The sequence below is a fragment of the Streptomyces griseoloalbus genome, assembly GCA_014650015.1.
Classification (GTDB): Bacteria; Actinomycetota; Actinomycetes; order Streptomycetales; family Streptomycetaceae; genus Streptomyces; species Streptomyces griseoloalbus.
Map to the genome: position 1 here is coordinate 1 of BMUD01000015.1, position 113,580 is coordinate 113,580.

Sequence of the window (113,580 nt, forward strand, 5' to 3'; positions counted from 1 at the left end):
CGGTGCACGGCCACAACCCAGGTGGACGACGAGACCCGGGCGCTGGCAGAGACGATCACCTCTCCTCACGACTCCATCGAGTGGGCCTCGTACCCGGTGCTCCAGTGCCTCCTCGAGGACGTCGACCACGACTTCCACGCGGCCTTCTTCCGCACCGGGTCACGCACGGATCCCGACTCGGACGTCTTCGTGTGCTGGAGGGACGGGACGCCGGGTCACGCGCTGGCGGACCTCGACTGCTGCATGAACCGAAGCTCTCCCCTCGCTACCGGCTGCACGATCTTCCAGCACCACCCAGGCCGGTGCGAGTGGGACTACATCGACCCCCCGATGGTGGCCGCGCAGGCACAGGCCGACCAGATAGCCGCAGCCCTGGGCCTGTTCCGCGGCGGCTGCGGCCGATAGTTCACCAGACTCCCGCTCCCGGCCCGTAGTCCGCCGGCCGGACCGGTAGCGGGACCGAGCGGTCCGCCCCCGCCCCCGTCGGGGACGGGCCGCTCACCCATCGAGGCGGACGAGCTCGGCCATATCGAAGGCGGCGCGACCGTAGCCTGAGCGCGGAGGTGGCTATGTCCGAGTGGATTGACCCGCGGCATGCGGAACTGGTGGCGGCGTGGAAGCGCGCGCAGCAGCCGGAATCCCGTGACCCGCAGCCCAGACCCGTGCGGGGGTTCGTCATCCCGCCGAAGTCTGACGCGCAGTAGCCCTCCGCGAGGCGGCTACAGCACAAGGAACGGCCCCCGGGCGTACCGGGGGCCGTTGCCGTGGGCGGTCACGACGACTACACCGCAATCCGGTGCCCTATGCAGCTAACCCCTTCTGGTGCCCGGTAGGCGGCGGTAGATCAGCGGTAGAGGGGTCGGTAGACGGCGGTAGAGGGGCCGGTAGACGTGCAGGTCAGCAGCGGTAGACGGGCCCGGTAGACAGCCCGGAAGGGGACCGCTGGGGAGGGGCCCCGACCGACAGGTGTAGTTGCCCTGTAGTTGCCATGTAGTCGCCTGTAGCGGCACCCCGTCCCACCTGCGTAGTTCCCGTAGCTACAGGCGCAGTAGCAGCCGCTGAGCGCCCGCCGGGGGAGGGGCCGTGGGAGGCAACGAGAGCGGCCCCGGAGCGCGCTGTCACACGCACCCCGGGGCCGCCGTCCTAGCGGGCCGTCAGGACGGCCACGGCCCGGACCGGGCGAGGACCGCGACGGCGGCCTCAACACCGGGCCCGCCGGCCATCACGACGCGGGCCGCGGCCCGCACCTCCGGGGCCTCGTTCCGGTCGCTCGCGATGACCTCGGCGGCGGCCTGGTCGGCGGTCAGCCCGGTCGGCTCCACCTCGACCCGGATGCGGACGCGCATCGTGCCGCAGTCCAGCGTGCGTTCCCAGTCGAGCGCGGTCGGCTCAGCGCAGTGCAGCTGGTCGAGCAGGTAGTCCGCGCCCATGTCCATGCTGGCGTCCACGACGGCGTGCGCGGTGCTCTCGGTGCTGATGATGGTCACTGCTCCCCCTTGGTGATCTGTGCGAGGCGGTCGCGCATCTGCTGGAGTCGGTCGACGTACGTCCGCAGGTCGCCGAGGACGGCGTCCAGGGCGGCGACGTCCAGGCGGGCGCCGGTCGCCTCGCCCTGGGTGTCGAAGTAGACGTACGGACGGCCGCCCGTCGGGTCCGCGGAGATGGCCGCGAACAGCACCTCGTACGGCTCGCCGCCGTCGAAGTAGCCGGTGGAGTCTCCCGGGCCGGTGAAGGCGACGGCGGGCCCTTGGTGGTTCGCTTCCTCGGCGGCCTCGGTGGTGTGGGGCATGGTGCACCAGGGCGGGCAGGAGACGGTGACGGTGCCGCCGTTGCGGCTGGGCAGGTTGAAGGTGCGGTCAGCAGTCACTGGTGCCTCCGGGGGGCCTCGTCGCGGGCAGTGCGCAGCAGGCGCCGGCCGTAGCCGTCGGAGACGCCGAGCCTGGTTCCGATCTCGGTTCCGGTGAGTTCCGGTTCCGTCTCCAGCCAGTGCTGGACGGTGGCGACGCGGGCGGCGAACGTGGTGTTGCTGCTGTCCACGGTCTCGATGTCCTCGGCGCCGGTTCCGGCGGGCGGAACTACGGGCGGAACCGGTTCCGGTGCCGGTTCCGCCGAGCGCTCGAAGCCGGTGGGCAGCGTGGCGAACCAGTCGGAGAGCGGCATGTCAGAGCCGGTTCCGCCCTCGGTTCCGCCGGTTCCGCCCGCCAGTTCCGCCAGGGGCTGCCAGGGGCCGAGGACGGGCGCGATGGGGGCTGCGTCGGCGGGCTCGGGGGCGCGCTCGATGGTGACCGGTTCCGCCGGGAGTTCCGCCGGTTCCGCTGGGGCCGGAACTGGTTCCGCTGTCGGTTCCGCCTGCTGCTCGGAGAGCCGGTGTACGCGCCACAGGACGAGCGGCGCGATCGCCGAGACGCCGACCACGAGGGGCACGGAGACGGGCAGGAGGCCGACCTCCACGAGGTGGCTGGCGGCGTTCACGGCGATCAGGGTGCAGACGACCGCGAGGACGTCGCGGCGGGCCCGCAGGGCGGCGAGGGCGTACACGTCCAGGGCGGCCGGGACGCCGGCGGCCACGTACTGGCCGAAGCCGCATGCAACGGCCAGCTGGTACTCGGCGGAGGCGAGGACGACGAGGACCGCGGCGAGCGCGGCCCACAGGAGCGGGTCGCGCTTCACAGGTCCCCCTCGGTGGCGATGACGAGCAGGCTGTCGGCGAGGGTGCGGAGGCGGTCGGCGTACCCGTCCAGGGCGGCGGCCAGCTCGTACAGGCCGGCCGGGTCCAGGGTCCGGGCGATGACGCTGACGGACACGCCGGGCGTGCGGCTGCCCAGCTCCGGAACGTCGATGGTGGAGAACGGGGCCTGGACGAGGCAGGCGTCCGTGATGTGCTGCCCGCGGAACGTCAGGGAGACGTCGGGGCCGCGGTGGAGGATGTCGGCGCGGTGCTCGGGCAGGTCGCCGGCGTGGCCGATGCACCACGAGGGTTCGGGCAGTGTCACCGGCCCGTGGTCGATGGTGGGCAGCGTGATGCTGCGGGGCTCGCTCACTGGTCCTCCCCAGCGGGGAGGGTGACGGCGTCGGACCACGTCTTGCCCTCGGCGAGCGCCTCCCGGGCCTGGTCGCTGGTGACGTAGCCGGTGGGCGGCGTCTCGGCGAGCCGCTCGCGCAGGTACTGCGTCGTCCACTCGATGCCGAGCGGGTCGTCCTCAAGGACGTTCTCCAGCGCGATCTTCGCGTGCATGACGCGCGCGTTCAGAACGCGGTCGTGCGCCTCGGTCCCGCCGACGGTGGCCGGCGCGGGAATGTCGAGCGCTTCGAGGACGGCCGCGAGGAGTTCGCGGGCAGGGTCGGGTACGTTCTGCACGGGTCCGTGCTCCCTTGATCGAGGGGTGAGTTCGGATCAAGGCGCCGTTCGGTGGGTGAGATCACCGGGCGGCGCCGCCGTGTCTCCGATGTGGAGACCGACGGGAGCGCGGAGGACCGCGGGCATGTGAGGGCACAGTCAGGGCACAAGACCCCGAATAACACTGCGCAACAGTGGCAAGCACTGTCAGTAGTTTCTGCACGTCAACCCCCCTTTCAGGGTCAACATGCAGGTCAGACGATCAGGCGGGCGGTACGTGAACTACCGGTAGGACCGATCGGCCCGGCCGGGGCCCCGGTGCCGTTCACGCGCCGCACGGCGTGAGGAAGGGTGGTCACCCGCGGGGTGCCCACCCTTTTCGCCGCCGGCCGGCCCCGGTCACGGCCCGGTGTGCCTTCAGTCGCGTGAGTGGCCGAACAGGATGCGGTAGGCGACCAGGAGCACGAGCGAGCCACCGATCGCGGCGGCCCAGGTGGTGCCGTCGTAGAAGTCCTTGGTGATCGGGTGGTCGAGCCAACGGGCCGATATCCAGCCGCCGATGAACGCGCCGGCGACACCGATCAGCGTCGTGCCGATGAGGCCGCCCGGGTCGCGGCCCGGCAACAGGAACTTCGCTATCGCTCCGGCCAGCAGTCCCAGGATGATCCAGCTGATGATCGTCATGCGGTGTACCTGCCCTTTTCCCGTCGCCCTCGCACCATGAAGGACGTCACCCGGAGGCAGGGCGGTTGCACCGATCAGTTCTGCGATTCCCTGTTGATCAATGGGGTGCGGGTGACGCCTCGTGTTCCTGTTCCGCACCGCCGTGGGCGCTCGGCGCCGGCGTCCCCCGTCCGGGGAAACCGGTCCACAGGGCCAGGTCCACCCCCTCGTTCTCCTCCTCGTACCAGCCCGTGCCCTGCACCCAGGAGCGGAGCCAGTCCGTGAGACTTGGGGCGTCCAGGAACCAGGCGAGGTCGGGATCGCCCGGGTTGGGTTCGAACAGGAGGACCGTGGCCCGGGGTGAGCGGCAGTCCACACAGGCGTACATGCCGCAGCCCCAGTGGGATATCGGCAGCACGCCCTCGGGCCAGGGCCAGTCGGGTTCCTCGCGGCCGCTCTCGCGGTTGGCGAGGTACTGGACCACGGCGGCGGGTTCGCCGGAGGGCGGGCTGTCCAGGAGGGGCAGCAGACCGTACTCGGGGCCGAAGCCGCCGTCCGCTATGCGCAGATAGAGCTCGGCGAGCAGCGGGGGCAGGGAGAAGCCCAGGGTGGCTTCGGCGCGGGCCAGTGTGGCCGCGCCGACGGGCCGGGGAAGCGAAGGCCACCCCCACGGGCGGGTGTTGCGGGCCTTGTCCGCCACCTGTGTCAGCAACTGCTCGTGCTCGGTCATGGGTTCATCATGCGGGCCGCCACTGACATTCGTGCGGGCCTGTGGACAACCTCGGCGTTGTGGAAAACGCCCGGGTCACGACGTGACGGACGAGTGCGCCTTCTGCTGCGTCAGCGCTGCGCGAATGACCGGTCCGTTCGTACGATCTCGCGGCCCAGCGGGAACAGTGAAACCGGGATCAGCTTGAAGTTGGCGATGCCGAGCGGGATTCCGATGATCGTCACGCACAGGAGGATGCCGGTGACGATGTGACCGAGCGCCAGCCACCAGCCCGCGAGGAGCAGCCACAGCACGTTGACGACGAAGGACGGGGCACCCGCGCCCCGGCGTTCGACCGTCGTGTACCCGAAGGGCCACAGGGCGTAGACACCGATGCGGAACGCGGCGACCCCGAAGGGAATGCCGATGATCGTGATGCACAGCAACGCGCCCGCGACCATGTAGCCGAGGAAGAGCCAGAAGCCGCTGAAGACGAGCCATATGAGGTTGAGGATGGTCTTCACTACTGATGACCTGCCATCTTCTCGAGCCGGGCGATACGTTCCGCCATCGGCGGGTGGGTGGAAAACATTTTCGAGAGCCCCTGCCCCGGGCGGAACGGGTTCGCGATCATCATGTGGCTGGCCGTCTCGATGCGCGGCTCCGGAGGCAGCGGGAGCTGCTTGGTGCCGTGTTCCAGTTTGCGCAGGGCGCCGGCGAGGGCGAGTGGATCGCCGGTGAGCTGGGCGCCGGAGGCGTCGGCCTCGTACTCCCGGGAGCGGCTGATGGCCAGCTGGATGAGGGATGCGGCGAGCGGGCCGAGGATCATGATCAGCAGCATGCCGAGGAGGCCGGGGCCGTCGTCGTCGTTCGAGCGGCCGATCGGGATCAGCCAGGCGAAGTTGACCAGGAACATGATCACGGAGGCGAGGGCGCCGGCGACCGAGGAGATCAGGATGTCGCGGTTGTAGACGTGGCTGAGCTCGTGGCCGATGACGCCGCGCAGCTCGCGCTCGTCGAGCAGGCGCAGGATGCCTTCGGTGCAGCACACGGCGGCGTTGCGCGGGTTGCGGCCGGTGGCGAAGGCGTTGGGTGCCTCCGTCGGGGAGATGTACAGGCGGGGCATGGGCTGGCGGGCCTGGGTGGAGAGGTCGCGGACCATGCGGTACAGCCCCGGGGCCTCGAACTCGCTCACCGGGCGGGCGCGCATCGCGCGTAGCGCCAGCTTGTCGCTGTTCCAGTACGCGTACGCGTTGGTGCCCAGTGCGATCAGGACGGCGACGACGAGCCCCATGCGGCCGAAGAAGCTGCCGATGACGATGATGAGTGCGGACAGTCCCCCGAGGAGGACTGCGGTCCTGAGCCCGTTGTGCCGGCGGTGCACGGTACGCCCTCCAAGTCGTGCGGCAGGGGAACCCTTGCTTGCTGATCTTCCTTCTGACCCGCGCTGCCACTGATGTGCTGAGGTCACATCCAGTGGACCCTCCCGTATCGGTCAACGCGAGGCGAAGGGCACTAGTTCCCTTGTGCGCGCGGTGGCGCGTGTCAACCGTCCGGGTGACGGCCGCCCCGGACTGCCCTGGCGGCACGCGCGCGTGGCCGTCGAGCGGCGCTGCGCGCGCGTGGGACGCGGACTGTCTGTCCGCCGGTCCGTCCGCGGAGCTCGGCCCTGCGCCCGCGTGCGGGACGCGGCCCGGCGCTCAGAAGAGCCCGGTGTCGGTGAAGCGCAGGACCAGCTGGGGTGCGCCGGACAGGGCGATGCCGAGGACGCCGGTCAGGGCGATCGCGGCGGTGAGCGGTGCGGGGAGGCGGTGCCGGACGGGTTCGCCCTCGGGGGCGCGGAACAGCAGGGCGGTCCACTGGAGGTAGTAGACGAGGGCGATGACGACGTTGACGGCCATGACGACGGCGAGCCAGCCGAGTCCGGCGTCGACGGCCGCGGCGAACACGGTGACCTTGGCGAACAGGCCGATGATGCCCGGCGGGAGTCCGGCGAGGCAGAGCAGGAAGAAGCCCAGCAGGAGCGCGGTGAGCGGGCTGGAGGCGTACAGGCCGCGGTAGTCGGCGACGCGGTTGAGGCGGTGCGCGCGGCCGACGAGGGCGGCCACCGCGAAGGCTCCCAGGTTCACGGCGCCGTACATGAGGGCGTAGGCGAGGGTGGAGCCGATCGACTTCTCGGCGTCGTCGGAGTACGCGGCGGCGGCGATCGGGACGAGGAGGTAGCCGGCCTGTCCGACGGACGACCAGGCGAGCAGGCGGACCGCGCTGTACGCGCGCGTGGCCTGCTGCCGGAGGGCGCCGACGTTGCCGACGGTCATGGTGAGGGCGGCCAGCGCGGCGAGGGCGGGGCCCCAGACGTCGGCGTACGAGGGGAGCGCGACGACGGTGACGAGGATCAGGCCGGAGAAGCCCACGGCCTTGCCGATGACGGACAGGTAGGCGGCGATCGGCAAGGGGGCGCCGACGTAGGTGTCGGGCACCCAGAAGTGGAAGGGGACGGCGGCGGTTTTGAAGGCGAAGCCGACCAGGGTGAGGACGACACCGGTCTGGGCGAGGGTGTGGAGCTGTCCGTCGACGTCCTGGATGCGCTCGGCGACCAGGGTGAGGTGGAGGGTGCCGGTGGCGGCGTAGACGAAGCTGATGCCCATCAGGCTGACCGCGGTGGCGGTGACGGAGGACAGGAAGAACTTCAGGGCCGCCTCGGAGGACTTCCGGTCGCCGTGCCGGAGGCCGACCAGGGCGAAGGCTGGCAGGGAGGCGACTTCCAGGGCGACGACGAGGGTCGCGAGGTCGCGGGAGGCGGGCAGGAGGGCGGCGCCGGCCGCCGAGGAGAGGAACAGGAACCAGTACTCGCCCTCGGGCAGCCGTTTGCCGTCGTCCTTGAGGGTGGTGACCGACAGGAGGGCGGACAGGAGGGCGCCGCCGAGCACCAGGAACTGGATGACGAGGGTGAAGCGGTCCGCGGTGTAGCTGCACACGCCGGTGTCGCCGACCAGGCAGAAGGTGCTGCGGTCGGCATCGAGGAGGGGCAGCAGCATCAGCGTGGCGGCGGCGAGTCCGGCCACCGAGAGCCAGCCGAGGAGCGGCTTCCTGGCCTCCGCGACGAACAGGTCGGCGACGAGGACGACGAGTCCGACGACGGCCGCGATGGTGGGCGGCGCGATGGCCAGCCAGTCGACGGACTGGACGAGGGAGCTCATCGGGTGCCTCCTGAGAGGAGTTGCTGCACGGCCGGGTCGGTCAGCCCGAGCAGGGCCTTGGGCCACAGCCCGGCGACGACGGTGAGGACGACGAGCGGGGTCCAGGCCGCGAACTCGTACGGGCGGACGTCGGTGAGCTTCGGGGCGTCCTGTGGTGCGGCGCCCATGCAGACCCTGCGGACCACGATCAGCAGGTACGCGGCCGTCAGCAGGGTGCCGAAGGCGCCGATCGCCATGAAGGTGAGGAAGGCGGGGCGGCTGAGGCCGTCGGCGGGGTCGAAGGCGCCGAACAGCGCGAGCATCTCGCCCCAGAATCCGGCGAGTCCGGGCAGGCCGAGGGAGGCGACGGCGCCGAAGGCGAGCAGTCCGCCGAGGCGCGGGGCCTTGCCGTAGAGGGCGGCGCCGGTCTGCTCGGCGAGGGTGTCGAGGTCGGTGCTGCCGGTACGGTCCTTGAGGGCTCCGACCAGGAAGAAGAGCAGGCCGGTGATGAGGCCGTGGGCGATGTTGGCGAACAGGGCGCCGTTGACGCCGGTCGGTGTCATGGTCGCGATGCCGAGCAGGACGAAGCCCATGTGGCCGACGGACGAGTAGGCGATGAGGCGTTTGAGGTCGCCCTTCGCACCCCGCCTGGCGAGGGCCAGGCAGGCGAGGGAACCGTAGATGATGCCGACGACGGCGAAGGCGGCGAGGTAGGGCGCGAAGGTGCGGAAGCCGTCGGGCGCCGCGGGCAGCAGGATGCGGACGAAGCCGTACGTGCCCATCTTCAGCAGGACGCCGGCCAGCAGGACCGAGCCGACGGTCGGCGCGGCGGTGTGGGCGTCGGGCAGCCAGCTGTGCAGCGGCCACATCGGGGTCTTGACCGCGAGCCCGACACCGATCGCCAGAACGGCGATGACCTGCACGGATGTGGTCAGCGACCGGCCGTTGTCAGTGGCGAGTGCCACCATGTCGAATGTGCCCGCCGTGATTCCGATCAGGAGCAGGCCGAGCAGCATGACCACGGAGCCGAGCAGCGTGTAGAGGATGAACCTCCAGGCGGCCTCGGCCCTGCCCTCGCCGCCCCAGCGGGCGATGAGGAAGTACATCGGGATGAGGACCATCTCGAAGGCGAGGAAGAACAGGATCAGGTCGAGGACGGCGAAGGTCGCGAGGGTGCCGGACTCGAGGACGAGCAGCAGGGCGACGAAGGCCTTCGGGGAGGGTCCCGCGGGCGGCTTGAAGTAGGAGTGGAGCGCGCAGAGGAAGGTCAGCAGCGCGGTCAGGACCAGAAGGGGGAGGGAGATGCCGTCGGTGCCGAGGTGGATCCGCACGTCGAGTGCGGGGATCCAGCTGATGTCGGTCGTGGCCTGCATCGTCGACGGCTGGTCGTGGTCGAAGCCGAGTGCGAGGACGACCGCCGCGACGAGGATCGCGCCGGTGACGGTCACGCCGTGCCGGAGGACGGCCTGCTCGGGTGACTTCCCCTTCAGTCCGGGCGGGGCCGGCAGAAGAGCGGCGACGGCGCCGAGGAGCGGGCCGGCGACGAGGAATGCCAGAAGGAACTGCATCACGGACTCGTTGATATCGATCACGCCTGCTCACGCTCCCGTGGCGACGAGGACGGCGGCGACCGCGAGGACGACGGTGCCGGCGAGCAGCGCGCTCACATAGGTCTGCAGATTGCCGGTCTGGGCCCGTCGTACGGCGGCGCCGAGCCAGCGGGGCAGCGTGCCCGCGCCGCGTACGTAGGTCTCGACGACCTCGCGGTCCAGGAACCGTACGAGGCTCGCGCCGGCCCGGACCGGGCGGACGAAGAGGGCCGAGTACACGGCGTCCAGGTGGAAGCCGGCGGCCGCGTGGCGGTGCAGGGGGCCGAGCAGCAGCCGCCCGGGGTCCGACGGATCGGGTGCGTACGCGATGTCTCCGTAGGCCGGTTCGTGGCTGGCGATGGCCTCCGCCTCGACCTGTCCGGCGTCGCCCTCGGGATGGGCTGCGACGGCGCCGAGCGGGATGCGGGCGGCGTGTGCGGTGGTGTGCCGCCAGGCGCCGTAGGTAACGATGCCGCCGACCAGGGCCACGCCCGTGCCGAGCACGGAGGTGGTGAGGGTCGGGGTCAGGTCGTGGCCGTCGAACCAGCCGGGCAGAGCGCGGAACGCGAAACCGCCGAGCGCCAGGGACGGCACGGCGAGCACCCACAGCACCACGGTCATCGTCAGCGGCTGCCTGCCGTGGTCGGGTGCCTCGGTGCCGTGGCCGTGGAAGGCCAGCAGCCACAGGCGCATCGCGTACGCCGCGGTGAGCAGGGCGGTGAGCAGTCCGGCGAGGAGGACGATCCAGCCCGCCGCGGCGGGGGCGTGTGCGGTGTGGCCGGTGACGACGTGCTCGGCGACCCCGAGGACGGCCTCCTTGGAGAAGAAGCCGCTGAACGGCGGGATCGCGGCGAGCGCGAGGAGCGCCACGGTCATCGTCCAGTAGGCGTCGGGGACCCGGCCGCGCAGGTTGCTCATGCGGGACATGGCGGCGAGCGAGTTGGTGCCGGCGGCGTGGATGATCACGCCGGCCGCGAGGAACAGCAGCGCTTTGAAGGCGCCGTGGGACAGGAGGTGGAAGACGGCGGCTCCGCGGTCGGCGACGGCGAGGGCGCCGGTCATGTAGCCGAGCTGGCCGATCGTCGAGTAGGCGAGGACGCGTTTGATGTCGTCCTGGGCGAGGGCTGCGAGCGCCGAGCCGGTCATGGTCACGGCGGCCATGACGGCGAGGACGACCATCGCGGCCTGCGAGGCCTCGAAGAGCGGGAGGAGACGGGCGATGAAGTAGACACCGGCGGCGACCATGGTCGCGGCGTGGATCAGCGCGGAGACGGGGGTCGGGCCCGCCATCGCGTCGGGGAGCCAGGTGTGCAGCGGGAACTGCGCCGACTTGCCGGCCACGCCCGCCAGGAGCAGCAGGGCGATCAGTGTGGGGTGTTCGATGCCGCCGTTCGCCACGGCGCCGAGGATGCGGGTGATGCGGAAGGACCCGGCGTCGGTGGCCAGGGCGAACAGGCCGATGAGGAAGGGGACGTCGCCGAGTTTGGTGACGAGGAAGGCTTTGAGGGAGGCGGCGCGGGCCTCCGGGGTCTCCCAGTAGTGGCCGACGAGGAAGTAGGAGCAGATGCCCATGATCTCCCAGCCGACCAGCAGGACCATCAGGTCGCCGGAGTAGACGACCAGGAGCATCGCGGAGGTGAACAGGGAGACGAGGGCGGCGTAGGAGGGGTAGCGGGGGTCGTCGCGCAGGTAGCCCGTCGAGTAGATCTGCACGCAGGTGGCGACGGCGCCGACGAGTACGGCGGTGAGGGCGGCGAACCCGTCGATGTGCAGGGCGAGTTCGATCGGCACCGAGCCGGTGGGGGTGAGTTCGGTGGCGGCGTCGACGGCCGCGTCGCCGCCCTGGCGTGCGGCGACCACGGCGGCCAGCACGAGGGAGGCGAGCGTCGGCAGGACGGCCAGCGGGCGGACGAAGCCGGGCGCCGTGCGGCCCAGGAGCAGTCCGGTGAGCGCGCCGAGGAACGGAAGGAGAGGGACGAGGACGGCGAGGGTGGTCGTGGTCACGCGGTGGCCTCAGCCTTCTCGGCGGTCGCCCGGGTCGCGGAGGCGTCGCTGTCGGAGGCGTCACCGTCAGGTTCGTGGCCCTCGACGGTGTCGCGGAGCTTGTCGATGTCCGAGGTGCCGCGGTTGCGGTACACGGCGAGGACGATCGCCAGGCCGATACCGATCTCGGCGGCGGCGATGGCGATGGTGAACAGGGTCAGGGCCTGACCGGAGTGCAGGGTCTCCTCGGCGGTCCGGCTGAGCCAGACGTCGAAGGCGACCAGGTTCAGGTTGACGGCGTTGAGCATCAGCTCGACCGACATCAGGACCAGGATCGCGTTGCGGCGGGCGAGGACGCCGTACAGGCCGGTGCAGAAGAGGAGGGCGGACAGGACGGCGGGATAGGCGAGGTGCATCAGCGTGCCCCTTCCGTGTCGCGCCGGGTGTCCGTCCCGCCGGGGGCGCTCGGGGCGGCGGCCGAGGTGGCGGCCTTCGCCTTGCGGGACAGGACGATCGCGCCGACGAGAGCGGCGAGAAGGAGGACGGAGAGGGCTTCGAAGGGGAGGACCCAGTGCTGGAAGAGGCTCGCGCCGGTCACCTCGGTGGAGCCGGCGGGGGCGCCGTCCAGGTCGATCCAGGTGGTGCGGAAGGCGTCGACGACGACCCAGACCAGGGCGGCCGCGGCGGCGACGGCCACGGTGAGGGCGACCCAGCGGTTGCCGGAGTCGGCGTCCGGTGAACGGCCGATGGGGGCCCTGGTGAGCATGAGCCCGAACAGGAGGAGGACCACGACGGAGCCGACGTAGATGAGGACCTGCACCCAGGCGATGAACTCGGCGGTGAGCAGGAGGTATTCGACGGCCAGGCCGCCGAGGGCGACCACCAGCCACAGGGCGGCGTGCACCAGCTGGCGGGTGGTGACGGTGATGAGGGCGGCCCCGAAGGTGACCAGGCCGACGAGGAGGAAGGCGATCTCGACCCCGGTCGGGGAGAGAAAGCCCTGCGCCTCAGCGGCGGCGGTGGTCGTGGCGTGCGCGGCCGTTCCTGCGGCTGCGGCGGGGGTCACGACTCCTCCTGCGGTTCGGCCCGGGCGGCGGCGAGTTTGTCGGCGGTCTTGCGGGCGGCGGCGAGCTCCTTCGGCTCCTCGGCGCCGGGGTCGAGGGCGGGCGGGGCCGGGACGGTCCACATCCACTCGCGGAGCTTGTCGCGCTCGTGGGTGAGGTCGCGGATGTCGGTCTCGGCGTACTCGAACTCCGGGGACCAGAACAGGGCGTCGAAGGGACAGACCTCGATGCAGATACCGCAGTACATGCACAGGGAGAAGTCGATGGCGAAGCGGTCGAGGACGTTGCGGCTGCGCTCGCGGCCGCCGGGGGCCGCCGGGGGGACGGTCTCCTTGTGGGAGTCGATGTAGATGCACCAGTCGGGGCACTCACGGGCGCACAGCATGCAGACCGTGCAGTTCTCCTCGAACAGGCCGATCACACCGCGGGTGCGGGGCGGGAGGTCGGGCTGGGTGTCGGGGTACTGGTCGGTGACGTGCTTCTTCGTCATCGTCCGCAGGGTGACGGCCAGGCCCTTGGCCAGGCCGGAGCCGGGGATGCGGGGCCGGGTGGGCGGGAGACGCTCAGCCATGATTACTGGATCACCACTTTGACGACGCCGGTGAGGGCGATCTGGGCGAGGGAGAGGGGGACGAGGAGGGTCCAGGAGAGTTTCTGGAGCTGGTCCTCGCGCAGGCGGGGGTAGGTGACGCGGAGCCAGATGACGACGAAGGCGAGGATCGCGGTCTTCAGCAGGGTCCAGACCCAGCCGAGGCCGTCGGCTCCCCAGGGGCCGTGCCAGCCGCCCAGGAAGAGCACGGTGGTCAGCCCGCACAGGACGACGATTCCGGCGTACTCCGCGAGGAGGAAGAGCGCGAAGCGCAGACCGGTGTACTCGGTGTACGCGCCGAAGATGATCTCCGAGTCGGCGACCGGCATGTCGAAGGGCGGGCGCTGGAGTTCGGCGAGGCCGGCGATGAAGAAGACGAGCGCGCCGGTGATCTGCCAGGGCAGCCACCACCACTCGAAGGCGTCGAGGATGCCGACGAGGGAGACCGTGCCGGCAGCCATCGCCACCGAGGCGGCGGTGAGCAGCATCGGGAGTTCGTAGGCGAGGAGCTGGGCGGCGGTGCGCAGACCGCCGAGGAGGGAGAACTTGTTGGCGGACGCCCAGCCGGCCATGAGCGAGCCGAGGACGCCCACGCCCATGACCGCCAGTACGAAGAACACGCCGGCGTCCAGTACCTGGCCGACGGCACCCTCGCCCGGCCCGATCGGGATGGCGAGCAGGACGAGGAGGTACGGCAGGAGGGCGACGGCGGGGGCGAGCTGGAAGATACGGCGGTCCGCGCCGGCCGGGACCACGTCCTCCTTCTGCGCGAACTTCACACCGTCGGCGATGAGCTGGGCCCAGCCGTGGAAGCCGCCGGCGTACATGGGGCCCAGGCGGCCCTGCATGTGGGCCATCACCTTGTGCTCGGTCTGGCCCACGATCAGGGGGAAGGTGAGGAAGACGACGAACACGACCAGGAGTCGCAGGGCGACGTCGAGCACGTCGTTCACCGCGGGCCTCCTGAGGGGTCTTCGGGGGTGGGGGTCTCGTCGGGGGTTGGGGTCTCGGGGTCGTCGTCGTTGCCGGTTTCCGGCCGGGTGCGGGGAGCAGCGCCGGGGGCGGTGCCGGGCTCGGGCGCGATGTCGGGCTCGGGCGCGATGTCGGGCTCGGCCTCGGTGCCGGGCTCGGCCTCGGTGCCGGGCTCGGCCGCGGTGCCGGGTTCAGGCTCGTCGGCCGGTCCGGTGCCGGGCTCGGCCGCGGTGCCGGGTTCAGGCTCGTCGGCCGGTCCGGTGCCGGGCTCGGCGCCGCCCTCCGCTTCGGGCTGGGTGAAGGCCGGGCGGGCGTGGTGCCAGGGCGCGTCCGGGCTGCGTGGCGCGGCGGGAGGCCTTCGGTCCGGCCGGCCCTCAGTGGGCGCGGGGGCCGAGTCGTCACCCGCTGTCGCGGCTTCGTCCGACGACGCCGCCGTGTCCGACGCGGCACGTTGGCCGGCGGAACCCCCGGAAGCGGTGCGCGCCCGGCGAGGGCCGCCGGCGGCGGGGGTGCCGGGACGCTGCGACGCCGACCCTTCGCTCGCACTCCGCGCGCGTCGTGCGGGCGCAGCGGTCGGTTCCGAGGGCGCGGCCGACTCGGAACCCGACTCGGCCGCCTGACTCGCGGAGCCCCCCGCCGCCGTACGCGTGCGGCGCGGTGGGGCCGACGGCTGAGCGGGACCCTCGGTGGTGGCCGCCTGACTCGCGGAACCCTCCGCCGCCGTACGCGTGCGGCGCGGTGGGGCCGACGGCTGAGCGGGACCCTCGGTGGTGGCCGCCTGACTCGCGGAACCCTCCGCCGCCGAACGCGTGCGGCGCGGTGGGCGGTCGGCTGCCGTGCGGGTGGGTGCCGGGCGTTCTCCGGCCGCGGCCGCTCGACCGGCGCCCGCGGCCGCCCTGCCGGCGCCTCGGGCCGGGCGGGCCGGGGCCGGCGGGAGCTGGCCCTTCAGGGGGCCCCATTCGTTGGGGTCGGGGACTCCTGGGGGCAGCATCTGACGGCGCTTGGGGCCGCCGTGCTCGGATTCGCCGGGTTCCTTGGCGCCGGGCCAGGCCTTGGCGACCCGGGCCGCGAGGACGAAGTCCTTGCGCAGCGGGTGGCCCTCGAAGCCGTCCGGCAGGAGCAGGTGGTCCAGGCCCGGGTGGCCCGTGAAGTCGACGCCGAACATCTCGTGCGTCTCGCGTTCGTGCCAGGCGGCGCCCGCGTACACGCCCACGGCGGACGGCAGCGTCGGTGCTTCGTGCGGCACCGTGGTGCGCAGCAACAGGCGGCGTACCGGGGACAGGGCGGCGACGTGTGCCGTGACGCGGAATCCCGTGCCGGGTTCGTCGACCGCGCTCAGCCAGTCGAAGTACGTGCAGCCAACGCGGTCGCGCGCGGTCTCCAGGGCGGAGATCCAGGAGGCGGGCGGAACGTCGACGGTCAGGACGCCGTACGACTCCTCCGCCGTGGCCTGCGTACCGAACAGTTCCTCGGCGCCGGCGGGAAGCCAGCCGACCGCGGTCATCGGCCCTCCCCCTCGCCAGGCGTACCGCCACCGGAGTCACCGGTCGCGGGCGGCTCGACCAGCCCGCTCTGCAGGGCCGCCGCCGACGGGCGCCCCGCGCCGGGAACCGTGCCGGGGCCGGAGGCGTACCGCTCCCCCAGCGACTCGCGTGCGATCTTCTCCTGGAGTTTCAGGATTCCCTGGAGCAGTGCCTCGGGCCGGGGCGGGCAGCCGGGGACGTAGACGTCGACCGGGATGATCTGGTCCACGCCCTTGGTGACGGAGTAGGAGTCCCAGTACGGACCGCCGCAGTTGCTGCACGCGCCGAAGGAGATGACGTACTTCGGCTCGGGCATCTGCTCGTACAGGCGCTTCACCGCGGGCGCCATCTTGTCCGTGACCGTGCCGGAGACGACCATCAGGTCGGCCTGGCGCGGCCCCGGCGCGAAGGGGATGACGCCGAGGCGGATGAAGTCGTGCCGGGCCATGGACGCGGCGATGAACTCGATCGCGCAGCAGGCGAGGCCGAAGTTGAAGACCCAGAGCGAGTAGCGGCGGCCCCAGTTGAGGACGACCTTCATCGGCTCGGGAGCCAGCCGGGCCAGCGCGCCGAGCCTCTTCGGCTCCGGCAGCAGGACCGGCTCGGAGCCCGACGGAACGGAGGAGGTCGAGGGGGTCACGTCCATGTCAGGACGCCCTTCTTGTATGCGTACAGCAGGCCCACGGCGAGGAAGCCGAGGAAGATGAACATCTCCACGAGGGTGGTCGCGCCGTAGCCGTCGGCGGCGAAGACGGTCGCCCACGGGAAGAGGAAGATCGAGTCGACGGCGAAGATCACGTAGAGGAAGGCGTAGACGTAGTAGCGGACCTGGGTGTGGGCCCAGCCCTCGCCCACGGGGTCGACTCCGCATTCGTACGTCAGGAGCTTCTCGGGGGTGGGGACCACGGGCCGCAGCAGGCGTCCCGCCCCGAAGGCGACGGCGACGAACAGCAGGCCGACGACGCCCAGCAGTCCGACGACCGAGTAGGACTGGAAGTAGTCCGCCGCGACTCCCGTCGCGGAGTTCGTCGCGGAGTCCGCCGCGACGGCGACGGTCGAATCGACGACGGTCGGTTCCCGCACGTCCGCCCCTCACTCCCTGGCCGATGTCCCTGATCGTTGCTGTGATCCGTGCCGGTGAACGCCACTGTTCGACGATCTGTACGCACGGGAGTCTAGGCCCTGATAAAGGCACGGTAAGCAGCCCGTCACCGTACGGCATGCGTGGGGTGGGGTTTTCCTCAGTGCGTTCTGGCGGTCCGCCTCATGGCGCAGACCCCCGGCTCCGGGCACGCTGATGCACATGACCGAACCATTGTCGCCCCCGGGCACGCCCATGACGGCAGTCCCGGCCCCTTCCGGGCACGGTGACCGTCCGCCGCCGGCCCGTTTCGCGTACGACACGCACACCTGGAAGGAGATAGCCCACCTCCTGGCGAACCTCCCGGTGTCGCTGATCGGCTTCGTCTACGTGGTGACCATGCTGTCCACGGGGGTGGGGATGACCGTCACGATGGTCGGGTTACCGCTGCTCGGGGCAGGGCTGATGGGTGCGCGGCTGCTGGGCAGGATGGAGCGGGCGCGGGCCAGGAAGCTGCTCGGGGTGCGGGTGGAGGAGCCGAGCAGGCTGCCGCGCGGTTCCGGTGGGTTCTGGCCGCGGCTGTGGATGTCGCTCAAGGACCCGGTGGGCTGGCGGACGGTCCTGTACGGACTCATTCGTCTGCCCTGGGGCATCCTCACCTTCGTCGTCACGCTGACCGGTCTGTTCGTGCTGTGGCCGGTACTGCCGTTCGTCACGCGGGGCCTGGCCAACGCCGACCGGGCCATGGTGCGCGGTCTGCTGTCGCCCTCCGACGAACTGGAGCGGCGCATCGCCGAGCTGGAGTCCGACCGGGGCGTGGTGGTCGACACGGCGGCGGCGGATTTGCGGCGCATCGAGCGCGATCTGCACGACGGGGCGCAGGCCCGGCTGGTCAATCTGGCGATGGGCCTCGGGCTGGCCAAGGAGAAGCTCCTGGAGGATCCCGATGCCGCGGCGACGATGGTCGAGGAGGCGCACGGCGAGGTGAAACTGGCGTTGCGGGAGCTGAGGGATCTGGCGCGGGGCATCCATCCGGCGGTCCTGACCGACCGGGGTCTGGATGCCGCCCTGTCCTCGGTCGCCTCGCGCTGCACGGTGCCGGTGCGGGTGACGGTCGACCTGGACGAGCGGCCGGCCGCCGCCATCGAGGGCATCGCCTACTTCACCGTCTCGGAGCTGCTGCAGAACATCAGCAAGCACAGCGGGGCCCGGTCGGCGACCGTGGAGGTGTGGCGGTCGGAGGGCCGGCTGTTCCTCCAGGTGTGGGACGACGGGCGCGGGGGCGCCAGCCTGGACGGCGGGACGGGCATACGGGGACTCGCCGACCGGCTGGGCGCGGTGGACGGGCTGCTCGTCGTGAAGTCTCCGGAGGGCGGTCCGACGACGGTGACGGCGGAGCTGCCGTGGCGGGACCGCTCCGGCGCCCTGGCCGAGGGCGCCGGGACGGCCAAGGGGGCGGACGCCCGCGGCCGGAGGTAGGGAAAACCCCCCGTCCAAGACTGCGACGGACTCCATGGTCCGCCGACCTGCGGCGGAGGAGCCTGGAGGTACGACAGCACAGCCGCCGGACGAGGAGAAGGACGACGCCGATGGCCAGGGACTACGGACAGGATGACGGGCTCGACGCTATGCCCGGACATCCCGGGGCTGCCGAGGAGCGTGGGCACCGGTTGCCGGCCGCGCTGCGGGCGCCCGTCGAGGGGCGCACCTGGCGGGAGCTGGGATATGTACTGCTGAGCCTGCCGATCAGCATTCTGCTGTTCGTGTACGCGGTCACGATGGTGTCGCTGGGGGCAGGCCTGCTGGTGACGTTCCTCGGGGTCCCGGTGCTGGCGGCGGCGCTCGTCGGCTGCCGCGGGTTCGGGGCGGTGGAGCGGGCGCGGGCGCGCGGGCTGCTGCGCCTGGAGGTGGCCGAGCCGGAGCCCCTGCGCATGAAGCGGCAGGGGTTCATGGCGTGGACGGGTGCCGTGCTCAAGAGCGGCGCTTCCTGGCGGGCCCTGCTGTACGCGGTGCTGCAGCTGCCGTGGGCGGTGCTCTCCTTCGTCGTCACGGTGAATGTCTGGCTGCTGGGCTGGTCGCTGCTGACGTATCCGCTGTGGTTCTGGGTCTTCCCGATGTACGCCGGGCAGGGCGGCATACAGGTGTACGGCGACGAGCACCACCGTATCTATCTGGACAACCCGCTCGAGATCACCGTGACCGCGCTGGTGGGCCTGCTGTTCACCCTCGCCACGCCGTGGATCGTGCGGGCGCTGACGATGGTGGACCGGTTGATGGTGCACGGGCTGCTCGGACCGTCCCGGCTGGCCACGCGTGTGGTGGAGCTGGAGTCGGACCGCGGGGTCGTGGTGGACACGGCGGCGGCGGACCTGCGGCGCATCGAGCGCGATCTGCACGACGGGGCACAGGCCCGGCTGGTGGCGCTGGCGATGGATCTGGGGCTGGCGAAGGAGAAGCTGCGGGAGGACCCCCAGGTGGCGGCGCGGATGGTGGACGAGGCGCACGGCGAGGTGAAGACGGCGCTGCGGGAGTTGCGGGACCTGGCCCGCGGCATCCATCCGGCGGTGCTGACGGACCGGGGTCTGGACGCGGCACTGTCGGCGGTGGCCTCCCGGTGCACGGTCCCGGTGCAGGTGGAGGTGGACCTGACGGAGCGGCCCGCGCCGGCCATCGAGGGCATCGCCTACTTCACCGTCTCGGAGCTGCTGCAGAACGTCAGCAAGCACGCGCGGGCGACCTGGGCGGCGGTGGAGGTGTGGCGGACGGATAACCGGCTGATGCTCCAGGTCGTGGACAACGGGGTGGGCGGCGCCGATGTGTCCGGGGGGTCCGGCCTGTCGGGTCTGGCGGAGCGGCTGGACGCGGTGGACGGGATCCTGGTGGTGGACTCACCGGCAGGCGGCCCGACCCGGGTGACCGCCGAACTGCCGTGGCGTGCGGAGCGGACCCGATGACGACGGCGGAAGCGGACCCGGCCGGGGCGGGGCCGCTGACGACAGACTGAGACCGACTGGCTCGCATCGACTCGACCGGCTCGGACCGAAGGCCGAAGGCCGGAGACCGAAGGCCGGAGACCGAAGGCCGGAGACCGAAGGCCGAAGACCGAAGACCGCAGACCGCAGACCGAAGGCCGCAGACCGGCGGACAGAGACCACAGACCGAAGACCGCAGACCGGCGGACAGAGACCGGCGGACCGGCGGACAGAGACCGGCGGGCCGACGGACTGAGACCGGCGGACCGGCGGACTGAGACCGGCGGGCCGAATAGCCCCCGGGTGGCGGGTGCGAGGCGTTGGCTCGCACCCGCCACCCGTGCGTCACTCGCGTACGGAACACGGACGGGCAGCCGCGATGACACTCCCCGATCGCGCTGCTCCGCCACGTCCCCCACCGGATGCTGGAATGCTGGACCTGACGACCGGGCCCGCCATGAGGGCGGGCACGGCGACAGGGGCATGGGGGACGAAAGACGTGGAGGACAGGGTGCGGGTGGTCATCGCCGAGGATTCAGTGCTGCTGCGGGAGGGCCTGACCCGGCTGCTGACCGACCGGGGCCACGAGGTCGTGGCCGGGGTCGGTGACGGCGACGCGCTGATCAAAACCATCACCGAGCTGGACGGGCAGAACCTGCTGCCGGACGTCGTGGTCGCCGACGTACGGATGCCGCCGACGCACACCGACGAGGGCGTGCGGGCCGCGGTGCAGCTGCGCAAGGCGCATCCCGGAGTCGGGGTGCTGGTGCTGTCGCAGTACGTGGAGGAGCGCTACGCCACGGAACTGCTCGCCCATTCCAGCCGTGGCGTCGGCTATCTGCTGAAGGACCGGGTGGCCGAGGTACGTGAGTTCGTGGACGCGGTGGTGCGCGTGGCGCAGGGCGGCACGGCGCTGGACCCGGAGGTGGTCGCGCAGCTGCTGGGACGCAGCCGCAAGCAGGACGTGCTCGCGGGACTCACCCCGCGCGAGCGGGAGGTCCTGGGACTGATGGCCGAGGGGCGGACGAACTCGGCGATCGCCAGGCAGCTGGTGGTCAGCGACGGTGCCGTGGAGAAGCACGTCAGCAACATCTTCCTGAAGCTGGGGCTGTCCCCGAGCGACGGCGACCACCGGCGCGTGCTGGCCGTTCTCACCTACCTCAACTCCTGATCACCGACCGGGACGGGCGTGGTCCGGTCGTCTCGAAGTCGTGTCCAACATGCGAATGACCCCAGGAAGGCCACCCTTACCGACGTAGGGTTGATCCAGGGAAGGCCTGCGGGAGGGCCGTCCCGGACAGCCGTCTCAAGGAGGTCCAGTTCAGTGACCAGCCAGGTCAGCAGCCCAGCGGAGCAGGCCGACGGAGCAGTCCTAGGAGAGCAGCGCAAAGTGGCGGGTACGAAGGACGTCCGCCGGCTCGACCGGGTGATCATCAGGTTCGCGGGGGACTCGGGTGACGGTATGCAGCTCACCGGTGACCGCTTCACCTCGGAGACCGCGTCGTTCGGCAACGACCTGTCGACGCTGCCGAACTTCCCGGCCGAGATCCGGGCGCCCGCCGGCACCCTGCCCGGGGTGTCGTCCTTCCAGCTCCACTTCGCCGACCACGACATCCTCACCCCAGGTGACGCGCCGAACGTGCTGGTGGCGATGAACCCGGCCGCGCTGAAGGCGAACATCGGGGACCTGCCGCGCGGCGCGGAGATCATCGTCAACACGGACGAGTTCACCAAGCGCGCGATGCAGAAGGTCGGCTACGACAGCAGCCCGCTGGAGGACGGCTCGCTCGACGGCTACCACCTGCACCCGGTGCCGCTGACCACGCTGACCGTGGAGGCGCTGAAGGAGTTCGACCTCACCCGCAAGGAGGCCGAGCGAAGCAAGAACATGTTCGCGCTCGGCCTGCTGAGCTGGATGTACCACCGGCCCACGGAGGGCACCGAGAAGTTCCTGAAGACGAAGTTCGCCAAGAAGCCCGACATCGCCGCCGCCAACATCGCGGCCTTCCGGGCGGGCTGGAACTTCGGCGAGACGACCGAGGACTTCGCGGTCTCCTACGAGGTGGCCCCGGCGGCGAAGGCGTTCCCGCCAGGTGTCTACCGCAACATCTCCGGGAACCTGGCGCTCTCCTACGGCCTGGTCGCCGCGTCCCGCCAGGCGGACCTTCCGCTGTTCCTCGGCTCGTACCCGATCACCCCGGCCTCGGACATCCTGCACGAGCTGAGCCGGCACAAGAACTTCGGCGTACGGACCTTCCAGGCCGAGGACGAGATCGCCGGCATCGGCGCGGCACTCGGGGCCGCCTTCGGCGGATCGCTCGCGGTCACCACGACCTCCGGCCCCGGCGTGGCACTGAAGTCCGAGACCATCGGACTCGCCGTGTCGCTGGAACTGCCGCTGCTGATTGTCGACATCCAGCGTGGCGGCCCCTCCACGGGACTGCCCACCAAGACCGAGCAGGCGGACCTGCTCCAGGCGATGTACGGCCGCAACGGCGAGGCGCCCGTCCCGGTGGTCGCCCCGCGCACCCCGGCCGACTGCTTCGACGCCGCCCTGGAGGCGGCCCGGATCGCACTGACCTACCGCACCCCGGTCTTCCTCCTCTCCGACGGCTATCTCGCCAACGGCAGCGAACCCTGGCGCATCCCCGAGCTGGAGGAGCTGCCCGACCTGACCGTGCAGTTCGCGCAGGGCCCCAACCACACCCTGGACGACGGCACCGAGGTGTTCTGGCCGTACCAGCGCGACCCGCGGACCCTCGCCCGCCCCTGGGCCGTCCCCGGCACGCCGGGCCTGGAGCACCGCATCGGCGGCATCGAGAAGCAGGACGGCACCGGCAACATCTCGTACGACCCCGCCAACCACGACTTCATGGTCCGCACCCGGCAGGCCAAGATCGACGGGATCGACGTCCCGGACGTCGAGGTCGACGACCCGGACGGAGCGCGGACCCTCGTCCTGGGCTGGGGCTCGACCTACGGGCCGATCACGGCCGCGGTACGCCGGCTGCGGACGGCCGGGGAGTCGATCGCACAGGCGCACCTGCGTCACCTCAACCCCTTCCCGCAGAACCTCGGCACGGTCCTCAAGACGTACGACAAGGTGGTGGTCCCGGAGATGAACCTCGGGCAGCTCGCCACCCTCATCCGGGCGAAGTACCTGGTCGACGCCCGCTCGTACAACCAGGTCAACGGCATGCCGTTCAAGGCGGAGCAGCTCGCCACGGCGCTGAAGGAGGCCATCGATGACTGACCCGAACGCGCTTCTGCAGTTGGTGCCGAAGGCCGAGGGCCGGCAGTCCATGAAGGACTTCAAGTCCGATCAGGAGGTGCGCTGGTGCCCCGGCTGCGGCGACTACGCCGTCCTCGCCGCCGTACAGGGCTTCATGCCCGAGCTGGGCCTGGCGAAGGAGAACATCGTCTTCGTCTCCGGTATCGGCTGCTCCTCCCGCTTCCCGTACTACATGAACACCTACGGGATGCACTCCATCCACGGCCGCGCCCCCGCCATCGCCACCGGCCTGGCCACGTCCCGCCGTGACCTGTCCGTGTGGGTCGTCACCGGCGACGGCGACGCCCTGTCCATCGGCGGCAACCACCTGATCCACGCGCTGCGCCGCAACGTCAACCTCAAGATCCTGCTCTTCAACAACCGGATCTACGGCCTCACGAAGGGCCAGTACAGCCCGACCTCCGAGCTCGGCAAGATCACCAAGTCGACGCCGATGGGCTCCCTCGACGCGCCGTTCAACCCGGTGTCCCTGGCCATCGGCGCCGAGGCGTCGTTCGTGGCGCGCACCGTCGACTCCGACCGCAAACACCTCACCGAGGTCCTGCGCCAGGCCGCCGACCACCCCGGTACGGCGCTGGTGGAGATCTACCAGAACTGCAACATCTTCAACGACGGCGCCTTCGAGGTCCTCAAGGACCGGCAAAAGGCCGAAGAGGCCGTCATCCGCCTCGAACACGGCCGGCCGATCCGCTTCGGCGCCGACGGAGCCAAGGGCGTCGTACGTGACCGGGCGACCGGAGACCTGAAGATCGTCACCGTCACCCCGGACAACGAGGCCGAGATCCTGGTCCACGACGCCCACAGCGCATCGCCCACCACCGCGTTCGCGCTGTCCCGGCTCGCGGACCCGGACACCCTGCACAACACCCCGATCGGCGTCTTCCGCTCCGTCGACCGGCCGGTCTACGACTCGCTGATGGCCGGCCAGCTCGACACCGCCGTGGAACAGCGCGGGAAGGGCGACCTGGCCGCGCTGCTGGCCGGCGGCGACACCTGGACCGTCGTGGGCTGAACCCCGCCGCAGGTCATCCGGGGCCCGGGCGCGCTACTGCGCCCGGGCCCCGTCGTATGCCTGCCGGGCGGCGAGTACGTCGGCCATGCGCTTCTCGGTCCACAGCGCCAGGTCGCGTATCCGCTCGGCCGCCTCGCGGCCCAGGCCGGTAAGGGAGTAGTCGACGCGGGGCGGGATCACCGGCTTGGCGTCGCGGTGGACCAGGCCGTCGCGCTCGAGGGTCTGCAGGGTCTGGGTGAGCATCTTCTCGCTGACCCTGCCGATCGCCCGGCGCAGTTCGCTGAAGCGGTACGGCCGCTCCAGGAGCTGGATCAGCACCAGCACGCCCCAGCGGCTGGTCATGTGTTCCAGGACCAGACGGTGCGGGCACATGGCCTCGGCGTCGCTTCTCCGGCCCCCATCACTTACTGCCATGCCAGTACCTTACTTCAAAGTGGGTACTTTCCCAAAGTTAGCGCGGTCCGTAGGGTTAGTGGCCTACGCACCCCTCAAGGAGTCATGGATCATGAGCATCGTCGTCACCGGAGCCACCGGACATCTCGGCCGTCACGTCGTGGAGCAGCTGCTGGAGAAGGTTCCGGCCGAGCAGGTCACCGCCGTCGTCCGCAGCCCGCAGAAGGCGGCGGACCTCGCGGAGCGCGGCGTGCGGATCGCGGTCGCCGACTACAACACCCCCGAGACCTTCGACGGCCTGTTCGCGGCCGGCGACAAGGTGCTGCTCGTCTCCGGCAACGAGTTCGACAAGGGCCGGGTGCGGCAGCACCAGGTCGTCATCGACGCCGCGAAGACCGCCGGTGTCGCCCTGCTCGCCTACACCAGCGCCCCCGGCCCCCTGAGCGCCGCCCTCGCCGACGACCACCGCGGCACCGAGGAGGCGCTGCTGGGTTCGGGGGTGCCGTACGCGCTGCTGCGCAACGGCTGGTACCACGAGAACTACACCGAGAACCTCGCCCCGGTGCTCGCGCACGACGCGGTCGTCGCCGCCGCCGGTGAGGGCCGGGTCTCCTCCGCCGCGCGGGCCGACTACGCCGCCGCCGCCGTCGCCGTACTGACCGGCGAGGGGCACGAGAACACGACGTACGAGCTCGGCGGCGACGAGGCGTGGAGCTTCGCCGAGTACGCGGCCGAGCTGAGCCGGCAGACCGGCCGGGAGATCGTCTACAACCCGGTCACCGTCGAGGCGCTCACCGGCATCCTCACCGGCGCCGGCCTGCCCGAGCCGCTGGCCGCCGTCCTCGCGGGCGTGGACGCCTCCATCGAGAAGGGCGAACTGGTCGTCGACAGCGGCGACCTGTCCCGCCTGACCGGCCGCCCGACCACCCCGCTCGCCGAGGCCGTCGCCGCCGCGCTCAAGGGCTGACCCGAGGGCCGTCGCACCACCCACCCCGCCCGTCATGACCGTATGCCGGTACGGACATGACAGGCGGGGGTGTCCGGCGTTACCGTCGTCCGGCGAGCATCGCGCGCGCGTTCGGCGAGCGTCGCGGGAGACAGGGCACGCGTCAGGCACGAAGGAGGGGCCCGTGACCGGGAAGTCGGCCGCAGAGCGGCGCACAGGACTGCTGAACGGCTTCGCGGCGTACGGGATGTGGGGGCTCGTCCCGCTGTTCTGGCCCCTGCTCAAGCCGGCGGGAGCGGCGGAGATCCTTGCCCACCGGATGGTCTGGTCACTGCTCTTCGTCGCCGCCGCCCTGCTCGTCATACGCCGCTGGGCCTGGCTCGGCGAGCTGCTGCGGCAGCCGCGCAGGCTGGCGCTGATCACGGTCGCCGCGGCGGTCATCACCGTCAACTGGGGCGTCTACATCTGGTCCGTGAACTCGGGGCACGTGGTCGAGGCCTCCCTCGGCTACTTCATCAACCCGCTGGTCACCATCGCGATGGGCGTCCTGCTGCTGAAGGAGCGCCTGCGGCCCGTGCAGTGGGCGGCGGTCGCGGTCGGCGCCTGTGCGGTGCTCGTCCTGACCATCGGCTACGGCCGCCCGCCGTGGATCTCGCTCTGCCTCGCCTTCTCGTTCGCGATCTACGGGCTGGTGAAGAAGAAGGTCGACCTGGGCGGTGTCGAGTCGCTGGCGGCGGAGACCGCGATCCAGTTCCTGCCCGCGCTCGGCTACCTGCTGTGGCTGAGCGCCCGGGGCGACTCCACCTTCACCACCGAGGGCGCCGGGCACGCGGCCCTGCTCGCCGCGACCGGCATCGTCACCGCGCTCCCCCTGGTGTGCTTCGGCGCCGCCGCGATCCGCGTGCCCCTGTCCACGCTGGGGCTGCTGCAGTACCTGGCCCCGGTCTTCCAGTTCGTGCTCGGCATCGTCTACTTCAAGGAGGCCATGCCGCCGGAGCGCTGGGCCGGTTTCGCGCTGGTGTGGCTGGCGCTCGCCCTCCTCACCTGGGACGCGCTGCGCACCGCCCGCCGGGGCGCCCGTGCCCTCGCCACCGGAAGCCGCGCGTCCAGGAGCACCCGGGCCGCCGTGCCGGCCGGGACCACCGAGCCGGCCGGGACCACCGAGGTGACCGGGACCCCCGCGCCGGCCGGGACGGCGAGCGCGGCGCGCCCCACCGAAAACGTTCCGGGCGCACCCGAGGCCGATCCGCTGGAGGCCAGGCCGTAGACCCGCGGTCACCGCGGAGGTCGGAGCGCCGGGCCGCACGGTGTCAGAGCCGGGCCCTATAACTGGTCGCATGACGCAGACACCCACACCGTCCACGCCGGTGCACTGGAAGGTCGTCATCGACGCGGCCGACCCGCACGCCCAGGCCGACTTCTGGGCCTCCGCCCTCCACTACGTGGTGGAGGACAACAGCGTGCTCATCGGGAAGCTGCTCGGCGCCGGCGCCGTACCGGCCGAGCTCACCGTCGAGTCCCACGGCCGGCACGCCTGGCGCGACCTCGCGGCCGTACGGCACCCCGACGACCCCTACGAGGAGGAGAGCGGCACCGGCCACGGCCGACGGCTGCTGTTCCAGCGCGTGCCGGAGGCCAAGACGGTCAAGAACCGGCTCCATCTGGATCTGCATCCCGGTGAGGGGCGCCGCGAGGAGGAGCTCGGGCGGCTGGAGGGGCTCGGCGCGCGGGTGCTGCGGCGGGTGGAGGAGCCGTCAGGGGGGTGGCTGGTGATGACCGACCCGGAAGGCAACGAGTTCTGCCTCCATTAGGGGCGTCGCGGGACATGGCCCCGCGAGGGCCCTACTCGGCTCGGGCGCGTTCGGTCAGCCGCCCCATGCGGACGCGGGCGGACTCCAGCTCCTCGATCTCGTCGGCGGCCGGGCCGTCGTCGGCGGTGAGCGCGGTCCACAGCGCGATCAGCTCGTCCCCGAGTTCCAGTCCGGGCAGCGGGTCGCGCACCGCGCGCCAGGCGGTGGCCGCGCTGCGGACGTTGCCGTAGGCGGCCTCCGCGTCCCCGGCGCGGCGGCAGATCACGGCGAGGTCCATGGAGAGCCGGAAGGCCCGCAGCGGCTCACCCGCCAGATAGGCGATGTACGCGGTCAGCTCGCGCAGCCGGAGTACCTCCGGATGGTCCGGTCCCAGGGTCCCGGACGCCTCGGTCACGGTCTCCTCGGCCAGCCGGGCCGCCGCGTCGAGCCGGCCGGCCCGGACGGCGTCGTTGACCCGCGCCATGGGCTCGGCGAGGTGGCTCTCGCCGGAGCCGGCGAAGGGCTCGTCACCGAGCACGGCCTCCGCCACGGCGTCGAAACCGCGGGGCGGGGTCGGCTTGGGATCGGGGTCGAGCACCGGCTCGGGCTCGGGGGACCGTTCGGCGTCGTGCGCGTGGGTCCGGGGCCGGAAGGTCTCCGGGTCGGGAAGGGGCCTCGCGTCCATCGGCGGGGGCGGGCCGAACGCACCCGTCGGCGGTGCGACCGTGCCGGGTGGTGTGACCTCCGCCGACTCGGGCACGGCCCGCAGCCGGAACGTCGGTACGGCGTCCCGGGGAGCCCGCGCTTCGGGAAGGGGGCGCAGTCTGAACGTGGGGGTGGCGTCCCGCACGGAATCCGGCTCCGCCACCGGTTCCGGTGACGCCTGCGGTTCCGGTGACGCCTGCGGTTCCGGTGGCGTCTGCCATTTCGGTGGCGCCTGCGGTTCCGGTGGCGCCTGCCGTTGCGGTGGCGCCTGCCCTTCTGGTGGCGCCTGCCGTTCCGGCACGGGGCGCAGCAGGTGGGTCGGCCGGTCGGAGCCGGGCGTCGGCACGGGAGCGGGTCCGTCTCCCCGCCCCGGCTCCCGGTCCTGCGGGGCCGCCATCAGGACCGGCTGCGCCGTGAAGCGGCTGGAGCCGTCCGGGTCGACCTGGAGCGGGACGACGTAGCCGATGCGTTCGTCGTGCACGGTGGCGACGACGGCGTGACCGGAGGCGATGGCGATGCGGTGGAGACGGTTCAGCACCGCCTGCTGGATCTCCTCGCCGGGCCCCGCGATCACCCGCAGTCCGCCGACGAGGGCTCCGCCCACGCCCTCCCCGCCGACGGGGACATGGACGTCGATCGGCGCTGCCGCAGGGTTCGCCGCATGTGCGGCCTGCTGCTGTTCCCGCTTCTTCTCGCGGCTGAGTCGAGCCATCGTTCCCTCATTCGGGTCGTACACCTACCGTCGAGTCTGTCCGCTCGCCCGCGCTTCTCACGTCACCGCGATGTCACAGCCTCGTCCCAAGGACCGTCCACGGCGATTCCCCGACCGCACGGCGGCATGAAGATCGAGGCGGGCGAGCAGGAGAGGGGACATGCGGACGAGCATGCGACAGGGACCGGAGATCTGGCTCCGAGGGCCGGTGGCGGTACCGGAGACGGCCCCGCCGGAGCCCGCCCACCCACGCGCGGCGGCCCGGCCCTTCTCCTGGGTGGGACTGCACGGCGGCGCGGGCGTCTCCACGCTCGCCACGGTCTACGGCGGTCATGACAGCGGCCGCGCCTGGCCCGGCCCCGCCGATCCGCAGTCCGTGCTGCTCGTCGCGCGGACCCACGCGGCCGGACTGGACGCCGTGGTCCCGGCCGTCGAGGTGTTCCGGCGCGGCGAGGCACCCCGGGGACTCGACCTGGACGCCGTCGTCCTGGTGGCGGACGCGCCGGGCCGCCTGCCGCGTCCCCTCGCACAGCGGGTCCGGCTCATCGAGTCGGTGATCGACGTGTACCGCGTGCCGTGGGTGTCCGAGTGGCGCCTCGGTGACCGGAGCGGCCGTCCGCCCCGCGAGACGGAGTCGCTGGCCCGGCTGACGGGCGCGATGCGCTGACACGCGCCGAGGGGTCGTCCGAGGGGATCGATGCGCTGAACGGCCACCGGTCCGGCCACCGTGCCCCCGCCTCGGCCGAGGAGATCGCCTCGGCCGTACGCGGTCGGCGACTGCGGGCCGTGGACGTGGTCGCGGAGTCGCTGGAGCGGATCGGGCGAGCCGATCCGGTGCTGTGCGCGTTCACCGAGGTGTGGGGCGGGGAGGCGCTGCGGCGGGCGGCGGAGGTGGACGCGCGGGTCGCGGGCGGCTCCCCGGAGGAGGGCGAGCGGCTGCCGCTGGCCGGGGTGCCGATCGCCGTCAAGGGGCACAGCGGCCTGCGTGCGGCGGGCCCGCTGCTCGCGGCCGGTTGTGTCGCCGTGGGCGCCACCTCGGTACCCGGGCCGGGAACACCCTGGCAGACCTGGGGGCTCGGGGCGCACGGCCGGACCGTCAACCCGTGGCGGGCGGACCGCACGCCGGGCGGCTCCTCGGCCGGGTCGGCGGTGGCGGTGGCGGCCGGGCTGGTGCCGCTGGCGACGGGCAGTGACGGGGCGGGCTCGGTGCGGATCCCGGCGGCGTGGTGCGGGGTCGTCGGCCTGAAGGTCACGGCCGGGCGCCTCCCCTCGCCCGACCGTACGGGTCTGGCGGCGCCGGGAGTCCTCACCCGCACGGCCGCGGACGCGGCGGTCTGGTGGCGGGTGGTGTCGGAGCAGCCGGCCGCCGACGAGGCCCCGGTGTCCTTCCCCGTCACCGCCGTCTGGTCCCCCGACCTGGGCTTCGCGGCCCCCGATCCGGAACCCGTCGCGCTGGCCCGCGCCGCGGTCCACCGGCTCGTCGACGCCGGAGTCGTACGGCTCGTGCGCCCCTCGGCGCCGCCGCTGCTCCTCGACCCCGCCCCGGCCTGGCTCGCCCTGCGCACCCCCGGCGCGGACCTCGCCGACGCCCACCGCATCAGGGCGGAGAACGACCGGCGCCTGGATCTCCTCTTCTCCGCTGCCGGGCTGCTGCTCACGCCCACGGCACCCACCGCACCGCACGGCCACGACGGCCCCGGTGATGTCTACTCGACCGCGCTCACCTGGGCGTTCAACGTCAGCGGTCATCCCGCGCTGAGCCTGTCGGCCGGATTCGGCACGGACGGCTGCCCGGCGGGGCTCCAACTGGTGGCACCGCGCGCGCGGGAGGCGCTGCTGCTCACCGTGGTGCGGGAGGCGGAACGGCGCGGGGCCACGGTCTGAGCCCCCTGCCCCCTCGCGCCCCGGCACCTCCTTCCGCCCTCGGGCCCGTGCGCCTGCGCACACCTCCATGCCCCGGCCGCACCGCTTGGATTTTTGATTGCACGTGCATATGATGCAGATGCATAATGGCTTCACGCCGACTACCCGAGGATGACCATGACCCGCCGTTTCCTCTTCGTCCTGGGCAGCGCCCGCTCCGACGGCAACACCGAACTGCTGGCCCGTCTGGCCGCCGAACAACTGCCCCCGGACGTGGAGCAGCAATGGATCGACCTCGCCGCCCACCCCTTGCCCGACTTCGAGGACCTGCGCCATGACAGCGACCACGCCCGTCCCACCGAGGGCCCTGCGGCCCTCCTCCTGGACGCCACGCTCGCGGCGACGGACCTGGTGATCGCCTCGCCGCTGTACTGGTACTCGATGTCCGCGCAGACCAAGCGCTACCTGGACTACTGGTCGGGCTGGCTGCGCACCCCCGGCCTGGACTTCAAGGCGACCATGGCGGGACGCACCCTGTGGGGCGTCACCGCGCTCGCGCACGAGGAACGGGAGGTCGCCGACCCCCTGGTGGGCACGCTGAACAACTCGGCCGCGTACATGGGCATGCGCTTCGGCGGAGTGCTCCTCGGCAACGGCAGCAAGCCGGGTGACGTACGGAAGGACGACGCGGCGCTGGCCCGGGCGAAGACGTTCTTCGCGCTGGACACCGCGGCGCCCCTCGCCCGCTTCCTCCACGAGGCCCGCTGACGCCGCCGCGGCAGCGGCCCCACCAGCCCATCCGCGTATGCCGTCGCGTTACCCACGGGCGAGACCGTCACCCGCCCGTGCCCGCCGCCGCCACCGCGATTCCCCGGCACCTACGCGGTGATGTCCTTCGCCGTGAACCTCGCCCAGGCCGCCGAGCCGAACACGGCCGCGTACACGGCCTGGAGGCCGAGGTTCTTCGTCAGGTCGTCCCAGTGGACCGGCTCGCGCATCAGGTCGGCGAAGGACAGCCAGTAGTGGGAGAAGAGGTAGGGGTGGAGGGCGTGCAGTTGCGGGATCTGGTCGAGGATTGGGACGGTGATCAGCAGCCCGACCGTGGTGGCCATCGCCGCGATACCGCTGCTGGTCAGCGTCGAGACGAACAGGCCGAGCGCCGCCACCCCGATCAGTGACACGGCGACGACCAGAGCGATCAGCAGGGCTCTGGCCAGTCCCTCGGTGAAGCTGATCCGGGTTCCGGAGATGGTCGTGAGATCGCCCAGCGGGAACAGCACCGCGCCGACGGTCAGGGCCGAGAGGGCGACCACGAGCGTGGCGACCAGACAGAAGGCCATGACCGTCGCGTACTTGGTGAGCAGCAGGCGGCTCCGCCCGGCCGGCGCGACCAGGAGATAGCGCAGGGTGCCGGCGCTCGCCTCGCCGGCGAGGGCATCACCCGCGACGACCCCGACCGCCATGGGCAGGAAGAACGGCAGTGTGGCGGCGAGCGCGGTGAAGACCAGGAACAGGCCGTTGTTGGTGACCTGCGAGATGAACGCCGGCCCGCCCCCGCCACCGGCCGACGAGCCGTCACCGGTCTCGATCCGCACGGCGACGCCGACCAGGACCGGTACGGCGGCCAGCACCCCGAGCAGGGCCAGGGTGCGCCAGCGCCGGAAGGTGGTGAGCAGCTCGCTGCGGAACAGGCCGAAGGTCCACAGCGGGCTCACCTTCCGCACCGCTTCAGCCCGCGACATCGAATCCCTCCCCGGTCAGCGCCACGAAGGCGTCCTCCAGCGAGGCCCTCTCGACCCCGAAGCCGCGTACCCGGACCCCGGCCGTCACCAGGGCCGCGTTCACCTCGGCGAGGTCGCGCTCGGGGGCCTCGCCGGTCACCCGGTCGTCGGCCACGACGACATCGGCGACCCCCAGTTCCTTCAGCACCCGGGCCGCGTCCGCCGGGTCCGGGGTGGTCACCACCAGCCGTCCGCGGGCGCCCGCGGACAGGTCGGCGACCGGGCCCTGGGTGATCAGCCGGCCCCGGGTCATCACGGCGGCATGCGTGCACACCTGCTCGATCTCGTCGAGCAGGTGGGAGGAGAGGAAGACGGTGGTGCCGTCCGAGGCCAACTCGCGGATGAGCGTGCGGATCTCCCGCATGCCCTGCGGGTCGAGGCCGTTGGTCGGCTCGTCCAGGACGAGCAGCCGGCGCGGCTGGAGCAGGGCGGCAGCGAGGCCGAGGCGCTGCTTCATGCCGAGGGAGTACGCCTTCGCCTTCTTGCCGGCGGCGGCCGTGAGCCCCACCCGGTCCAGTGCGGCGGCGACGCGCGTGCGCCGGGTGCGCGGATCGGCGGTCGGGTCGGCGGCGTCGTAGCGCAGCAGGTTGTCCCGGCCGGAGAGGAAGCCGTACAGGGCCGGGCCCTCGATGAGGGCGCCGACGTGGGGCAGGACGGCGCGCGCGGAGCGCGGCATGGGGCGCCCGAGGACGTGCGCCGTGCCCGAGGTCGGCTCGATCAGCCCCATCAGCATGCGGATGGTGGTGGTCTTGCCGGACCCGTTGGGGCCGAGGAAGCCGAAGACGCTGCCCGCCGGGACGGTCAGACGCAGACCGTCCACGGCGAGCTGTCCGCCACGGTAGCGCTTGCTGAGCGCGCGGGTGACGATGACGCCGTCATCCGCGCCGTCCGGCTCCGTGGCGGACGCCTCGCCCATCGGCTCCCTCGTTCCCTCACTGCGTCACAGGCCCGCCGGGACTACTTCCCCGCGTCGGCCGCCTTCACGAGCGCGTCCTTGGTGACGGCGCCCACGTAGACCTTGCCGTCCTCGGTGATCAAGGCGTTGACCAGGCGGGTGCTGAACACCGTGCCGGTACCGAACTCGCCCTTGACCTGGTCGCCGAGTGAGCCGAGGAAGCCGCCGAGGTCACCGCCCGCCTCACCGGTGGGCAGGCCGCCCTCGCCGCCGGTGTCGAAGGTGGCGACGGAGTTCCAGCCCTCGCCGAGCATCTTCAGCCCGTCGAGGCCCTTGGCCAGGTCCTCCTGCGACTTCGGGGCGTTCTCCGGCTTCCCGGAGTGCTCCCGGCCGTGGTCGAGTTCGCCGTCCTCGGTCACCTCGGCGCCCTTGGGCGGGGTGAAGTCGAAGGTCGACGCGGCCGGCCGGTCGAAGCTCACCTTGGTGAAGCCGACGTCCACGACGGCGGCACCGCCGCTCGCCGGGGTGAGCGTGAACTTCAGCGGCATACCCGTCTTGTGGTCGACCGCGATGCTGATCGCGCCGACCGTGGAACCGGACTGCCTGGGCTTGACGACCAGCTTGTACGCGTCCCGGCCGGCCACCCGCGCGGTGCCGTCGACGGTCACAGACGTGGTGTCGTCGACCGCCTTCAGCGCCTCCTCGGCGAAGTCCTCCGGGGTGGCCGGGGGCTGCTGCTCCCGGTCAGCGGCGGACTCGTCGACCGTGCCGTGGTAGACCGCGTTGGACGCGCTGTCGTACCCCCAGACGTCCTTGCCGTTGTGGATCAGGCTGTACTCGGCGGCGTTCTCCAGGAGCGACAGCTTCTGCCGGTCCGGGCCGTCGGTCGCGACGCGCAGGGTGTGCGTGCCGGAGGCCAGTTCGGTGAGCTTGGCGGACGGGTCGGCCGAGGAGCCGCCCTCGCCCGGCTCCGTCGCGCCGGAGGCGAGACTGCTCTCCAGCCCGCCGAGGTCCGGCAGACCGAGGTCCGTGGTGATCTTCACGGTGCCGGACAGCCGCTCGACGTCCGACTGCGCGATCTTCTCTATCAGCTGTGCGGCGGTGATCTCCGGCAGGTCCGGGTCGCCGGAGTCTGCGATGGCGGGGACGAGCCCGATGGTCGCGGCCGCCACTCCCATCACCGTGACCGGGACGACGTACCGCGCGGCCCTGCGCCGCCTCGAGCGCGGCTCGTCGACCTCACTTGCGGTCGTCATGTCGTCGGATTCGTACGGTGCCATGTGTGCCCTACCTCCGTTGTCGGCGGCGGCTTCCGTCTCGTGTCCTCGCACCAGTCTCACCCCGAGCCGCCATTCTCACCCGAACCGGGGAGAAGTGGTGTTGTCCGTCGTGGTCCATCTGACCAAATCCGGCAGGCGGATACGTCAGACCCCGGACGCAACTCCATGTACTGCTGGGGTATGACACGGGGGGTGGTTTTCTCCCCCGACCAGTAGGGGTCGGGGAGGAGTTCGGGGGGGACGGCCTGGTCAGCCCGCGCGGTGCACGACCGCGTCGCACAGGTGCACGAGCGCCACCTTGGCGTCGCACTCCCGCAGCGGGGCCAGCACCGCCCGCGCCTCCTCGGCGTACCGCACGGTGTCCCGGCGGGCCTGCTCCAGCGCGGGGTGGGCGCGCAGCAGCCGCAGCGCCTCGGCGTGCCGGCCGTCGTCGCTGAGGTCGGAGTCCAGCAGCTCGCACAGGGCGATGTCGTCGGCCCGCCCCAGCCGCGCCGCCCGTTCCCGCAGCCGCAGCACGGGCAGCGTGGCGATGCCCTCGCGCAGGTCCGTGCCGGGGGTCTTGCCGGACTCGTGGGAGTCGGAGGCGATGTCCAGGACGTCGTCGGCGAGCTGGAAGGCGACGCCGAGCCGCTCGCCGTACTGGGTCAGCACGTCCACCACCGTGTCGTCGGCGCCGGACATCATCGCGCCGAAGCGGCAGGCGACCGCGACCAGCGAGCCGGTCTTCCCGCCGAGCACGTCCAGGTAGTGGTCGACCGGGTCCCGGCCGTCCTGCGGCCCCGCGGTCTCCAGGATCTGTCCGGTGACCAGCCGCTCGAACGCCTCGGCCTGCACCCGCACCGCCTCGGGACCGAGGTCGGCCAGGATGTGCGAGGCGCGGGCGAAGAGGAAGTCGCCGGTGAGGACCGCGACGGAGTTGCCCCAGCGGGCGTTCGCGCTGTCCACCCCGCGCCGCACCTCGGCCTCGTCCATCACGTCGTCGTGGTACAGCGTGGCCAGGTGGGTCAGCTCCACGACGACGGCGGAGGGCACGACCCCGGGCGCGTAGGGGTCGCCGAACTGGGCGGAGAGCATCACGAGCAGCGGGCGGAACCGCTTGCCGCCGGCCCGCGCCAGGTGCTGGGCCGCGCCCGTGATGAAAGGCACCTCGCTCTTGGTCGCCTCGATCAGCCCTTCCTCGACAGCCGTCATACCGGCCTGGACATCGGCTAGCAGAGCCTGGTCCCGCACGCTCAGCCCGAACGGCCCGACGACGGTCACGAGGGGTCTCCTGTCTGCTGGTGTCTTACTGGCGATTACACGGTTTGTCGATAGGTCGCTGCCATCACTCAAGTCAGCGTATCCGGTCACGTTTCGATCACCGCCAGCGCCCAGGGTCACGAGCCGGGCGATACGGGATCAGGAGCGGAGTGTTTTTGATCGGTTGATAACAACAGACATTCTTCGAATTTCCCGGACGTAGCAATCCACTCCTCGACCCGCTCATCGATCCGCCATCCGAGCCTCTCCTCGGCACGCGAACCATCCTGCCCGGCCCGCTGCCCGATTTGCCGCAATTACCAAGCGAAATCCGCTTGGTGAGAAATGCTCTCGCGGCCCGTGATCAGTGAAGTGAGTCACGCGCGTCCCGCCCCACCCGCGACTCACCGGCCCGCGCGTCTCCCCTTTGCCGGGCGCCGAGTTGACCCTTGGCGCCAGCAAAGGATCAAGCACCCCAAAACCCCCACTACAAGATCAAACGGCCTGATGTGTGACGCCCGCACTTGTTCCGGACATGTGCTCTCGCATACGTTCCCGGCCTGCCGGGTGGACGCCCAGTCCTGCCGCCACCCGCACCACATCCAACGACGAACTCACGCACGGCAGGAGCGGGGGACCCAGGCAAGTCGCCGGGCCGGACATCGCACCGGAACGGCTCGGGGTGAAGCCATGCCCGCAGGGGCACGGCCGGGCACTCTCCCGCCCGAACCCGACAGCTCACCTCGCAGGCGTAGGAGAGGAACCCAGACATGCCCGCACACGGTCAGCACCGCCGCTTCGGCAGCCGCCGCCTCGTCCGCTCCCTCGCCGTCGCCGGTACCGGCGTCGCCGTGGTCGCCCTTCCGCTGTTCGGCGCCACCAGCGCCTCCGCGGCGCCCGCGACGGCCACCACGACGGCCACCACGACGTACCCGGACAACCTCGACGGCTGGATCCGCGAGTCGCTCTCCGTCATGGCGCAGCACGGCATCCCGGGCAGCTACGAGAGCATCCACCGCAACATCATGCGCGAGTCCTCCGGCAACCCGGCCGCCATCAACCTGTGGGACTCCAACGCCGCCGCCGGCACCCCGTCGAAGGGCCTGCTGCAGGTCATCGACCCGACCTTCCAGGCGTACCACGTGCCCGGCACCCCCTTCGACCCGTACGACCCGGTCGCGAACATCACGGCGGCCTGCAACTACGCCGCCGACCGCTACGGCTCGATCGACAACGTCTTCGGCGCCTACTGAGGCGCGTACTCAGGCGCCCACTCAGCCATGGCCCGGGACGTGTCCTGAGGCGTGTCCCGCGGCGTGTACAGCCGCGTCCCGGGACACGCGCTGACGGCCGAGCCCGGCCGGCCCACCGAACAGTCGCTCGAGGACGACGGCCACGCCGTCGTCCTCGTTCGACGTGGTGACCTCGTCGGCCACCGCCTTCAGCTCGGGATGGGCGTTGGCCATGGCGACGCCACGGGCCGCCCAGTCGAACATGGGGATGTCGTTCGGCATGTCCCCGAAGGCGAGGGCGCGCTCCGGGCTCAGCCCCAGGTGTTCGGCGGCCAGCGCCAGCCCGGTCGCCTTGGTGACCCCGCACGGCTGGAGCTCCACCGTTCCCGGCCCCGACATGGTCACCGTGGCCAGCGAACCGACCACCGACCGCGCCGCGGCCGCCAACGCGTCGTCGCTCAGGTGCGCATGGCGCAGCAGCACCTTGCTGATCGGCCGGTCCCACAGGTCGGCGCGCCGTTCGACCCGTACGGCGGGCAGGGTCGGATGCGGCATCAGATAGCCGGGCTCGATCAGCGTCAGCCCGTCGACCCCGTCCTGGTCGACTGCGGCGTACACCTCCCCCACCTCGGCCTCGATCTTGCCGAGCGCGGTCTCCGCCAGTTCCCGGTCCAGCGTGACGGACCACAGCAGGCGGTCCGCGCCGGCGTCGTACACCTGCGCGCCCTGTCCGCACACCGCGAGCCCCGTGCTGCCGAGGTCGTCGAGGAGCGGCCGCACTCTGGGGGCCGGGCGCCCCGTCACCACGAGGTGCTCGGCACCGGCCTGCGCCACCCGCATGAGGGCGGCGAGGGACCGGTCGGAGAGGGTGTCGTCGCCGCGCAGCAGCGTCCCGTCCAGGTCGGTGGCGATGAGTGAATATGCGGTGGGTGCGGCCATGATCAGAGAATACGGACAACACGACGGTCCGCTTCACCTTGTCCGGAACCGCTTGCGCGACCGCGTTCGTCACGCTAGAGAAGCGTTCCGCCATCGCCGGGTACGGACCGGTTGAGGAGGTTGAGGTCCTCTTTCCCCGTTTGGCAAGAACATGCTCCGCTATCTACCGTCCACCTGCTCCCGGGCGGTACCTTCCAAGGGTCCAGGGGGGACTTGATCGGGGGGTCAGGTGAGCAGTGGACGCATGCGCGTGCTGAGGCCCGAGGAGCTCGGCGAGGGGGAACGGGAGCGCTGGCGGGAACTGCGCGCCGCGACGGACGCACCGCGCAGCCCCTTCATGGAACCGGAGTTCACCACCGCCGTGGGTCGGGTGCGGCCCCGGGCCCGGGTCGCGGTGCTGTACGAGGGAGCGGAACCGGCGGGCTTCCTGCCCTACGAGCGGGGCGTGCTGGGGCAGGGCCGGGCGATCGGATTCGGGGTGTCCGACTGCCAGGGCGCGGTCCTGGGCCCCGGCCACGCCCTGGAGACCGGTGAACTGCTGCGGGCCTGCTCGGTGTCGAGCTTCGCCTTCGACAACCTGGAGGCCGGCCAGGGGCTGTTCGTGCCGTACGCGGCCGAGGAACACGCCACCTATGTCATCGACGTGGAGAAGGGCTACGAGACCTACGAGTCCGTGCTGCGCACCCAGTCGCCGAAGTTCCTGAAGACCACGCTGGCCAAGGAGCGCAGGCTGGGCCGTCAGGCGGGGCCCGTGCGGTTCGTCTTCGACGAACGCGACCCGGCCGCGCTGCGCGCGCTCATGGAGTGGAAGTCGGCCCAGTACCGCAGGACCGGGCGCCGGGACCGGTTCGCGCAGGAGTGGATCACCCGGCTCGTGGGCCGGCTCGCCGAGACCCGGGCGCCTCAGTGCACGGGCACGCTGTCGGTGCTGTACGCCGGCGACCGTCCCGTCGCCGCGCACTTCGGCCTGCGTTCGGCCTCCGTCCTGGCCTGCTGGTTCCCGGCGTACGACCCGGAGTTCGCGAAGTTCTCGCCCGGTCTCGTGCTGCATCTGCGGATGGCCGAGGCGGCGGCGGCCGAGGGCATCGGCCTGCTCGACATGGGGCGTGGGCCCGCCGAGTACAAGGACTCGCTGAAGACCGGCGAACTCGCCGTCCACGAAGGGGCGGCGACCCGTCCGGGCGTGGGCGCCGCGCTGCACTGGCTGAGCCGCGAGCCCGCGCGCCGCGCGCACGGCTTCGTCCGCGCCCGTCCGCGCCTCGCGTCGCTGGCGTCGCGCACGTTGAAGGGCGCGGCTCGGCTGCGCCGGTCCTGAGGAGGGGGAGGAAGGACGTATGTCCGGCAGAACACGAGCGGGTGCGCGTGCGCGTGTGTCGCGTACGCAGGAGGAGATACGGCGGTTCCTGGCCATCGGCGCGGTGCAGGTGGCCGAACTCGACCTGGCCGGTGACGAGGCCGCGCCGAGACCCGGGCCGGGAAGCCCGCCGGTGACGCACGGCGAGGTGTTCCTACTGGTCAGGCGGGCAGGTCGACCGGTGGGCACGCTGCTGGCGCGGGTGCCGGAGGGAGCGGACCCGAGGTCCGCCCTCCTGCAGGCGGCACGGGAAGCGGGGGTGGCGGGGGCACAGGAGACGGACGCGACGAGGGCACAGGAGACGGACGCGACGAGGGCGCAGGAGACGGACGCCGGAACCGCACCGGAGACAGACACCGCGCGGGCGCGGGAAGCGGACGCCGGGATCGCGCGGGGCGCTGCCGGAGCGGGGCAGGGGGGCGTCACCGGGGGTGCGCGGGGAGTGTCCGGTGCGGTGGCCGCGGCGGGTGCCGGTGCGCCGCCGTTCACGTCGGTCGTCGTGGCCACCCGAGAGCGGGCCGGGCAGCTGGCCCGGGCGCTGGAGTCGCTTCTCGCGCAGGAGCACCCGCACTTCGAGGTGGTCGTCGTCGACAACGCGCCCGTGACCGGCGAGACGCGCGAGCTGGTGGAGCGGAAGTACGGCGAGCGGGTGCGGTACGTGTGCGAGCCGGTACCCGGACTCGCGATCGCGCACAACAGGGGGCTGGCCGAGGCCCGGGGCGAGGTGATCGCGTTCACCGACGACGACGTGGTCGCCGATCCCCGCTGGCTGGCCGAACTGACCACGCCCTTCGCCGCCGACCCCCGGCTCGGCTGCGCCACCGGCCTGATCCTGCCCGCCCGGCTGCGCACCCCGGCCCAGGTCCTGCTGGAGAGCCACGGCGGCTTCGCGAAGGGCTTCACGCCGACGACGTACGACCCCGGGGCCCCGCCCCGCGACGAACCGCTGTTCCCCTTCACCGCGGGCCGCTTCGGCTCCGGCGCGAACATGGCCTTCCGCACCGAGGTGCTGCGTGCCGTCGGCGGTTTCGACCCGGCCACCGGGGCCGGAACGCCCGCCCGGGGCGGTGACGACCTCTACGGCTTCGTGCGCGTCCTCGCCGACGGCCACCGGCTGCACTACACGCCGTACGCACTGGTGTGGCACCACCACCGGGAGACCTGGGCCGACCTGGAGACCCAGGCGTACGGCTACGGCGCCGGCCTCACCGCCTACCTCACCGCCATCCTGGTCAACCGCCCCGCGCTGCTGCCGGCGTTCCTCGCCCGGCTGCCGCGCGGCCTCGCCCGCGCCCGCGCGCTGACCGCCGTACGCGACACGGACGCCGGTGGCGGCGCACCGGGGGCGCACGACACCCGCACCCATCCCTGGCCGCGCCGGCTGTCGCGGCTGCAGCGCAGGGGGATGGTGTACGGGCCGGTCGGTTATCTGCGGGCGCGGCGGGCGTCGGCGGACCTCGCGGGGAGGGGGACGGGATGAACCCGGCCATACCCGTGTTCCTCTACCACGCCGTGATGGACGATCCGCCGGACTGGATCGCCGAGTTCACCGTCACGCCCCGGGACTTCGCGGCCCATCTCGACGCCGTCGTGGACAGCGGTCGCACGCCCGTCACCATCAGCACCCTCGCCGATCATCTGGCCGGGCGAGCGCCCCTGCCGCCCCGGGCGGTGCTGCTCACCTTCGACGACGGCTTCGCCGATCTGCCCGGCCCCACCGCCGACGCCCTGGCCGAGCGCGGGCTGCCCGCCACCGCGTACCTCACCACCGGCGCCATCGCCCCGGGCGGCCGCAGTCTGCTGCCGCCCGCCCCGATGATGCCCCTGGACCGGACGGCCGAGCTGGAACGTTTTGGCATGGAGATCGGCAGCCATACGGTCACCCACGCCCAGCTCGACACCCTGACCACCCGGCAGCTGCGCGCCGAACTGCTGGACTCCAAGGCGGCGCTGGAGGACACCCTCGGCCACCCCGTCCCCCATCTCGCCTATCCGCACGGCTACAACAGCCCCCGGGTGCGCGCCATGGCCGCCCGGGCCGGCTACGAGACGGCGACCGCCGTGCGGCACGCGCTCAGCTCGGACCGGGACGAGCGCTACCGCATCGCCCGTCTGATCGTCCGCCGCAGCCACACCGTCGCCGACGTCTCCGCCTGGCTGGCGGGCGACGGTGCGCGGATCGCCCCGTACCGGGACGGCCCGAAGACCGTCGCCTGGCGCTGGTACCGGCGCGGCCGGGCGACGCTGAACGGACCGGAGTTCGCGGGCTGAGGGGCGGCCGGGAGGGTCACTTCGACGGCTGGTTCAGATACGGGTCGGCCACCACCGTGCGCAGGCTCTCCCACGCCGCGTCGTTGGCCAGGGCGAGGTTGCAGTGGGGTCCGGGGTCCCGGTAGTTCCACTGGAGCGCGGCCTTGACCCCCTCCAGGTCCTTCAGCACCCGCGGCACCTGCGCGTACCACTCGGCCTGCCGCTGCGGGCGGGCCGAGTCGACCGCCGTCCCGAACTCGGAGAGCATCAGCGGCTTGTCGTCGGAGATGTTCTCGCGTATCCAGTCGTGGCTGGTCGTCTGGGTCTGCTCGAAGGTCAGCCAGTCGGTGGCGTGGCACCGGTAGTAGTTGTACTGGTTGTAGCCGATCCAGTCGACGTACTCGTCCCCCGGGTACATCCGCTCGAACAGGTCGGCGTGGTTCAGGTATCCGGTGATGATCCAGGTCCACACCACGTTGTCGGCGCCCAGCTCGCGGAACCGGTCGTGGATGTGCCGGTACGCCTCCACGTACTCGGCGGGTGTGCCGTTGTCCGGGGTGCGGGTGTCCATCTCCAGGTCGAAGGAGAGGAAGACCTTCTTCCCGGTGCGCTCGCCGTAGTCCTTGATCCGCTGGGCCTGGACGTCGATGACGGAGGCGTCCAGCTCACCGGCCGCGATCTCCTTCCAGGTCGGCTGCTGCTTCTTCGTGCCGCCCCACCACTTGCTCTCCCAGGACAGCAGCAGCATGCGGTCGTCGCCCACCCGCTGTTCCTCGGGGGTGAGCAGCTGTCCCTCCCGGCGGGTGCCCTCGGGCAGGGACATGTCGTGGTACGTGTAGACGATGTCGAGCTTGCGGCCCACGCGTTCCTCGTAGGCCTTCACCTTGTCCTCCAGGTCGGCGCGTTCGTGCGGCACGAACGCGCCGAACCAGGCACCGCAGGGCGGTTCGAGCAGGGCGGTGGGCTCGCATTCCTCACCCGCCGCGGAGGGCTCCGAGACGTTCCTGAGGGCGAGTAGGGCGACGAGCACCGCGCTGACGACCGTGGCGGACGTGAGCAGCAGCCGGCGGCGCCGCGACAGCGGTCCCGGCGCCCCCCGTGTCCGTGGCCTGCGGTGCCGGCCGTCGGTGGTGCGCGTGCCGCTGTCGCGGCGAAAGGGACGGTTGAACGTCACAGAGCGGAACCCTTCCGTGTCCTTGGCATCGGCGGGGAGGCGCGCAGCCGCGGGCAGAACGCGGCGAGTGTGGTCAGGAGGGTCAGCGCCAGCAGCACCCGCTGCGCGCTGAAGGTGTGGGTGGCGATCAGCACCGTCGCGACGACCATCACCGCTCCGACGCTGAGGAGGAAGGTCAGCATCAGCCGTTCCAGCTGGTCGGAGCGGCGCGCGAAGTCGGGCCGGCGCGTCTCGACGGGCCCTCGTGCGGCCCGTGCGCGCAGCGCCGGCCCGCAGAGGCCGACCAGCGCGGCGCCGGGGCCCGCCGCCAGGAACACGGCGACCGCCGCGCCGCGCAACGGCGACCCGCCGGGCAGCGCGAGCGCGGCGAGCGCCAGCCAGCCGCCGAAGGGCGGGAGCATCCGCGTCACGAGATCCTGCGGTGTCATCGTTCCGCTCCCCCTTCGCGGCGCAGTTCGTAGACCACTCCCGCGCCGTTCTCCGCCACCAGCCGGAATCGCGGCGAGGCGGCGACGGAATCCCGGATGCGGTCCAACTGGTCCCCGGTGAGCTGCCCGTTCATCTCGGAGTTGGCGAACTGGCCCTGCGTGAGGAGGAAGTAGGCCCGGCCGGGGCGCTCCACACCGGTCATGTCACGGGCGAGGGTGGCGGCCGGGTCCTTGAGGATCTCGTCGACGTGCCGCCGGTCGTCGTCGAGGAACCAGTAGTGGTCGATGGTCCCGTACGACTCGTAGGCGAGCGGATAGTTGCGGTTGGCGGCGACGACCGTCGAGCCTTCGGGAGCCTCGTCGAAGAGCCGCTGCACCAGGCCCACTTCCCCCGGCGGGAAGTAGTTGATCCGGTCCTTGCCCGAATAGCTCGGGACGAAGGCCAGTGTCCCGGCGACGAGCACGAGCAGCGGGCCCCAGACACCGATGCCGCTCCGCCCGGTGCCCGGTGCGACCACGCGCGCTTCCGGCCCGCGGGCGCCCGCCTCGGCCTCGGCGGCGAGGGTGCGCACCTTGGGCAGCAGTGCCGCGGCGGCGAAGAAGGCGGCGCCGGGCAGCAGGAACATCAGCACCCTGAAGATCATTTCGCTGCCGTAGCTGCTCGCCACGAACATCGGCAGCGGGGCGGCCGCGATCACCAGCAGGGGCGTCGCCCGGTGGCGCAGCACGCGCTGCCGCCACACCCCGGCCACCGCCAGCAGCAGGACGGTGCCCGACAGCAGCCGGGCCGCCCAGGAGGTCGCCACCGCTCCGGTTCCGGTCGGGGTGGCGCCGTATCCGGTGGCGACATTGCCGCCGACGTCCCCCACGGAACGGATCATGTCCGGCATCGCGGCGGACAGGAACGGCAGCGCGGCCGTCAGACACCAGGCCAGGAAGATCACGACCGTGGTGACCAGCGGGACCCAGTCCCGGGAACGGCGGATCAGGCACAGGGCGAGCAGCGAGACGGCCAGCATGGCGGGGGTGAGCTGGTGCGAGATGACGATCGCCACCACCAGCACACTGAGCACGACCGTCCAGACGGCCTGCCTCTGCCGTCCGCGTGTCCCGCCGGACCGGCCGTACCGGCGCAGGACGACGGCCAGCACACCGAGGTGCAGCGCGAAGGCCACGGACTGGGGGGAGAAGTAGTCCTGGCCCACCCAGTTGGCGACGTAGAACAGCCAGACCGCGGTCCAGATCAGCCGCCGGTCCTCGGTGAAGGTGCGGTAGATCAGCAGTAGCGGGAGCAGCAGCATCAGGCTGGAGACCAGCGGCCACCAGGCCATGTACATCGCCGTCGACTCCACGCCCAGCAGCCGCACCAGGGCCGCCTGGGCGGCGAAGAAGCCGGGCCACTGGTCGTACACGGCCATGTCGCCGATCCGGTCGGCGCCCTGGAGTCCGCCGGCCGTCAGCAGGTGGTCGACGACACCGTCGTGCTTCCACGCCCAGGCGTACAGCGGGGTCGGGTAGAGCACGGCCTGGGTGGCCCGCTCCATCACCAGCAGCCCGAGCACATACGCCGCCGGCCAGCCGCTCGGCCGTCGCGGATCGCGGACCGTGAACCAGAATCCGGCGGCCAGCACCACCAGGCCGGCCCAGAAGGCCGGGTGGAGCGCGGTGACGAGACCGAAGTCGTCGAGCCGCGACACGTCGGTGTGCCGCACCGCGTACACCCACAGGGCGAGCGCGGCGAGCAGCGGGACGCCGGGCCAGGCGGCGGCGAGGCCGCGGCGCCCGGGCCAGACGGGCGGAAGATCGGAAAGATCCGTCACGGGCTCATGGGCGGGACTCGACGACTCCGATGAGGAGGGGGCCTGCGACCCGGGTGTGCGCTCCGGTTCCGTTTCGTCAGGGGTGACCGGCGCCGACGTGCTCTCCGGCACGGGCTCGGGCGCGGATCTCTCGCGTGGAGTGGTTGGCGGACGCACGGTGGTTCCCCCCTGGCGGTTCGGCTCTGAAGCGTGATCAGTCCTCGGGCAGGCCGTTCGGTGGTCTACGGCGGAGCGGCGTCGGCACGGCGCGGCTCAGCAGCGGGAGCAGGACGCGTACGACGACGGTGTGCAGTACGACGAGCAGGACGAGCAGGAGCGGCGTGACCGGCGCGAGGGCGTCGCGCCCCACCCAGCCGCCCACCGCGACGAGATAGAGAACCCCCCAGCGCCCCGGCCACGACAGCCGTCCGCCCGTGTGCGCGAGCAGCAGCCACAGGGGGACGAGGCACAGCACATGGCAGATCAGGGGCGCCCAGCGGAGCAGCGGGCCGGGCCCGTCGAGGGCCACCGCCTCCGCGAGGAAGCCGGCCGTCTGCGTGTACAACGCGCCGCCCACGGCCTCCGGTTCCCGGCCGAGGGCGACGGGCGCGGCGTGCAGCGCGACCAGGGCGGAGCCCAGTGCCGTACCGGAGAGCCAGGGGTCGGCCCGCGTGTACAGCGTCACCGAGGCGACGAAGACGAGGAGCAGCGTGCCCCCGGCCGCGAGCGCCGTGAGGGGCAGTCCCTCCAGCAGCTGACGGCCGGTCAGCGCGGCACCCTGGGGCCCGCCCAGCCAGGGCAGGTCGCGCACCGACGCCCAGAAGACGAGGGTGGCGAGTCCGAGCACGGCCCAGAGGACGCCTCTCAGGCGCCGGTCGGAAACGTCAGCAAGAACGTCAGCGGAAACGTTGTCGGAAGAGCCGTCGGACGGGTGCGGCGTGGCGGGACGCTGCGCGTCGGCCTCCGCCGGCCCGCGCCGCTCCCCCGGGGCGGGCGGCGGCGGTGCGACGACGGCCCAGGTGGCCCGGCCGGGCTGCCCGGGCGGCCCGCTCCGCGGGGACGGATGGACGGACCGCCACGCGTCCGGCGCCTCCTGCCGTGGGGGGCGGTCCCCCGCCGCGCGTCCGTCGTCGTCCCGCTCGTCCGCCTCCCCGCGGGCCGTCTCCCCGCCGGACGTCTCGCCGCCGGCGCCCCGGTCGCCTTCCTCCTCCGGCTCTCCCGCCCCGGCCGTTCCGGCTCCCGGCCCCGAGGGGTGCGGCCGCACGATGAACGCCAGCGTGTCCGCCTGCAGGGCCTCGCGTTCGTACCCCGGGCGGCCGATGAACAACGTGACCGTGTCCTCGCCGGACTCCTCGGCGTCCTCGCCCCCGCGAGCGGCGCGGCGGGCCCAGCCCGTGCCGTACCCGGCGGTGGCGTTCAGCCGGGCCCAGCGCGTGCCGTAGTCGGGGGCGGCGGCGGAGGGACGGTCCACGGGAGAGCCGGTCCGGTCGCGCAGTGCCGCGCGCAGCCCGAACACCGAGACGACCGCGATCAGCGTCATGCTGATCAGCACCGCCCACCCGGCCCCCGCGATCCCCGCCGGGGTGAACAGCACGCCCGCACTGCCCAGGACCAGCGCGCACATCGCCCCCTGGAGCGCCGCGAGCACACCGGTGCGTCCCTGCACCCGCAGCACGCCGATGTACAGCTCCACGACCACCCGCGGCAGCGCGCCGAGGGCGAGCAGCCGCAGCACGGTCGAGCCGTGCTCGGCGTAGTCCGCGTTGAACGGCGTGAGGATCTGCGGCGCGAAGATCACCAGCACCGCGACCACCGGCACCAGCAGCAGCGTCATCCGGCGCAGCGCCCCCCGCACCCCGTCGGCCAGTTGGCGCGGGTCGTGCGAGGCATGGGCGGTCAGCGACGAGGCCATGTTGATGGCCATGAACTCCATCGTGCCGCCGACGGTGTACGCCACGTAGAAGTAGCCGTTCTCCGCGGCGCTGAAGCGGACCGCGACCATCACGGGCAGCAGATTGATCATCGCCAGGCTGAACAGCGCGCCGAGCGAGTCACCGGCCAGGAAGCGGCCCATGGTCCGCAGGGCGGGCGGTTCCGCGTCGCGGTCGGCGGCGGCCTGGCGCGGGATGAGCCGGCGGAAGATCAGCCAGCCGAGCGGGAGGGTGGAGAACGCGATGGCCACGGCCCAGGACACGAAGATGCCCAGCACGGGCAGCGCACTGGCGAAGACGGCCAGCAGGACCAGCTTCCCGATGGAGAACACCGCGTTGCCGGCCGGCACCCATTCGGCCTTGCGCAGTCCGGTGAGCACCCCGTCCTGGAGCGTGAGCAGCGCCCAGGCCACGCACGCCGCGACGAACAGCGCCCCGGCCAGGGGGGTGCCGAGGGGTTCGTAGGAGGAGCCCCACTGGTCGAGCGTGAGCAGGAAGACGCCCGCGGCCAGGGCGACGACCACTGAGCTCGCCCCGTACACGCCCCACACCAGGCGTCCGGTCTCGCGGCCGGCGCGCGGTACGAAACGGACCACGGCGCCGATCATCGTGGTCGCGGTGATGCTGGCGAGCAGCCGCATCGCGGCGATCGCCGCTGATCCCTGGCCTACCGCGTCCTCGGAGTAGTACCGGGCGGCCACGAGCCAGAACCCCAGGCCGAGGACGGCGGACACGCCCGTGCTGAGCATCAGGAAGTAGGCGTTCTTGAACAGGGAGTCGGAACCCGATCCGTGCTCGGCGGGCCGGGGCCCGCCGTCGGCACGCACCGCTGCGGGCTCCTGCACCTGGATGTCAGTCACGGGACGACCCCAGCCCGCCCGCCGGCGCCCCCGGCCACGTCGGGCCCTGTGGGGGTTCGGCCGGCCGTGCACCGGACCGCTCCAGCACCTCGACGGCCTCCCGCGCCCGCAGCGGGTCCACCGGCAGCGCGTGCCGCGCGAACCAGCGGGCCGCCTCGGGCGCGGGCGACGGATCCGTGAACGCCTCCCCCGCGTAGTCGTCCAGGGGCGGGTCGTAGAGGTAGCCGACGACGATCCCGCGCCGCGCCAGTGCCGCGATCGCCGCGTCCCGGTCCGCCACCAGCAGCGGTACCCGGAACAACGGCTGCGCGTCGCTGCCCTCCCGCGGCCGGGCCCACCGCGTGGACAGCAGCAGCTCGGTGCCCTCCCGGGTCGCCCGCAGTACCTCGTCCAGCCGTCCGAGCCTGCGCCGGATCCGCCCCAGCCGCAGCGGGCCGGACGCCTGGCGGTAGGTGTGCATGTCGACGCGGACCCAGGGGTCGTGCGCGGTCAGGTCCGGGGCCGCGCCGACCGCCCGGGCCAGTGCGTCCGGACGCAACGGCATCCTGATCCCGTCGCGCTCCGTGAGCCCCAGCAGCCCCATCGCGGCCCAGGCGGCCCGCCGCAGCCCCAGCCCCCGCACGGCAGCCTCGGCGTACGGCCGTACGGCATAGGCGAGTTCGGATGCCGTACGGCGCGGGGTGAGCAGCCCGTCGCAGGTGTTCCGCACCGCCTCGCGCAGGTCCGGGTCGGCGAGCGACAGGATGCCCCCCGCCTGGGCGCCGGCGTGCTTGGAAAGGCTGAAAACGGAGGCCTCACCCCATGCCCCGACCGGCCGCCCGCCGACCTCGCTGCCGATGGCGTGCGCCGCGTCTTCGAACAGCGGGATGCCCAACGCGTCGCAGCGCGTCCGCAGTTCGGGCGCCGGATCCGGGTTGCCGTACAGGTTCGTCGTCAGTACGGCGGAGAGCGATCCCCACACCTCGTCGGGCACGGCGTCGATGTCGATGGACGCGTCGAACGGGTTCAACGGCGCCTGCACCGGCCGCAGCCCCGCCGCCAGCACGACGAAGAAGATGACGTCGTCGTTGACCGGCGACATCAGCACCCGGCCGCCCGGCGGGCACCAGTGGCGCAACGCCACGAACAGCCCGAACCTGCATGACGGCACGTACACACATTCCCGGCCGAGCCGGCCACCCATGGTCTCTTCCAGCCGTTTCGACTGCGAGCCGTGGCGCACCGAACCCGGGCCGGCCTCCCCAATGGCCATCCGCCCCCCATGTGTGCCGTCGGAACGCCCCCTCCCCGAGGCCTTCCGGCACCCGCCCAGAGTCGCCCCGTTCGCACCGCTCCGTCAAGATTGCGTCGCGTCCTGTGGATAACTTCCGGTACGCAAGGGGAAGCGGCGCACGACGCCGTCGCGCCCGGGCGTCCGCGGCCCGGCGGCCCCGTCCGCCGCCGCACCACCATTCCGGCTCTGCACAAGACGCCCACGTCACCCGTAACGTGTGGCACGGCCACGGACACGTGGAGCACCTGCGCAGACGAAAGCGAGGCAGCACCCGATGCCCCCCTTCGATGTCCCCGAGGGCGATCCCTTCGGCCCGCACAACCTGCCGTACGGCGTGTTCTCGCCCCCCGGCTCGTCGGAGCGGACCGTGGGCGTCCGGCTCGGCGACCACGTCCTCGACGCCGGCGCGGCGGCCCACGCCCTGGGCTCCCCCTACGCCTCCCTGCTCGCCCGCCCGACCCTCGGCCCGCTGCTGGCGGCGGGCCGTACGGCCTGGTCGGACGTGCGGCGGGCGCTCACGGCGTGGGTGACCGTCCCGGCGCACCGGGAGACCGTCGAGCCGCTGTTCCACCCGCTGTCCGAGGTGACCCTGCACCTCCCCTTCGAGGTCGCGGACTACGTCGACTTCTACGCCTCGGAGAACCACGCCCGAAACGTCGGCCGGATGTTCCGCCCCGACGCGCCCGACTCCCTGACCCCCAACTGGAAACATCTGCCGATCGGCTACCACGGCCGCTCCGGCACGGTCGTGGTGTCGGGCACCGACGTCGTACGCCCCTCGGGCCAGCGCAAGGCGCCCACGGAGGACGCCCCGGTCTTCGGGCCGTCCGTCCGGCTGGACATCGAGGCCGAGGTCGGCTTCGTGGTCGGCGTGCCCTCCGAGCTGGGGCGGCCGGTGCCCCTGAGCGACTTCCGCGACCACGTCTTCGGCCTCTGCCTCCTCAACGACTGGTCCGCGCGCGACGTCCAGGCCTGGGAGTACGTCCCCCTCGGCCCGTTCCTCGGCAAGTCCTTCACCACCTCGGTGTCGGCCTGGATCACCCCGTTGGACGCCCTGGAGGAGGCCCGCGTGGCGCCGCCGGAGCGCACCCACGACCTGCTGCCCTACCTGGACGACGCGCACGAGGAACCCGGCGGGTACGACCTGCGGATCACCGTCTCCCTCAACGGCCATGTCGTCTCCGAACCCCCCTTCTCCACCATGTACTGGACGGCCGCCCAGCAGCTCGCCCACCTGACCGTCAACGGCGCCAGTCTGCGCACCGGCGACCTGTACGGTTCCGGCACCGTGAGCGGACCCACCGAGCGGGAACGCGGGTCGCTGCTGGAACTGACCTGGAACGGCCGCGATCCCCTCGAACTCCCCGACGGCAAGCGGACGTTCCTGGAGGACGGCGACGTGGTGACGCTGTCGGCCTGGGCGCCGGGCCCGGACGGTGTCCGCGTGGGCCTCGGCGAGGTCACGGGACGGGTGGTCCCGGCAGCCTGACCATCCCGGCCCCATCCGATCCACGACGACCCCTGACCCACACCGCCCTTCGCCGTCATACTGGGCGTCGGGCGGTGTGTGCGTCAGCACCGCGCGCCCTCAGCACTTCACGCACGCCCCCAGCACGACCCGAAGCCGCCCTCTTCCGAAGAGATCCGGAGCCCGTGGCATGACCGTCTGCCTGCTCCTGCTGAGCGTTGTCGCCGTGGCGGCCGCCGTGCCCGTCCCCCGCGCGCTGACCCGGGCGAAGTGGCCCGAGCGGGAACCCGTGGTCGGCCTGTGGGTGTGGCAGTGCCTGGTCGCCACCGTCCTGCTGTGCTGTCTGACTGCCCTCGCCCTCGGTGCCGCCGCCGTCTTCGGCACCGTCCGCGCCCAGCTCTTCGCCCCGGCCCCGCCCGCCGTGACCGCGGCGTACGACCTGTCCGCCGCACCGCCCTGGGCGACCGCCCTCACCATCCTGCTGGCCTGCGGGGCGGCCTGGACGACGGCCATGCTCGGGCGCGAGCTGGTCGAGGCCCGCCGGCGCCGCACCCATGCCCGGGCGCATCTGCGCGAACGCGCCCCGGAGCTGCCCGCGGGACTCCCCGCGGCCCGCGGCCCCCTGCTGGTGCTGGAGGACGAGTACCCCGACGCCTGGTGGATGCCGGGCAGCCCGCCCCAGCTGATCGTCACCACCGGCGCCCTTCAGCGCCTCACCGACCACCAGCTGGACGCCGTCCTCACGCACGAGCGCGGCCACGCCCGCGCCCGCCACGACTGGCTGCTCCACCTCTCCACCGCCCTGGCCACCGGGTTCCCACGCGTTCCGCTGTTCGCCCACTTCTGCGACCAGACCCACCGCCTGGTCGAGCTGGCAGCCGACGACACCGCCTCCCGCCGCTGCGGTCACCTGACCACGGCCCTGGCCCTGATCGAGCTCAACCAGCACCGCGGTGTGCTGTCCTGCGCGTCCAGCCACCGGCTGCTCGGCGAGCGCGTCGACCGCCTGCTGGAGCCGCCGCCCCGCCTCGACCGCCACCACCGCGCCCTGACGACGACGGTGGCGGCGCTGGTCCCGCTCGTCCCCCTGCTGATCGTCTTCGCCCCGGGGCTGACGGCACTGCCGTAGGCGAGGACGGACCGCCTACGACCAGTCCGGCTCGGGCTCCAGGTCCGGCTCGGGCCAGTCGTCGGGGCCGTCCGTGGGCGCGCCCTGCACACCGTCCGCCGGGTCCTGCGCCCCGCCGCCCGACGGCCCGCCCAGCCCCGCCAGCACCGCCACCACGCCTTCCCCGTAGGTCGCCAGCTTCTTCTCCCCCACCCCGCTGATCCCGCCGAGCTCGGCCACGGACGCGGGCCGGAGCGTGGCGATCTCCCGGAGCGTGGCGTCGTGGAAGATGACGTACGCCGGGACGCCCTGCTCGCGGGCCTGCTCGGCACGCCAGGCGCGCAGCGCCTCGAACGCCGGGACGAGTTCCGCGGGCAGCTCGGCCGCTGCCGCCTTGGCCTTGCGGTCCCCCCGGGCACTCGCGCCCCGGGCCGCCGCCGGCTTCTTCGGCTCCTTGCGCAGCGGCACCTCCCGCTCACGCCGCAGCACCGCCCCGCTGGCCTCGGTCAGCACCAGCGTGCCGTACTCGCCCTCGACGGCGAGCAGTCCCTGGGCCAGCAACTGGCGGATGACGCCCCGCCATTCGGCCTCGACCAGCTCCTCACCGATCCCGAACACGGAGAGCTGGTCGTGGTCGAACTGGATGACCTTGGCCGTGCGCCGCCCCAGCAGGATGTCGACGATCTGCACCGCGCCGAACTTCTGCCCGCGCTCCCGCTGCAGCCGCACCACCGTCGACAGCACCTTCTGCGCCGCGACGGTCCCGTCCCAGGTCTCCGGCGGGGTGAGGCAGGTGTCGCAGTTGCCGCAGGCCCCTGAGTCGGCGTCCTGGCCGAAGTAGGCGAGGAGCTGGCCACGGCGGCACCGGACCGTCTCGCACAGCGCGAGCATCGCGTCCAGATGCTGGCCCGCCCGCCGCCGGAACGCCTCGTCGCCCTCGCCGGACTGGATCAGCTTGCGCTGCTGTATGACGTCGTTGAGTCCGTACGCCATCCAGGCCGTGGACGGCAGCCCGTCGCGCCCCGCGCGGCCCGTCTCCTGGTAGTAGCCCTCGACCGACTTGGGCAGGTCGAGGTGGGCGACGAACCGGACGTCCGGCTTGTCGATGCCCATGCCGAAGGCGATGGTCGCCACCACGACCAGGCCCTCCTCCCGCAGGAAGCGTGCCTGGTGCGCGGCGCGTGTCCCCGCGTCCAGGCCCGCGTGGTACGGCACCGCCTCGATGCCGTTGCGCGAGAGGAACTCGGCGGTCTTGTCCACCGAGTTGCGCGAGAGGCAGTACACGATGCCCGCGTCCCCGGCGTGCTCCTCGCGCAGGAAGCTCAGCAGCTGCTTCTTCGGGTCGGCCTTCGGCACGATCCGGTACTGGATGTTGGGCCGGTCGAAGCTCGCCACGAAGTGCCGGGCCTCCGGCATGTTCAGCCGCTCGGTGATCTCCCGGTGCGTGGCGTGCGTGGCCGTCGCCGTGAGCGCGATCCGGGGCACGTCCGGCCACCGCTCGCCGAGCAGCGACAGGGTGAGGTAGTCCGGCCGGAAGTCGTGTCCCCACTGGGACACGCAGTGCGCCTCGTCGATCGCGAAGACGGAGATCTTCCCGCGCGAGAGCAGATCCAGGCTGCTGTCGAGCCGCAGCCGCTCCGGAGCGAGATACAGCAGGTCCAGCTCGCCGGCGAGGAACTCGGCCTCGACGACCCGCCGCTCGTCGAAGTCCTGCGTGGAGTTCATGAACCCGGCGCGCACACCCAGCGCCCGCAACGCGTCCACCTGGTCCTGCATCAGAGCGATGAGCGGCGAGACGACGACCCCCGTACCCGGTCTGACCAGGGCCGGGATCTGGTAGCACAGCGATTTGCCGCCGCCGGTCGGCATGAGGACGACGGCGTCGCCACCCGCGACCACGTGCTCGACGACGGCCTCCTGCTCACCGCGGAAGGCCTCGTACCCGAACACCCGGTGCAGGGCGGCCAGCGCCTCCCCATCCGTCACTGTCATCTCGGCGGTACCGCCCGTCCCCTGCATCGTCCCGTCCCCCGTACGTCGTCCCTCGACCACTGCGTCCACGATAGGCGCCCGCACCGACAGCCCCGGACTTATCCACAGGCCCGTGCGGAACGGCAGCGGCCCGGCACCCCACCCAGGGGGTACCGGGCCGCTCCCTCGTCCGGCGGCGCGGGGTCAGCGCACGAACACTCCCGCGTCCCCGGCCAGCTCCAGGAAGTACTGCGGTGCCACACCGAGCACCACCGTGACCGCCACGCCGACCCCGATCGCCGTCATCGTCAGCGGTGACGGCACCGCGACGGTCGGGCCCTCGGGGCGCGGCTCGCTGAAGAACATCAGGACGATGACGCGGATGTAGAAGAACGCCGCGATGGCCGACGAGATCACACCGACCACGACCAGGGGTGCCGCTCCGCCCTCCGCCGCCGCCTTGAACACGGCGAACTTCCCGGCGAACCCGGAGGTCAGCGGAATGCCCGCGAAGGCCAGCAGGAACACCGCGAACACGGCCGCCACCAGCGGGGACCGACGGCCGAGGCCCGCCCACTTGGACAGGTGCGTCGCCTCACCGCCGGCGTCGCGGACCAGGGTGACCACCGCGAACGCGCCGATCGTCACGAAGGAGTACGCCGCCAGGTAGAAGAGGACGGACGAGATTCCCGACGGCGTGGTCGCGATGACACCCGCGAGGATGAAGCCCGCGTGCGCGATCGACGAGTACGCCAGCAGCCGCTTGATGTCGGTCTGTGTGATCGCGACGATCGCACCGGCCAGCATGGTGACGATGGCGACGGCCCACATGACCGGCCGCCAGTCCCAGCGCAGGCCCGGCAGCACGACGTACAGGATCCGCAGCAGCGCGCCGAACGCCGCCACCTTGGTCGCCGCCGCCATGAAGCCCGTCACCGGCGTCGGAGCGCCCTGGTACACGTCGGGCGTCCACATGTGGAAGGGGACGGCGCCGACCTTGAACAGCAGGCCCATGACCAGCAGCGCGGCACCGACCAGCAGCAGCGCGTCGTTGCCCATGGTGTCGGCGAGCGCCGGGCTGACGTCCTGGACCGTGCCGTCGACGACCTGCGCGATCGTCGCGTACGACATCGAGCCCGAGTAGCCGTACAGCAGTGCGATGCCGAACAGCGTGAACGCGGAGGCGAACGCGCCGAGCAGGAAGTACTTGACCGCCGCTTCCTGCGACATCAGCCGCTTGCGGCGGGCCAGCGCGCACAGCAGGTACAGCGGGAGCGAGAGCACCTCGAGCGCCACGAACAGCGTCAGCAGGTCGTTGGCCGCCGGGAAGACCAGCATGCCGGAGACCGCGAAGAGCAGCAGCGGGAACACCTCGGTGGTGGTGAACCCGGCCTTGACCGCCTTCTTCTCGCTGTCGCTGCCCGGTACGGACGCGGCCTGCGCGGCGAAGGAGTCGACGCGGTTGCCGTGCGCCTCCGGGTCGAGCCGGCGCTCGGCGAAGGTGAACAGGCCGACCATGGCCGTGAGCAGGATCGTGCCCTGGAGGAACAGGGCCGGCCCGTCGACGGCGATGGCGCCCATCGCCACGATGCCCGCCTTGGTGGTGCCGTAGCCGTCGGCGGCGAGCGCCACGACCGCGGCGAAGGCGGCGGCGAGCGCGACCACGGCGACGAACATCTGCGCGTAGTAGCGGGTCCTGCGCGGTACGAACGCCTCGACCAGCACCCCGAGGACCGCCGCACCGACGACGATCAGGGTGGGCGCGAGCTGCCCGTACTCGATTTTCGGCGCGTCGATCCTGGAGATCGGGTCGGCCGCCGCCGCCGTTGTCCACAGGCTGTGGACGGCTGCTGTTGCGCTCACTTGGCCGCCTCCACCTCAGGCTGGGGGTCCTTCTTCTGTACGTCGGACATGGTGTGCTCCACCGCCGGGTTCACGACGTCCGTGACGGGCTTCGGGTAGACGCCCAGGAAGATCAGCAGCACGACCAGCGGCGCCACCACCGCGATCTCCCGCACCCGCAGATCCGGCATCTCGGCGACCTCGGGCTTCACCGGACCCGTCATCGTCCGCTGGTAGAGGACGAGGGTGTAGAGCGCGGCGAGGACGATGCCGAAGGTGGCGATGATGCCGATCACCGGGTAGCGCGTGAACGTGCCGACCAGGACCAGGAACTCACTGACGAAGGGCGCGAGCCCCGGCAGGGAGAGGGTGGCCAGACCGCCGATCAGGAACGTGCCGGCGAGCACCGGGGCGACCTTCTGCACACCGCCGTAGTCGGCGATGAGCCGGGAGCCGCGCCGCGAGATCAGGAAACCGGCCACCAGCATCAGCGCGGCGGTCGAGATCCCGTGGTTGACCATGTAGAGCGTCGCACCGGACTGGCCCTGGCTGGTCATCGCGAAGATGCCCATGATGATGAAGCCGAAGTGCGAGATCGACGCGTACGCGATCAGCCGCTTGATGTCGCGCTGGCCGACCGCGAGCAGCGCGCCGTAGATGATGCTGATGAGCGCCAGGACCAGGATCACCGGCGTCGCCCACTTGCTCGCCTCCGGGAACAGCTGGAGGCAGAAGCGGAGCATCGCGAAGGTGCCCACCTTGTCGACGACCGCCGTGATGAGCACGGCCACCGGCGCGGTGGATTCCTGCATGGCGTTGGGCAGCCAGGTGTGCAGCGGCCACAACGGCGCCTTCACCGCGAAGGCGAAGAAGAAGCCGAGGAACAGCCAGCGCTCGGTGCCGGTCGCCATGTCCAGCGAGCCGTTGGCCCGCGCCTCGGCGATCTCCGTGAGCGAGAAGTTCCCGGCGACCACGTAGAGCCCGATCACCGCGGCCAGCATGATCAGACCGCCGGCCAGGTTGTACAGCAGGAACTTCACGGCCGCGTACGACCGTTGCCTGGCCGCCGTCTCCTCCCCGTGCTCGTGGGCACGGTCCCCGAAGCCGCCGATGAGGAAGTACATCGGGATCAGCATGGCTTCGAAGAAGATGTAGAAGAGGAAGACGTCGGTGGCCTCGAAGGAGAGGATCACCATCGCCTCGACGGCCAGGATCAGGGCGAAGAAGCCCTGCGTCGGCCGCCACCGCTTGCTCCCCGTCTCCAGCGGGTCGGCGTCGTGCCAGCCGGCCAGGACGATGAACGGGATCAGCAGGGCGGTCAGCGCGATCAGCGCCACCGCGATGCCGTCCACGCCCAGTTCGTAGCGGACCCCGAAGTCCGCGATCCAGGCGTGGGACTCGGTGAGCTGGTAGCGGTCGCCGTCCGGGTCGAAACGCACCAGGACGACGATCGCCAGGACGAGCGTGGCGAGCGAGAACAGCAGGGCCAGCCATTTGGCGGCCGTGCGCTTCGCGGCCGGTACGGCGGCCGTGGCGATCGCCCCGATGGCCGGGAGCGCCGCCGTCGCGGTCAGCAGAGGAAAGGACATCGGTATCAGACCGCCCTCATCAGCAGGGTCGCGGCGACCAGGACGGCCGCGCCGCCGAACATCGAGACCGCGTAGGACCGCGCGAAGCCGTTCTGCAGCCTGCGCATCCGTCCGGACAGGCCGCCCATCGAGGCCGCCGTGCCGTTGACGACCCCGTCGACCAGGGTGTGGTCGACGTACACCAGCGAGCGCGTGAGGTGCTCACCGCCGCGCACCAGGACCACGTGGTTGAAGTCGTCCTGGAGCAGGTCGCGCCGGGCGGCCCGGGTGAGCAGCGACCCGCGCGGGGCGACGGCCGGCACCGGACGGCGCCCGTACTGGGCCCAGGCGACCGCCACGCCGATGACCATCACGGCCACCGTGGCGGCGGTCACCGTCATGGCGCTGATCGGCGCGTGACCGTGGTCGTGCCCGGTGACGGGCTCCAGCCAGTGCAGGAAGCGGTCGCCGACGCTGAAGAAGGCACCGCCCGCGACCGACCCGACGGCCAGCACGATCATCGGGATCGTCATGACCTTCGGCGACTCGTGCGGGTGCGGAGGCGTGTACGCGCCGCGCGTCCCGGCGGCGGGCTCCACGTCCGGCTCGGCCGGGGACGGCGTCGGGGCGTTGCCCCAGCGCTCCTCGCCGAAGAACGTCATCAGCATCACGCGCGTCATGTAGTACGCGGTGATGGCCGCGCCCAGCAGGGCGCAGGCGCCGAGGATCCAGCCCTCGGTGCCGCCCTTGGCGAACGCCGCCTCGATGATCTTGTCCTTGGAGAAGAAGCCGGACAGGCCCGGGAAGCCGATGATCGCGAGGTAGCCGAGGCCGAAGGTGACGAACGTGATCGGCATGTACCTGCGCAGTCCGCCGTAGCGGCGCATGTCGACCTCGTCGTTCATGCCGTGCATCACGGAACCGGCGCCGAGGAACAGCCCGGCCTTGAAGAAACCGTGCGTCACCAGGTGCATGATCGCGAAGACGTAGCCGATGGGGCCGAGCCCCGCGGCCAGCACCATGTACCCGATCTGCGACATGGTCGAGCCGGCCAGCGCCTTCTTGATGTCGTCCTTCGCGCAACCGACGATCGCACCGAACAGCAGCGTGACCGCCCCGACGATGGTGACGACCAGTTGGGCGTCCGGGGCGCCGTTGAAGATCGCTCCGGAGCGGACGATCAGATACACGCCCGCCGTCACCATGGTCGCCGCGTGGATCAGGGCGGAGACCGGGGTCGGGCCCTCCATCGCGTCCCCGAGCCAGGACTGCAGCGGCACCTGGGCGGACTTGCCGCACGCGGCGAGCAGCAGCATCAGCGCGATCGCGGTGAGCTTGTCCTCACCGGCGGCCCCGGCGAGCCCGGCCTCCCCGTGCGTGCCGAGCACCGGCTCGAAGGCGAAGGTGCCGAACCACAGGAACATCAGCATGATCGCGATCGACAGGCCCATGTCGCCGACGCGGTTGACCAGGAAGGCCTTCTTCGCCGCCGTGGCGGCGCTGGGCTTGTGCTGCCAGAAGCCGATCAGCAGGTAGGAGGCGAGACCGACGCCCTCCCAGCCGACGTACAGCAGCAGGTAGTTGTCGGCGAGGACGAGCAGCAGCATCGCCGCCAGGAACAGGTTCAGGTAGCCGAAGAAGCGGCGGCGCCGCTCGTCGTGCTCCATGTACCCGACGGAGTACAGGTGGATCAGCGAGCCGACGCCGGTGATCAGCAGGACGAAGGTCATCGACAGCTGGTCGAGCCGGAAGGCGACGTCGGCCTGGAAGCCCTCCACCGGGATCCAGCTGAACAGGTGCTGCGTGACGGTGCGTTCACCGGCGCCCTTGCCCAGCAGGTCGGTGAAGAGCACCAGGCCGAGCGCGAAGGAGACGGCCGCGAGCAGCGTGCCGATCCAGTGCCCGACGGCGTCCAGCCGGCGTCCGCCGCACAGCAGGACCGCCGCTCCGAGCAGGGGCGCCGCCACCAGCAGCGCAATCAGGTTCTCCACGATTCAGCCCCTTACAGCTTCATCAGGCTGGCGTCGTCGACCGAGGCCGAGTGGCGGGAACGGAACAGGGACACGATGATCGCCAGCCCGACCACGACCTCCGCGGCGGCGACGACCATCGTGAAGAAGGCGATGATCTGGCCGTCGAGGTTGCCGTGCATCCGGGAGAAGGCGACGAACGCGAGGTTGCAGGCGTTGAGCATGAGCTCGACGCACATGAACACGACGATCGCGTTGCGCCTGATCAGCACCCCCGTGGCGCCGATCGTGAACAACAGGGCGGCGAGGTACAGATAGTTGACCGGGTTCACTTCGACGCCTCCTCGGCCCGCTTGAACGTCGGCGCGTCGATGGCGTGGCGCTCCAGCCGCTCCTCCGCGCGCCGCTCCATCGCCCGCAGGTCGTTGATCGCCTCCTGCGACACGTCACGGACCTGACCGCGGTCCCGCAGCGTCTTGCTGACGGTGAGGTCCGACGGGGTGCCGTCGGGCAGCAGGCCCGCGATGTCCACGGCGTTGTGCCGGGCGTACACGCCGGGCGCCGGGAGCGGCGGCAGGTACCTGCCCTCGCGGACGCGCTGCTCGGCCATCTCCCGCTGCGTCTTGGCGCGCTCGGTGCGCTCCCGGTGGGTGAGCACCATGGCGCCGACGGCGGCCGTGATGAGCAGGGCACCGGTGATCTCGAAGGCGAAGACGTACTTGGTGAAGATGAGGGCCGCCAGGCCCTCCACGTTGCCGCCGGCGTTCGCCTCGCCGATGCCGTTGAACTCACTGAGCGAGGCGTGGCCGATCCCGGCGATCAGCAGGATGCCGAAGCCGAGACCGCACAGCAGGGCCAGCCAGCGCTGGCCCTTGATGGTCTCCTTCAGGGAGTCCGCCGCGGTGACACCGACCAGCATCACCACGAACAGGAACAGCATCATGATCGCGCCGGTGTAGACGACGATCTGGACGACGCCGAGGAAGTAGGCGCCGTTGGCCAGGTAGAACACGGCCAGGATGATCATGGTCCCGGCGAGGCAGAGCGCGCTGTGCACGGCCCGCTTCATGAAGACGGTGCACAGGGCGCCGATCACCGCGACGGTGCCGAGGACCCAGAACTGGAAGGCCTCTCCGGTGGAGGTGGAGTAGGCGGCGAGCTGCTCGGTCATCGCCCCGTCACCTTCTCCGACGCCGGTTCCTCCGCGCCGAAGGTCGAGGCGGCCTCCTGCACCACCTCGCCCTCGGAGTGGGCGACCTGCTGCTCCGTACCGGGTGCGGCCTCGGTGACCAGGCCCCGGTAGTAGTCCTGTTCGTCGGTGCCCGGGTACATGGCGTGCGGAGAGTCGACCATCCCCTCCTCCAGACCGGCGAGCAGCTGCTCCTTGGTGTAGATGAGGTTGGCGCGGCTGGAGTCCGCCAGCTCGAACTCGTTGGTCATCGTCAGCGCGCGCGTGGGGCACGCCTCGATGCACAGGCCGCACAGGATGCAGCGGGCGTAGTTGATCTGGTAGACGCGGCCGTACCGCTCGCCGGGCGAGTAGCGCTCCTCGTCGGTGTTGTCCGCGCCCTCGACGTAGATCGCGTCGGCGGGGCAGGCCCAGGCGCACAGCTCGCAGCCGACGCACTTCTCCAGGCCGTCCGGATGGCGGTTGAGCTGGTGCCGTCCGTGGAAGCGGGGAGCGGTGGTCTTCTGCTGCTCCGGGTACTGCTCGGTCAGCCGCTTCTTGAACATGGCCTTGAAGGTCACGCCGAAGCCGGCCACGGGGTTCAGGAAACCGGGCTTGGTCTCCTTGGGCTCCTCAGCCATCGTGCGCCTCCTTTCCATCCGTGGATCCGCCCAGAGGTCCGTCACTCCGAGTATCGGGCCCACCACTGACAATCAGCTCGCGCTCGCGGCGCGGCCTGCGTCGCGGCACCGGCGGCAACTCCTGCCCCGGCAGGGGCGGGACGGGGAATCCGCCCGCCATGGGGTCGAAGCCGGGCGTGCCCTCGGGGGGCTGCTCGGCTTCCTTCGCCTTCGCCCGGAAGATGTCGATGACGAAGGACAGCAGCAGGAGGGCGAGGACGGCACCGCCGATGTAGAGGGCGATGTCGGCGAAGTCGTAGTTCTCGTTCCGCAGGGCCCGCACGGTGGCGACCAGCATCAGCCACACCAGGGAGACCGGGATGAGGACCTTCCAGCCGAGCTTCATCAGCTGGTCGTAGCGCACGCGTGGGAGCGTGCCGCGCAGCCAGACGAAGAAGAACAGCAGCAGCTGGACCTTGACCGTGAACCACAGCAGCGGCCACCAGCCGTGGTTCGCGCCCTCCCAGAAGGTGCTGATGGGCCACGGGGCCCGCCAGCCGCCCAGGAAGAGCGTCACGGCGACGGCCGAGACGGTCACCATGTTGATGTACTCGGCGAGCATGAACATCGCGAACTTGATCGACGAGTACTCGGTGTTGAAGCCGCCGACCAGGTCACCCTCGGACTCGGGCATGTCGAAGGGGGCGCGGTTGGTCTCGCCGACCATGGTGACGATGTAGATGATGAAGGAGACCGGCAGCAGCAGGATGTACCAGCGGTCGGTCTGCTGCTCGACGATCGTCGACGTCGACATCGACCCCGAGTAGAGGAACACGGAGGCGAACGCGGCGCCCATGGCGATCTCGTAGGAGATCATCTGCGCGCAGGAGCGCAGGCCCCCCAGCAGCGGATAGGTGGATCCGGAGCTCCAGCCCGCCAGGACGATGCCGTAGATGCCGACCGAGGCGACCGCGAGGATGTAGAGCACCGCGATCGGCAGGTCGGTGAGCTGCATCGTGGTGCGGTGGCCGAAGATCGAGATCTCGTTGCCGGACGGCCCGAAGGGGATCACCGCGATCGCCATGAAGGCCGGGATGGCCGCGACGATCGGCGCGAGGACGTACACCGCCTTGTCCGCGCGCTTGACGATGACGTCTTCCTTGAGCATCAGCTTCACGCCGTCGGCGAGCGACTGGAGCATGCCCCAGGGGCCGTGCCGGTTGGGACCGATGCGCAGCTGCATCCAGGCGACGACCTTGCGCTCCATGACGATGGAGATCAGCACGGTCACCATCAGGAACGCGAAGCAGAACACCGCCTTGATGGCGACCAGCCACCAGGGATCGTGGCCGAACATCGAGAGGTCTTCAGCGGCGAGGTACGGGCTCATGCCTCCACCTCCTTGGGGGCCTCGCCGGCGAGCGTCGCCGGTCCGATGCGGACGAGGGAGCCGGGCTGTTCCCCGGTGTCGGAGGCGACGCCGCCACCGGCGGAGTTCAGCGGGAGCCACACCACCCGGTCGGGCATCTCGGTGATCTGCAGGGGCAGCTCGACCGTTCCCGCGGTCCCGGTCACCGCCAGCGGGTCGCCGTCCTTGACGCCGACCTCGGCGGCCGTGGCGGCCGACACGCGCGCGTGGGCGGCGTGCCGGGTACCGGCGAGCGCCTCGTCGCCCACCTGCAGCAGCCCCTGGTCGAGCAGCAGCCGGTGCCCGGCGAGCACCGCCTCCCCGACGGCCGGCCGGGGCAGGGCGCCCGCGGTCTCCAGCGGGTCGGTGGCCAGGGGGCCGTCCCAGGTGCCGAGCCGGTCGAGCTCCGCGCGGACCGTGCGCAGATCCGGCAGTCCCAGGTGGACGTCCATGGCGTCGGCCAGCATCTGCAGCACGCGCGCGTCGGTGGGCGCGAGACGCCGGGTCATCTGGTCGGGCTTGAGCGCCGCCTCGAAGAGACGGACCCTGCCCTCCCAGTTGAGGAAGGTGCCGGCCTTCTCGGCGACCGCGGCGACGGGCAGGACCACGTCGGCGAGCTCGGTGACCTCGCTGGGCCGCAGCTCCAGCGAGACCACGAACCCGGCCTCGGCGAGTGCCGCACGCGCGCGTGCCGGGTCGGGCAGGTCGGTGACCTCCACGCCCGCGACCAGCAGCGCCTGGAGCTCGCCGCGTGCCGCCGCCTCGACGATCTGTCCGGTGTCACGGCCGTAGCGGTGCGGCAGTTCGGCGACGCCCCAGACGGCGGCGACCTCCTCACGCGCGCGCGGGTCGGTCGCCGGGCGTCCGCCCGGCAGCAGCGACGGCAGCGCGCCCGCCTCGACGGCGCCCCGCTCCCCGGCCCGGCGCGGGATCCACACCAGCCGGGCACCGGTCGCGGCGGCGCTGCGTACGGCCGCGGTCAGGCCGCCCCGTACGGCCGCCAGCCGCTCGCCGACGACGATCACCGCGCCCTCGGCCCGCAGCGCCTCGGCGGCCCTGGCCCCGTCGCCCTCCAGGCCGACGCCGCTCGAGAGCGCGTCCAGCCATTCGGTCTCGGTGCCGGGAGCCGCCGGCAGCAGCGTGCCGCCGGCCTTCTGAAGACCGCGCGTGGCGTGCGTGGCCAGGGCGAAGGTCCGCTGTCCGTGCCCGCGCCGGGCCTTGCGCAGCCGCAGGAAGACGCCGGGCGCCTCCTCCTCGGACTCGAACCCGACCAGCAGGACGGCCGGCGCCTCCTCCAGCGCGGTGTACGTGACGCCCGTACCGTCGAGATCACGGCCGCGGCCCGCCACCCGCGCGGCGAGGAAGTCGGCCTCCTCACCGCTGTGCACGCGCGCGCGGAAGTCGATGTCGTTGGTATCGAGCGCCACGCGGGCGAACTTGCTGTAGGCGTAGGCGTCCTCGACGGTGAGCCGGCCGCCGGTCAGGACACCGGTGCGGCCGCGCGAGGCCAGCAGCCCCTGGGCGGCGATCTGCAACGCCTCCGGCCAGGACGCCGGTTCGAGGTCGCCCTCCGGGTTGCGCACCAGTGGCGTCTCGAGCCGGTCCCGCTGCTGGGCGTACCGGAACGCGAAGCGTCCCTTGTCGCAGATCCACTCCTCGTTGACCTCGGGGTCGTGCGCGGCGAGCCGTCGCATGACCTTGCCGCGCCGGTGGTCGGTGCGGGTGGCGCAGCCGCCGGAGCAGTGCTCGCACACCGACGGCGACGAGATCAGGTCGAAGGGGCGGGAACGGAACCGGTAGGCGGCCGAGGTGAGCGCGCCGACCGGGCAGATCTGGATGGTGTTGCCGGAGAAGTACGACTCGAAGGGATCGCCCTCGCCGGTGCCGACCTGCTGGAGGGCGCCCCGCTCGACCAGCTCGATCATCGGGTCGCCCGCGATCTGGTTGGAGAAGCGGGTGCAGCGGGCGCACAGCACGCACCGCTCGCGGTCGAGCAGCACCTGTGTGGAGATCGGGACGGGCTTTTCGTAGGTGCGCTTCTTGCCCTCGAAGCGCGATTCGGCGTGGCCGTGCGACATCGCCTGGTTCTGCAGCGGGCACTCGCCGCCCTTGTCGCAGACCGGGCAGTCCAGCGGGTGGTTGATGAGCAGCAGCTCCATCACACCCTTCTGGGCCTTCTCCGCGACCGGCGAGGTGAGGTGGGTCTTGACCACCATCCCGTCGGTGCAGGTGATGGTGCAGGAAGCCATGGGCTTGCGCTGGCCCTCGACCTCGACGATGCACTGGCGGCAGGCGCCGGCCGGGTCGAGGAGCGGGTGGTCGCAGAACCGGGGGATCTCGATGCCGAGCTGTTCGGCGGCCCGGATCACCAGGGTGCCCTTGGGCACGCTGATCTCGGCGCCGTCGATCGTCAGCGTGACGAGGTCCTCGGGCGGGACCGCCGCCTCTCCACCTCCGGAGGAGCGCTCGCCCGCGGCGGAGCCGCTTGTGGACTGCTGAACGGTCATGCGTTCACCTCCGTACGGTGGTCGGCCCAGGCCGTGGACCTGGCCGGGTCGAAGGGGCAGCCCCGGCCCGTGATGTGCTGCTCGTACTCCTCGCGGAAGTACTTGAGCGAGGAGAAGATCGGCGAGGCGGCGCCGTCGCCGAGGGCGCAGAAGGACTTGCCGTTGATGTTGTCGGCGATGTCGTTCAGCTTGTCGAGGTCGGACATCCGTCCCTTGCCGGCCTCGATGTCGCGCAGCAGCTGCACCAGCCAGTACGTGCCCTCGCGGCAGGGCGTGCACTTGCCGCAGGACTCGTGGGCGTAGAACTCGGTCCAGCGGGTGACGGCGCGCACGACGCAGGTCGTCTCGTCGAAGCACTGCAGGGCTTTGGTGCCGAGCATGGAACCCGCGGCGCCCACTCCTTCGTAATCAAGAGGGACGTCGAGGTGCTCGTCGGTGAACATCGGCGTCGAGGAGCCGCCCGGCGTCCAGAACTTCAGCCGGTGACCCGGGCGCATCCCGCCGCTCATCTCCAGCAGCTGGCGCAGCGTGATGCCGAGGGGCGCCTCGTACTGGCCGGGGCCGGCGACGTGGCCGCTGAGGGAGTAGAGCGTGAAGCCGGGGGACTTCTCGCTGCCCATCGAGCGGAACCATTCCTTGCCCCGGTTCATGATGGCGGGAACCGACGCGATCGACTCGACGTTGTTCACCACAGTCGGGCAGGCATAGAGGCCCGCGACAGCGGGGAAGGGGGGACGGAGCCGCGGTTGACCCCGGCGGCCTTCGAGCGAGTCGAGCAGTGCGGTCTCCTCACCGCAGATGTACGCGCCCGCGCCCGCGTGCACGGTGAGTTCGAGGTCGAGTCCGCTGCCCAGGATGTTCTCGCCGAGGAAGCCGGCCTCACGGGCCTCGCGCACGGCCTCGTGCAGCCGCCGCAGCACGGGGACGACTTCACCCCGCAGATAGATGAAGGCGTGGGACGACCTGATGGCATGACAGGCGATGACGATGCCCTCGATGAGGCTGTGCGGGTTCGCGAAGAGGAGCGGAATGTCCTTGCACGTTCCGGGTTCCGACTCGTCGGCGTTGACAACAAGATAGTGAGGCTTGCCGTCCCCCTGGGGGATGAACTGCCACTTCATCCCCGTCGGGAAGCCGGCGCCGCCGCGCCCGCGCAGACCGGACTCCTTGACGTACGCGATGACGTCGTCCGGTGGCATGGCGAGCGCCTTGCGCAGCCCCTCGTACCCCTCGTGCCTCCGGTAGACGTCCAGCGTCCAGGACTCGTCCTCGTCCCAGAAGGCCGACAGCACGGGTGCGAGCAGCTTCTGTGGGCTCATGTCCTTGAGTTCGGGTGCCAAGGTCATCACTCCCCCTCCTCGGCGACGGGTCCCGACGAGTGGGACGGGTCGGAGGCCGATGTGTCCTGCGGCGCGTCGTGCGAGCTGAGGTGTTCCGTCGGTGACGGCTCGTGCGGCGGGGCGTCCCGGGGTGCCTCACCACGCGGGTGCACCACACGCGCGGGTGCGGCCTCCCCCTTGGCCAGCTTCAGGCCGATCAGGGAGGCGGGTCCCGCGCTGCCGGTGGCCTCGACGGCGCCGTCCCGCTCGTCGGGGAAGCCGGCCAGGATGCGGGCGGTCTCCTTGAAGGTGCACAGGGGCGCACCGCGCGTGGGCGCGACCGGGCGGCCGGCGCGCAGGTCGTCGACCATGCGCTTGGCGCTGTCGGGGGTCTGGTTGTCGAAGAACTCCCAGTTGACCATCACCACGGGCGCGAAGTCGCAGGCCGCGTTGCACTCGATGTGCTCCAGGGTGACCTTGCCGTCGTCGGTGGTCTCGCCGTTGCCGACGCCCAGGTGCTCCTGGAGCTCCTCGAAGATCGCGTCGCCGCCCATGACGGCGCACAGGGTGTTGGTGCACACCCCGACCTGGTAGTCACCGCTCGGCCTGCGCCGGTACATGGTGTAGAAGGTGGCGACCGCGGTCACCTCGGCCGTGGTCAGGCCGAGCATGTCCGCGCAGAACCGCATGCCGGTGCGCGTGACATGGCCCTCCTCCGACTGCACGAGGTGCAGCAGGGGCAGAAGGGCGGACCGGGAGTCCGGGTAGCGGGCGATGACCTCGCGCGCGTCGGTCTCCAGCCGGGCCCGGACGTCGTCCGGGTAGGCGGGTGCGGGCAGTTCGGGCATGCCCAGGCTGACGCCCCGCTCGGAAGAAGAGGTGGTCACCGGTCGACGCCTCCCATCACGGGGTCGATGGACGCGACGGCGACGATGACGTCGGCGACCTGGCCGCCCTCGCACATCGCCGCCATGGCCTGCAGGTTGGTGAAGGACGGGTCGCGGAAGTGGACCCGGTAGGGGCGGGTGCCGCCGTCGGAGACGACATGCACCCCGAGCTCGCCCTTGGGTGACTCGACCGCCGCGTACGCCTGTCCCGGCGGGACGCGGAAGCCCTCGGTGACCAGTTTGAAGTGGTGGATCAGGGCCTCCATGGAGGTGCCCATGATCTTCTTGATGTGGTCGAGGGAGTTGCCCAGTCCGTCCGGTCCCAGGGCGAGCTGGGCGGGCCAGGCGATCTTCTTGTCGGCGACCATGACCGGCCCGGGCCGGAGCCGGTCCAGGCACTGCTCGACGATGTGCAGCGACTGCCGCATCTCCTCCAGCCGGATCAGGAACCGGCCGTAGGAGTCGCAGGTGTCGGCGGTCGGGACCTCGAAGTCGTACGTCTCGTATCCGCAGTACGGCTGCGCCTTGCGCAGGTCGTGCGGCAGACCGGTGGAGCGCAGGATCGGGCCGGTGGCGCCGAGGGCCATGCAGCCGGCCAGGTCGAGGTAGCCGACGTCCTGCATGCGGGCCTTGAAGATGGGGTTCCCGGTGGCGAGCTTGTCGTACTCCGGGAGGTTCTTCTTCATCTTCTTCACGAACTCGCGGATCTGGTCCACCGCGCCGGGCGGCAGGTCCTGCGCGAGTCCGCCGGGGCGGATGTACGCGTGGTTCATCCTCAGGCCCGTGATGAGCTCGTAGATGTCGAGAATGAGTTCACGATCACGGAATCCGTAGATCATGATCGTGGTGGCGCCCAGCTCCATGCCGCCGGTGGCGATGCACACCAGGTGGGAGGAGAGCCGGTTGAGCTCCATCAGGAGCACCCTGATGATCGAGGCCCGGTCGGGCACCTGGTCCTCGATGCCGAGGAGTTTCTCGACCGCGAGGCAGTACGCCGTCTCGTTGAAGAACGGCGTCAGGTAGTCCATGCGCGTCACGAACGTGGTGCCCTGGGTCCACGTCCGGTACTCGAGGTTCTTCTCGATGCCGGTGTGGAGGTAGCCGATGCCGCAGCGGGCCTCGGTGACCGTCTCGCCGTCGATCTCCAGGATCAGACGGAGCACGCCGTGGGTGGACGGGTGCTGCGGGCCCATGTTGACGACGATGCGCTCGTCGTCGGCCCGGGCCGCGGTCTGGACGACCTCGTCCCAGTCGCCACCGGTGACGGTGTAGACGGTGCCTTCCGTCGTCTCCCGGGGGGACGCCATCGAGGAGGTGGTCCCGGAGGGACTCGACGAGGTGTGGTGGCCGGGCGACGGGTGGGGAGTGCTCACGAGTACGACCTCCGCTGGTCCGGAGCCGGGATCTGGGCGCCCTTGTACTCGACGGGGATGCCGCCGAGGGGATAGTCCTTGCGCTGTGGAAAGCCCTGCCAGTCGTCCGGCATCATGATCCGCGTCAGGGCCGGGTGACCGTCGAAGACGATGCCGAAAAAGTCGTACGTCTCGCGCTCGTGCCAGTCGTTCGTCGGATAGACCGAGAACAGCGACGGGATGTGCGGGTCGCTGTCGGGCGCGCTGACTTCGAGGCGGATCAGCCGGTTGTGGGTGATCGAGCGCAGGTGGTACACGGCGTGCAGCTCGCGGCCCTTGTCGTTCGGGTAGTGCACGCCACTGACGCCGGTGCACAGCTCGAAACGCAGGGCCGGGTCGTCGCGCAGGGTGAGGGCGACCTGGACCAGGTGCTCGCGTTCGATGTGGAAGGTGAGTTCGCCTCGGTCGACGACCGTCTTCTCGATGGCGTTGCCGGGGAGCAGGTCCTGCTCCTCCAGTGCGCCCTCCAGTTCGTCGGCGACCTCGTCGAACCAGCCGCCGTAGGGGCGGCTCGCCGGTCCCGGGAGCCGGACCGAGCGGACCAGCCCGCCGTAGCCGGAGGTGTCGCCGCCGTTGTTGGCGCCGAACATGCCGCGCTGGACGCGGATCTCCTCGCCGCCCCGGCCGCGCTGGCCAGGGAGGTTCTCGGCGGAGAGCTCCTTCTCGGGGTTCACGCCGTCCGCGTCACCCGCGGTGTTGTTCGCGTCACCCGGCGTGTTGTTCGCGTCGCTCATCGCAGCAGCCCCTTCATCTCGATCGTGGGCAGGGCCTTGAGCGCCGCCTCCTCCGCCTCGCGGGCCGCCTCCTCGGCGTTCACGCCGAGTTTGGAGCTCTGGATCTTCTGGTGGAGCTTGAGGATGGCGTCCATCAGCATCTCGGGGCGGGGCGGGCAGCCGGGGAGATAGATGTCGACCGGGACGATGTGGTCGACGCCCTGGACGATCGCGTAGTTGTTGAACATGCCGCCCGAGGAGGCGCAGACCCCCATGGAGATCACCCACTTGGGGTTCGGCATCTGGTCGTAGACCTGCCGGAGCACGGGCGCCATCTTCTGGCTGACCCGCCCGGCGACGATCATGAGGTCCGCCTGCCGCGGCGAGCCCCGGAAGACCTCCATACCGAAGCGCGCCAGGTCGTAGCGGCCGGCGCCGGTGGTCATCATCTCGATGGCACAGCAGGCGAGGCCGAACGTGGCGGGGAAGACGGACGACTTGCGTACCCAGCCCGCGGCCTGCTCGACGGTGGTCAGCAGGAATCCGCTCGGCAGCTTTTCTTCGAGTCCCATGACTAAAGGCCCCTCAGTCCCATTCCAGGCCGCCGCGCCGCCATACGTACGCGTACGCGACGAAGACGGTGAGCACGAAGAGCAGCATCTCCACGAGCCCGAAAATCCCCAGGGCGTCGAAGGTGACGGCCCAGGGGTAGAGGAAGACGATCTCGATGTCGAAGACGATGAAGAGCATCGCCGTCAGGTAGTACTTGATGGGGAAGCGCCCGCCGCCGGCCGGCGTCGGGGTCGGTTCGATCCCGCACTCGTAGGCCTCGAGCTTGGCGCGGTTGTACCGCTTCGGACCGATCAGCGTGGCCATGACCACGGAGAAGATCGCAAAGCCTGCCCCGAGGGCTCCCAGTACGAGGATGGGCGCATACGCGTTCACCGCTCCTCGCTCCTCTCAGTCGGCACTGACTGCTGGCGGTTTCCGTTGGACTCACATCCGCCTCATCGGTCCCGCGAACCACGCCCGCCCCGGCGAAGATCGAGAACATGTGAAGCAGGTCACAAGCCCAACCGCTCCGCATCCTATGCCCGTGGGTCTGTGATCTGCGACACGGGGTATTGCACAAGCTTTGTGATCTCCACCACCTGACGAAGGATCATGAAGTCGGATGAGCGGCGATCTTCATACGCGAAGCGTTCGCGCGATCACCAAACGTGACAATTTACCTCGTCGATGCAGCTCAGAAGGCCCGTCTCCATATCAAGAGGGTTCCCTTGCATGCAAATTGGTGCTGGACCTGATCTCTTGATAAAGGCGCGTTCACACATCAGAGGGGATGCCGGGTGGGATGTGGACGTGTGCACGCGTTCACGAAGTCGCGGCGTCGCGATCCGGCCACCGACCCCCCTCGACCGACCGCCGATCCTCCATCGACCGACTGTCGATCCCTCACCGATCGAGAACCGGTCACCCCTCGACGGTCGCCGCTCGCCCCTCGACGGTCGCCGCTCGCCCCTCGACGGCTGCCACTCACCCCTCGACGGTTGCCGCTCGATGTCGACCGGGGTGCGATCGACCCGCCCGACGCGACGGGGCGGGTAATCGTTCCGTGACCTCCGCCACATTCATGAAGGGCGCGCGAGAGGAGGGATTGGCCAATCAACCCAACCGATGGTAAGTGAGGGGCAATTCGGGCGTAACGATGAAAGTACGTGATCACGGGCCGATCACGGGCGCCCGCAATGTCCGTTACGGCGTCAATAAAGAACGACACGCCCGGGATTCGCACCCTCGATTGAACAACTGTGGCGCAGCACACGTTTCTTGAAGATATGAAGCAGGCCCTGGTACCGGTTGTTCCCATGTCCCACACCGCTCACATACGCAGCCACCGGAAACCCCGCCGCACCGCGTCGTCCACGATCGCGATGCGGGCCGGAGTTGCCGGTGGCGTCCTCAGCACCCTGGCAGTGGCCGGGGCGTCGGGTTCGGCGAACGCTGCCGAGCCGGTGGCGCAGACGCTTGAACTGCCCACCTTGACGGCAGACCTGGCCGCCCAGGTCGCCCAGTCCGCGGACGCCACCCAGCAGGCCGCCGCGAACTACCAGCTGCAGGCCGAGCGTGACGCGGCCGCCGCCGAGGCCGCCAAGGAGGCCAAGGCGGACCTCGCCGAGGCCAAGAAGAAGGCCGAGGCGAAGAAGAAGGCCGCGGAGGAGGCCCGCAAGGCAGCCGCCGAGCGCGCCACCCTCTCCGCCGCCACCACCACCACCACGACCGCCTCCGTGCCGACCGGCGGCAGCGTCGCGACGGTCATCGCCTTCCTGCAGGCGCAGGTGGGCGACGCCTACGTCATGGGCGCCTCGGGCCCCAACGCCTGGGACTGCTCCAGCCTGGTCCAGGCCGCGTTCCGCCAGGTCGGCGTCGACCTGCCGCGCGTCTCGCAGGACCAGTCGATGGTCGGCACCGATGTCTCGCTGTCCAACCTCCAGGTCGGCGACATCCTGTACTGGGGCGGCAAGGGCTCCGCCTACCACGTGGGTGTCTACATCGGCGGCGGCCAGTACCTGGACGCCGCCAACCCCTCCAAGGGCGTCGTCATCCAGGACCTTTCGGGCTACCCCGCGTCGGGTGCCGTGCGCGTGCTCTGAGCCGCGCCCCCTACGGGCCGAAGGGCCGCTGCCCCTCGGAGGCGGCGGCCCTCCCTCATGCGCGCGGCCGGGCGACCCGGCAGGACCGCGCACAGCCGGTCAAGATCGCCCGATTGCCCGAATCGTCCCGCTCGTGGGACGGGTTGGCAGTGCCGGCATGCGCCGACGGGACGCCGTGCAGCCCCGTGACGGCACCTCACGGCTCCCCGCGCAGACGCCGACGGCCGGAGTCCGTCCCCCGGACTCCGGCCGTCCACAGCGCCGCTCACAGCGGCCGGCATCAGGCGATGGCGCCGCCGGACCGCCGCGCGCCGCGCCGCAGGAACAGGAACAGGCCCGCGCCGAGGCCCAGCGCCAGCAGCGCCGCCCCGCCGATCAGCGCCACCCCGCCGGCACCGGTGGACGCCAGGCCGCCCACGGTTCCGTCACCCGAGATGTCGCCGGACGTGCCGTTCGTGCCGTTCGTGCCGGAGCCGGAAGAGCCGCCGGAACCGCCGGAGCCGGAGTCGCCCTCCTGGCCGGGCCCGGGCGAGGCCGTGCCGCCCGAGGTGCCGCCGTCACTCTGGCCCGTGCCGCCGTCCGTCGACTCGTCGGAGCCGTTGAGCACGATCCAGGCGGAGTCGTTCGCGTGGTCGGAGTCGAAGGGGTTGTCCCACTCGGGCAGGGCCACCTCGGCCTTGGCGCCCTCGACGACCCGGTCGACGCGCAGCTCGAACGGGAAGCTCAGCTCGGCGTCCTCCAGCAGCGGGGTGCTCACCCAGCAGCGGTAGCCCTTCTCGCCCTCGGCGATGGTGCTCTCCCCGCACTCCTCCGGGGCCTTGGTGACCGCCGCCCCTTCGGGGACCGCCACCGTGAAGGTGATGGGCTCGCCGCCGGACCGCAGGGCGCTGATCCAGGCCGGGCCGTTGTTGCGGAAGCCGATCTCCGCCGTGACGGTGTCTCCGGCCGCGCCGTCCGCCGAGGCGCCGGTCAGCTCCAGGTCGTAGGTGTTGGTCGTGGGCAGGTCCAGTTCCGCGTACGGGGAGTAGTCCGCGGGGTCGGCGCCGGCGACCTTCCTCAGCTCCAGGTCCGCTCCGGTGCCCGGCCGGTAGTCCTTGGCCGCGCGCAGGCCGGCCGCCTCGCTCGGGCTGACGGCCGTGAAGGAGTACGTGAAGATGTCGTGCAGCGCGAAGTCCGCGGTCCGCACCTTCAGCGGTTTCGCCAGCGCGTACGCCGTCCCGGCGTCGATGGTGTCCGGGAAGGTGCAGATGGCGTCGGTGCCCTGGCGCAGCAGGGGGCCGGTGGTCACCTCGGCGTAGGAGCAGTTGCCGTAGGAGTCGGGGAAGGACACCCCTCGGGAGCCGTGGAAGCGCAGCACCGCTCCCTCGGAGGGCATGCTGCCGGCGTTGCGCAGGCCCACGGGCGCCCTGTAGGTGCCGCCCGCCCGGAGGTTCTCGGGCAGCGAGAGCTGCCGGTTGACGAACTCGGGGCCGCCGACGAGCACATCGACGGTGAGCGGCGTGAAGTCCAGCCCCTCGCCCTCACCGGTGACGGTGATGCTGCCGAAGTCCCCGGCCTCGCTGTCGTCGTCGACGTCGAGCCGGATGCCGCCGAGCCGGTTGTACTGCTCGCCCGCGTACAGCTCGCTGCCGGTGCAGACCGCGACGAGGCCGTCGGCGTCGCACGGGAGCTTCACCGAGGCGACGCCCGCCAGCTCGGTGGCGTCGATGCGGATCGTGTAGTCGCCGGTGAACACGGGCGGGATGACGCCGTCGCCCTCGAACTCCTCCCCCGGGGCCTTCAGCCGCAGCATGACCTGCGGTTCCGAGGGGTCTGGGTTGTCGGACCGCAGCGACAGGTCGACCCGGTCCTCGCCGGTGATCGTGACGGGCAGGGGCGCGTCGGCCGCCCGGGCGGTACCTGCGACACCGACGGCGATCAGACTCGTGGCGGCCACCAGCCCCAGGGCTCTGAGCGGCCCTGACCGCCGGTTTGCCTGCTGTGTCATGGAAGGCTCTTTCGTCGAACGGGACGTGCTCGAGTGAGTACGTCCCGTTCGACACCGGTGACGACCGATCAGTTGTTCACGAATGCGTCACATAACGGTCGCATTCGCGCATACGCCGATCGCGATCGCGATCGCGCAGACCTCCCCGGTCGGCGCCGCTACCGCGGCCGCCGGGGTCTCACGCCTTCGGCGCCACCTTGCTCAGACCGTTGATGATGCGGTCCATCGCGTCGCCGCCCGTCGGGTCCGTCAGGTTGGCGAGCAGCTTCAGCGTGAACTTCATCAGCAGCGGGTGCGTCAGTCCGCGCTGGGCGGCGATCTGCATGACCTTCGGGTTGCCGATGAGCTTCACGAAGGCGCGGCCGAGCGTGTAGTAGCCGCCGTAGGTGTCCTTCAGGACGCGCGGATAGCGCTGGAGGGCGATCTCCCGCTGGGCCGGCGTGGCCCGCGCGTGTGCCTGCACGATGACGTCGGCGGCGAGCTGCCCGGACTCCATGGCGTAGGCGATGCCCTCGCCGTTGAACGGGTTCACCAGGCCGCCCGCGTCACCGACGAGCAGCAGCCCGCGCGTGTAGTGCGGCTGGCGGTTGAAGGCCATGGGCAGCGCGGCGCCGCGGATCGGGCCGGTCATGTTGTCCGGGGTGTAGCCCCAGTCCTCCGGCATCGAGGCGCACCAGGCCTTGAGGACCTCGCGCCAGTCCAGTTCCTTGAAGGAGTCGGAGGTGTTGAGCACGCCGAGGCCGACGTTGCTCGTCCCGTCGCCCATGCCGAAGACCCAGCCGTAGCCGGGCAGCAGGCGGTCCTGCGGACCGCGGCGGTCCCACAGCTCCAGCCAGGACTCCAGGTAGTCGTCGTCGTGGCGGGGCGAGGTGAAGTACGTACGGACCGCGACGCCCATCGGGCGGTCCTCGCGGCGGTGCAGCCCCATCGCGAGGGACAGCCGGGTGGAGTTGCCGTCGGCGGCCACGACCAGCGGGGCGTGGAAGGTGACTTCCCGCTTCTCCTCGCCGAGCTTGGCCTTCACTCCCGTGATGCGCCCGGTGCGGTCGTCGACGATGGGCGCGCCCACGTTGCAGCGCTCGTACAGCCGGGCGCCCGCCTTCTGGGCCTGCCGGGCGAGCTGCTCGTCGAAGTCGTCGCGCTTGCGGACCAGACCGTAGTCGGGGAAGGAGGCGAGATCCGGCCAGTCCAGCTGGAGGCGGACACCGCCGCCGATGATGCGCAGGCCCTTGTTGCGCAGCCAGCCGGCCTCCTCGGAGATGTCGATGCCCATCGACACCAGCTGCTTCACGGCGCGCGGGGTGAGGCCGTCGCCGCAGACCTTTTCCCGCGGGAACTCGGTCTTCTCCAGCAGGAGCACATCGAGTCCGGACCGGGCCAGGTGGTAGGCGGTGGTGGAGCCGGCTGGCCCCGCGCCCACGACGATCACATCGGCGGTGTTGTCGGCAGGGGGCTCGGTCACGGCGGGATCTCCCCAAGTTCGAAATATGCGTGCCGACCGGCACTGGACACGGGCAGTCTATTCAGCAGAATTGATCACCCGGCTGAAGGGTTGCCTCGTGAACCGAGCTCTCCCCGCTGTACTGCTGCGCGTCCCCACCCATGAGGACGCCGTCGCCTGGCACCGGATCTTCGACGACCCCGATGTCATGGAGTTCCACGGAGGCGCGTCGGCGGAGCTGTCGGTCTACGAGGAGCTCACCGCCCGCCAGCGCCGGCACGACGCCGAGCGCGGCTTCTGCCTGTGGAGCATGCTCGACGAGTCCGGCCGGGTCATCGGCTTCACCGGCGCCCAGCCGTGGGAGCGCGACTGGGGTCCCACGGGCGAGATCGAGATCGGCTGGCGGCTGGCACGCGAGCACTGGGGCAAGGGGTACGTCACCGCGGCGGCGCTGCAGACGCTTGAGCGGGTGCGCGAGGCGGGCCTGAAGGGCGTGGTGGCGATGGTCGACGCCCGCAACTCCCGCTCCATAGCGGTCACCCAGCGGCTGGGCATGCGCCTCGGCGAGACGCTCACGACGCCGGCCTCGCGCCGGGAGGCCCACTGCTACCGGCTGGACCTCTGACCCCGGCAGCCCTCCGCGCCCCGGCCACCGCACCAATTCGTCACTCTGAGTAGTCGCTTGTCACGGAACGCCACATGAGGCTTCCTGTGGACGCCGCACCGGGTCTACTCTGCCGGTACCGCTGGGGGGTGACGTCCGTGCGTGTGACACCCGAGACACCCGAAGTGCGCGTGCCGCGCCTGGTCGGTCTGATGGCCGTGGACGCGCGCGAGTCGGCCCGGGCGCGGGGCCTGTTCGTCAACGCGCCGGACCGGCCGGACTTCCCCCTCGTCGTCGTCGACTACGTCGTACGCCAGTACCCGGGGCCCGGCACCGAGGTGCCCCGGGACTCCGTGGTCCATGTGTGGTTCGACGTCGGTGAGGGCGACGGCGGCGGCGGGGTGCGCGAGCCGCGCGGGCCCGAGCCGCCCACGGGCGGGCCCCGGCGGGAGCTGGAGGAACCCGGCACCGCCCACGCGGCGCTCCTCAGCTCTCCTTGAAGCCCCGGTGCAGCGCCACCACACCGCCGGTCAGATTGCGCCAGGCGACCTTCGACCAGCCGGCGCCCTGCAGCCGTTCGGCCAGGGCGGGCTGGTCGGGCCAGGCGCGGATCGACTCGGCGAGGTAGACGTAGGCGTCCGGGCTGGACGACACCGACCGGGCGACCGGCGGCAGCGCGCGCATCAGGTACTCGGTGTACACGGTGCGGAACGGCGCCCACGTCGGATGCGAGAACTCGCAGATGACGATCCGCCCGCCGGGCCGGGTCACCCGGCGCATCTCGCGCAGCGCCGCGTCGGTGTCCTGCACGTTGCGCAGCCCGAAGGAGATGGTGACGGCGTCGAACACGTCGTCCTTGAAGGGCAGCCGGGTCGCGTCGCCGGCGGTGTACGGCAGCCAGGCGCGGTTGCGCTTGCCGACCTGGAGCATGCCGAGGGAGAAGTCGCAGGGCACGACGTAGGCGCCGGTGCGGGCGAAGGGCATCGACGACGTGCCCGTGCCGGCCGCCAGGTCGAGGACCTTCTGCGCGGGCCGCGCGTCGACCGCCTTCGCGACCTCCTTGCGCCATCGCCGGTCCTGGCCGAGGGACAGCACGTCGTTGGTCAGGTCGTACCGTTCCGCGACGTCGTCGAACATCGAGGCGACTTCGTGCGGCTGCTTGTCCAGGGATGCGCGGGTCACCCGCCCATTCTTGCAGCCCGCTCTCCCGGCGGAGGCGCCGGCTTCCCGCGCGCGCGAGATCCGCGCAGGCGTTCACGGCGTGATCAGCGCCGCCGGTGCACCAGACGCCCGGCGCACACGGTCGCCACGCACGCCCCCGTGTCGTCGAAGACCGCCAGGTCGGCGCGGCCGGTGCGGCGGATGCAGGGCTCCCCCACAGGTGACGGCGCGCTGGGCCACACCACGACACCGTTGCGCTCGGCGGCCGCGCGGAGTTCGGGTGTGCCGGCGTGCTCCTCCAGAACCACCACGGCACCCAGCTTCAGCACCTCGTGGATGCGCTCGCGAGGCGTCGGCGCGGCCGGCAGCGGGCCCTCGTGGACGCGCGCGGGGCCGAGGACGCCCGGCCAGCTGCGTACGCGGGCCCCCGGGAACCGCTCGCGCAGGTCCTCGAACGTCCCGACGTCCCCGATCCGATCCCGTCCCACCACCACGGCACCGTCCCTGATGGGCTCGGAGCTCCAGCTGACCCGGACCTCGCGCGCGGTGTGAATGGTCTCCAACTCGATCCGCCCGGCAGGTCAGTTGGAGGTGAGGAGCTTCAGCTCCGGGTGGGCGGTGCCGCCCTCGATGGCCGTGGAGGAGATGTGGGAGACCACGCGGTCGTCGACGGGGTCGTTCGCCGGGTCGTCGTGCACGACGAGGTGCTCGTACGTCGTCGCCCGCTGGGCCGGGACCCGCCCGGCCTTCCTGATCAGGTCGATGATCTCCAGCCGGTTGGAGCGGTGCTTGGCACCGGCGGAGGAGACCACGTTCTCCTCGAGCATGATCGAGCCGAGGTCGTCCGCGCCGTAGTGCAGGGAGAGCTGGCCGACCTCCTTGCCGGTGGTGAGCCAGGAACCCTGGATGTGGGCCACGTTGTCGAGGAAGAGGCGGGCAATGGCGATCATCCGCAGGTACTCGAAGAGGGTGGCCTGGGTGCGGCCCTTCAGGTGGTTGTTCTCCGGCTGGTAGGTGTACGGGATGAAGGCGCGGAAGCCGCCCGTGCGGTCCTGTACGTCGCGGATCATCCGCAGGTGCTCGATGCGCTCGGCGTTGGTCTCGCCGGTGCCCATCAGCATGGTGGAGGTGGATTCGACACCGAGGTTGTGCGCGATCTCCATGATCTCCAGCCAGCGCTCGCCGGACTCCTTCAGCGGCGCGATGGCCTTGCGCGGCCGGGCGGGCAGGAGCTCGGCGCCGGCGCCGGCGAAGGAGTCGAGGCCGGCGGCGTGGATGCGCCGGATCGCCTCGTCGACGCTCACCTCGCTGATCCGCGCCATGTGCTCGACCTCGCTCGCCCCCAGGCTGTGGATGACGAGCTGCGGGAACTCCTTCTTGATGGCGGCGAAGTGCTTCTCGTAGTACTCGACGCCGTAGTCCGGGTGGTGACCGCCCTGGAACATGATCTGCGTACCGCCGAGCTCGACCGTCTCGGCGCAGCGCCGCAGGATGTCGTCGAGGTCGCGGGTCCAGCCCTTCGCCGTGTCCTTGGGGGCCGCGTAGAAGGCGCAGAACTTGCACGCCGTGACGCAGACGTTGGTGTAGTTGATGTTGCGCTCGATGATGTACGTCGCGATGTGCTCGGTACCGGCGTACCGCCGCCTGCGGACGGCGTCGGCGGCGGCGCCCAGCGCGTGCAGCGGCGCGTCGCGGTAGAGGTCGAGGGCCTCTTCGGGGGTGATCCGCCCACCGGCGGCGGCACGGTCGAGGAGGGGCTGAAGGTCGGCCTTCTCGGTCACCGGCGTCCCTTTCGTAAGGTTCGTAAGGGTTGTGGACGGACCGATCCAGCCTACGCCAGGGGGTGTCAGCGGTTGTCGTCAGGCCGCGTACGCGCCGATCAGCAGCCCGGCGAAGGCGCCGCTGATCAGGAACGGCCCGAACGGGATCGAGGTCTTGCGCCCCGCCCGGCGGGCGACGACGAGGGCACCCCCGTACAGCGCCCCGAACACGAAACCGGCGAGGGTGCCGAGCATCACGGTCGGCCAGCCGTACCAGCCGAGGACGGCGCCCGCGCCGAGCGCGAGCTTGACGTCGCCGAAGCCCATGCCGCCCGGGTTGATGAGGAACAGCACGAAGTAGCCGGCGCCCAGCGCGAGCGCGCCGAGCAGGGCGGTGGTCCACTCCCCCGCGTGCTCGGGGGTGAGGGCGGCGAGGCCGAGCAGGGCGAGGGCGGTTCCGGCGAACGGAAGGGTGAGCGGGTCGGGCAGCCGCTGCACCCGGAAGTCGACGACCGCCAGCAGCACGCCGACGGGCGCGAGCAGCAGCCACACGGCCAGCTCGGGCCGGGTCCCGGTGGCGGCGGCGAGGGCGGCGCAGACCAGCGCGGTCACGACGACGGGTGCGGCACCCGGTCCGTACGACGTCCCCGCGCACTGCCCGCATCGGGCCCTTCCCAGCCAGCCGCTCACCGGATGCCCCTCGGGGCAGGCGCCGCGCCACTCCTCCCCCGACGGTGCGGAGAACCGGTAGGCCGCGCGGGGCAGCACCGCGCCGGCCGCCGCGCCCCACAGCGCGGCGGCGACGATCAGCGCGACGTACAGGCTGTCGCTCATCCCGTCTGGGCCGCTCACCCGGCCGCCGCGACCGCGTCGCGCCAGGCCGGCAGCAGTTCGTCGAGCAGCGCCTCGGTGCGCGGCGGCAGCCCGCGGGCGCCGCTGCGGCCGATGAGGTCGGCGGCGAGGGCGGTGAGCCGCGCCGGGTCGTCGAGGGCGTGGGTGGCGCGCAGCAGCTCGTTCCACAGCCGCTCGTCGGCGGGGGCCGTGCGCAGCGCGGCGTCGATCGCCTCGATGGCCTTCTCCGCGCGGTTCTTCTCCATGTGGAACGCGGAGAGCGCGAGCCCGGTGTCCGCGACCAGCAGCGGGAGCTGGGCGTCGATGATCTCGTGGGTGAGCCAGCGGTAGCGGCCCTCGGGCCGGTCGGCGAGCAGCGGCCCGCGCACCAGCACCAGCGCGTCGGTGAGCAGCCGGCCGCGCACGGCCCGGCTGTCGACGCCCCGGCCCTGGGTGGCCTCGTGGTACAGCGACCGCAGCACGTCGAGGTCGGAGACCACGGACTTGGCGAGGGTGAGCCGCCCGGTGGCGTCCGTGCCGAGGCGGGCGGTGCCGTCGGGGTCGGTGCCGAGCCAGGCGCGCAGCCGCTCGACGAGGGCCTCGCGCACGTCGTCGGTGACGCCGCGCGGCCACAGCGCGGAGGACAGCACGCGCGGGTGCACGCCCTCGCGGTGCAGGAGCAGCAGCGCGAGCGCCTCGTGGAGCAGGGCGCTGCGCTCACCGTCCGGGGTGTCGAGCCCGATGATCTCGTACGGGCCGACGAGGCGCGCGTACACGGCGGGACGCCCCTGCTCGCTGATGTCGACGAGGAACGGCGGGGTGTTGGCGGGTCCGTCGGGGCCGCGATCGGGGTCGGCGCCGACGAACAGCTCGACGACGGCGCGCTGTTGGGCGGCGGGCAGGAGCTGGGCGTCGAGTTCGAGGCCGAGGAGCGGGGCGAGGAGCTTGCCCTCACCGGTGATCTCCATCTCCCAGGCGGCGCCCGGCAGATCGCCGCTGTCGGTGCCGACGAGATAGCCGATGCCGAGGCGGCCGGCGTCGGCGGCGAGTTCGGCGAGCGTGACGGCGTCCTCGGCGGACGGCGCGGCGGCGAGCAGCACGAGGTGCGGGGCCCAACGGGTGTGCTGGGCGGGGCCGGTGCGTCCGGTGAGCACGGAGTCGTGCCCGGCGGCGCCAAGCGCTCCGCGCCGCTGCCGGGTCTCGGCCTCCATCGTCTCGATGAGCGCCTCGATGTCGTCGAGGTGCCGCAGCCGGTTGGGGGCGAGGGGGGTCAGGTCCTCGCCGAATCCGACGAGGGTGATGGTCATCCGGTCCGACCACCCGTTGGTGGCCAACTCGGCGGCGACGGAGGCGAACACGGCGGCCCGGTCGGCCTCGCTGCCGCTCAGCGAGACGATGCCGGGCACGGACTCCAGGTTGAGCAGCAGCCGGGAGTCGTCCATGGTGCCGAGGCTGACGAGGCCCGGGTAGGGAGCGGCGGTGTCGACGTCCTCGTACCGCCCGGCGTCGTCCTTGGCGAGCGTCCAGGACGTCTGGTCCTGCCCGAGCTGCCAGGGCGTCGGCGGCTTCCCGGACGGCTGGGCGAGCTGGAGGTGCAGATCGCCGCTGCTGAGCCAGGCCGCGTAGACCGTGGGCAGCGGACGGGACTCGGCGGCGAGGGACGCGGCGAGCCCGCGCAGCGACCGGTCGAGCAGTCGTACGCCCTCGGGGTCGGCGCCGACCAGCAGGGCGTCCTGCACGTCCTGGGCGTCCCCGGCCGGCGTGGGCGGCTCCATCCCACGCCCGCCGATGCCGGCGAACGCCGACTGCCACAGCGCCTGCCGGCGGCGGTGCCCGAGGGCGCCGAGGAGACCGGCGGCGAGGAGCGGGGCGGCCAGGAGGGCTTCGGGGAGGCCGAAGGAGGAGGAGTCGTGCGCGGGGGTGGCGTGCTGCTGGGCTGGCTGCCGGTGACCGGCGTCGCCGGTGGCGGGTGCGGGCCGCTGCTCGGGCACGGACACCTGGGCGGATCCCCCGCCGCTGCCCTGGGCGTGGTCGCCGGTCCCGGCGTAGTCGTGGATCTGCTGCCGCACCTCGGGCGAGACCTCGGGGGCCTCGTCGGGCATCTCGACGAGGTCGCCGCCGCGCGCGTCGCCGGGCATCTCCATGATCCAGCCGGGCCTGATGAGGCTGGCCTCGGACAGCTTGGAACCGTCGGGCTGGGTCCGGTCCTTGTTGAGCTCGAAGATCTCCTTGTACCGGCGCCCGTCCCCGAGATGCCGCTCGGCGATCTCCCAGAGCGAGTCGTGGTGACGCCCCTCCGGCGGCTGGATCCGGTAGAACTTCGTGTCGCCCTGCTGCCGGGCGCCGCTGCTCCCCGCTTCGGCGTGCGACGCCTGCTCGGCGAGGGCGGCCGCGGCACCGGCCGCCTGCTCCTGCTGCTGGGCGAAGAAGCCGGGGGTCTGCTGGGCGGCGGCCACGGTGGGCCGCTGGTCGCCCTCGACGCTCTGCCCCAGCTGGCTCAGCCCCGGCGTGAAACTGGCCGCGGTGGCGCCGACGAGCAGCAGCGCGGCGACGAGCTGCCGGGCGAGCAGCTGACTGGGCCCGGCACCCGGTACGCGGCCCGGCACACCCACGCCGGACAGCGCGGCCTTCATCTCCACGAGCACACACGCGGTGAACTGGGCCCAGGCGAGCCAGACGACGAAGGTCAGAATGCCCAGGAAGGTCGAGACGGAGATGTCCTGCTTGAGCCATTCCATCGGCTCGAACGTGCTCGGGAACGGCCACCCGGCCGTCATCGCCAGCGCGAGCGGCACTCCGACGAGCAGCGCGAGCAGCGCCACGAATGCGAAGAACGCCTTGACGATGTCCCCGAACGTCCGCCGCCGCACCCGCACCGGCTGCGGCGTGCGGTTCCTGGGAGCCGTCGAGCTTGACGAGCTTGAACTGCGGCGTCGCGGCATGGCGGGAGTCCTGGGGTGTGTGGATGGAGGGTCACTTGAGCCTACAGAGATCTTATGGACTCGAACGGGCGCAGGCGAAGCCCCGCGTCGGCCCCTGCCCGGCACGACGGCACCCGCGGCGACTGCGCCGTTCGCGACAGCCACGGCACACTCCTCACCTCCCCCACACGATCCGCCGCCAGCTCACACGGGCCGACTACCTGCCCCCGGTAGCTTCGTTCTCTGTTGCACACAGCCGACACCAGGGGGAACGTCCGTGGCCCGCCGAGCCTTGACCACCACCGCGGCCGCGCTCACCGCGACGGCGGCCCTGCTGCTCTGCGCCTGCGGCGGCGGCGATGACGCACCGTCGGACGACATCAAGGGCGCGGACACGGCATCGGACACCCCGTCGGCCTCCGCCCCGGCCTCGGCGGCGTCCGGCGTGAAGCGCCCGGCGATCACCCTGCCGAGCGGCTCCCGGCTCACCTTCGAGAACTGGACGAGCAGCGATCCGGACGAGCAGGCCGTCCTCGACGACGGCAAGGAGGAACTCCGCTCGGGGTACGCGGCGATCATCGCGAACTACCCCGACAGCGAGGCGCTCGCCTTCTACCACACCGAGGGGCGCCTGTCGCAGGCCCAGCAGTGGATCAGGAGCCCCGTCGGCCGTGAAGGGCTACAAGGACTACGACCTCGGCAAGGACGGCTGCTTCAGGCGCGGTGTCGCCCCGGACCTGACCGGCCTCGACACCTCGCTGTGCGACCGGCTCATGTTCTGGCAGGAGGCGGGCGAGATCCCGACGTACCGGAAGCCCCCACGCCGGAGATCCTCGCCGCGTACGCCTACGACAAGGTCAAGGTCCCCGAGACCGAGATCGAGCTGAGGCCCGAGGCCAGGTCCACGGTGAACCTGCCGACCTGGGTCTGGCTCGACGAGGGCACCTTCAAGGACGTCACGGTCCGCGCCGAGCTCCCGCACACGGGTCTGTGGGCGGAGACGACCGCCAAACCGGTCGCCCTCCACCTGGAACCCGGCACGGACGACGCGGAGACCTACCCCGCCTCCGGCGACTGCGAGATCACCGACGACGGCTCGATCGGCAGCCCGTACACCAAGGGCGACGCCGACAGGACCCCGCCGTGCGGCATCCGCCACCTCCGCGCCACGGCCGGCGACCCGTACCGGCTGACGGCGTCGATCACCTGGCAGGTCCCCTGGGAAGGCAGCGGCGGCACGGGCGGCGACCTCCCCGACGGCACCTTCGAAACCACCCGGGACATGACCGTCCAGGAAATCCAGTCGAGCAACCGCTGACCGCGCCCCCCCTGGCCACTGAGCGACGAGCCCGTGAATTCAAGAAGCCCGACGATGAACTCACCCGGCTCGCCGAGGAGAAAATGAAGGTCGAGGACGAGCAGGGGAACGAAGGGGAAATGGGTGGGAAGCGACCCGGCGCCCCCTGAATAACGGCAGTGGGCCCCGGTCGGGGAATGCCCGGGGCCCACCGTTCACGCGCCGACAGTGAATGTCAGCGGCAGTGCTCAGACCGACGTGGTGTGCACGTGGCCGTCGCCCGCGATGCCGCCCGGGGTCACCGAGCCGCCCACACCGGCGCAGACGGCGAGCGGGCCGACCTCGGCGTACACACCCACGCCGGCGGATCCGCCGGCGGTGGTGACGGCCACACCGGCGTCGATGCCGGCGGAGACCGCCTGGCCACCGGACACGTTGTCCAGGTCCGCGTCGGAGATTTCGGCCGTTTCGACCTGCGAGGCGAAGTTCATGGCTGGCCTTTCCATTCGTAGCAAGGAATGCAGCGGCGGGGAGTTCGCCGGAAGCCCGGAACCCGGGCTCATCGGCGAGCCGTGCGTACTGATCAAAGCACGCCGGAGAACAGCCCACCAGTGGCGCGCAGTTGACGGACGCTTTCTCAGCGTCACCGAATTCATCAGTGTGGCAATACGGTCACGGAAAGGGCCTGCGCCTTCACGCTACCCACCGGTTCACGGAGCCACCGGCCGCTGTCAGCCGCCTTTCCGGCCGGTGTCACGCCCCGCGTCCCGGCGTCCGCCCGATTTCCCTCCGTTTCCGCCCGACCACCCGGTGAACGGTGTGGAGGTCCGAGGGATTTTTCGGGGCGCGGCAACCGCGGGGCGACGGTGGGCGTCAGCCCACCTCGTTCTCCGCCACGGCCTGCCCGTGAACCGCCACGTCCCCGCCGTAGAACATGCCCGTGAAGACCGGGGCGTAGGTCAACTGCACCTCGACCTCGACGGCTTGGGCGTTCGCCGCCACGCAGTGGGTCGCCGCGATGTCCGGGCCGGACATGTCCATCTCGCGGGCGAAGGCCTTCACCCGGGCGTCACAGTTCTCGTAGTTGATCGGCGCGGGGCCGCCCTCGTTGTCGTAGAGGGCTTCGCGGTCGATGTCCTGGGCGGCGTAACGGGCCGCCTGTTCCGCGATGTCGGCCGCGCGCTCCCGCTGGGAGATGGACATGCCTCCGTCGATGACGAAGGCCGACAGGGAGAGGAAGACGAGCGCGAAGATGATGACCGCGCCCGCGCCCGAACCGCGGTCGTCCAGGCGCGCGCGACGGTCCGACAGCCGGCTGTGGGTACGCGCGCTCACGCCGTCCTCCGGTACGGGTCCAGCGGGGAGCTGAAGCTCGCGGACAGGGTCGTCGGGATGTCCAGGCCCAGCATGGCGAGGCCCCGCACCTCGCAGCTCACCTCGACGGTGAAGAGGGTGTCCGGCTCGAAGCCCTGGCTGGTCTGGACGACGGTCACCGGACCCGAGCAGACGTCCGTCAGGTTCGCCTCCGCCGCCGCCCGCGCCTCGGCCATCGCCGTGGCGTGGTCCTTCTGGATGGAGCCGGCACGGGCCGCGTCCCGGGCGGCGCCGTCCAACGCGCCCCGCCCCTCCACCAGTTGCCCGAAGCCCACCAGCACCAGGATGAAGAGGATCATCACCGGCGCGAGGATGACGACCTCGACGGTGGACAGACCCCGATCCCGGTCGCGGTCCCGATCGCGGTCCCGGTCGTCGTCCCGATCGCGGTCCCGGTCGCGGTCCCAACCGCGGTCCCGGTCGTCGTCCGCCGGTGTCCGTCCGCCGTAGACGGAGAGGTCCATCTAGTTCTCCCCCTCCTGCACGAACCGTTCCACCGGCCCCATCGACTGCGCGTGCACCGTCAGGTCCAGGCCCGGGAACACCGTCGGGATACGTGCCGTGATCTCCACGCCCACGGTGTTCTGCTCGGGCTGGAGCATCTTCACGTCGGGGCCCAGCACCAGCTGCGGTCCCAGTTGCCGGATGTAGCTGTCCACCACGTCCCGCGCCTCGCCGCGCCAGCCGCCCGGCTGGTCGTGCGCCGTCGCCCGCGCCTTGCGCGCACCCGCCTGCGCCGCCGCCTGGGCGACGTGATCGGCGAAGAAGTACAGCGCGAACTGCACCGTCGCGAAGATCATGAAGAACAGGACGGGTGTGAGCAGCACGAACTCGATCGCGGTCATGCCCCAGTCGCCGCGGGCGGAGGCGGCCTCCACCCGTCGGCGTACCCAGCGACGTACGCGCACCGGCATCCCCGTGGACGTTGAGAAGGTACGTGCGGTCAGCAGGTCTTGCCCGCGTCCGCGCCCTTGATGCAGTCGCCGACCTTGTTGGCGCCCTCGCTCAGCGCTGCGTTGATGATGGCGGCCACGACGCCGACGATCGCCACGACGACCGCCGAGATGATGACCCACTCCACCGCGGAGGCACCGCGGTCCAGTTCGCCGGAGCGGGCGCGCTCCACGCGGGCCCGCATGAAGGTGACCAGGAAGTCGACGGCGGGAATGCCGGTGTGGAAGGTACGTCCGTTCATGACGCGTTGTCCTCTCGAATTCGGTTCACGGAAGTGGTGACGTACGGCTCACGGTTCGCGGTTCGCGATCCAACAGGTCATGGTTCTCACACCCTCACACCTGGAACACCCGCATCGCCGCCGGGAAGATCAGGAACACCAGGAACCCCGCGCACAGCAGCAGCTGCGCCACGAGCATCGACTGGGACTTCTCGCCGGCGCTGCCCTCGATCTCGGCCAGTTCGCGGTGCCGCATGGTCTCGGCCCGGGAGGCGAGGGACTCGCGCACCTTGGCACCGTCGTCGGCGACCAGGGCCAGCGAGGCGGAGAGGTCCTTCAGCTCCTCCACGCCCAGTTCCTCACCCAGCTGCCCCAGCGCCTGCCACTGGCTGATGCCGGTGATCCGGGCGTCGGCGAGGGCGTTGCGGATGCGGTGGGTCGCCCAGCCGTCGGACACCTCGGCCGCCGCCATCAGCGCCTCGGGCAGACCCCGGCCACCGGCCAGGCTCATCGACACCAGGTCCAGGTACGCGCCGATCACCCGGCGCAGATCGCGCCGCTTCTCGGCGGCGTCCCGGCGTACCTCCAGGTCGGGCAGGAAGAAGAACAGCGCCGCGCACAGCAGGGCCATCCACACCGGAATGACCGGGCTGTCGGCGAGGGCGAGCGTCCAGACGATGGCGAAGAGGAACGGGCCGAAGAACAGCCCCGCCACCGCCAGCAGCACCTTCGTCGCCAGGAACTTCTCCCAGCTGCGCTCCAGCACCGCCAGGTCGGCGCGCAGCGAGCGCTGCTCCCAGCCCTGCTGCAGATAGAACTCGGCGACCCGCGCGCCCACTTCGGCGCGCAGACCGCCGAGGCGGCCGGTGTCCCGCTCCGTACGCGCCGACTGGTACGCCGCACCTCGGGCCCGCATCGCGTCGATCCGGGCGACCTGGGCGATCGCACTGCGCTTGGTCGGCATCAGCGCGCGGACGAGGACGTAGATCCCCAGTCCGATGACCGCGCCGACGGCCACCGGCATGGTCAGGTCGTCGCTCACCGGCGTACCCCCTCTTCCTGCTGGAGCGGCGCCTGCTGCTGACCGGGCCCGGCGCCGGGTGTGCGCGGCCGGACGAACCGCACCGCCGGATCGTCGCGCACCAGGAAGCGTTCGGGCGTCTCGATGGTGGACAGCTTGCGCAGCCACCAGAAGCCGAGCGCGAACAGGCCGCAGACACAGGCGAGTACGAGCTGCCCGACCGGCGTGCCGTACGGCTCGACGAAGTCACGGTTGAAGATGGACAGGCCGAGGACGAACGCGATCGAGACGGCGACCACGATCTGCACCGAGCGCCGGGTGGAGGCGCGCTGCGCCATCACGCGCTGCCGCATGTCCACTTCCTCTCGCGCCGACTTGGCGAGCGCGCCGAGGACCTGCCGCAGACCCGGTCCGCGCAGCCGGGCGTTGAGGATCAAGGCCGCGACGATGATGTCGGCGGACGCGTCGTCGATCTCGTCGGCGAGCTGCTGGAGCGCCTCGGGCAGCGGCGTGCGGGAGCGCAGCCGGTCGACGAGCGCGTCGAGGTGCGGACGCAGCACGGGCGCGGCGGCACGGGCGGACGCCGGGATGGCCTGCTCCAGGCCCACCGCACCGGCGATGGTGTCGCGCAGCGACTCGGTCCAGGAGGCCAGCGCCTCCACGCGCCGCATCGCGGCCCGTTCCTCGGCGGCTCCGCCGAAGAGGCGGTCCCAGAAGAAGACGAGGACGGCGGCGGCGATGCCGGCGACCATCCAGCGGGTCAGCAGCAGCACGACGAGGCCGACGATCGCGGCGAGCGAGCCGCGCCGGCCGGCGAACCGGATCAGCTCGTTCGCGCGCTCGCTCGCCTTCTGCTTCTCGTGCTCGGGCTTGGCGGGCAGTCCGCGTACGGCGACGGCGAACAGGGCGAGTCCGCCGCCGACGGCGACACCGGACGCGAGCGCGTACAGGACGGTCGTGGAGAACAGCCCGCTCATGGAGCCGAGGGAGCCGAGCGCGGCGAGGTCGGTGGTCGTGGTCGCAGGGGTCACCGGCTCACCCCCACGTTCCGCTGGGCCGGTAGCCGTACGCCATCAGTTCCTCCAGGCAGGCTATGGGGGCGTGGGCGACGACCCGGCCGTCGGGCGCCTCCGCGAACACCTCGCTGGACAGCACGCGTCCGTCGACGCCGTTGACCTCGCGGACGGAGGTGACCATGCGCTGCAGCCGGCCGCCGCTCTGGTAGTCGTTGCGCCGCTGGATGAAGACGACGAAGTTCACCGCGCCCGCGATGAGCATCTGGCTGGCCTCGATGGGCAGCCGCTCCGTCGCCTGCAGGGCGTAGGTGGAGATGCGGTTGAAGACCTCGCTGGAGCTGTTGGCGTGGATCGTGGACAGCGAGCCGTCGTTGCCCTGGGACATCGCGTTCAGCATGGTCACGATCTCGTCGCCGAGCACCTCACCCACGATGACGCGGGAGGGGTTCATGCGCAGCGACCGGCGCACCAGCTCCGCCATGGAAATGCTGCCCTGTCCCTCGGAGTTGGGCAGCCGCTCCTCGAACGCCACGACGTTGGGGTGCAGGTCGGGAAAGGTGTCGAGGCCGAGCTCGAGTGCCCGCTCGACGGTGATGAGGCGCTCGTGCGGCGGGATCTCGTTGGCGAGGGCACGCAGCAGGGTGGTCTTACCGGCGTTGGTCGCGCCCGCGATCATGATGTTCTTGCGGGCCCGGACCGCGCAGGCGAGGAAGTGCCCGAGCTCGGGGGTCAGTGTCCCGTTCCCGACGAGGTCGGAGATGAACACCTTGCCCATGCGCGCACGGCGGATGGACAGCGCGGGCCGCCGCGCCACGTCCATGACGGCCGACAGACGCGAACCGTCCGGCAGCCGCAGGTCGAGCTGCGGATTGGCGGAGTCGAAGGGACGCGACGACAGACCCGAGTAGGCACCCAGCACCTGGATCAGCTCGATGAGCTCCTCGTCGGTCTCGGCGACGGGCTCGCCGCGCGCCTCGCGGCCGTCCGAGTAGCCGACGAACACCTGGTCGCAGCCGTTGATGTCGATGTTCTCGACCTCGGGGTCGTCGAGCAGCGGCTGGAGCCGGCCGACACCGAACAGCGCGGCGTGCACGGCTGCCGCGTACTGCTCCTCGGTCTCGGCGTCCAGCGGCGTACGGCCCGCGTTGATCTCGGCGCGGGCGTACTCCTCCAGTATCTGGGCTATGACGGCACGGGCGTACTGCCGCTCGTCCTCGGTGGACATCGGCGTGACACCGTTGACCTGGTCGAGGCGGCGCTGTTCGGCGATCCGGTCGCCGGCGTCCTGACGGAACCGCTTGACCAGTTGATGGTCGACAGCGGTCATCGGCCGGCTCCGTGACCCTGGTGCGCCTGCTGGGCCCGGGCCTGCGTCTGCTGGGCCTGCGCGGACGCGGCCCAGGCGGCGCCGTACTGCTGGTACAGGTCGGCCGTCACCTTGCGGGCGGAACGGATCAGCAGCGACTTGTCGAGCCGCCCGCGCCTGCGCCCGGCCAACTGCTCGGCGCCGGCCGGGTCGTCGGCGAGGGTGCCGACCACGCGGGCGCCGGTCTGGGCGTGCACGAGCATGTCGTTCACCTGGGACGCGAGCTTCGCGGCGTTGCCGGTGTCGGCGATGAGGACGACACCGATCACCGGGTTGGCGAGGCTCGCGGCACCGCGCGGACCGCCGTGCAGCTTGCCGGCGAGCGCGGCGGCACGGTCCCGCACGCGCGCGAGCGCCTCCGGCTCGGTGCGCGAGACGAGCAGGACGAGGGAGGCGTGCGCGAACAGTTCGACGGCCGGGGTGTCCCCGCTGATCCGCCCGCAGTCGGCGATGACGTCGGCGGGCGCGTGCGGGGAGTCGCCGAGCGAGGCGAAGGCGTGCCCGAGCGTCGGCCACAGCCCGGCGAGCCCGGCGGCCTGCTCGGCGATCCCGAGCCCGACGAGCACTTCGAGTCCGCCGCTCAACGGCTGGACGTGGTCCCAGAGCTGGTCGGGCACGAGTCCGCGGCGCGCGGTCGCGGCGATGGACAGCATGCCGGTGTTGGGGTTGAGCGGCCCGCCGTGCGCGGCGGCACTGCGGTAGACGAGGTCACCGCCCGCCGGGTCGGTCTCGGCGAGCAGCACCCGCCGCGGCCAGACCGCCGCGAGGGCGACGGCCGCGGTGGTGACGCCGGGGGAACCCTTGTCGGCGGCGAGGGCGATGAGGGCCATGGGTGGGGTGCCGCCTTCTCAGTTGCCGGGGACGTGCACGATGGCGACCTCGCCCGCGGCCGCCGCCGAGGCGAGCGCTGCCGCGTCGGCCTGGTCGACGAGAACGGTGAGCGTCTTGCTGCCCGTGCTCACGGTGGAGTCACTGTCGTCCGCGACGGCGTTCACCCGTGCGTCGTCGACGAGGGAGTTGGAGGACGAGCCGCTCGCCCCGGCGCCGGCGTCGTCGGAGTCGTTCGAGCGCGAGCCGGTACCGCCGACGTGATAGGCCGCCACGACGTCACCGGGCTTGATGTCCGACGGGTACTGGCCCTCCTTGAGGGCGAGACCGACGGAGGCCTTGCCGGCGGGCAGGCTGCTCTTCGCGGCGAACATCTGGCCCTGCACGACCGTGTCCGCGTAGATCGTGGTCTTCGCCTTCATGGTCTTGAGCGTGTCCAGCTGCTCCCACAGGACGTAGTTGATGCCCGCGTCCTCGGCGACCATGACGGAGGTGACGTCCTTGTCGGTGACGGACTCCCCGGCCTGGATCTCGTTTTCGACCTTGACGACCTCGATGCGGTCCCCGGCCTGCAGCACGAGCATCGTCGCACCGAGCGCGCCGACGAGGATCAGCAGCACGGCGAGCGCGGCCAGCGCCGGTTTGCGCTCGCGGGGCGGAGTGGGAAGCCGGTCACCGACCGCCGGCCCGGCCGGAACCGCGGAACGACCCGCGCCCGCCCCCGTACGCTCTTGGATCTTCACGCAACCGCTCCCCGTACACCCAAGACGATGTCTGCCAAGTTCCCTGGAAATCTGGACACTTCACCCAGGTCCGCTCGCGCACAGACATGCGCGACGGTTCGCACTTACCCGCCCGACCTGCGCGGATAGCCAACGCCGGGGGTGAGTGTCAAGCCATGGCACCGTATCAGCCACACATAAGCCCCTCAAGGCGGAATCCGCCTCACCTTCCTCACCCCACACACCGTTACCCATCTGCAATTTCATGGCTGAACAACCCAGTTGGGACCGGCGAACCACCTGTGCGGCAGCGAACCGCCACCGCACCCGACCGACCACGGACGACGTACGGTCCATCACCCACCGCACATGAGCCCTGCACGATTCACTCACGAGGGCGCCGAGCGGCCGTGCCACGATCTTCGCCCGGACCGGTGACGGGACGCACGGGGACAGGGGGACGGACGAGCCCGCAGGCGCTTCGCGCGCTCGTTCCCGCCGGCCTCAGGACTCGACCGACCACCAAGGAGCTTCCATGAAGCGCGCCGCCATGCTCGCTGCCTCAGCCTTCTCCGCCCTCTCCCTCGCCGCGCTCGCCGCGCTCACCGCGTGCGGCACGGGCGCGGAGTCGGACGGCACGACCGGCGAGCCCCGCTCCTCCCGCCCACGCCGACGTGGATCTCGGCAGTGGTAACGAAGGAGCCAAGGTCGAACAGGAGGGCACCAGCAGCGGAGGAGCACTGGAGTCCCGGATCACCTTCACTGGTTCCACGGCCGGCGGAGACGGTGGCCCGTCGGGCAGCCTCGAACCGGTGGGCGACTGGACACCGCCTGCATGCTGGTACGAGCCGAGGTCCGCGGAGGAGTTCGCGAAGTACATCGAGGACATGTACGAGAGCACCGTCAACACCCCGGGACAGCACAGCTACGCCAAGGCAAGCGCCGGCCAGACCCGGGAGAAGTACAAGGACGGCGAGTACGAGAACTACAACCTGGAGAAGAAGGACGAGGGCAACTGGTGGGTCGCCGTCCGGGACGAGGACCGCTGGATGGAGCCGGCCGCGCAGGTCTGTGACAAGCAGCCCTTCTGGGTGGAGAACGGTGACGCGCCGGACGTCGAGAACGCGGTCACTCCCCAGGTCCTGGCCGAACTGGCTTACAACCGCGTGCAGCTTCCCACCACCGAGGTCACTCTCGCCCCCGCGCAGACCACCAAGGTCAACCTTCCCACCTGGGCATGGCTGGACAGGGCCAAATTCAAAGAGGTCTCCGTGACCGCCTCGCTGGAAGCCGGCGGAGTGAACGTCCAAGCCACCACCACGGCCAGGCCCGTCTCCCTCAAGCTGGAACCGGGCACTGCCGACGCCGAGACCTACCCGGCCTCCGGGGAGTGCGCCATCAACGACGACGGCTCCATCGGCGAGCCGTACGCCAAGGGCAAGGCCGACCGGACCCCGCCCTGCGGGCTGAAGTACCTCCGCTCGTCGGGCGACGGCACCTTCGAGCTGCAGGCCACGGTCACCTGGGACATCACGTGGACCGGCACGGGCGGCGCGGGCGGCGACCTGCCGGACGGGACGTTCGGCAACGATCAGGCCGTGACAGTCCAGGAGATCCAGGCCATCAACCGCTGAGAAGCCGAGCGAGCCGCCGCCCGGCACGAGCACATGCAGTGCACCGATCGCGCGGCACTGCGCCGTCTGCGGAGGCCGCTGGGACCTGTCCGGGCGGCCTCTGCTTCCCGCGCCACGGGCAACGCGGCGGAGGGACTTGATGAGCGCTGTGGAAATGAGTCGCGCAGATGCCGTCGCCCTCGTCCAGCGGATCCTGGACGCGGACTACGCCTCGGACGACGAGGTGGACGGCTGGCTGGACAGCCTCGACAGAGCCCTGGCATGCCCGTCCGTCACCTAACCGCTCCCCGAAAGCCACGTCTGGGCCGACCACCAGCTCGACGCTGAGCAGACCACGCCACTCAGCACGAGCTGACGCCAAGCGGCAACAGGGCGACCGTTGCTCGATAAGGCATCAGTCGCCGGCTCTCGCCAGCAGCCGGCCCGGTGCTGAGATCAGCGCTCCGGACAACGACAGGTTGCGCGTGTACACACCCTCGAACAGCACGGCGAGGCTGATGTCCACGGAGTCGGCGGCTCCGTGAGCCGCACCGGAGATGACGTCCGGGTTCTTCCACGAGGAACGCGTCATCGCCACCTGGGCTTCCGGGCGTTCCAGCACGTGATGCCGACGGTTCTCCGTCTCGCGGTACTTGTACTCGCGCCCCACGGCCCACACCCGAAGGGCGCGACCCTTCCTGCTCGCGCGCCAGGCACGACGGGAGATGGCCGCGTGCTGCCCTGCCACGCTCAGTCGTCCCTCCGCGAGACGGGGGCGCGCGCCGTACCACAGACCGCTGTAGGAGGACATCGGGATGTTCTCACCGGTCACCATGACGCCGCCACGGCTACCGCGGTCATGCAGGTGCACGACTTCCAGCGCGGGCAGGACGAGCTCCACCTCACCCAGCCCGCCCACAGGTCCACGCCAGAAGGTCACGCGGGTCTGTTCCCGTGACGTGACTGTGTTCATTGAGCGTCGGAGATCAAATCCGAACCCGTTCATTCGCCTCTCAGTTCCTCGGTCTCTGCCTGCGGACTGGCTGTCGAAGAAGCCACTAGCCGAAAAGGCCGCCGATGACCTTCCCCACGCTTTTCGCCCCGTCCGCAAGCTTTCCGGCACCTTCGCCGATCTTCTTTCCTGCCCAGCGGCCCGCGTCGGCGACCTTTCCGGGGAATTCCTTGAACTTCTCCTTGTTGTCGATGATCGTCGCCACACCGTAGACCGCACCGGTGACCACAGCTGCGCCGATCGTGACCGGAGTGGGTGCGACCATGGCCACCGTGAGGGACGCGTTGAAGGCGGTTCCGGAAACCTTCGACACATAGCCGGCCTTGTCCCGTTTAAAGGCCTCGACCGGGTTGCCCTCCTGTACCACGTCCACGGCACCGATGACCGTGGATACGGCGCTGCCGCCGATGCCGGCCGCACGCCACCAGCCGGCCGTACGGAACGCCGATCCCGCTCCCGAGGCGAAGGCGCTCAGCCGACTCGCTCCGGCCGCCCTGCTCATATTCGAGGCGTTCCTACCCACCTTGAGCAGGTTCGCCTGCCAGGCCCACCTTCTCCCGGAGTAGGCAGCCAAACTGTCTTTCCCGGCCAGCGCATCAAGGATGGGGGCAGGGGTACGCGCCCCGATGCTTGCGGCCAGTGCGCGGACACGGGCGGGGATCATCGATGATCCCTGCCCCCTCAGGAGCTGCGCGAGTGTGGTGCCGGGCGCCTTCAAAAACTTGACTTGGCCGGGATTCTTGAGGCTCTTGAAATACGAAATCAGATGTGTGGTCCCAATGGCTGCCATCTCAAAGGCACCTGGAATGGTCGAGACCATTGCGGTCAGCTCAATGTAGTCGCCCACCACCTCGCCGAGGTTTTCATCGCCCGTTACCTTCGTTACAGCATCCCCCTTGATGCGCTGAATCCAGTCCTGGAGCGTCTCACCCTTCTGTCGCTCCAGCCACTTGGTGTCGAACGCTTCTGGGTTCGCCACGGACGCGTTCGCTATAAGCATGACGTCCGGCGGTAGGTTCGCTCCCTTGAGCTCCTCGGGTTTGAACCCGGCGAACAGGGCCGCCGCCAGAGGATCGCCCTTCTCAGCGCGGAGAATGGCCGAGCGGCGCCGGAGATCAGTGGCCGTCTCACTGGTCCACGCCGTCATCGGCTTCAGCGGGCTCAGTCTGTCCTGCACCCCGAGACGGGTCGCGCGGGTGAAGGCCTCGTCCAGGCGGTCCCTGAGATTGCCTTTCCCGTCCAGAAGCTTCGCCAGGTGCTCAAGGTCTTCCGGATTCGCCATGCGCTTGGAGCTGTCGCCCATTGTTCCCCGTAACAATCTGATCGAGCTGCGTGCAAGGATTCGATACCGAAGGGCTCAGGTCACCGCCCTCGGGGCGGCCGGGATCACGAGGAGGCAAGCTGGGACCCGTCGGGCAGCAAGTCGGTGATCAGCTGCCAAAGTTCCTTCGCTGAGACATGCCGCACTCGCAGCTCAGTGCCCGCGCCCACCTGCCCTTCGGTAACCGGTTCAGCAGGCAGCTCGCGCAGCCAATACCCCTCGAGCCCGCAGTCCCACACCGCCAGCGCGGACACCGCCACCCCGGACTCGGCGCGCGTGGGCCCTTCGCCCTGCCACACCACCGTCATCCGCCACATGCAGTTCAACTGGGCCAGCACGTCGGCGAGTCGCACCGGGGCGCCCGTCGCCTCAGCAAGGGCTGCCGGCGCGTCGAACGGTCCGGCTTCCATGCGTTCGAGCACCGCGTCCAGCAGTCCCATGGTCGACACGATCGTCTCGCCCGTGTCGCTGCCAGTGGTGAAGTCCCGGTGCAGGTCCACAGCCCTGGCCAGCGCCCAGACGAGCGTCTCGGGCTCGGCTGGGACGTATTCCGACTCGTCCGAGCCGGGCCAGCTCTCGTGGGTGAAGATGAACTCGTTGCCCACGATGGCCCCGCTGTTGATGGTTCCCTGCGGACTCGTCACCTCGATCTGGGCAATGATCCGCGGTTCCATCAGTGTGGAAACGAGCGGATACAGGTCGGTAACTATCTTGTCGTCCGCGTCGAACATCTCGGCCTGTCTGAGTTCGGCGTGCGCCTGCGCCAGGTCGTCGGGGACGCTTCCCTCCTCCACTAGAAGCCCCAGCACGCTGATATGGGCATCGGACAGCCGCAGCCGACGCCGCGCCGCATCCAAAGAAGGCATTCTGTCGTGTCCCCCAGAAATCAGAGAAAATTGCACCGGTTGAGAAAGCGCCCCGGTATCGACACCAGGGCGCCGGGCGCCGTGAGATTCCGCGTGTACACGGCCTCCATGACGACGGCGAGTCCGATGTCGAGTGCGTCGGCCTCGCCCGAGCAGGTCCCGGACAGCGTCTGCGGGTTGTTCCAACCGGAACGCCTCATGAGGACACCTGCGCCCGGACGGGCCAATTCATGGCTGCGCTTGCCACCGGCCTGGGCATAGGTGTACGAGCGTCCCTTGACCTGGAGCCGAAGCGCTCGCCCCTGCCGTCCGAGCCGGTAGACGTTCCGGGAGAGGTCCGCCGGGTCCCAGTCCACCCTCAGTTCCCCTCGGGCCAGAAGGGGGCGCCGCAGGTACCGCAGTCCGAGATAGGTGACGAGTGGGAAACGGTCACCGCTCACCGCCACCTCGCAGTACTCGGACGGGTAGTCACTGTGCTCGGTGGGAAAGGTCAGCTCGATGCGGCCGAGGCCGTCCACCTGGCCGAGCCACGAGAAGATCTCGCCCCTGCGTCCTCGAGTGGAAGCCGCGCGCTGGAGCTCGAAGGAAACCCCGCTCATGCACTTCCCCCCATGCTTGTCTCCGGTCGGTCCGACCACAGCCGTGCCCCAGAACCGCGAACGGTCGATCCATATGCCGCGAAATGCGACATCCAGGAAACATCGAACTGTCGGTCCGTAAGGCGCGCCCCCAAGGCGGTCAGCGTGCCATGGGACAGTAAAGCAAAGTCGATTCAAGCGCTGCGGACCACCTCAAAAGGCCGATGTCGTGGGCCTGCGTCCATCTTGCGTGAATGGGGGGGATTTCGTTCCGCAACTGTGGGACGGAACCGGCTCTCGTGTGCTGTACCACGAAGCTGCAGCAGCCGCAGCGCACCCTCAACGGCATGGGTGGTGCCCTGCTGGCCGATGCCACACGGTGGGAGAACCAGGCCGACGAACTGGAGCGGCAGGCCAAGGAGAAGGACAAGGCCAGGGCCGGAACGGGCGGCAACTGATGTCCTTCAAGGACTTCGACGCCGGCAAGCTCACCGCGCTCGCCAACGACCTGGACACCTTCACCGGCAACGCGGGCAAGGTGCACAGCCAATTGGCCGCCCTGCTGATCCGTTCCCTGGCTGCAAGCATCGGGTCACGAACTCCTGCGCCGATCCTTGATGCACTGACCGGAAAGGACATCCTCGCCGCCCATTCGGGAAGGCAGTGGGCGTGGGAGGCGAACCTGCTCACGGTCGGCAAGAACCCCGGCGCTCTGAACAGGGCAACCGGAGCGAGTCGACTGAGCGCCTTCGCCTCGGGAGCCGGGACGGCGCTGCGTACGGGCGGCTTCTGGCGTACAGCCGGCATCGGCGGCAGCGCGGTGTCCACGGTGATCGGCGCCGTCGACCTCGTGCAAGAAGGGAACTTTGTCGAGGCCTTCAAACGAGACAAGGCCGGGTACGTGGCGAAGGCTCCTGCGTAGCCTTCAACGCCTCCATGACAGCGGCCATGGTCGCGCCCACCCCGATCACGATGGGCGCGGCGGTGGTCACGGGTGCCGTCTACGGTGTCGCGACCATCGTCGACAACCGGAAGGCACTGAAGGAGTTTCCTGGCAAGGTCGCCGACACCGGAGCCTGGGCAAGTGAGAGGATCAGCGGGGGGTTTGGAAAAGTCGCCGATGGTGCGAAAGCGCTGGGCAGTGCGCTCAACCCCTTTGATCAATGCGTGACAGCGGAAGAGGCCACGGTCGGAGAATGTCCCAACTTACGTTCGATCTTCAACGGCACACGAACACCGTCACTTCGCGGGAGCAGACCCGTGTGACTTTTTGGCGTGGCACCGTAGGGCAGCTGGGTCTCGTTGAGCTGATCGTGCCTGCCCTGGAAGTCGTACGCACGCCTAACTCCAGGGGGCTCATCGGTGCCATGGTGACCGGCGAGAGCATACCGATGTCTTCTTTCAAAGGCCCTCGATACGCCGGGCGACCCCGGCTGGCCGACGGGAAGTTGAGCGTGGCGGGGCAGCATGCTTCCTTCACTCGGAAGACTTTACGGATGAACAGAAACGCCCGGGCTCTGACGATCTGGGCGGTGGGGCGAGAGTACCGGTACCGGGAGGAAGGTAACCGACGACATCACGTGTTGGTACGCCCGGAGTCCCGAATTTCCATGACTCGTTCCAGCGGAGCGAATCCGAAGAGTATTTTCGGAACCGCTCATGGGGCTGTGGACTCCGTCGACATCAGTGTCGCCATCCTTTTCGAAGGTGTGTACACGCGCAATCTGTCGTTTCGCGGTGCAGTGATATCAGCTCCGGGGAGATTCATGGATGAGCTGTCCAAGCTTTAGGGCGTGGTCGTGCCATTCGAGCTGCCACCCGACGATCAGTGAGCCTTTTTCGGTGTGGCCACCGGTCGGGTGACGGGGCTGCTGGCGGGCGCGGGGCCGAAACGCACGAGGCCCCCGTGCCGTTGAGGGAGACGTTCGAAGTCTCAACCCATCGGCACAGGAGCTTCGTTGGTTCCCTATCCTGCCGCCCTCGATCTGCCTCACGCCCTGGTCGAGTGGGTCACGATGCTCATCGTCACCCGCGAAGGTGACCGCCGTTGCAAGCTCCCGCCGCACCAGCGTGCGCTCGTCGCACTCGTGTACCTGCATCGTCACGACACCCTCGCCCACATTGCCGCCGGCTTCGGGATATCCGTCGGCACCGCCCATGCCTACGTCACCTCGGTCGCAGGCATGCTCGCCGCCCGCGCGCCTGGCCTACTGACGACACTGCGCGAGGAAGACCCCGAATTCGTACTCCTGGACGGGACCCTCGCCGAATGCGACCGCGTCGGTGACAGTCGCGCCGACTACTCGTCCAAGCACCGCCGCCACGGGGTGAACGTCCAAGTCGTCACCGCCCCCAATGGCAGGGTCCTGTGGATCTCACCCGCCCTGCCGGGACGGACCCACGACCTGACCGCGGCCCGCACCCACCGCATCATCCGAATCGGCGAGCGACAAGGTGTCCCTGTCCTGGCCGACCGCGCCTACCAAGGCGCGGCCCCTGGGTCACCACCGGGATCAGGCGACCGCCCGGCGGGGAACTCACCCCCACCCAGCGCACCGTCAACCGCGCCCTCGCCCAAGCCCGAGCTCCAGTTGAACGCGGCATGGCACGCCTGAAGACCTGGCGGATCCTCCGAAGATCCCGCATCAGCCCAACCGCATGACCGTCATCACCAAGGCCGTACTCACGCTGGAGGGCAACGCTGAAAGGCTCACCTGGCGGGCGCAGTGCCGTACAGCTGTGCCGGGTCGCCGGCCAGGGCCGCCTTGACGAAGCGGCTGGGGTCGTCGACCAGCACTTCGAGGGAGTCGCTCTGCACACCGTCAAGGCTGGCGCGCGCGACGGCGACGGGATCGATCTTGGGGGCGTCGGTGCCCGCCATCATGTCGGTGTCCGCTGCCCCCAGGTGGACACCCTGGACAAGGGTCTTCTGTCCGGCGAGCTCGACGCGTACGCCGTTGGTCATGTTCCACTCGGCGGCTTTGGCGACGGAGTAGGAGCCCGAACCCTGGGGGGTGGCGATCCATGACAGTACGGAGAGGACGTTCACGATCGCTCCGCCGCCGTGGGTGGCTAGGACCGGAGCGAAGGCGCGGATGACGCGGAGCGTGCCGAAAAGATGCGTCCGAATTGCTGGCCCGCGGGGCCGAGAGGGTCTACGCGGCGGCCCGCAGCCCGGAGACGATCACCGCATCCGACCCCCGCGTCAGCCCGCTGTACCTGGACCTCCTCGACGAGAAGTCGACCACGGATGCGGCCGCCATCGCACAGGATGTGACACTGCTGGTCAACAACGCTGGCATCGCCACGGGAGCCAACCTGCTGACCGACGACCTGGACGACGTCCGGCGGGAACTGGAGGGGCCGAGGACAAGGCCGCGCTCGCCGCGGCACCCACGTCCATGGAGTCGGCGGGCGGGGCCGAGGACGACGGGCTGTGCTTCACCACCAACCGGGACGTCCTGGCCGCCGTCGCGGACGATGCCCCGGCCGAGGGCCAGGCGCTGTCCCTCGTCGGCAACGGCGGAGTTTCCCCACGGGCCTGTCGCTCACCGTCTCGTACCTCGACACGGATGCCGGCAAGGCCGGCATCGCGGCGACTGCGCGGCGGTCCCGGTCGTGGCGTACGAGGACGTGCGCGTGGGCGATCCGGTGGAGTTCGCGGGCGTGCCGTTCAAGGTCTCGCAGATCACCGAGCGGGCCGTACGGCTCACGCGGACCAGTGCGTAACGGACCGACGGACGCTGCTCCTTCTACTTCTTCTTGTCCTGGAGGTCCTTCGCGTCCTGCGTGCACTGCTGTGCCTCGTCCCGCAGGGCCTTGGCGACCGTGCCGCACTTCGTCTGCCAGCCCTTCAGCTTGCCCCGGACGTCGTCCGCGTTGGGGCCCGACCAGGTCTTCATTCCGGTCGTGCTGTGGTTCTTGGCACTGTCGACGAGCGAGTCGATGTGGTCGGCCAGCGAACGCAACTGACTGGCTCGCTGGTTGAGTTCCTGAATGTCAGGATGTGCCATGGCAGCCTCCCCCGCTGTCTCGACGGCCAGGATACGGTCGCATCCTCCGGGGCGTCGCCTGGACCCCCTACCGCCAGTCCGGCGCGGATGAACACGAGTTGTTCACCGGACGGTCTCAACCTCCCTGGTGGCAGGCAGGAACTGGGCGTGGTGCGATAGCGTCCCCTGTTGCAAACGGACAGTCCGCTTGTTCCTGATGACACGGGGAGGACCGCCATGGATCGCGGTGCAGATCTCACACGGCTCCGGGAGTTGTCGAAGCTCTACGCCCGCAAGGCGCACGACCTTCAGGTTCTGATCAAGGACCTGCAGTCGGCCACGGCAGACAGCTCCAGCTACTGGAAGGGCCCGAAGGCCGACCGGTTCCGGGACGACTGGCGCGATGTGAAGCCGACCTTCGAGAAGTGGGTCGACACGCTGAACGAGGCCAGCAAGTCCGCGAACACGAGCGCCGAGAACATCGAGCGCGCCACCTGATCCCAGGGCGAGCCGCGCAGTGCACGATCGGCCGGGGCGCCGGGACCACTCCCCTCCCTCGGGGCAGGTCCCGGCGCCCCGGCGGCATTCGCAGCGTCAGACGCCGTTGTGGTACGAGCGTGCCTCCGCCGCCGACACCTTCTCGGGCTCGCCGCGGAGGGCCGCGTCGATGATCGGCAGCAGACTGCCCACCTGTTCGCCCAGCTTTCGGTGCCGCCCGTCCAATTCCCGGTGCCAGGTGCGGGCGTTCCTGCCCACCCAGACCGTGTCGCCCCCGATGTCCTCGGCCGGCCCCTTGAGGGCCTGCCTGAGGTTCTCCACCTCCTTGGCGAGGTCGCTGCGCAGCTTGTGCAGGTCTGCCTTTCTGGGATTGGGCACCTTCGATTCAATGTCCGCCATTAGTATTACCTTCCGACTTTCATGTCGCGCTCGGAATTGCCTCCCGCTCTCAGCGCCTCATAATCTAAGCCAATGGCCTCCAGCGGTACGCCTGAGAGCAAACCCGAATACCTCGTCCTGCCCACCCTGAGTGAGGTTGGGCAGTCGTCCGACGGCTCGCCTCTTGACGGCGGCACCATCGAGGCGACGCTCGTCCCCGTAGCCGCGCCCGACGGCGGGGAGCAACTCGTCGCACTCGCGTTCACCTCGGTTTCCCTGCTGGTCGGTGCGATGGGCGAGGAGCAGCCCTGGGTCGTCGTCCCCTTCGGCGAAGTCGAGGGTGCCTTGCAGGGATCGGGCGCCCGGGCCCTCCTGGTCGATCCCCGGCTCGCCGTCGGCCCGGAATAGGAATCCACCCGTGGTCGACCCGAATTTCTCCGGAATCAACCCGGACAACCTGCTGAGGACCATCAAGAGGCTGGAATCCGGCAGCAAGGCTCTGCACCGTGCGAAAGCCGCTTATCTCCCGAGGTTTCAGAGGTTCGGCCTGGACACGGGAAACCTGACGGAGATCGGGAGGATCGCCGGATGGGTGGATGACGCACTCCCCATGCTGCGCCGCAGGCAGACTCTGGCAGCGGCCATGGAGACGGACGACGGCCGTCTCCAGCGGAAAGCCATGGTCCATCTGCGCGAACCGATCCCTACCATTGGCGAGGCGCGGGCCAACGGAAGAGAACTCGCAGCGGAGATCAACGAGGCGGCAGCCCTCGACCCGGGCAAGGCCGGAGCGGCATTCCACCGGATCGCCGAAGAGCTGGCCCGGCACAGCTCGGACCCCGACTTCACGTCGGCGTTCTTCGCCAAGATGGAACCCGGTCTGCTCAAGGTCCTGCCGGTGACCGTCGCCGCCGCCAGTGCGCCGACCGCCGCGGACGACATCAGGGTCTTCGGCTCCGCGTTCACCACCGCGGTCAACGCCACCTCCCCCACGCCCGGCTTCGACAGGGCAGCGGCGCTGTTCCACGGTGACATCGGCAAGGACGAGCCCACGGCCGTGTTCAACCGGGCACTCATGCAGGGCGACGACACCGACCTGTGGGCCATCGCCTGGAAGCACACGCAGATCGCCGTGAAGAAGCTCGGCGACCCCGCGGACACGTGGTCGGACACCGCGGGTTTGCTGGCCTCCGTCATCGGTATGCAGGCGAAGTACGCCGGTCACTTCTGGGAGCGGTCGCAGAAGTTCTCCGACGAGGCGGGTCGGCTGTACCAGCGGCGCATCAACAGCATGAGCCCGGAGGACCGGAGACAGCTCAAGAAGGAAACCAGGCGAGCGGCCCGAGCGTCCCGCCAGTCCGCTCGCGAGGCGGAACGCATTCTCGGCAAGTTCGGGATGGGCTCGTTCTCCCGGTTGATGGAGGCTTCCGTCGCGGAGGGCGGCAGCTGGCTGATCGGCAAGGTACCCGGGCTCGGACCACCCAGCTCGGCAACGCTCTTCGGCCGTTCCCTCCACGCCGGCGGCAAGCTGCCGTTGGTCGGTACGGTCCTGACCATCGGGGCCGTCGGGTGGGACGTCGCGCACGATGAGGAACTGGATGTTGCCATCGCTGCCAACGTGGGTGGGACGGCTGTCGGATCCGCTATGACTGCAAGCACGATGGCCGCGGTAGCAACGGCGGGAGGTCCCGTTGGATGGGGAATTGCAGCCGGCGTCGTGGTCGGTTTCGGCGTTGGTTATGGGGTCTCGTACGCGCTGAAAACCCCGACAGGCAAGAACGCCGTCAATGCGGTCACAGGCACGGTAAAAGATGCAGGCAACGCGGTCAGTGATACGGCATCCAGTGTAAAGAACACCGTGAGCGGGTGGCTCTCGTGAAACGGAGAAGTGGTGGCTAAGAAGAAGAGACGGCCTGCCGGTCGATATCAACTGCCGCCTCATATCAGCGAAGCGCGGCGGCGCTCTGCCATGTGGTCCTCAAGAAGAGCTCATCCGGTGCCTCCGACACACCGCATGATCCTCGGTGTCCTCGGCGGGTTCCTGCTCTCGCTCGGGCTGGCTCTGTTCTTCTGGCTCCCGTCGCAAGCCCTGATCCACGACCTGCGTGCAGAGGGCATCACTGTGGCCGCCACGGTCACTGGAGTCGACAGCAAGCCCAGGTACGTGAAAGTCAGACTCGTGCAGGGCCCTCGATCAGGAACTGAGACCGATCTCTGGGACTACGCGGGAATGCTCCCCGCCGCCCACTCGGGCGACTCGATGATTGTCACGTATGACCCCGAAGATCCCTCCCGGGTACTCATGCACAGCTGGGTCATCGATCCACCTACGAACCTCCCCGCGTATGGCGCCTCAGCTGTTGCCGTTTTTTTCTTGACGGCAGCGCTCGTGGGAACTGTCCGGCGTCGCCGGATCCTCCGCACATCGCCCGCTGAAGGCCCTGTCTGCGCCAGCACCCGCCTCACCAAACCGTAGCCCGCGAGGCAAACACCGCGGGCCCCGGCCGCACCGGCAAGGGCCCGCAGTCACGTCATACGGCCCGACCGTCAGCCGTTCATCACCGCCTGGATCGGCATGAACGAGCCGCCCGCGACGTACAGGCCGCTGCCCGCCGGGCCGCCGCCGCTGTTGGAGGGCAGCCTGATGCCGAACAGCTCGCCCTCGGACGGGCTTTGCGGGGTCAGCAGCATGCCGTTGCGGGACTTGCGGGCCTCGACGGCGAAGCCCCGGTACTGGCCCGAGAGGCTGTCGGTGGAGCCGGCCGCGATGAGGCCGATGCCGCCGTCGGCGCCCTTGCGGACGACGGTTTCCAGGGCCTCGTCGAGGCTGGTGTCGTAGAGGAGCTCGGCGTCGTCGACGATCACGACGTACGAGCCGCCGGACGCCCTGTTCACCAGTTCCTCCAGGTCGTCCTCCCTGCTGTCGGCGTTCAGCAGACCCAGCACGCCGTCGCGCCCCTCCAGCTCGCGCAGGGGCGAACGGCGCGGGGCGACCAGGACCACCGGTGTGCCGGAGCGCAGCAGCGTCTCCGTGGCGGCGACCAGGAGGGTGGAGCGGCCCGACTTGGGCGGGCCGGCGATGACGAAGCCGGGGCCGTTGTCCTCCAGGTCGATGCCGATCGGCTGGAGTTCGTCGCCGCCGACGCCGATGAGCGCCCAGAGCGGGGACGGCGGAGTGAAGTCGGGGTCGAGGGCGAGGGCCTCGGACGCCGTGATGCGCGACGGCAGCGCGTCCACCCGCATGGGGCGTCGCCCGGCCGGCACCCTGCCGTGACGGGCTGCCGCCTCTTCGGCGATCTCGCGCAGCGCCCTCACCTGTGCCTGGCCGGCGGGGTCGGCCGTGAGCAGGCCGATCTGGGTTTCGTCGACGCCGGTGTCCGTGATGCGCAGGGCTCGTCCCGGAGGCATGTTCTTCGGGACCTCGCGGGGCTGGAGCCCGGCCGTGGAGTAGTCGTTCGGGTCGGCGAAGCGCAGCACCAGGCGGTCGGCGAAGGCGGACGAGACGTGGCCGCTCAGGCCGCTGCGGTCGGCGGTCATGACGACCTTGAGGCCCACTGCGGAACCCTCACGGAAGATGCGCTGGGCCGACTCGAGGAGCTGACCGTAGTTGTAGCTCTCGAAGGTGGAGGCGAAGCCCTCCCAGCTGTCCAGCAGGAGCACCATCCAGGGGAGGCGGTCGTCCGGGGTGGCCGCCGCGCGCTGTTCGGCGGCGCTCGACGCACCCTCCATGGCGAGCAGTTGCTGCCGCCGCGCGATCTCCGCCAGCAGGCGCTCGATGAGACGCCGGACCCGGTCCGGTTCGTCGCGGGTCACCACGGCGCCGACGTGCGGCAGCCGCATCAGCGGCAGCAGCGCGTTGGAGCCGCAGTCGATGGCGTAGACGTGGACGTCGTGGGGGGAGGTGCTGTGGGCCAGTGAGCCCGCCAGCGTCCGCAGGGCGGTCGAGCGGCCGGAGCGGGCGCCGCCGAGCAGCATGGTGTGCTCGCCGTGCACCAGGTCCAGGGACAGCGGCGTACGGGACTGCTTCGCCGGCAGGTCGATCAGGCCGTACGGGATGGGGGCCACGTCGGACGGCCGGGCAGCGGCCGAGTCGGCGGCATACGCGGCGAGTTCGTCCAGTGTGACCTGCTCGGACAGGGGCGGGAGCCAGGGGCTGCGCTGTTCGCCGAAGCCCATGCGCCGGGCACCGTCCCGCACCGCGTCGACGAGGACGGCGAGGTCGGTGACCATCGTGCCGTCGTCCTCGGCCTCGGCCCGCTTGGGCAGCGGGCGGCCGTAGGCGTTCCAGGGCAGCGGCAGCAGCGTCGCCTTCGGGCCGGTCCGCCCGGTGGCGGGCCGGCGGCCACCGATGCGGGCCGACTGCACGCCGACCAGGGACTGTGCGCCGGAGCGGACGTACATCCGGCCCGGCGTGGACTTGGCGATGGCGCCCGAGTCGGGGGCCTCGATGACGTCGATGGACTCCGAGGCGTCCGTCACGCGCAGCGCGATCCGCAGGTTGGTGTTGGCGCGGATGTCCGCGCTGACCACGCCGGCGGGCCGCTGGGTGGCCAGGATCAGGTGCACGCCGAGGGAGCGTCCGCGGCGGGCGATGTCGACCAGGCCCGCGATGAAGTCGGGGAGTTCGGCGACCAGTGAGGCGAACTCGTCGATCACCAGGACGAGTCGGGGCATCGGCTCCAGCTCGGGGCGGAGCTTGCGCGTGTCGTTGTAGTCCTCGATGTCCTTGGCGGCGGCGTCGAAGAGGATCCGCTCCCGGCGGTGCAGTTCGGCCGCGAGGGAGGCGAGAGCGCGCTCGGTCAGATGGGCGTCGAGGTCGCTGACCATGCCGACCGTGTGCGGCAGGCGGGCGCAGTCCATGAAGGCGCTGCCGCCCTTGTAGTCGATCAGTACGTAGTTCAGGGCGTCGGGCCGGTTGGCGACGGCCAGCGAGGCGATGATCGTCTGCAGCAGCTCGGACTTACCGGCGCCCGTGGTGCCCGCGACCAGCGCGTGCGGGCCGTCCCGTCGGATGTCCAGCGCGAAGGGGCCGTCGGCGGCGATGCCGACGGGTGCCGCGGTCGTGGAACCACCGGCCTGCCAGATCCGCTCCACGTCGACCCCGGTCGGGTCGGGCATGCCCAGCAGGGTCAGCAGCCGGGCGGAGGTGGGCAGGGCGCTGCCCGCGTCGTCCCGGCTGACGTCCCGGACGGGTGCCAGGGAGCGGGCGAGCAGCTCGCACCACTCCGGCGTGACCTGGTCGGCGAGGACCTCCCCCGCGGCCTCCAGGCCGTAGCCGCGGATCCGGACGTGGTGCGCGGCGTCGGGGGACCAGGCGACGACGGCCCGGCACTCCTCCGGCAGCAGCCGCTCGTCCTCGTCGATGCACAGGGCGAGGATGCCGTACTGCGGGCCCTCGGCGAGGAGTTGCGGCACTCCGGGGATGCGGCGCAGCAGGCGGGCCCCGTCCAGGATGAGCAGGACGTTGGGGTCCGGGTACAGCTGGCCCGTCATGTTGTTCTGCTCGCGGGCCGCCTTGCGCCGGGCCAGCTCGTTGAGCAGCTCGTTGACGCGGCGGGTGATGCCCTCGGAGTCGAAGCCGACCAGTGCGACGCAGTCCTGCCCCTGGTCGGGGCTGGTGTGGGGCAGCCAGTGCACCCAGTGCCAGTCGGCGCCGGCGCCGGGGGCGGACACGAGCGACACGAGGGACAGGTCCCGCGGGCTGTGCAGTACCGCGGCCTGGACGCCGAGCCACCGTGCGGTGGCCAGCGCACGGGCCCGGTCCCCGGCGACACCGACCACCCCGAGCTCGGTGAAGGGGAGGGTGACGGGCACGTTCGGCAGGACGGGGGGCTCCGGACGCTCCTCCTCGTACAGGGATCCGCCGCGGCCCAGGACGAGTTCCACGTCGGACGGAAGGCTGCCGGAGCCGACCCTCAGCTGCAGGGCGTCCGGGTCGGTGAGCCGGCGCTCCCACAGGCGGCGGCGCGGTCCCGTGGCGAACAGCAGGATCTCGGCCGGGTCGGGGCTGTCCGCGCGGCGGGCGAGCTGTTCCTCCTTGCCGAGGGCGGCGAGTTCCGCCTCGTGCGCGGCGAGATCCTTCTTGTACTGCTTGACGGACGTCTTGTGCTTCTTCTTGCCCTCACGGTTGTCGCTGATCCACTGGCCGGCCATCATCAGCGGGCTCATCAGGCAGAAGAGCAGCATGTAGATCTGCTGGGTGAGGAAGTACATGCCGACGCCGAAGAGCATGGGCATGAAGGCCATGATGAACTGGAAGCGGGCCCGGTCCCCCTTGGTGGGCGCCACCGGCACCACGAGCCGCCGCCGGGGCCGCAGCGGGGACAGGCGGGGCGGGCGGTTGTAGGCGAGGCCGCCCTCGCTCATCGCGGACAGATGGGCGTCCGGTTCGGCCACCCGGTCGAGTACGAGCAGCGAGTCCCCGACCCGGACGACACCGCCCAGCGGCCATGGCGTGCCGGAGGTCACCGGCTCGTCGTCGAGCAGTACCTCGGCGCCGCCCTCGGGGACGAGCGTGGTGGCGCCCTTCATGTCGATGGCGATCCGCAGGGCGACCGGGGGCAGCGAGGTGTCCGTCAGGGGGAAGGAGCAGGTGGGCGCCGAACCGACGGTGGCCGTGCCGATGCCCAGCCGGATCACCCGGCCGGAGGCGGGACCGCCCGCCGCTCTCAGCTCGTACGGTCCGACCGGCTCGCCCTTGCGCAGCAGCGGGCCCACCGAGTCGTCCACGGACAGCCGCATGCCGTCCTGCAGGACGGCCGTCGCCGGCGCGGACGCGTCGCAGAGCACGCCGTCGGCCCACAGGGGCGGTCCCGCGGTGGCCGGCGCCGTGTGCCCGTGCGGCAGGACCGGCGACGTGCCGGGCATGGCGACCACGTTCGCGGGCAGGCCCGCGGAGCGGCCGGCCTGCCGCAGGGCGGTCGTCAGTGCCTCCGCGACATCGCCCGCCGTGGCCGTGTCCTCGGTGGTGATGACGACGTCATGCGGCTCACCGCCTTCCAGTACGACCGTGACCCGGGTCTGCATGGCGGTTCTTCCTCCCCGTCGGCCCCAGTGGCCGCGTTCGTCGCTTCAGCTGACGGAGACTGCTGACAGTCCCCGGTGCGGTCGATGCCTTGTCCTGGCGCCGGGGCGTCAGACGGCCGGCAGCGCGTAGATCTCGGGTCCGTGGGTGACCATCAGCCGGTTGCCGGCGAGGGCCATCTGCCACGGTTCGCCGTTGCCCTTGGTGTCGTCGTAGACCCAGCGGACCTTGCCGGTTCCGGCCTCCAGCGCGACGATGCCGCCGTCCAGGCTGCCGGTCGCCCCGTAGAGCGAGGTACCGGCCCGCAGGAACGTCTCCGGTCCTTGGACGTCCAGGTCGTCGCTGAGCCAGGTCCGCTTGCCGGTCTTGACGTTCACCGCCCAGACGCCGTCGTCGTCGTCGCTGACGTACAGCACGCCGTCGATCACCGACGGGTTGCCGAAGCCCCCGCGGCCGTTGGGGGACAGGGTCCAGCGGGTGTCGCCGGTGTCGGCGTCCACGGCGGTCAGCTCGTCGCCCGGCAGGAAGACGAGGCCGTTCGCGATCGTGGGCTGCCAGCTCCAGTCGTCACCGATCTTCTTCGACCACAGCTGCGCTCCGGTGGCGGTGTCCCGCACCGTGAGGTTCTCGTTGCTGTCGGCGTAGACCAGGTACCTGCCGGAGACGTTGCCCTGGACGTCGTAGTCCTTGGTGCCCCAGTCCCGCTTCTGCAGCCACACCTTCGTGCCTGTGGTGTGGCTGATGGCGGCCACGGCGGTGCGGTACTGCGTGGCGCTCCTGGATTCGCCGAAGTCGTTCGCCGTGACGTAGACGTGCTTGTCGTCGATCGCGATGGCGGACTCGACCGTGACGGACTTGCCCAGCCGGCTCCGCCAGACCTCCTCGCCGCTCGTCACGTCGAGGGCGACGAGGACGCCGTCGTAGTCGCCGTCGGCCAGGAACACCTTGCCGCCGTGGAAGAGCAGGGGCTCTCCCGGGCGGCAGGCGTCCTTCTTCGACCAGCGTGCCTTGCCCGTCCTCACGTCGTAGGCGACGAGCGGGTCGCCGCTGATCAGCAGGAGGCCGTCGTGCGTGAGCAGGGGTACGCCCGTGCTGGTGCTGTCCTCCACCGTCGCCTTGTGCCACAGCGGCTGGGGCGCGACACCGGGGGGCGGCGTGGTGAACGTCTCCGCCGCCGGTTCGGCCGAGCCGCCCCGGCCCGCCGCGTCCGTCGGGGAGGCGGAGTCGTCTCCGTCCCGTCCGAGCCACCAGGCCGCTCCGCCGCCGACCGCGGCGACACCCGCGGCGGCGCCGAGCGCCAGGCCGAGTACGCGACGACGGGACGGGCCCGTGTCGCCGGTGTCCGGCTCGCCGAGCCGCACCGTGCCGGGCAGGGGGGTGCCCGGCCCTCCGTGAGCGGGGCCGGCCGGGGCGGCCGGGCCGCCGGGCTGGTGTCCGTACCCCGGCGTCGGCGCGCTGCCGTACGCCTGGGCCGACCCACCGCCGGGGTGACTGCCGTACGCCGGGGCCGACCCGCCGCCGGGGTGACTGCCGTACGCCGGGGCCGGGTTGGCCGTCGCGGCGGACCCCGACGTCATGGTCGGCGCCGGGCCGAAGGACGCTCCGGCCGGGGCAGGGTCGGGGGCTTCCAGGTCGAGGATCCCCGCGGCGTGTGTCGCGATCGTCGAGGCGACCGCCGACGGCAGCCAGTCGGTCAGCACATGCTCGACGCCCCCCGGGGCCAGGGCGCTGACGATCTGCGCGGGCGCGGGGCGCTGTGCCGGGTCCTTCGTCAGACAGGCGCGGACGAGGCCCAGCAGCGACTGCGGTACGCCCGTGAGGTCGGGCTCGCCGTGCACGATCTGATAGAGCAGCGCGGCGTGCGAGGAGGCCCCGTCCCCGAAGGCCCCCCGGCCGGTCGCCGCGAACGCGAGCACCGCCCCGAGGGAGAAGACGTCGCCCGCCGTGCCGACGTCCTTGCCCTGCGCCTGCTCCGGGGACATGTAACCGGGCGACCCGACCACGACTCCGGTCTGGGTCATACGACTTCCGTCGACCGCCCGCGCTATGCCGAAGTCGATGACGCGGGGGCCGTCGGCGGCCAGCAGGACGTTGGACGGTTTGAGGTCGCGGTGCACCAGGCCCGCCGCGTGGACCTCCTGGAGTGCCGCGGCGAGACCGGCGGCCAGGGCGTGGACCGTGCGCTCCGGCAGCGCGCCGTGCGCGGCGACGACGTCCGTCAGGTCGGGGCCGAGCACGTACGACGTCGCCAGCCACGGCAGTGACGCCTCCGGGTCGGCGTCCACGACCGGCGCGGTGAAGCGGCCGGACACCGCCTTGGCGATCTCCGCCTCGTGCCGGAAACGGGCCCGGAAGTCGGCGTCCGCCGCGAGATCGGGGCGCACCACCTTCACCGCGACGGTGCGACCGCCCGGCGAACGGGCCAGGTAGACGCGGCCCATGCCGCCGGCGCCGAGTCTTCGCAGCAGGCGATAACTGCCCAGCTCGCGAGGGTCGTCCGGCTGCAGTGTCTCCATGGTCGCCTTCCCCGTCATGTTGCTCGTGCGGCCTGTGCTGCGCCTGGTGTCGTTTGCCAACGCGGACACATTAGTGAGTACCGGGAGACGGACAGCGACCGGGAGGAGCGCGGAAGCACTTACTCGATCTTCGACAACCGGGCTTTCGGCCGCCCCGAGTCCTTGCTGTCCGACCCGTACACGAGGTCGTCGCCGACCGGGGTGAGGGTGACGGTGTGCGGGGCCTGGTTGCAGACGTCGCGGTTGGACCTCGCGGCGACCGAGGTCGTGACGAGCTGTTTCTCCGTGGCCCGCTTCAGGGTGAGTACGTCGTCGCAGACGGCGCCGAAAGTGTCCGTGTGCCGAGGTAGGAGGCGGGGACGGTGGTGGGCGGTGCCGCAGGATGGTCCGCGTCGTCGGAACTCGCGTTGCCGCCGGGGGACTTGCAGCGGGCCGGCGAGGGTGAGGAGGACGTTGGACGGTTCACGTCCCGGTGCAGCAGGCCCAGTTCGTGCACGGCCGCGAGCGCCTCGGCCAGACCCGCGCCCAGGGTCCGTACGGTGGGGGCGGGCAGCGGACCGCCGCAGCGAGGGACGGGCCGGCCGAGCAGCCGGTAGGGCCCCGCGACCGTGGGGTTCCTCCGCTTCGAGCGGCCGCATGGTGTCCATGTCCACCCCTGCACCCTCACACCCGTACGCCGGAACCTTCCAGCAGCGTGGTGCGCGGTCCCCCGCGGCCTCAGGGTCGCAGCAGCTCCACCGAGACGTCCGCCGGGAACCCCGTCGTCGGTCCCACCCGGCGGGCGAACTCCGCGACGGCCTCCAGCTGCGCGGCGCCGAAGCTGAAATCGAGGGTGGTGAAGTACTGGGCCAGGGTCTGCTCGTCGAAGGCCTCCCAGCGGGCCGCCTGCTCGGCGACCTTGCCGACCTCTTCCAGGGAGAGGTTGCGGGAGGCGAGGAAGGCCTCGTGGACCTTCCGCGTGATGACCGGCTCGCGCTCCAGGTAGTCGCGCCGGGCGGCCCACACCGCGAAGACGAACGGCAGGCCCGTCCACTGCTTCCACAGCGCGCCCAGGTCGTGCACGTCGAGGCCGAAGCGGGGCCCGTCGAGCATGTTCGCGCGCAGGGCCGCGTCCCCGATCAGGACCGCCGCCTCGGCCTCCTGCATCATCAGGCTCAGGTCGGGCGGGCAGGTGTAGTAGTCGGGCTGTACGCCGTACCGCTCGGCGAGGAGGAGCTGGGCGAGGCGCACGGAGGTGCGGGAGGTCGACCCGAGGGCGACCCTGGCCCCGTCCAGCCGGTCCAGCGGGACCTGCGAGACGATCACGCAGGACATCACCGGGCCGTCGCAGCCGACGGCGATGTCGGGGAAGGCGACCAGCCGGTCGGCGTGCTTGAGGAACTCGACGAGGGTGATGGGCCCGATGTCGAGGTCGCCCCGCACCAGCTGCTCGCTGAGCTTCTCGGGGGTGTCCTTCGTCAGCTCGAAGTCGAGGAGCGTGCCCGTTCTCGCGAGCCCCCAGTACAGAGGCAGGCAGTTCAGGAACTGGATGTGGCCGACGCGCGGCCGGGTGCGAGGATTGTCCACATCGTGAGGCTAGCCCTCGCCCGGAACGGGAGGGCCTCCGCCCCCGGGACAGGGCCCGCGCAGCCGACGGGCGGGACGTTCAAACATTCGGGTGAAGTGATCTTGACCTCTCTTGCATTCGGGCTTCCGCGTGCTAGGCTTCTTCGCAAGTTGCAGTTTGGTTTCCCTTGCAGTACAGAGCCTGCGGAGCATGTGACCGCGGGCTCTCGTCGTTCTCAGACGGATGCACTTGTGCAGAATTACTCTTCACACTTGCTGGTTCTGGAGCAGGGCAACCCTTTGGGCCCAAGGAGGGCTTATGGCTACCGGAACCGTGAAGTGGTTCAACGCCGAAAAGGGCTTTGGTTTCATCGCCCAGGAAGGCGGCGGCCCCGACGTCTTCGTCCACTACTCCGCGATCAACGCGAGCGGTTTCCGCTCCCTTGAGGAGAACCAGCAGGTGTCCTTCGACGTCACCCAGGGTCCGAAGGGCCCGCAGGCGGAGAACGTCACCCCGGTCTGATCCTCCGATCCGGGAACGACCAGCAGTACCCAAGGAGCCCCGCGCCGTCAGGCGACGGGGCTCCTGCCTTTCCCGGTCGGGGCCGGGTTTGAATTTCCGGCGAATTTCTCTCGTACGTGCCGCATGATCAGCACGAATTCAGTGCCGGCCTCCAGTGACTCGCACAAGTGCGGCACATCCCCGCGATACGCCATGTAATCCCCCGGCCCGAGTTCCACGCTCTCGCCGTCGGGCCCCGCCTTCACGCGTCCGGCACTGACCACGATGTGCTCCACCGTTCCCGGAATGCGCGCCGCTGGCCACCGGAAGCGCTCACCGAGGGCGGGGGTTTCGCGGGGTGGGCGCGTCCGGCCGAGGTGCCGGCGGGCGGGGTGCCGGCGTGGCGGCGGGCACCGTCCGCGGTGGTCGTCGGGGGCGGCGGCCACGACGGCGGCGCTGCGGGCGCCCGGGCCGCCTGCGACACCCCCATCGTCCCCGGCAGCCGCCCGACCGGGGTCGCCTGAGACACCCCCGCCGTCCCCGGCAGCCGCCCGACCGGGGCCGCCTGAGACACCCCCGCCATCCCCGGCCGCCGCGCGCCCGGGGTGTCAGTGGGCGCGAGTAGAGTCCCCGCCCATGACTGCTACCCACTCCGCCACCGCCCCCGACCCCGGCCACGACTCGAACCTTGGTCCCGCCCATGTACGGGCCACCCGCACCTTCTACGACACCATCGCCGAGGACTACGCCGACCACTTCCGCGACATCCTCGACACCCTCCCGCTGGACCGGGCGCTGCTGGCCGGGT

At 71.1% G+C, this 113,580-nt stretch carries 105 protein-coding genes, 6 pseudogenes and 1 riboswitch (1 of these 112 only partly in view); of the genes and pseudogenes, 36 read left to right on the top strand and 75 right to left on the bottom strand.

Annotated features, from left to right (window positions below; all coding sequences use genetic code 11):
* Positions 1-405 (top strand): hypothetical protein (locus tag IE178_RS22295; RefSeq protein WP_318280180.1); only part of this gene is annotated, 405 nt, incomplete at its 5' end.
* A gap of 749 nt (positions 406-1,154) precedes the next feature.
* Here IE178_RS22295 and IE178_RS22300 read toward each other — a convergent pair.
* The 19 genes from IE178_RS22300 to IE178_RS22390 all read right to left on the bottom strand — a co-directional run bounded on the left by IE178_RS22300 (position 1,155) and on the right by IE178_RS22390 (position 16,691).
* The gene (locus IE178_RS22300) at positions 1,155-1,487 is read right to left on the bottom strand and encodes a hypothetical protein (protein ID WP_193513536.1); all 333 of its coding nucleotides are present in this window, start codon (positions 1,485-1,487) and stop codon (positions 1,155-1,157) included.
* Positions 1,484-1,867, bottom strand: coding sequence for a DUF6907 domain-containing protein (locus IE178_RS22305; RefSeq protein ID WP_193513537.1), 384 nt, complete (start codon positions 1,865-1,867; stop codon positions 1,484-1,486). Before IE178_RS22305 ends, IE178_RS22300 begins: the two co-directional genes overlap by 4 nt.
* Entirely contained in the window at positions 1,864-2,670 is an 807-nt protein-coding gene (locus IE178_RS22310) for a hypothetical protein (RefSeq protein ID WP_193513538.1), read from the bottom strand. The genes IE178_RS22305 and IE178_RS22310 overlap by 4 nt, the downstream gene beginning before the upstream one ends.
* Positions 2,667-3,041 (bottom strand): DUF6907 domain-containing protein, encoded by a 375-nt coding sequence (locus tag IE178_RS22315; RefSeq protein ID WP_193513539.1) that lies wholly within the window; start codon positions 3,039-3,041, stop codon positions 2,667-2,669. The genes IE178_RS22310 and IE178_RS22315 overlap by 4 nt, the downstream gene beginning before the upstream one ends.
* Positions 3,038-3,358 carry a hypothetical protein gene (locus tag IE178_RS22320; protein ID WP_193513540.1) on the bottom strand — a complete coding sequence of 107 codons (321 nt, stop codon included), beginning with the start codon at positions 3,356-3,358 and terminating at the stop codon, positions 3,038-3,040. Before IE178_RS22320 ends, IE178_RS22315 begins: the two co-directional genes overlap by 4 nt.
* Positions 3,359-3,754: 396 nt before the next feature.
* Positions 3,755-4,021 (bottom strand): GlsB/YeaQ/YmgE family stress response membrane protein, encoded by a 267-nt coding sequence (locus tag IE178_RS22325; RefSeq protein ID WP_184760976.1) that lies wholly within the window; start codon positions 4,019-4,021, stop codon positions 3,755-3,757.
* Between the two features lie 97 nt (positions 4,022-4,118).
* Positions 4,119-4,730 (bottom strand): SMI1/KNR4 family protein, encoded by a 612-nt coding sequence (locus IE178_RS22330; RefSeq protein ID WP_193513541.1) that lies wholly within the window; start codon positions 4,728-4,730, stop codon positions 4,119-4,121.
* Positions 4,731-4,840: 110 nt separating this feature from the next.
* A complete protein-coding gene (locus IE178_RS22335) occupies positions 4,841-5,233 on the bottom strand; it encodes a YccF domain-containing protein (RefSeq protein WP_184760974.1) in 393 nt (130 codons plus the stop codon).
* Positions 5,233-6,093 carry a zinc metalloprotease HtpX gene (gene htpX, locus IE178_RS22340; protein WP_184760973.1) on the bottom strand — a complete coding sequence of 287 codons (861 nt, stop codon included), beginning with the start codon at positions 6,091-6,093 and terminating at the stop codon, positions 5,233-5,235. The genes IE178_RS22335 and htpX overlap by 1 nt, the downstream gene beginning before the upstream one ends.
* A 316-nt stretch (positions 6,094-6,409) precedes the next feature.
* Complete coding sequence (locus tag IE178_RS22345) at positions 6,410-7,909, bottom strand: NADH-quinone oxidoreductase subunit N (RefSeq protein WP_193513542.1); 1,500 nt, start codon at positions 7,907-7,909, stop codon at positions 6,410-6,412.
* Positions 7,906-9,480: an NADH-quinone oxidoreductase subunit M gene (locus IE178_RS22350; RefSeq protein WP_193513543.1), complete on the bottom strand. Its 1,575-nt coding sequence runs from the start codon at positions 9,478-9,480 to the stop codon at positions 7,906-7,908. The genes IE178_RS22345 and IE178_RS22350 overlap by 4 nt, the downstream gene beginning before the upstream one ends.
* A 6-nt stretch (positions 9,481-9,486) precedes the next feature.
* On the bottom strand, positions 9,487-11,481 hold the full coding sequence (locus tag IE178_RS22355) for an NADH-quinone oxidoreductase subunit 5 family protein (RefSeq protein ID WP_193513544.1): 1,995 nt from the start codon (positions 11,479-11,481) through the stop codon (positions 9,487-9,489).
* Complete coding sequence (gene nuoK, locus IE178_RS22360) at positions 11,478-11,876, bottom strand: NADH-quinone oxidoreductase subunit NuoK (protein WP_184760969.1); 399 nt, start codon at positions 11,874-11,876, stop codon at positions 11,478-11,480. Before nuoK (IE178_RS22360) ends, IE178_RS22355 begins: the two co-directional genes overlap by 4 nt.
* Complete coding sequence (locus IE178_RS22365; RefSeq protein ID WP_193513545.1) at positions 11,876-12,526, bottom strand: NADH-quinone oxidoreductase subunit J family protein; 651 nt, start codon at positions 12,524-12,526, stop codon at positions 11,876-11,878. The genes nuoK (IE178_RS22360) and IE178_RS22365 overlap by 1 nt, the downstream gene beginning before the upstream one ends.
* A complete protein-coding gene (locus tag IE178_RS22370) occupies positions 12,523-13,095 on the bottom strand; it encodes a NuoI/complex I 23 kDa subunit family protein (protein WP_184760967.1) in 573 nt (190 codons plus the stop codon). Before IE178_RS22370 ends, IE178_RS22365 begins: the two co-directional genes overlap by 4 nt.
* A gap of 2 nt (positions 13,096-13,097) precedes the next feature.
* The gene (locus IE178_RS22375; protein ID WP_184760966.1) at positions 13,098-14,066 is read right to left on the bottom strand and encodes a complex I subunit 1/NuoH family protein; all 969 of its coding nucleotides are present in this window, start codon (positions 14,064-14,066) and stop codon (positions 13,098-13,100) included.
* The gene (locus tag IE178_RS22380) at positions 14,063-15,589 is read right to left on the bottom strand and encodes an NADH-quinone oxidoreductase subunit C (RefSeq protein WP_193513546.1); all 1,527 of its coding nucleotides are present in this window, start codon (positions 15,587-15,589) and stop codon (positions 14,063-14,065) included. The genes IE178_RS22375 and IE178_RS22380 overlap by 4 nt, the downstream gene beginning before the upstream one ends.
* Positions 15,586-16,254 carry an NADH-quinone oxidoreductase subunit B gene (locus IE178_RS22385; protein WP_184760964.1) on the bottom strand — a complete coding sequence of 223 codons (669 nt, stop codon included), beginning with the start codon at positions 16,252-16,254 and terminating at the stop codon, positions 15,586-15,588. Before IE178_RS22385 ends, IE178_RS22380 begins: the two co-directional genes overlap by 4 nt.
* Positions 16,245-16,691, bottom strand: a complete 447-nt coding sequence (locus IE178_RS22390) for an NADH-quinone oxidoreductase subunit A (protein WP_184760963.1) — start codon at positions 16,689-16,691, stop codon at positions 16,245-16,247. The genes IE178_RS22385 and IE178_RS22390 overlap by 10 nt, the downstream gene beginning before the upstream one ends.
* 220 nt (positions 16,692-16,911) lie before the next feature.
* Between IE178_RS22390 and IE178_RS22395 the strand changes: the two genes are divergently transcribed.
* The 5 genes from IE178_RS22395 to IE178_RS22415 all read left to right on the top strand — a co-directional run bounded on the left by IE178_RS22395 (position 16,912) and on the right by IE178_RS22415 (position 23,965).
* Positions 16,912-18,168: a sensor histidine kinase gene (locus tag IE178_RS22395; RefSeq protein ID WP_184760962.1), complete on the top strand. Its 1,257-nt coding sequence runs from the start codon at positions 16,912-16,914 to the stop codon at positions 18,166-18,168.
* A 110-nt stretch (positions 18,169-18,278) separates the two neighbouring features.
* Positions 18,279-19,643, top strand: coding sequence for a sensor histidine kinase (locus tag IE178_RS22400; protein ID WP_193513547.1), 1,365 nt, complete (start codon positions 18,279-18,281; stop codon positions 19,641-19,643).
* 475 nt (positions 19,644-20,118) lie between these two features.
* A complete protein-coding gene (locus IE178_RS22405; RefSeq protein ID WP_318280200.1) occupies positions 20,119-20,832 on the top strand; it encodes a LuxR C-terminal-related transcriptional regulator in 714 nt (237 codons plus the stop codon).
* A gap of 153 nt (positions 20,833-20,985) precedes the next feature.
* On the top strand, positions 20,986-22,914 hold the full coding sequence (locus IE178_RS22410) for a 2-oxoacid:acceptor oxidoreductase subunit alpha (RefSeq protein WP_193513548.1): 1,929 nt from the start codon (positions 20,986-20,988) through the stop codon (positions 22,912-22,914).
* The gene (locus IE178_RS22415) at positions 22,907-23,965 is read left to right on the top strand and encodes a 2-oxoacid:ferredoxin oxidoreductase subunit beta (protein ID WP_193513549.1); all 1,059 of its coding nucleotides are present in this window, start codon (positions 22,907-22,909) and stop codon (positions 23,963-23,965) included. The genes IE178_RS22410 and IE178_RS22415 overlap by 8 nt, the downstream gene beginning before the upstream one ends.
* Positions 23,966-23,998: 33 nt before the next feature.
* Here the strand turns inward: IE178_RS22415 and IE178_RS22420 are convergent, their stop codons facing one another.
* Positions 23,999-24,379, bottom strand: a complete 381-nt coding sequence (locus IE178_RS22420; protein WP_184760957.1) for a winged helix-turn-helix transcriptional regulator — start codon at positions 24,377-24,379, stop codon at positions 23,999-24,001.
* A 91-nt stretch (positions 24,380-24,470) separates the two neighbouring features.
* Between IE178_RS22420 and IE178_RS22425 the strand changes: the two genes are divergently transcribed.
* From IE178_RS22425 to IE178_RS22435, 3 genes are all read left to right on the top strand, one after another.
* The gene (locus IE178_RS22425) at positions 24,471-25,325 is read left to right on the top strand and encodes an SDR family oxidoreductase (RefSeq protein WP_193513550.1); all 855 of its coding nucleotides are present in this window, start codon (positions 24,471-24,473) and stop codon (positions 25,323-25,325) included.
* Positions 25,326-25,488: 163 nt separating this feature from the next.
* Entirely contained in the window at positions 25,489-26,571 is a 1,083-nt protein-coding gene (gene rarD / locus IE178_RS22430; RefSeq protein ID WP_193513551.1) for an EamA family transporter RarD, read from the top strand.
* A 70-nt stretch (positions 26,572-26,641) separates the two neighbouring features.
* Positions 26,642-27,115 (top strand): VOC family protein, encoded by a 474-nt coding sequence (locus tag IE178_RS22435; protein WP_193513552.1) that lies wholly within the window; start codon positions 26,642-26,644, stop codon positions 27,113-27,115.
* Between the two features lie 31 nt (positions 27,116-27,146).
* On the opposite strand, the gene IE178_RS22440 is transcribed toward IE178_RS22435, so the two are convergent.
* Positions 27,147-28,511: a tetratricopeptide repeat protein gene (locus IE178_RS22440; RefSeq protein ID WP_193513553.1), complete on the bottom strand. Its 1,365-nt coding sequence runs from the start codon at positions 28,509-28,511 to the stop codon at positions 27,147-27,149.
* Positions 28,512-28,671: 160 nt separating this feature from the next.
* Between IE178_RS22440 and IE178_RS22445 the strand changes: the two genes are divergently transcribed.
* From IE178_RS22445 to IE178_RS22455, 3 genes are all read left to right on the top strand, one after another.
* A complete protein-coding gene (locus IE178_RS22445; RefSeq protein ID WP_184760952.1) occupies positions 28,672-29,178 on the top strand; it encodes a DUF6668 family protein in 507 nt (168 codons plus the stop codon).
* Between the two features lie 110 nt (positions 29,179-29,288).
* Positions 29,289-30,395, top strand: a complete 1,107-nt coding sequence (locus tag IE178_RS22450; RefSeq protein ID WP_438874409.1) for an amidase family protein — start codon at positions 29,289-29,291, stop codon at positions 30,393-30,395.
* Positions 30,396-30,551: 156 nt separating this feature from the next.
* The gene (locus tag IE178_RS22455; protein WP_193513554.1) at positions 30,552-31,142 is read left to right on the top strand and encodes a flavodoxin family protein; all 591 of its coding nucleotides are present in this window, start codon (positions 30,552-30,554) and stop codon (positions 31,140-31,142) included.
* A 110-nt stretch (positions 31,143-31,252) separates the two neighbouring features.
* Here IE178_RS22455 and IE178_RS22460 read toward each other — a convergent pair whose 3' ends face one another.
* From IE178_RS22460 to IE178_RS22475, 4 genes are all read right to left on the bottom strand, one after another.
* Positions 31,253-32,116 (bottom strand): ABC transporter permease, encoded by an 864-nt coding sequence (locus IE178_RS22460; protein WP_193513555.1) that lies wholly within the window; start codon positions 32,114-32,116, stop codon positions 31,253-31,255.
* Positions 32,103-33,071 carry an ABC transporter ATP-binding protein gene (locus IE178_RS22465; protein ID WP_193513556.1) on the bottom strand — a complete coding sequence of 323 codons (969 nt, stop codon included), beginning with the start codon at positions 33,069-33,071 and terminating at the stop codon, positions 32,103-32,105. The genes IE178_RS22460 and IE178_RS22465 overlap by 14 nt, the downstream gene beginning before the upstream one ends.
* Positions 33,072-33,112: 41 nt before the next feature.
* Positions 33,113-34,330: a LolA family protein gene (locus IE178_RS22470; protein WP_193513557.1), complete on the bottom strand. Its 1,218-nt coding sequence runs from the start codon at positions 34,328-34,330 to the stop codon at positions 33,113-33,115.
* 249 nt (positions 34,331-34,579) lie between these two features.
* Positions 34,580-35,590, bottom strand: coding sequence for a polyprenyl synthetase family protein (locus IE178_RS22475; protein ID WP_193513558.1), 1,011 nt, complete (start codon positions 35,588-35,590; stop codon positions 34,580-34,582).
* Between the two features lie 575 nt (positions 35,591-36,165).
* A riboswitch (cyclic di-AMP (ydaO/yuaA leader) is annotated at positions 36,166-36,336 on the top strand.
* Between the two features lie 3 nt (positions 36,337-36,339).
* Here IE178_RS22475 and IE178_RS22480 point away from each other — a divergent pair.
* Positions 36,340-36,822 (top strand): transglycosylase SLT domain-containing protein, encoded by a 483-nt coding sequence (locus IE178_RS22480; protein WP_184760946.1) that lies wholly within the window; start codon positions 36,340-36,342, stop codon positions 36,820-36,822.
* 21 nt (positions 36,823-36,843) lie between these two features.
* On the opposite strand, the gene IE178_RS22485 is transcribed toward IE178_RS22480, so the two are convergent.
* Positions 36,844-37,740, bottom strand: coding sequence for an HAD family hydrolase (locus IE178_RS22485; RefSeq protein ID WP_193513559.1), 897 nt, complete (start codon positions 37,738-37,740; stop codon positions 36,844-36,846).
* Between the two features lie 244 nt (positions 37,741-37,984).
* On the opposite strand from IE178_RS22485, the gene IE178_RS22490 reads away from it, so the two are divergent.
* The 3 genes from IE178_RS22490 (at position 37,985) to IE178_RS22505 (ending at position 41,365) form a co-directional block, all read left to right on the top strand.
* Positions 37,985-39,055, top strand: a complete 1,071-nt coding sequence (locus tag IE178_RS22490; protein WP_193513560.1) for a GNAT family N-acetyltransferase — start codon at positions 37,985-37,987, stop codon at positions 39,053-39,055.
* 103 nt (positions 39,056-39,158) lie between these two features.
* A complete protein-coding gene (locus IE178_RS22500) occupies positions 39,159-40,574 on the top strand; it encodes a glycosyltransferase family 2 protein (RefSeq protein WP_438874410.1) in 1,416 nt (471 codons plus the stop codon).
* A complete protein-coding gene (locus IE178_RS22505; RefSeq protein WP_318280185.1) occupies positions 40,571-41,365 on the top strand; it encodes a polysaccharide deacetylase family protein in 795 nt (264 codons plus the stop codon). Before IE178_RS22500 ends, IE178_RS22505 begins: the two co-directional genes overlap by 4 nt.
* Positions 41,366-41,381: 16 nt before the next feature.
* Here IE178_RS22505 and IE178_RS22510 read toward each other — a convergent pair whose 3' ends face one another.
* From IE178_RS22510 to IE178_RS22530, 5 genes are all read right to left on the bottom strand, one after another.
* Entirely contained in the window at positions 41,382-42,518 is a 1,137-nt protein-coding gene (locus IE178_RS22510; RefSeq protein WP_193513561.1) for a glycoside hydrolase family 26 protein, read from the bottom strand.
* A complete protein-coding gene (locus IE178_RS22515; protein WP_193513562.1) occupies positions 42,515-42,946 on the bottom strand; it encodes a hypothetical protein in 432 nt (143 codons plus the stop codon). The genes IE178_RS22510 and IE178_RS22515 overlap by 4 nt, the downstream gene beginning before the upstream one ends.
* The gene (locus IE178_RS22520; protein ID WP_193513563.1) at positions 42,943-44,766 is read right to left on the bottom strand and encodes a glycosyltransferase; all 1,824 of its coding nucleotides are present in this window, start codon (positions 44,764-44,766) and stop codon (positions 42,943-42,945) included. Before IE178_RS22520 ends, IE178_RS22515 begins: the two co-directional genes overlap by 4 nt.
* A 193-nt stretch (positions 44,767-44,959) precedes the next feature.
* Positions 44,960-47,536 (bottom strand): lipopolysaccharide biosynthesis protein, encoded by a 2,577-nt coding sequence (locus tag IE178_RS22525; protein ID WP_438874404.1) that lies wholly within the window; start codon positions 47,534-47,536, stop codon positions 44,960-44,962.
* Positions 47,529-48,788: a DegT/DnrJ/EryC1/StrS family aminotransferase gene (locus tag IE178_RS22530; protein WP_193513564.1), complete on the bottom strand. Its 1,260-nt coding sequence runs from the start codon at positions 48,786-48,788 to the stop codon at positions 47,529-47,531. The genes IE178_RS22525 and IE178_RS22530 overlap by 8 nt, the downstream gene beginning before the upstream one ends.
* 295 nt (positions 48,789-49,083) lie before the next feature.
* Between IE178_RS22530 and fahA the strand changes: the two genes are divergently transcribed.
* Both fahA and IE178_RS22540 read left to right on the top strand, forming a co-directional pair.
* A complete protein-coding gene (gene fahA, locus IE178_RS22535; RefSeq protein ID WP_184760939.1) occupies positions 49,084-50,298 on the top strand; it encodes a fumarylacetoacetase in 1,215 nt (404 codons plus the stop codon).
* 169 nt (positions 50,299-50,467) lie between these two features.
* Complete coding sequence (locus IE178_RS22540) at positions 50,468-51,406, top strand: M56 family metallopeptidase (protein WP_184760938.1); 939 nt, start codon at positions 50,468-50,470, stop codon at positions 51,404-51,406.
* A gap of 15 nt (positions 51,407-51,421) precedes the next feature.
* Here the strand turns inward: IE178_RS22540 and recQ are convergent, their stop codons facing one another.
* The 15 genes from recQ to IE178_RS22615 all read right to left on the bottom strand — a co-directional run bounded on the left by recQ (position 51,422) and on the right by IE178_RS22615 (position 69,715).
* Positions 51,422-53,404, bottom strand: a complete 1,983-nt coding sequence (gene recQ, locus IE178_RS22545) for a DNA helicase RecQ (protein ID WP_184761305.1) — start codon at positions 53,402-53,404, stop codon at positions 51,422-51,424.
* A 156-nt stretch (positions 53,405-53,560) separates the two neighbouring features.
* On the bottom strand, positions 53,561-55,219 hold the full coding sequence (gene nuoN / locus IE178_RS22550) for an NADH-quinone oxidoreductase subunit NuoN (protein WP_184760937.1): 1,659 nt from the start codon (positions 55,217-55,219) through the stop codon (positions 53,561-53,563).
* Complete coding sequence (locus IE178_RS22555; protein WP_193513565.1) at positions 55,216-56,787, bottom strand: NADH-quinone oxidoreductase subunit M; 1,572 nt, start codon at positions 56,785-56,787, stop codon at positions 55,216-55,218. The genes nuoN and IE178_RS22555 overlap by 4 nt, the downstream gene beginning before the upstream one ends.
* A 5-nt stretch (positions 56,788-56,792) precedes the next feature.
* On the bottom strand, positions 56,793-58,757 hold the full coding sequence (gene nuoL / locus IE178_RS22560; protein ID WP_193513566.1) for an NADH-quinone oxidoreductase subunit L: 1,965 nt from the start codon (positions 58,755-58,757) through the stop codon (positions 56,793-56,795).
* A gap of 11 nt (positions 58,758-58,768) precedes the next feature.
* Positions 58,769-59,068, bottom strand: a complete 300-nt coding sequence (gene nuoK, locus IE178_RS22565; RefSeq protein WP_004927567.1) for an NADH-quinone oxidoreductase subunit NuoK — start codon at positions 59,066-59,068, stop codon at positions 58,769-58,771.
* On the bottom strand, positions 59,065-59,907 hold the full coding sequence (locus IE178_RS22570) for an NADH-quinone oxidoreductase subunit J (RefSeq protein ID WP_193513567.1): 843 nt from the start codon (positions 59,905-59,907) through the stop codon (positions 59,065-59,067). Before IE178_RS22570 ends, nuoK (IE178_RS22565) begins: the two co-directional genes overlap by 4 nt.
* Positions 59,904-60,545, bottom strand: coding sequence for an NADH-quinone oxidoreductase subunit NuoI (gene nuoI, locus IE178_RS22575; protein WP_184760933.1), 642 nt, complete (start codon positions 60,543-60,545; stop codon positions 59,904-59,906). Before nuoI ends, IE178_RS22570 begins: the two co-directional genes overlap by 4 nt.
* Positions 60,538-61,914: an NADH-quinone oxidoreductase subunit NuoH gene (gene nuoH, locus IE178_RS22580; RefSeq protein WP_184760932.1), complete on the bottom strand. Its 1,377-nt coding sequence runs from the start codon at positions 61,912-61,914 to the stop codon at positions 60,538-60,540. The genes nuoI and nuoH overlap by 8 nt, the downstream gene beginning before the upstream one ends.
* Complete coding sequence (locus IE178_RS22585) at positions 61,911-64,439, bottom strand: NADH-quinone oxidoreductase subunit G (protein ID WP_184760931.1); 2,529 nt, start codon at positions 64,437-64,439, stop codon at positions 61,911-61,913. The genes nuoH and IE178_RS22585 overlap by 4 nt, the downstream gene beginning before the upstream one ends.
* Positions 64,436-65,785 (bottom strand): NADH-quinone oxidoreductase subunit NuoF, encoded by a 1,350-nt coding sequence (gene nuoF, locus IE178_RS22590; RefSeq protein ID WP_438874405.1) that lies wholly within the window; start codon positions 65,783-65,785, stop codon positions 64,436-64,438. Before nuoF ends, IE178_RS22585 begins: the two co-directional genes overlap by 4 nt.
* Positions 65,785-66,645 carry an NADH-quinone oxidoreductase subunit NuoE gene (gene nuoE / locus IE178_RS22595; protein WP_184760929.1) on the bottom strand — a complete coding sequence of 287 codons (861 nt, stop codon included), beginning with the start codon at positions 66,643-66,645 and terminating at the stop codon, positions 65,785-65,787. The genes nuoF and nuoE overlap by 1 nt, the downstream gene beginning before the upstream one ends.
* Positions 66,642-67,952: an NADH-quinone oxidoreductase subunit D gene (locus IE178_RS22600; protein ID WP_193513653.1), complete on the bottom strand. Its 1,311-nt coding sequence runs from the start codon at positions 67,950-67,952 to the stop codon at positions 66,642-66,644. Before IE178_RS22600 ends, nuoE begins: the two co-directional genes overlap by 4 nt.
* A 62-nt stretch (positions 67,953-68,014) precedes the next feature.
* Positions 68,015-68,791: an NADH-quinone oxidoreductase subunit C gene (locus IE178_RS22605; protein WP_184760927.1), complete on the bottom strand. Its 777-nt coding sequence runs from the start codon at positions 68,789-68,791 to the stop codon at positions 68,015-68,017.
* Positions 68,788-69,342 carry a NuoB/complex I 20 kDa subunit family protein gene (locus tag IE178_RS22610; protein ID WP_018528252.1) on the bottom strand — a complete coding sequence of 185 codons (555 nt, stop codon included), beginning with the start codon at positions 69,340-69,342 and terminating at the stop codon, positions 68,788-68,790. Before IE178_RS22610 ends, IE178_RS22605 begins: the two co-directional genes overlap by 4 nt.
* A 13-nt stretch (positions 69,343-69,355) precedes the next feature.
* Positions 69,356-69,715: an NADH-quinone oxidoreductase subunit A gene (locus IE178_RS22615; RefSeq protein ID WP_003992243.1), complete on the bottom strand. Its 360-nt coding sequence runs from the start codon at positions 69,713-69,715 to the stop codon at positions 69,356-69,358.
* A gap of 893 nt (positions 69,716-70,608) precedes the next feature.
* Here IE178_RS22615 and IE178_RS22620 point away from each other — a divergent pair.
* Positions 70,609-71,424 (top strand): C40 family peptidase, encoded by an 816-nt coding sequence (locus tag IE178_RS22620; RefSeq protein ID WP_193513569.1) that lies wholly within the window; start codon positions 70,609-70,611, stop codon positions 71,422-71,424.
* A 280-nt stretch (positions 71,425-71,704) separates the two neighbouring features.
* On the opposite strand, the gene IE178_RS22625 is transcribed toward IE178_RS22620, so the two are convergent.
* Both IE178_RS22625 and IE178_RS22630 read right to left on the bottom strand, forming a co-directional pair.
* Positions 71,705-73,411: a hypothetical protein gene (locus IE178_RS22625; protein WP_193513570.1), complete on the bottom strand. Its 1,707-nt coding sequence runs from the start codon at positions 73,409-73,411 to the stop codon at positions 71,705-71,707.
* A gap of 178 nt (positions 73,412-73,589) precedes the next feature.
* On the bottom strand, positions 73,590-74,873 hold the full coding sequence (locus IE178_RS22630; RefSeq protein ID WP_193513571.1) for a geranylgeranyl reductase family protein: 1,284 nt from the start codon (positions 74,871-74,873) through the stop codon (positions 73,590-73,592).
* 97 nt (positions 74,874-74,970) lie between these two features.
* Here IE178_RS22630 and IE178_RS22635 point away from each other — a divergent pair, with 97 nt between their 5' ends.
* Positions 74,971-75,477, top strand: a complete 507-nt coding sequence (locus IE178_RS22635) for a GNAT family N-acetyltransferase (RefSeq protein ID WP_193513572.1) — start codon at positions 74,971-74,973, stop codon at positions 75,475-75,477.
* 137 nt (positions 75,478-75,614) lie between these two features.
* The gene (locus tag IE178_RS22640) at positions 75,615-75,956 is read left to right on the top strand and encodes a PASTA domain-containing protein (RefSeq protein ID WP_229875454.1); all 342 of its coding nucleotides are present in this window, start codon (positions 75,615-75,617) and stop codon (positions 75,954-75,956) included.
* Here IE178_RS22640 and IE178_RS22645 read toward each other — a convergent pair.
* From IE178_RS22645 to IE178_RS22665, 5 genes are all read right to left on the bottom strand, one after another.
* On the bottom strand, positions 75,943-76,638 hold the full coding sequence (locus tag IE178_RS22645; protein ID WP_193513573.1) for a demethylmenaquinone methyltransferase: 696 nt from the start codon (positions 76,636-76,638) through the stop codon (positions 75,943-75,945). The two genes, IE178_RS22640 and IE178_RS22645, sit on opposite strands and share 14 nt — an antisense overlap.
* 83 nt (positions 76,639-76,721) lie before the next feature.
* Positions 76,722-77,180: an imidazolonepropionase-like domain-containing protein gene (locus IE178_RS22650; protein WP_193513574.1), complete on the bottom strand. Its 459-nt coding sequence runs from the start codon at positions 77,178-77,180 to the stop codon at positions 76,722-76,724.
* Between the two features lie 18 nt (positions 77,181-77,198).
* Positions 77,199-78,398: a cyclic dehypoxanthinyl futalosine synthase gene (gene mqnC, locus IE178_RS22655; protein WP_184760919.1), complete on the bottom strand. Its 1,200-nt coding sequence runs from the start codon at positions 78,396-78,398 to the stop codon at positions 77,199-77,201.
* A gap of 78 nt (positions 78,399-78,476) precedes the next feature.
* Positions 78,477-79,211: a prepilin peptidase gene (locus IE178_RS22660; protein ID WP_184760918.1), complete on the bottom strand. Its 735-nt coding sequence runs from the start codon at positions 79,209-79,211 to the stop codon at positions 78,477-78,479.
* A gap of 14 nt (positions 79,212-79,225) precedes the next feature.
* A complete protein-coding gene (locus tag IE178_RS22665) occupies positions 79,226-82,150 on the bottom strand; it encodes a BTAD domain-containing putative transcriptional regulator (RefSeq protein WP_193513575.1) in 2,925 nt (974 codons plus the stop codon).
* A 644-nt stretch (positions 82,151-82,794) separates the two neighbouring features.
* Here IE178_RS22665 and IE178_RS22670 point away from each other — a divergent pair.
* Positions 82,795-83,447, top strand: a pseudogene (locus IE178_RS22670) (hypothetical protein); the annotation flags it as partial.
* 227 nt (positions 83,448-83,674) lie between these two features.
* Here the strand turns inward: IE178_RS22670 and IE178_RS22675 are convergent.
* The 10 genes from IE178_RS22675 to IE178_RS22720 form a co-directional block, all read right to left on the bottom strand.
* Positions 83,675-83,917: a hypothetical protein gene (locus tag IE178_RS22675; protein ID WP_184760915.1), complete on the bottom strand. Its 243-nt coding sequence runs from the start codon at positions 83,915-83,917 to the stop codon at positions 83,675-83,677.
* Positions 83,918-84,299: 382 nt separating this feature from the next.
* On the bottom strand, positions 84,300-84,761 hold the full coding sequence (locus tag IE178_RS22680; protein ID WP_193513576.1) for a TadE/TadG family type IV pilus assembly protein: 462 nt from the start codon (positions 84,759-84,761) through the stop codon (positions 84,300-84,302).
* Positions 84,758-85,264: a TadE/TadG family type IV pilus assembly protein gene (locus IE178_RS22685; RefSeq protein ID WP_318280187.1), complete on the bottom strand. Its 507-nt coding sequence runs from the start codon at positions 85,262-85,264 to the stop codon at positions 84,758-84,760. The genes IE178_RS22680 and IE178_RS22685 overlap by 4 nt, the downstream gene beginning before the upstream one ends.
* A complete protein-coding gene (locus tag IE178_RS22690) occupies positions 85,265-85,714 on the bottom strand; it encodes a TadE family protein (RefSeq protein ID WP_184760913.1) in 450 nt (149 codons plus the stop codon).
* A gap of 29 nt (positions 85,715-85,743) precedes the next feature.
* The gene (locus IE178_RS22695) at positions 85,744-85,995 is read right to left on the bottom strand and encodes a hypothetical protein (protein ID WP_006133157.1); all 252 of its coding nucleotides are present in this window, start codon (positions 85,993-85,995) and stop codon (positions 85,744-85,746) included.
* A 94-nt stretch (positions 85,996-86,089) separates the two neighbouring features.
* Positions 86,090-86,998, bottom strand: a complete 909-nt coding sequence (locus tag IE178_RS22700) for a type II secretion system F family protein (protein WP_193513655.1) — start codon at positions 86,996-86,998, stop codon at positions 86,090-86,092.
* A gap of 14 nt (positions 86,999-87,012) precedes the next feature.
* A complete protein-coding gene (locus IE178_RS22705) occupies positions 87,013-87,972 on the bottom strand; it encodes a type II secretion system F family protein (RefSeq protein WP_184761302.1) in 960 nt (319 codons plus the stop codon).
* 58 nt (positions 87,973-88,030) lie between these two features.
* Positions 88,031-89,338, bottom strand: coding sequence for a TadA family conjugal transfer-associated ATPase (locus tag IE178_RS22710; protein WP_184760912.1), 1,308 nt, complete (start codon positions 89,336-89,338; stop codon positions 88,031-88,033).
* On the bottom strand, positions 89,335-90,207 hold the full coding sequence (locus tag IE178_RS22715) for a hypothetical protein (protein WP_193513577.1): 873 nt from the start codon (positions 90,205-90,207) through the stop codon (positions 89,335-89,337). Before IE178_RS22715 ends, IE178_RS22710 begins: the two co-directional genes overlap by 4 nt.
* An 18-nt stretch (positions 90,208-90,225) precedes the next feature.
* Complete coding sequence (locus IE178_RS22720) at positions 90,226-90,948, bottom strand: hypothetical protein (RefSeq protein WP_184760910.1); 723 nt, start codon at positions 90,946-90,948, stop codon at positions 90,226-90,228.
* A 514-nt stretch (positions 90,949-91,462) separates the two neighbouring features.
* On the opposite strand from IE178_RS22720, the gene IE178_RS22725 reads away from it, so the two are divergent.
* The 3 genes and pseudogenes from IE178_RS22725 to IE178_RS22735 all read left to right on the top strand — a co-directional run.
* Positions 91,463-91,621, top strand: a complete 159-nt coding sequence (locus IE178_RS22725) for a hypothetical protein (RefSeq protein ID WP_193513578.1) — start codon at positions 91,463-91,465, stop codon at positions 91,619-91,621.
* On the top strand, positions 91,602-92,561 hold the full coding sequence (locus IE178_RS22730; protein ID WP_438874406.1) for a hypothetical protein: 960 nt from the start codon (positions 91,602-91,604) through the stop codon (positions 92,559-92,561). Before IE178_RS22725 ends, IE178_RS22730 begins: the two co-directional genes overlap by 20 nt.
* Positions 92,562-92,700: 139 nt before the next feature.
* A pseudogene (locus tag IE178_RS22735) lies at positions 92,701-92,832 on the top strand (e9imm peptide); the annotation flags it as partial.
* A 123-nt stretch (positions 92,833-92,955) separates the two neighbouring features.
* Here the strand turns inward: IE178_RS22735 and IE178_RS22745 are convergent.
* The 4 genes from IE178_RS22745 to IE178_RS22760 form a co-directional block, all read right to left on the bottom strand.
* Positions 92,956-93,480 (bottom strand): hypothetical protein, encoded by a 525-nt coding sequence (locus IE178_RS22745; RefSeq protein ID WP_318280188.1) that lies wholly within the window; start codon positions 93,478-93,480, stop codon positions 92,956-92,958.
* Positions 93,481-93,598: 118 nt separating this feature from the next.
* Positions 93,599-94,855, bottom strand: coding sequence for a mucin-2 (locus tag IE178_RS22750; RefSeq protein ID WP_193513580.1), 1,257 nt, complete (start codon positions 94,853-94,855; stop codon positions 93,599-93,601).
* Positions 94,856-94,938: 83 nt separating this feature from the next.
* Positions 94,939-95,739 carry a hypothetical protein gene (locus IE178_RS22755; RefSeq protein WP_193513581.1) on the bottom strand — a complete coding sequence of 267 codons (801 nt, stop codon included), beginning with the start codon at positions 95,737-95,739 and terminating at the stop codon, positions 94,939-94,941.
* Positions 95,740-95,759: 20 nt separating this feature from the next.
* Positions 95,760-96,338: a hypothetical protein gene (locus IE178_RS22760; protein WP_193513582.1), complete on the bottom strand. Its 579-nt coding sequence runs from the start codon at positions 96,336-96,338 to the stop codon at positions 95,760-95,762.
* Between the two features lie 278 nt (positions 96,339-96,616).
* Between IE178_RS22760 and IE178_RS22765 the strand changes: the two genes are divergently transcribed.
* The 4 genes and pseudogenes from IE178_RS22765 to IE178_RS22775 all read left to right on the top strand — a co-directional run.
* A complete protein-coding gene (locus IE178_RS22765; RefSeq protein ID WP_193513662.1) occupies positions 96,617-96,775 on the top strand; it encodes a hypothetical protein in 159 nt (52 codons plus the stop codon).
* On the top strand, positions 96,775-97,239 hold the full coding sequence (locus tag IE178_RS36120; protein ID WP_318280189.1) for a hypothetical protein: 465 nt from the start codon (positions 96,775-96,777) through the stop codon (positions 97,237-97,239). Before IE178_RS22765 ends, IE178_RS36120 begins: the two co-directional genes overlap by 1 nt.
* A gap of 14 nt (positions 97,240-97,253) precedes the next feature.
* A complete protein-coding gene (locus IE178_RS36125; RefSeq protein ID WP_318280190.1) occupies positions 97,254-97,583 on the top strand; it encodes a hypothetical protein in 330 nt (109 codons plus the stop codon).
* Between the two features lie 692 nt (positions 97,584-98,275).
* Positions 98,276-99,011: pseudogene (locus IE178_RS22775) on the top strand (transposase); the annotation flags it as partial.
* A gap of 16 nt (positions 99,012-99,027) precedes the next feature.
* Here the strand turns inward: IE178_RS22775 and IE178_RS22780 are convergent.
* Both IE178_RS22780 and IE178_RS22785 read right to left on the bottom strand, forming a co-directional pair.
* Positions 99,028-99,447 carry an SDR family NAD(P)-dependent oxidoreductase gene (locus IE178_RS22780; RefSeq protein ID WP_318280203.1) on the bottom strand — a complete coding sequence of 140 codons (420 nt, stop codon included), beginning with the start codon at positions 99,445-99,447 and terminating at the stop codon, positions 99,028-99,030.
* A gap of 622 nt (positions 99,448-100,069) precedes the next feature.
* Entirely contained in the window at positions 100,070-100,330 is a 261-nt protein-coding gene (locus IE178_RS22785) for a WXG100 family type VII secretion target (protein ID WP_184760901.1), read from the bottom strand.
* 216 nt (positions 100,331-100,546) lie between these two features.
* Here IE178_RS22785 and IE178_RS22790 point away from each other — a divergent pair, with 216 nt between their 5' ends.
* Complete coding sequence (locus tag IE178_RS22790) at positions 100,547-100,807, top strand: WXG100 family type VII secretion target (protein ID WP_184760900.1); 261 nt, start codon at positions 100,547-100,549, stop codon at positions 100,805-100,807.
* A gap of 96 nt (positions 100,808-100,903) precedes the next feature.
* Here the strand turns inward: IE178_RS22790 and IE178_RS22795 are convergent, their stop codons facing one another.
* Positions 100,904-101,185 (bottom strand): hypothetical protein, encoded by a 282-nt coding sequence (locus IE178_RS22795; protein WP_318280191.1) that lies wholly within the window; start codon positions 101,183-101,185, stop codon positions 100,904-100,906.
* Between the two features lie 93 nt (positions 101,186-101,278).
* Here IE178_RS22795 and IE178_RS22800 point away from each other — a divergent pair, with 93 nt between their 5' ends.
* The 3 genes from IE178_RS22800 to IE178_RS36130 all read left to right on the top strand — a co-directional run bounded on the left by IE178_RS22800 (position 101,279) and on the right by IE178_RS36130 (position 103,661).
* Positions 101,279-101,593, top strand: a complete 315-nt coding sequence (locus IE178_RS22800) for an SAV_915 family protein (RefSeq protein ID WP_193513584.1) — start codon at positions 101,279-101,281, stop codon at positions 101,591-101,593.
* A 10-nt stretch (positions 101,594-101,603) separates the two neighbouring features.
* Positions 101,604-103,064, top strand: coding sequence for a hypothetical protein (locus IE178_RS22805; protein ID WP_193513585.1), 1,461 nt, complete (start codon positions 101,604-101,606; stop codon positions 103,062-103,064).
* A gap of 135 nt (positions 103,065-103,199) precedes the next feature.
* A complete protein-coding gene (locus IE178_RS36130; RefSeq protein ID WP_318280192.1) occupies positions 103,200-103,661 on the top strand; it encodes a hypothetical protein in 462 nt (153 codons plus the stop codon).
* 71 nt (positions 103,662-103,732) lie between these two features.
* On the opposite strand, the gene IE178_RS22810 is transcribed toward IE178_RS36130, so the two are convergent.
* The 4 genes and pseudogenes from IE178_RS22810 to IE178_RS22820 all read right to left on the bottom strand — a co-directional run bounded on the left by IE178_RS22810 (position 103,733) and on the right by IE178_RS22820 (position 112,291).
* Positions 103,733-108,211: an FtsK/SpoIIIE domain-containing protein gene (locus IE178_RS22810; RefSeq protein WP_193513586.1), complete on the bottom strand. Its 4,479-nt coding sequence runs from the start codon at positions 108,209-108,211 to the stop codon at positions 103,733-103,735.
* A gap of 108 nt (positions 108,212-108,319) precedes the next feature.
* Positions 108,320-110,725: an outer membrane protein assembly factor BamB family protein gene (locus IE178_RS22815; RefSeq protein WP_193513587.1), complete on the bottom strand. Its 2,406-nt coding sequence runs from the start codon at positions 110,723-110,725 to the stop codon at positions 108,320-108,322.
* Between the two features lie 119 nt (positions 110,726-110,844).
* A pseudogene (locus tag IE178_RS36980) lies at positions 110,845-111,287 on the bottom strand (hypothetical protein); the annotation flags it as partial.
* 155 nt (positions 111,288-111,442) lie between these two features.
* On the bottom strand, positions 111,443-112,291 hold the full coding sequence (locus IE178_RS22820; protein ID WP_184760894.1) for a menaquinone biosynthetic enzyme MqnA/MqnD family protein: 849 nt from the start codon (positions 112,289-112,291) through the stop codon (positions 111,443-111,445).
* Between the two features lie 298 nt (positions 112,292-112,589).
* Between IE178_RS22820 and IE178_RS22825 the strand changes: the two genes are divergently transcribed.
* On the top strand, positions 112,590-112,793 hold the full coding sequence (locus tag IE178_RS22825; RefSeq protein ID WP_003992177.1) for a cold-shock protein: 204 nt from the start codon (positions 112,590-112,592) through the stop codon (positions 112,791-112,793).
* Positions 112,794-112,906: 113 nt separating this feature from the next.
* On the opposite strand, the pseudogene IE178_RS36135 reads toward IE178_RS22825, so the two are convergent.
* A pseudogene (locus tag IE178_RS36135) lies at positions 112,907-113,080 on the bottom strand (cupin domain-containing protein); the annotation flags it as partial.
* Positions 113,081-113,101: 21 nt separating this feature from the next.
* Here IE178_RS36135 and IE178_RS36140 point away from each other — a divergent pair.
* Positions 113,102-113,243 (top strand): annotated as a pseudogene (locus tag IE178_RS36140) (AzlD domain-containing protein); the annotation flags it as partial.
* Between the two features lie 165 nt (positions 113,244-113,408).
* Positions 113,409-113,580 carry the start of a class I SAM-dependent methyltransferase gene (locus tag IE178_RS22830; protein WP_193513588.1) on the top strand. It continues 536 nt past the right edge of the window, so only the first 172 of its 708 coding nucleotides appear in the window; the start codon lies at positions 113,409-113,411; the stop codon falls past the right edge of the window.

What these genes read in the sequence shown, in the direction of transcription:
- IE178_RS22325 (WP_184760976.1), bottom strand. Translation starts at nt 4,021, where the DNA reads ATGACGATCATCAGCTGGATCATCCTGGGACTGCTGGCCGGAGCGATA.
- IE178_RS22330 (WP_193513541.1), bottom strand. Translation starts at nt 4,730, where the DNA reads ATGACCGAGCACGAGCAGTTGCTGACACAGGTGGCGGACAAGGCCCGC.
- IE178_RS22345 (WP_193513542.1), bottom strand. Translation starts at nt 7,909, where the DNA reads ATGAGCTCCCTCGTCCAGTCCGTCGACTGGCTGGCCATCGCGCCGCCC.
- nuoK (WP_184760969.1), bottom strand. Translation starts at nt 11,876, where the DNA reads ATGCACCTCGCCTATCCCGCCGTCCTGTCCGCCCTCCTCTTCTGCACC.
- IE178_RS22370 (WP_184760967.1), bottom strand. Translation starts at nt 13,095, where the DNA reads ATGGCTGAGCGTCTCCCGCCCACCCGGCCCCGCATCCCCGGCTCCGGC.
- IE178_RS22380 (WP_193513546.1), bottom strand. Translation starts at nt 15,589, where the DNA reads ATGACCGCGGTCGGCTGGCTTCCCGCCGGCGCCGAGGAACTGTTCGGT.
- IE178_RS22385 (WP_184760964.1), bottom strand. Translation starts at nt 16,254, where the DNA reads ATGGACGTGACCCCCTCGACCTCCTCCGTTCCGTCGGGCTCCGAGCCG.
- IE178_RS22395 (WP_184760962.1), top strand. Translation starts at nt 16,912, where the DNA reads ATGACCGAACCATTGTCGCCCCCGGGCACGCCCATGACGGCAGTCCCG.
- IE178_RS22400 (WP_193513547.1), top strand. Translation starts at nt 18,279, where the DNA reads ATGGCCAGGGACTACGGACAGGATGACGGGCTCGACGCTATGCCCGGA.
- IE178_RS22405 (WP_318280200.1), top strand. Translation starts at nt 20,119, where the DNA reads ATGAGGGCGGGCACGGCGACAGGGGCATGGGGGACGAAAGACGTGGAG.
- IE178_RS22415 (WP_193513549.1), top strand. Translation starts at nt 22,907, where the DNA reads ATGACTGACCCGAACGCGCTTCTGCAGTTGGTGCCGAAGGCCGAGGGC.
- IE178_RS22420 (WP_184760957.1), bottom strand. Translation starts at nt 24,379, where the DNA reads ATGGCAGTAAGTGATGGGGGCCGGAGAAGCGACGCCGAGGCCATGTGC.
- IE178_RS22425 (WP_193513550.1), top strand. Translation starts at nt 24,471, where the DNA reads ATGAGCATCGTCGTCACCGGAGCCACCGGACATCTCGGCCGTCACGTC.
- IE178_RS22435 (WP_193513552.1), top strand. Translation starts at nt 26,642, where the DNA reads ATGACGCAGACACCCACACCGTCCACGCCGGTGCACTGGAAGGTCGTC.
- IE178_RS22440 (WP_193513553.1), bottom strand. Translation starts at nt 28,511, where the DNA reads ATGGCTCGACTCAGCCGCGAGAAGAAGCGGGAACAGCAGCAGGCCGCA.
- IE178_RS22445 (WP_184760952.1), top strand. Translation starts at nt 28,672, where the DNA reads ATGCGGACGAGCATGCGACAGGGACCGGAGATCTGGCTCCGAGGGCCG.
- IE178_RS22455 (WP_193513554.1), top strand. Translation starts at nt 30,552, where the DNA reads ATGACCCGCCGTTTCCTCTTCGTCCTGGGCAGCGCCCGCTCCGACGGC.
- IE178_RS22460 (WP_193513555.1), bottom strand. Translation starts at nt 32,116, where the DNA reads ATGTCGCGGGCTGAAGCGGTGCGGAAGGTGAGCCCGCTGTGGACCTTC.
- IE178_RS22465 (WP_193513556.1), bottom strand. Translation starts at nt 33,071, where the DNA reads ATGGGCGAGGCGTCCGCCACGGAGCCGGACGGCGCGGATGACGGCGTC.
- IE178_RS22470 (WP_193513557.1), bottom strand. Translation starts at nt 34,330, where the DNA reads ATGGCACCGTACGAATCCGACGACATGACGACCGCAAGTGAGGTCGAC.
- IE178_RS22480 (WP_184760946.1), top strand. Translation starts at nt 36,340, where the DNA reads ATGCCCGCACACGGTCAGCACCGCCGCTTCGGCAGCCGCCGCCTCGTC.
- IE178_RS22485 (WP_193513559.1), bottom strand. Translation starts at nt 37,740, where the DNA reads ATGGCCGCACCCACCGCATATTCACTCATCGCCACCGACCTGGACGGG.
- IE178_RS22490 (WP_193513560.1), top strand. Translation starts at nt 37,985, where the DNA reads ATGCGCGTGCTGAGGCCCGAGGAGCTCGGCGAGGGGGAACGGGAGCGC.
- IE178_RS22505 (WP_318280185.1), top strand. Translation starts at nt 40,571, where the DNA reads ATGAACCCGGCCATACCCGTGTTCCTCTACCACGCCGTGATGGACGAT.
- IE178_RS22515 (WP_193513562.1), bottom strand. Translation starts at nt 42,946, where the DNA reads ATGACACCGCAGGATCTCGTGACGCGGATGCTCCCGCCCTTCGGCGGC.
- IE178_RS22530 (WP_193513564.1), bottom strand. Translation starts at nt 48,788, where the DNA reads ATGGCCATTGGGGAGGCCGGCCCGGGTTCGGTGCGCCACGGCTCGCAG.
- fahA (WP_184760939.1), top strand. Translation starts at nt 49,084, where the DNA reads ATGCCCCCCTTCGATGTCCCCGAGGGCGATCCCTTCGGCCCGCACAAC.
- IE178_RS22540 (WP_184760938.1), top strand. Translation starts at nt 50,468, where the DNA reads ATGACCGTCTGCCTGCTCCTGCTGAGCGTTGTCGCCGTGGCGGCCGCC.
- recQ (WP_184761305.1), bottom strand. Translation starts at nt 53,404, where the DNA reads ATGCAGGGGACGGGCGGTACCGCCGAGATGACAGTGACGGATGGGGAG.
- IE178_RS22555 (WP_193513565.1), bottom strand. Translation starts at nt 56,787, where the DNA reads ATGTCCTTTCCTCTGCTGACCGCGACGGCGGCGCTCCCGGCCATCGGG.
- IE178_RS22570 (WP_193513567.1), bottom strand. Translation starts at nt 59,907, where the DNA reads ATGACCGAGCAGCTCGCCGCCTACTCCACCTCCACCGGAGAGGCCTTC.
- nuoI (WP_184760933.1), bottom strand. Translation starts at nt 60,545, where the DNA reads ATGGCTGAGGAGCCCAAGGAGACCAAGCCCGGTTTCCTGAACCCCGTG.
- nuoH (WP_184760932.1), bottom strand. Translation starts at nt 61,914, where the DNA reads ATGAGCCCGTACCTCGCCGCTGAAGACCTCTCGATGTTCGGCCACGAT.
- IE178_RS22585 (WP_184760931.1), bottom strand. Translation starts at nt 64,439, where the DNA reads ATGACCGTTCAGCAGTCCACAAGCGGCTCCGCCGCGGGCGAGCGCTCC.
- nuoF (WP_438874405.1), bottom strand. Translation starts at nt 65,785, where the DNA reads ATGACCTTGGCACCCGAACTCAAGGACATGAGCCCACAGAAGCTGCTC.
- IE178_RS22600 (WP_193513653.1), bottom strand. Translation starts at nt 67,952, where the DNA reads ATGGCGTCCCCCCGGGAGACGACGGAAGGCACCGTCTACACCGTCACC.
- IE178_RS22605 (WP_184760927.1), bottom strand. Translation starts at nt 68,791, where the DNA reads ATGAGCGACGCGAACAACACGCCGGGTGACGCGAACAACACCGCGGGT.
- IE178_RS22610 (WP_018528252.1), bottom strand. Translation starts at nt 69,342, where the DNA reads ATGGGACTCGAAGAAAAGCTGCCGAGCGGATTCCTGCTGACCACCGTC.
- IE178_RS22620 (WP_193513569.1), top strand. Translation starts at nt 70,609, where the DNA reads ATGAAGCAGGCCCTGGTACCGGTTGTTCCCATGTCCCACACCGCTCAC.
- IE178_RS22625 (WP_193513570.1), bottom strand. Translation starts at nt 73,411, where the DNA reads ATGACACAGCAGGCAAACCGGCGGTCAGGGCCGCTCAGAGCCCTGGGG.
- IE178_RS22660 (WP_184760918.1), bottom strand. Translation starts at nt 79,211, where the DNA reads ATGAGCGACAGCCTGTACGTCGCGCTGATCGTCGCCGCCGCGCTGTGG.
- IE178_RS22665 (WP_193513575.1), bottom strand. Translation starts at nt 82,150, where the DNA reads ATGCCGCGACGCCGCAGTTCAAGCTCGTCAAGCTCGACGGCTCCCAGG.
- IE178_RS22675 (WP_184760915.1), bottom strand. Translation starts at nt 83,917, where the DNA reads ATGAACTTCGCCTCGCAGGTCGAAACGGCCGAAATCTCCGACGCGGAC.
- IE178_RS22685 (WP_318280187.1), bottom strand. Translation starts at nt 85,264, where the DNA reads ATGGACCTCTCCGTCTACGGCGGACGGACACCGGCGGACGACGACCGG.
- IE178_RS22690 (WP_184760913.1), bottom strand. Translation starts at nt 85,714, where the DNA reads ATGCCGGTGCGCGTACGTCGCTGGGTACGCCGACGGGTGGAGGCCGCC.
- IE178_RS22695 (WP_006133157.1), bottom strand. Translation starts at nt 85,995, where the DNA reads ATGAACGGACGTACCTTCCACACCGGCATTCCCGCCGTCGACTTCCTG.
- IE178_RS22700 (WP_193513655.1), bottom strand. Translation starts at nt 86,998, where the DNA reads ATGCCGGTGGCCGTCGGCGCGGTCATCGGACTGGGGATCTACGTCCTC.
- IE178_RS22705 (WP_184761302.1), bottom strand. Translation starts at nt 87,972, where the DNA reads ATGAGCGGGCTGTTCTCCACGACCGTCCTGTACGCGCTCGCGTCCGGT.
- IE178_RS22710 (WP_184760912.1), bottom strand. Translation starts at nt 89,338, where the DNA reads ATGACCGCTGTCGACCATCAACTGGTCAAGCGGTTCCGTCAGGACGCC.
- IE178_RS22715 (WP_193513577.1), bottom strand. Translation starts at nt 90,207, where the DNA reads ATGGCCCTCATCGCCCTCGCCGCCGACAAGGGTTCCCCCGGCGTCACC.
- IE178_RS22725 (WP_193513578.1), top strand. Translation starts at nt 91,463, where the DNA reads ATGAAGCGCGCCGCCATGCTCGCTGCCTCAGCCTTCTCCGCCCTCTCC.
- IE178_RS22750 (WP_193513580.1), bottom strand. Translation starts at nt 94,855, where the DNA reads ATGGGCGACAGCTCCAAGCGCATGGCGAATCCGGAAGACCTTGAGCAC.
- IE178_RS22755 (WP_193513581.1), bottom strand. Translation starts at nt 95,739, where the DNA reads ATGCCTTCTTTGGATGCGGCGCGGCGTCGGCTGCGGCTGTCCGATGCC.
- IE178_RS22760 (WP_193513582.1), bottom strand. Translation starts at nt 96,338, where the DNA reads ATGAGCGGGGTTTCCTTCGAGCTCCAGCGCGCGGCTTCCACTCGAGGA.
- IE178_RS36120 (WP_318280189.1), top strand. Translation starts at nt 96,775, where the DNA reads ATGTCCTTCAAGGACTTCGACGCCGGCAAGCTCACCGCGCTCGCCAAC.
- IE178_RS36125 (WP_318280190.1), top strand. Translation starts at nt 97,254, where the DNA reads ATGACAGCGGCCATGGTCGCGCCCACCCCGATCACGATGGGCGCGGCG.
- IE178_RS22785 (WP_184760901.1), bottom strand. Translation starts at nt 100,330, where the DNA reads ATGGCACATCCTGACATTCAGGAACTCAACCAGCGAGCCAGTCAGTTG.
- IE178_RS22790 (WP_184760900.1), top strand. Translation starts at nt 100,547, where the DNA reads ATGGATCGCGGTGCAGATCTCACACGGCTCCGGGAGTTGTCGAAGCTC.
- IE178_RS22800 (WP_193513584.1), top strand. Translation starts at nt 101,279, where the DNA reads ATGGCCTCCAGCGGTACGCCTGAGAGCAAACCCGAATACCTCGTCCTG.
- IE178_RS36130 (WP_318280192.1), top strand. Translation starts at nt 103,200, where the DNA reads ATGATCCTCGGTGTCCTCGGCGGGTTCCTGCTCTCGCTCGGGCTGGCT.
- IE178_RS22810 (WP_193513586.1), bottom strand. Translation starts at nt 108,211, where the DNA reads ATGCAGACCCGGGTCACGGTCGTACTGGAAGGCGGTGAGCCGCATGAC.
- IE178_RS22815 (WP_193513587.1), bottom strand. Translation starts at nt 110,725, where the DNA reads ATGGAGACACTGCAGCCGGACGACCCTCGCGAGCTGGGCAGTTATCGC.
- IE178_RS22825 (WP_003992177.1), top strand. Translation starts at nt 112,590, where the DNA reads ATGGCTACCGGAACCGTGAAGTGGTTCAACGCCGAAAAGGGCTTTGGT.